Genomic DNA, 113,048 nt, shown 5'->3' with positions numbered 1-113,048 from the left:
ACGTGCAGGAAAAGGTGTGCGGTGACAAAGAAGGGCGTAGCTCACGAGCCGTTGTAGCGGGGGCTGCCGCTGTGCCATTCGCGGTTGCCGCCGAGCCAGGCCCACACCCCCGCGAGGAACCGGCGCAGCTCGGGCGATCCGGTGAGGGCGAGGGCCGCGGCCTCCGTCTCGAAGGCGCGCACCAGCTCGTCGTGGATCTCCACGCTCCGCTCGATCGCCTCGCGCGTCGAGCAGCGCTCCTCCTCGGCGATCACGAGCGGGAGATTGAACTCCACGTCGGAGGAGTCGCGTTCCTTCGTCATCGAGTACAGGTCGTTGACGAGCGTGCTCGCCGTCGCGGCCGTCGTCACGGCGCGGCGTACCCGGGGGTCGGCGTACTCGGTGGCGGACAGCGCGTAGCCGCCGACCACGTCGGTCAGGGCGATGCAGGGGAGGAAGCTGTTGATCTGACGGTGGGCCAGGTACTCGTGGACACTGGGCATGTGGCCGCGGGACCGCCAGGATCCTTCCTGGCCGTAGCCGACGAAGAGGACGGCGACCTCGTGCCGCAGCCGGGCCACCTGGGACGGCTCCGCGTAACGGCCCAGGTGCGCCAGGCCCGAGCGCAGGGCGACGCGTACGGGGTCGCTCCGCATCTCCCCTTCCCACGCGGGCGCGTAGCGGGACGGGAGATGGGCGGGGTCGAGTGCCGCGTAGGCGAGCCCGAGGTGCGAGCCGAGAAGTTCCGGCCTGGAGCCCACGGTCGTGTCGTCGCAGTAGTAGTCGTCCGTGGCCCATTCCGCCAGCGCGCACTTGCCCGCGGCCAGCAGCCGGTCCCCGTCGTCGGTGTCGGGGTGGGCCAGCATCATCAGACGCCCGAAGTCGGCCGCGCGGACGCGGTCGAGGCGGCCGGCGTAGATACCGACCTCGTCGGCCCACTCCACCAGGCGGTCGTTGACCTCCCGGCCGAGCGCCGGGTCGTCCCGGAGCGCGGGCGGGCAGTACAGCTCCGGGACACCGCTGCCGCGCTCGTCCCCGCCGCCGGGGATGCGGTCGGCCGTTTTCGCGGCGGCGAGGCGGGCGGCGGAGGTGCCCAGTCCCGTCGGCCCGGTGGGCAGGGCGGTGCCCGCCGGGCGGGGGGCACCGCCGGGCAGGGTCCGCGGCGCGGAACGGCGGACGCCCTGGTGGGTGAGCAGTGTGGCCACCAGCCGCGCCACGTCGTGGCGGGCCGTGGGCGCGGTGATCCGGGACAGCAGTGACACAGGTCCTTCTCTCCGTTCCGGGGGTGGTGCCCGTCAGGACGGGGTGTGGAAGACCTCGACGTTCTCGAGGACGCCGACGGCGTCGGGGACGAGAACGGCCGCCGAGTAGTAGGTGCTGACGAGGTAGGAGATGAGGGCCTGGTCGTTGATGCCCATGAACCGTACGTTCAGACCGGGCTCGTACTCGTCGGGGATCCCGGTCTGCCGCAGGCCGATCACTCCTTGTTCGGCCTCGCCCAGGCGCATGGCGAGGATGGCGGAGGTGCCCGCGTCCGAGACGGGGATCTTGCCGCAGGGCAGGATTGGTACGCCCCGCCAGGCGGGAGCCGGGTGGCCGCCCACGTCGGCGCTGTCGAAGGACAGTCCGCGCTTGTTGCACTCGCGGGCGAGGGCGGACACGGCCCGGGGGTGGGCGAAGAACGCCTTGGTCCCCCGCCGCATGCTCAGCAGCTCGTCCATGTCGTCGGGGGTGGGCGGGCCGGAGTGGGTGGAGATGCGCTGGCTGTGGTCGGCGTTGTGCAGCAGACCGAAATCGGGGTTGTTGACCAGCTCGGACTCCTGGCGCTCGCGCAGGGCCTCGATGGTCAGCCGCAGCTGCTGCTCGACCTGGTCCATCGGGTCGTTGTAGAGGTCGGCGACCCGGCTGTGCACCCGCAGGATCGTCTGGGCCACGCTCAGCTCGTACTCGCGGGGGGCGAGCTCGTAGTCGACGAAGGTGCCCGGCAGCACCGGCTCACCGGTGTGGCCGGACGCGAGGGCGATGTCCGCCTCGCCCTTCCTGTTCCGCGGCCGTGCCTGCTCGGCCTCGCGCTGCCGGACATGGGCCCGCAGTCGCTCGTGGCGGCCGGCCACCTCCTCGTACGCGGCCCGGGGCAGGGCCAGTACGGTGCACGCCGTCATCGCGCGCGCCGTGAACCCCCACGTGCCCGGCTCCTCGGCCACCGTCCGCGCGCCGAAGAAGCCGCCGTCGGTCAGCACACCGCTGCGGGTCTCCTCGCCGTGCGCTCCGGTGCCGACCTTCTCCACCTTGCCGCGCGCGATGAGATAGACGTGGTCGACGGCCCCGCCCCGCTCGGCGATCACCTGGCCGGGTGCGTACTCCTGCTGCCCGCACCGCTCGGCCAGTGCCCGCAGCGCCCCGTCGTCGTGGAACCCGCGCAGCAGCGGCAGTTCCCCCAGCTCCGCGGGGACGACCCGGACCGTGGCACCGTCCTGGACGAAGGTGACCCGGCCGTCGCCGACCTCGTACACCAGACGCCGGTTGACCCGGTACGTGCCGCCCTTCACCTCCACCCAGGGCAGCATGCGCAGCAGCCACCGCGAGCTGATGCCCTGGGTCTGCGGGACGCTCTTGGTGGTGGTCGCCAGGTTCCGCGCGGCGGCGATCCCCAGGCTGAGCTGTGCCCGGCCCTCTTGCGGTGCGGGCTGCTCCGGCTGCTGCCGGTGCGCTGCGGTCGACATCCCGGTTCCTTCCCTCTGTACGCACGCGTCAAGAGGGAGCCCCCGAAATAGCCCGATCGGGCGATGAGGAGCTCCCGCCGGGCAAGTGCAGCAGCGCTTAATGATGTTGGTCGAAAACACCGGGGACGCACCGGCGGATTTGCGCCAGCGAACGGGTGTGGGCTCGTGCGCCCGAGCCCGGCCCCTGAGGAGCCCGGTGCCGCCACCTTATGATGATCATGTCCGTTGTACTGCGATTGCCTACCTTTCGATCACGCCGCACCGGGATCACTCACGACGGTCCCCGCCACAGTCGTCCGGCGACCGAGGTGGCCGGTAACAGCCCATGAGGCGGACGGAAGGAGGGACGACCGGGTGAATCACGAGGGATGCGCGGCGTGGGCCGATCCCGCTCCCGCCGGACCCGGCACAGCGGTGTTAGCTTCCCCAGGTGCTGTCCGCTACCGCTTCCGCGCCGGCCGGCGTGCCGTACCGCCCGGCCGACGCGCACTACCTCACGGTGACGGGCGGCCTGCCGCCCATGGTCGGCTGCCTCCTCACCATCGGCGGCAGACCGCCGGACGTGGCGGAGCTCCGTGAGCGGCTCGCTCCCCGCATCGAGCGCGTCACGGCACTGTCACGGCACTGGCCGGTCCCCTTTCGCAGCGCACGGGAGTTCGAGCACGTCGGCACCCCGCAGTTGCGCCACCACGTGCGGCAGGCGACGGTGGACCGGCTCGCCGACTGGCCGGGACTGCTGGAGAGCCTGTGGGCACAGCCGCTGCCCGCCGACCGCCGGCCGCCGTGGGATTTGTGGCTGGTCCGGAGCCCGGCGGACGGCTCACGCTACGCCTTGCTCTTCCGGGTCCACCACGCTCTCCTCGACGGCGTCGCGACCACCCGTGTGGTCACCGATCTTCTCGGACTGCGGCCGTCGGACCCCGGGTCCCCCGCCGGGGACCCGCCACCCCGCTCCGCGCGACCGTCCGCGGCGGAGGTCTCCGCGACAGCCGCCACCGGCGCCGCCGCCGATGTGCTCCGCGGCTACCGCACCCCGGTCACCTGGCCGACCCCCGACGACCGGCCCGCCCGGGCACCTCGCTTCGGCTTCGCACGGCTGCCGCTGTCCCTGCTGCGCGCGGCCGGGCGCCCGGCGGGTGCCACGGTGAACGACGTCTACCTCGCCGGATGGGCCGGAGCGCTGCGCTCCTGGCAGCAGATCCGGGCCGCGTCCGGCTCGGTGGCGGACAGCCGGCCGGAAGACCTGCCGGTACGGATGCCGGTGTCCACCCGCCACCTCGGACCGCCGTCGCCGGTCATCGGCAACCGGGTCATCTCGGAACGGGTGGTCCTGCCGTGCGCCGATCCGGATCCCGGCCGGCGGCTGCGTACCGTGGCGCGGCAGACCGCGCTCCTGCGTCCCGATCACCGGCGCGTCGCCGCCCAAGCGGCGTACGACCGGCTGTCGTTCCCGCTGGCCTCCTGGATCGCCCGTCGCAGCCTGTGCCCGCAGCGCGGGGTGATGTCCGCGAGCAACGTGCGGATGAGTGCCGGCCCGCTGTCCTTCCGGGACGCACCGGTGCTCCACGCGGTGGCGCTCGGGCCCATCGCACCCGGCCATCACTGCTACAGCATGTTCACCGGCTACCACGACACGGCCTACCTCTACCTCGCCCACACCGACCGGCTTCCGCACGCCGAACGGCTGCCCGCCCTCTGGCTCCGCGCGGTGCACGAACTGCACGAAGCGTCGTGCCGCTGAGCGGCTCGTGCATGTCCGTACTGCTCCGGGCCGATGTCCCGGAGGAGAAAGACGGGACCCTTCCGGGACCGTGACCCCACGTGCCCGGGACAACGAGCGGGCGAGGATGGCGCTGTGCGCGAAGAGGCCGTGGTGCGCGAGCGGAGAGTCGTCCTGGCCTACGGGGCGTGCGCGGTCACGCTGGTCTCGGTCACCGCGTGGGTCGTCCTCGCCCTCGCCCGTCTGGACGATGCCCAGCTGGCCCCCTACATCAAGGTCCGCGGGCCCGAGGTCCTGGCTGTCGTCGGGTTCGTCCTGCTCGGGACCTTTCTGACGGCACACCGCTCCCGCAGCGGCCTCGGCCCGCTGATGGTCGCGGCCGGGGCGTCGAGCACCGTGTCGGCGACGGCCCGGCTCTGGGCGTCCGCCGCCGGTGTCGGAGGGGGCATCGGCCAGGCGGTGGCCGCCGCGTCGACGGTCTGCATCGCCCTGTTCATCTTCGCGCTGTACATGTTCCCGCTGTACCTGCCCGACGGGAGCCTGCCCCGCCACCGGCTGCTGCGGCCCTACGCGGTGGTCCTCGCCGTATGGAGCCTGGTGCAGTCGTACGGCGAGTACGTCACGCTGGGCGCCGACTACGGGCTGCCCGGCCCGCTGGACCACGGTGGCTGGAGCGGGCTGCGGACACTGCTGGACACTCCTGTCCCGGCGGTGTACCCCATGTCGCTCTTCCTGCTGATCAATGTGACCGTCATGACGGTGCGCTGGCGGCACTCCCCCGACCGACGGCAGGTCGTGGCCCTCCTGGCCTTTCTGGTGTGGCTCGGCGACGTCTACGTCATCCGGTCCGACGTCCTGCGAGGCGGCTGGTGGTACGCCACCTACGTCGGAGCCGCCGCGTGGCTGATCGCGGCGGCGTACGCCTTCAGCCGTGACCGTTCCGCCCGTCTCGACCGGGCGACGCGCCGGGTGCTGTCCGCCTTCGTCCTCGGCACCGCGTTGGTCGTCGGCTGTACGGCCGTGGTGCTGCTGCTCTCCCGTACCCTCCCCGGCGGGCTGAGCGGCGGAGCCCTGGTGATGGGAGCGGCCGGGCTGGTGACAGGCGGTCTGCTCTACCCCACCGCGCACTGGGCCGTGCGGTGTGTGGACCGCTTCTACTACGGCGAACGCGCCCGCCCCTACCACGTCGTACGGGAACTCGCCGAGCGGCTGAGCCAGGCCGCCGGCCCCGGCGAAGCCCCGCGGCTGCTGTGCGACGCCGTCGTGGCCGGGCTGCGCATGCCCGGCGCGGAGGTCCGGGTCGATACGCGCGGCGGCTCCCGTGTGCTGGCCGCCGCGGGCGCGCCCGGGCCGGGCGGCACCGGGTTCCCGCTGGTGTACGAGGGCGGAATCGTCGGCAGTCTGGACGTCACGCCCAGGCCGGGCGACCGGGTGCCGGACCGTCAGGACCACGAGGCGCTGCGGTTCCTGGCCGACCAGATGGCGCCCGCGATCGCGTCACTGCGGCTGTACGAAGACCTGCGCGCGGCCCGGGAACAGATGGTGGTGGCCCGCGAGGACGCCCGCCGCAGGCTGCGGCGCGATCTCCACGACGGCCTGGGGCCGGCGCTGTCGGGGGTGCGGCTGCACGTCGACACCGCGCGGTACGCGGTACCGGACGGCTCCGCCGCCGCCACGCCCCTGGCCACCGCGTCGGAGGGCATCGGGCAGGCCATCTCCGAGCTGCGCCGCATCGCCGACGGCCTTACCCCGGCGGCATTGGACCGGCTCGGGCTGGGCGAGGCGCTGCGGGAGCTGGCCGACCGGCTCGCCGGACGGCTCCGGGTGAGCGTGGAGTTCGCGCCCGACCCGTTGCCGCCGCTGCCGGCGGCCGTGGAGGTGGCGGTGTATCTGATCGGCGGCGAGGCGCTGAACAACGTCGTACGGCACTCCGGGGCGGACACGGCCACCGTGACGGTGCGTGTGGTGCCGGACCGCGTCACCGTCGAGGTCAGCGACGACGGGCAGGGGCTCCCGGAAGGCCGCACCGGCGGCGGGGTCGGCCTGCGGTCCATGGAGGAACGGGCGGCGGAACTGGGCGGGCAGTTCCGCATCGCCAACGGCCCGGGCGGTGGAGCGGTGCTGCATGCGTCGTTCCCACCGGTGGCCGGGCCCTTCCCGGACGGAACCGACCCCGGGTAGGGCCCGGCAGCTCCGCGTCCCCGGTCCTCAGCCCGGAAGACCGGGGTCGTCGGCGCGGACCACGAGGGCGTAGTCGCCGAGGCCGATCAGGCGTGGCCCCGGTACGGGTCCCCGGGTGGTGTAGAGCGTATGGATGTGACCGGTCGTGGGGTCGAAGGCGATGTCCTTGACCGATCCGTGTTCGTCACCGAGGTCCGTCAGGACGCGGCTGCCCAGGGCCTCCCGGTGCGCCGGAGCCGCGGTGGGGGTCATCTCGGCGGCGGGGGCAAAGTGGGCGATGACCGCGTCCTGGCCGACGGTCCGCACCAGGTCCCAGGCCAGCACCGCATGGCCCTTGGCCCGCGTACCGGAGAGGCGTAGGTGGCTGATGGATTGCGCGGAGGCGTCGATCGTCAAGGCGTCGACGGTGCCCAGTTCGGCGGCCTCGCCCGCGGTGACGACCGGGAGGCCGCGGGCCTGGGAGAACAGGATCACCATGTGCGTTCCATCCCTTCCTGGCCGGTCCGGGTCCCCCGGGCGGCGGCCTGCCGGGCGCGGAAGATCTCGACCTGGGCGGTGAAGCTCGGCAGGTCGTCGGCCACGAAGCGGCACGCCTCGGCGGGGACGACCAGGGCCTGACCGGAGACGGCCACGCCCTCTCCCCGGGGGATGAAGACGGTCCGCCTGCGGTGTTCGGGGGGCTCGATGGCGGCGACCTGGAACCCTGCCACCCGGCCGTCGGCTTCGACGACCACGTCGAGCACGGTGCCCGCGTCGGTGCCCTCGTCCGTCAGCACCCGCACCCCGAGGACCCCGCCGCCCGCGGCCTCGCCGGACGCGACGACCGCCGCGGGCTCGGCCAGCACCTCCCGGCCGAGGATCATCACGGCGTGCCGGCCCAGCGCGTGCACGGCGGACCAGGGCAGGCTCTGCTTGAGGGGGCCGGACAGCAGCCCCCGCCCGTTGAGGGTGAAGCCGGTGATCTGCCCGGCCGGGCCGTCGAAGACGGTGTCCTTGATCTGCGCGACGGCCTCCCCGCCGAGGGTGACCACCGGACGTTTGGTCAACTCGGAGGCCAGCATCAGGGTGTTCACCGGCCGCCCCCCTTGCCGAATCCCTTGCCGAACCGGCGCCCGCGCTGCACCGCGATCACCGTTCCGGCCCGCCTGCGGGCCTGTACGCCCGCCACCGCGGCCGCCAGCGCGAGCAGAATCACGGCCGCGACGATCAGCCACCCCCACCAGATCATCTCTACCTCCCGGTCCTGTCCGGCCCCGGCCCCTGCGCCGGAGCCCGGCACTGTCCCGTATGCCCGTCCCGCCCTCGTTGATACCCCTCAACCAGCCGGATTCGCGGGGATGTTGCCGCGTGCCCCGAGCGGAGCGGGGGAAGAGTTCACCGGGTCACCGGGGGACGTCGGCCGTGTGGCACACGCGGAACGGGATGCCGGCGGCCCGCAGCCGCTCGATCAGCGCGTCGCCCATGGCCGTGGCGGTCGTGACCTGCCCCGAGGTCTCCGGCAGGTCGTCCAGGGCGAGACACAGCGACGCCTCGGCCAGCATCTTCGCGGTCTCCCCGTAGCCCGGGTCGCCGCCCGAGACCTCGGTGAGCACACGCCGGCCACCGCCCTCCCCCACGGCTCGCACCTGGAACCAGGCGCGGGCCCGCTGCTTCGGGCTCGGGCCTCTGCCCGGCTCGTAACGACTCATCAGCCAGGACCGGACGGGCGGCACCTGTGCCGCGGCGGCCAGCGCTCCCACGCCGATCGGCCCGGCCAGGGCCATGGGCAGCGTCTTGACGGACGCGTAGTGGCGGTAGCGGAAATCGGGGCCGTACCGTTCCAGCGCGGCGGCCGACCGGCACACGATCCGGGGGTCGAGGGTGGGCAGCGGCAGCGCCCAGGTGCCCGTCTCCCTGCTGAATCGCGGCGCCCCCAGCGGAGCCCGCACCCGGCGCCGGGCCGACCTCGCCTCGTACCGGCCGCGCTCCCGGGCCGCGGCCCTCGCCTGCCGCCCTCGCGCGGCGATCGTGAGGGACGTCGCCAGTGTCCCACCGGAGATGATCCCCGAAGCCCGGACGAAGCCGTCGACCGTCAGCGGCACCCCTTCCGGCAGCTGCTGGACGGTGAAGTAGGCGAGCAGGTCGTGCGGCATCGAGTCGAAGCCACAGGCGTGCACGATCCGCGCGCCGGTCTCCCGGGCCCGCGCGTCGTGGCGTACCGCCATGAGGTCGACGAACTCCGGCTCGCCGGTGAGGTCGGCGTAATCGGTGCCGGCTTCCGCGCACGCCGCCACCAGTTCCTCGCCGTACCAGATGTACGGGCCGACGGTCGAGGCGACGACATGGGCGGACTCGGCGAGCGCACGCATCGCGGCCGGGTCGCCCGCGTCCGCGGTCACCAGCGCCACCTCGGCGGCGCGCGCCGGGTCGATCCCGGCCAGCCGGTCGCGCAGCCGCTCCAGCTTCGCCCGGCTGCGCCCGGCGAGCGCCCACCGGCAGCCTCGTGGTGCGTGCGCCAGCAGATACTCGGCGGTGAGCTCCCCGACGAATCCGGTCGCCCCGAAGAGGACGACGTCGTAGGGCCGTTGCGGACGTGACTGCCTGTTCATGGAACCTCCGGAGGCCGGTGTCGAGGTCGCGGCGGCCCCTTGCCGACCCTACGCCGACGAAGGCCGCCACGGCATGCGCGGCGGCCTCGGTCTTCACGCCTCGGTCAGATGCGTCGGGTGTACCACGCGCCCTGGCCGTTGCAGCCGTTCGCGTTGTAGGTGGTGCTGCGGTAGCCGGGCGGAACGGGCGAGCCGGGGCAGGTCCAGATGCCGTCCTTCACGAGCTCCTGGTACCAGGCGCCGATGCCCTGGCAGGAGCTGCGGTTGAAGTTGGTGGTGACGTAGCCGGGCGGGATGGGCGAGCCCGCGCAGGTCCAGGTGCGGTCCTTGGCGAGCTTGTGACGCCAGTGGCCGATGCCGTTGCAGCCGGTGCGGTCGTAGTCGGTGATGACGTAACCGGGCACGATCGGCGAGCCCGCGCAGGTCCAGATGCCGTCCTTCACGGGCTCCTGGTACCAGGAGCCCGCCCCCTTGCACCCGGTGCGGTCGTAGCCGGTGATGACGTACCCGTCGGGTATGGGCGCACCGGAGCAGGCCCACTGCCCCCGGGGCTTCGCCGCCTGGGGCTCCGCGGCGGCCGGGCCGGCCGCGGTGCCCGTCAGGACGGCTGCGACCAGCGCGATCACGCCGGCGACTGCGGCGATCCTGCCACGGACGGCCGTCATCGTCACACCGCTCCACAGGTTCCGCTTCTGTCTGTCCAACTCACCGATCCCGTCTTCACAGTTGCTTCACAGCTGTCGGGATCAAGGACAGCGGACGAGGGCGCGAAAGTCATCCCGTCCGGCCGTGATGTGAGAATGCCGTCACGCTCCGCAAACAGCGATCATGATGGAACGAACCTGGTATGAAGTGGTGTCGGCCCACATCCACCGCGCGATTCCGGTTCGGGGTCCTTGTGCTGGCGGTGGCGGTGAAGCCCCCTTCCGCACCGGGTGTGGAGCGGGGGCCGTGTCAGTAGAGCTTGTTCACGGCTGTGCGCGTGGTCTTCTTGAAACCCGGCACGGGGATGCCGTCGAAGGTTCCCATCTGGGCCCAGTGCACGACGGTGACCGTCCTTCCGTCGCGGCCCACGGAGAAGAGGTGGACGTCGTTGCCGGTCCACGCGTGTGTGGTGCGTACGCCGTGGACCCGGGCGCCTTCCTCCACATCGACCCGGCCGTAGTCCCGCCATTCCGCGGTGACGTCCGGATCCTCCTGCTCGGCCCTGTCCGCGCATTGCCTGACCGCGTTGTTCAGCAGGGTGGCCAGGGTTTTGGCGCGGGCCTCGTCGCGCTCGACCACCGTGATCTGCTCGGCGTTGGTGTCGACCTCCGTCCAGAATTCCCGGTGCTGGGAGGTGGCCCCGGGCAGGGCCGCGCCCACACAGAACGGCAGCGGGTCCGGTACGCCGCCGGTCACCGGGCCGCCGTACCAGGCCGAGCCCGGGTGCGGCGGAAGCTGGGCGGGGTCGAGGAAGGCGGGGGCGGCCGTCGCGGCGGCCGCGGGAGTCACGGTCGTGGCGGCGGCGGCCGCCCCCGCCACGACGGTCAGGGCGATGGCTGCGGTGCGGCGCAGACGGACGCGGTGGGTCATCACAGTCCCCGTTCAGCATGGTGTCCGATGGCGAAGGCCCGCCCGACGGCGCCGGGCCCGACGGGCGCGGCGCGGGCACGCGGGCCGGTACCGGGCGCTTCGAGTGCGCCCCCGGCGGTCGTTCCCCCAGCTTCCGCAACGGCGCCGCCGGAGGCAAGGGTTCAGCCGCGGCGGGCCGGACCGTTCGACCGCCGGTCACAGGAGGGGGTCACAGGAGCCGCTCGGCGAGATACCGCTGGAACTGCCACAGCGGACGTTCCAGATGGGAGAACCGGCCGCCCGAGGGGGCCGGATCGGAGGCGAGCCCGCGTTGCACGCCTCGTATCGCCACCAGGTCCTCCTCCTGGATCAGGGTGATCTGCTCGCGGAGGCGGGCCAGGTGGGCGTCGGGGTCGGGCGGCGGCGGGGCGTCGGGCGGGACCATGACGGTGATCCGCGTGTCATGGGTGGTGGGACCGGTGGGCATCCAGCGGATCCAGACAGCGCTGTCCGGCACGACCGCCAGGACGAACTGCGGGAAGATCCCGGCGATCAGCATGCCCGGCGGCTCCTGCCCGTCCCCGGGCCCGTTCGCCGGCCCCGCTTCGCCGTCGCGCAGTGGGGTGCCCTCCGATGCGGCAGCGGCAATGGCCTCCGCCGAATAGGGCGTGAACATGGTGAACCAGCGGCCGTCACACTCGTCGACCCGGGTGTCACGGCCCGGCACGAAGGGTTCCAGGGTGGCGGCGTGGGTGCCCATGTGGTGGTAGTTCTCCGAGCCGTTCTCGACCGCCACTTTCCAGTTGGCCGGTATGTCCCGCCAGGTTCTCGTCTCCACACTCACCCAGTCCTGGAGCCCATGACCGCGCAGGACGCGGTCGAGACCCGCGAGTTCGGGTGCCGGTGATGTGGCGTCGGGGTCGAGATTGAGCAGGACGAAGCCGTTCCACACCTCGACGGAGTGAGCCGGCAGCCGACAGGACGCGTTATCGAATTCCACATGCCGCATCAGCGGGGCTCCGGCGAGCCGGCCCGCGTACTGGCCGTTCAGCCGGTAGGTCCAGGTGTGGTACGGGCAGGTCAACCGCTTGAGACTGCCTTGTTCGGGGGTCGTCTCCGGGGGCAGGAGGTCCATGAACCGGTGACGGCAGACTCTGGAGAGCGCGTGCAGCTCGCCCTCCTCGTCACGGGTGATCACCAGTGGTACGCCGAGGACGTCCAGCCGTAGATAGCTGCCCGGCTCGGGAATCTCCTCGGCCCGCGCCACGCACAGCCACTCCCGGCCGAAGATGCGCTCGGTCTCCCGCGTGTACATCTCGGGTGAGGTGTAGGCGGCGGGCGGAAGGGTCTCGCCTCGTTCCAGAGGGAGCGCGGCAACGCGTCGGAGTTCGGCCAGAATCGTGGACAGCGCGCCCGGTTCCGACGAGGCTGCGGGCGGGGTGTTCTGCTGCGCGGTCATGATGGGGAGTCCTTTCTTCTGTGTCCTGTGCGTACGGGTCGTGTGTGCGGGTCCTGCGCCTGGGGTGCCACCCACGGGTCCCGGTTGCGCAACGGCACGGTGCCGAACAGCGACAGTCCGCGCCGGCTCGCGCAATGGCGGCTGTAGAGAACGGTGACGATGGCGGCGAGACCGAGCAGCGCCAGTCCCTTGGCCCGGTTGAGTGCCGGTACCACCTCGACGGCGCAGGTCGTCGCGATCGTCACGCCGACGACGGAATCGAGTACCTGACCGCAGCCCCACACAATCGTCAGCCTGGTCAGTGCGCCCCGCAGGGCCGGTGACCGGTGCCAGGCCGCGTCCCGGCCGTGTTGTGCGGCCGGTGCGGACCAGTACTGGCCCATCTGGAAGGCGAAGGGCCGGGCGGTCAGGAGCGAGCCGAGGATCCAGGCGCCGGCGGCCACCGACAGGCAGGCGTCCTTGACCAGGAGGACCCGTGGGTCGCCGGTGAACAGCGACGTGATCACGCGCACCGCCAGCATGCCGATCATGAAGGTTTCGAAGCCGGTGACGTGCCGCCGCGCGGCCAGCATGACGGCGACCCGTCCCACCGGGACGGTTCCGCTGAGCATCAGCGCCTGCCACTGTCCTGTGCCCTGGGACCGCAGTACGTAGTAGACGGTCAGCGGAAGGGCCACGTCGAACAGGAACGGGGCGGCGAACGCTCTCCATGCCGGGGCCTGGGATGTCACGGCCCGGGCGCTCGATGGCTTCATACGTCAAACGGTAGATAAGGATCATGAAGGATAAATCGCCGCCGAGGACCGGATCCCCGCTACATCCTTCGGAGCAGTCGCGCGCAGGAGCCTCGTCCCGTGGGCCCGGAAACCGGTGAAGCGCCCAGGCGCGCCGAGGAGCCCGATAGGCTCGGCCCTTGATCGTGACCACGCGCAGGGAGACGGGCCGTATGCACACGTGGGACAGGACACTCACCGCGGCGGGCATCGGCGACCCCCGGTTACGCGCCGACTACACCCGGCAGCGCGACCGGGTCTCGGCGTACCGGCGTCACGCCTATGTCGCCGTTCGGTTGTTGCTGCCCCCGGCGCTCGTTCCGCACGTGATCGCCGCCACCGCCTTTATGCACCATACGGACACCCTTCTCGACGCGAGCCCCGTGGGCGGGCACGCCGAGGATTCCTGCGCCGCGTGGGAGAAGGGCGTCCGCGAGGGGCTGGCGACCGGGAGCAGCGGGGACCCGGTGCTCCGCGCGCTCCTGCACACCGTCTCCGTCCACCCGCGTCTGCGGGGCCACGTCGAGGACTTCCTCGCCGGCGCGTCCGCGGACCGCGACTTCGCGGGCTTCTCCGACGAGGCGGACTACCAGGGTTACGTCGACGCGTACTCGCTGCCCGCGTTCATGCTCATCGCCTGCCTGCTCCTGTCGCCGGACGCCGACGCCGAGCTGAGCCACGAGTTGTGCCGTGCCTACATCGACGGCAGCCAGCGACTCGACTTCGTCAACGATCTCGCCGAGGACCTGCGGGACGGCAGACTCACCCTCCCGGACGACGCGCTGGCGCACCACGGCGTCCGTCGTGCCGACCTCGAACAGGGGCGGGAATCCCCGGGCACCCGGGCCCTGCTCAGTTCTCTCCTTGCGCGGGCCCGCCGGGACCTGCTCGCCAGCCGCGGGCTGCCCGGTCTGGCGCCGCCCGCCCACCGCGCGTTCACCCGGGCGGTCATCACGCTGGAGGTCCTCACCGCCGACGCGGCCGCGGCCAAGGGCACGGGCATCCTGCGCGAGGCGGCGCGACCTCCCGTACCCGCCGCACTGAGGGTGCTCGTCCGCGAATACCGTCGGCGTGGCCGCTGATCGGGACCCGCGTGTGCCCTTCGGCCGGCGCCCCCGTCACACGTGCGGCGTCCCGAGCCGTCCGCGGCCCGCTGTCGTTTCCGTCCCGGCGCCGCGGGGCAGATGGTTCATCCCTTGAACCGTGTGGGCGGGGTCCGACGCGAAAGGCAACACGATGAGATGGTGGCCGGACGGCAGCGAAGCACGAGCGGCGCACGGAACGGGAGTGGCCGCGGCCGCGCGTGCGGGGCTGGCGGCGCGTGGGGTGCTCTACCTCCTCATCGCCGCACTCGCGCTGCGCATCGCCCTCCTGGACGGCAGTGAACAGGCCGACCGCGGTGGAGCGGTGCAGGAGCTGGCCGAGCAGCCCTTCGGCCGGGTGCTGGTCTGGGCGGTGGGCATCGGGTTGATCGGCATGGCCTTGTGGCGGCTGTCGGAGGCGGTCTTCGGCAGCGCCGGGCCGCGGGGCGGAAAGGCCGGCAAGCGGCTGCTGTCGGCCGTGCGTTTCGTGTTCTACTCCGCCGTCGCCGGCTCGGTGATCGCCTTCGCGGCCGGTGAGCGGAGCAGCGGTGCCGGCTCGACCGACGAGCAGTCGCGGGACGCGACGGCCCGCGTGCTGGACTGGCCGGCGGGCCAGATTCTGGTGGCCGCGGTGGGGGCCGGGGTGGCGGTGGCGGGTGTGTGGATCACGGTCAGGGCGGCCACGCGCGCGTACCGCCGGCATCTGAAGACGGCGCGGATGTCCCCGGCGACGCGCAGGACCGTCGATGTCCTCGGCGTCGGGGGCGGAGTCAGCCGGGGCCTGGTGTTCGCGGCGGCGGGCGGCTTCGCCGTCCGGGCGGCCGTCACCTACGACCCGGAGCACGCCAAGGGGCTGGACGACACGCTGCGCACCTTCGCCGACACCCCGGCCGGCCCGTGGCTGCTGGCTGTGGTCGCGGTGGGGCTGGCCCTGTTCGGGCTGTTCTCGCTGGCGCTGGTGCGCTGGCGGGACCTGTAGCCCGCCGCAGGGGACGGGCGCGCCCGTGGTGAACACCGGGCGCGCCACGATCCTTGAAGGTCCGACCGGCGGCGGCTACCCCTGGCCGTGGTTGCGGCCGCTCATCCGGACCGGCTCGGTGCCTTCTTCGTTGTGGCGGTCGGCCCAGCTGGTGAGGGCGGTCTGACAGGCGTGGTCGAGGTGGCGGAGTCCGGACAGGTCCAGTTCGATGGGGCGGTCCTTCGGCAGTGCTTCGAGGGTTTCGAGGATGAGCGGCAGGCGCAGGAAGGTGGCGTTGCCGGTCAGCCGTACGTGGATGGGGCCGGTGCCGGATTCCTTGACGTTCATGTGGACGTGGGAGATCGCCCACGCGGTCTTGGCGACGGCCAGCAGCAGCCCGATCAGGACGCCCTCGAACATGTTGGTGGTGACGATGGCGATCGCGGTGACGGCCAGCACCACCGCCTCACCGCGGTGTTCGCGCCACAGCGGCAGGAATTCGCGGACCGGGACGAGCTTGCACCCGGCGTGCACCAGGACACCGGCCAGGGAAGCGAGGGGGATGACGCCGAGCGCGGCGGGGAGCAGGGCGGCGAACAGCAGCAGCCATGCACCGTGCAGGACCCGGGAGGCCTTGGTGCGGGCACCGGCCTGGACGTTGGCCGAGCTGCGGACGATGACCGCGGTCATGGGCAGCGCGCCGAGGAAGCCGCATACGGTGTTCCCGGCGCCTTGGGCGATGAGCTCCTTGTCGTAGTCGGTGCGCGGGCCGTCGTGCATGCGGTCGACCGCTGCCGCGCTGAAGAGGCTTTCGGCGGAGGCGATGAGGGTGAAGGCGAGGACGGTGCCGAGCAGGGTGATCTCGCCGAGGCCGGTGAAGTCTCCCAGGGCGGGCGGCTGGACCGATTCGAGCAGGCCCTGGACCTCGACCTTGGCGATGGGCAGGGAGAAGGCCGCGGTCGCGGCGGTGGCGAGGGCGACGGCGGCCAGGGGTGCGGGGAGCGCCCCGGAGATCCGGTCCGGCAGGCGCTTCCAGAGGACGAGGACGGCCATGGTGCCGGCTCCGATGGCGAGCGCGGTCAGTGACCGGTCGTCCACGGCGATGTCCGCGGCCAGTGCCGGGAGTCCGGCGAGCTTGTCGATCCCGGAGCGGGGCGCCTTGAGATCGGCCATGGCATAGCACTGGCCGAAGATCAGGACGAGTCCGATGCCCGCGAGCATCCCCTGGACGACGGCGACGGAGATGGCACGGAACCAGCGCCCGAATTTCAGGAAACCGAGGACGAGTTGCAGGATGCCGGCGGCCAGGACGATGACGCCGAGGGTGGCCATCCCGTGGGCCTGGACCGCTTCGTAGACGAGGACGGTCAGCCCGGCGGCCGGACCGCTGACCTGGAGGGAGCTGCCGGGCAGTACACCCGCGACGAGGCCGCCGACGATGCCGGTGACCAGGCCGAGTTCGGCGGGCACACCGGAGGCGACGGCGACGCCCACGCACAGGGGCAGCGCGACGAGGAAGACGACGAGGGAGGCGGTGAAGTCCCGGCGCAGGGCCACGGGAGGGGGTAGGGAGCGCATGGGTTCCTCACGTGAGGTGGGGACGGACGAGCCGGTGTGTCCGCGTGCGCGAAGTCGCGGGTCACAGGGGGAGGAACGCTGCTTCGCCGCCCGTGGTGCGGTGGGCGAGGACGGTCCCGGTGTGGACTTCGTAGTACCAGGCGTGCAGCGTCAGCCGGCCGTCGGACAGCCGCTCGGCGACGCAGGGGTAGGCGCGCAGCCGGTCGAGCTGGGTGAGGGCATGGCGCTGCACGGAGGCGGCGACGACCGGGTCGTCCCGGTCGTCGGCGAACGCCTTCAGCTCGGCGGAGGCACCGCGCTCCAGCCAGCCCCGTACCGCCGGCGCGCCGGACAGGTCGTCGCCGCGCACGAGGGCTCCGACGGCGCCGCAATGGGAGTGGCCGCACACGACGACGGTGCGGACGGCCAGCACGCGCACCGCGTATTCGATGGTGGCCGTCTCGCCCGCGGGGTGGTCACTGCAGTACTCCGGCACGATGTTGCCCGCGGTCCGCAGCTCGAACAGCTCACCGGGGCGCGCGCCGGTGATCAGTGAGGGCACCACTCGCGAGTCGGAGCAAGTGATGAACAACGCTTCCGGATTCTGTCCGGCCTCCAGGGCGCGGAATTCCTCGGCACGCTCGGTCACGTGCGTCGCGAACGACCGCGCATGGGCTATCAGGGACTTCATGTTGGCCTGCCTCCTGCGCCTGGAACATTCAGGCACGGTGTGTTCAAGGTCAGCATTGGAGTACTTCGCGTGCGAGGGTTTACCGGCAGACCGACCCATGGGTGCTGTGCCGAGATCGACCGGTTTTCCCTGCGGTGGCTTCAGCGCCGCACAGGTTTCCACCGCAGGGGTGGCGCGCTGGAAGTACGTGCGGTCCGGAGGCGGCCTGATGGTCCCGGCATCCCCGTTTGGTTGGAATTCGCTGGGGTTCTTTGAACGCGCGTTGCTCCGTGAACACGAACTCCCCCGAGAACGCGCTCTGTTGGCTACGCGTCATGGAATGCCACACCGCAGTCGGGGAGCGGTCCCGCACTGCGGCCACGTCGTCTTTTGCCTGTACGTTACCTTAGCCCGGCAGCCCTAGGCAGCTCAATAATGCGCTTAACTTAGAGATCATCTCATTTGGATTTGCCCGGTAGTCTGTCTGGGTGTTGATGGTGGAGCGGTTGGTGCCGGACGGGTTGTGGGAGTTGTTCCAGCGGGTGGTGCCGGAGGCGCCGACTCGGCCGCAGGGCGGCGGCCGTCGTCGGTACGGGGACCGGGAGGTGCTCGCGGCGATCATCTTCGTGGCGACCACGGGGTGTACGTGGTCGCAGGTCCCGCCGGTGTTCGGGCCGTCCGGGGCGACAGCCCACCGTCGGTTCATGGAGTGGAGCCGGCTGCGGGTGTGGGCCAAGCTGCACCGCCTGGTGCTCGATGAGCTCGGGGCCCGGGGCGAGCTGGACTGGTCGCGGTGCGCGATCGACTCGGTGAACATGCGAGCCCTGAAAAAGGGGACCTGACAGGTCCGAATCCTGTGGATCGGGGCAAGTACGGCTCGAAGATCCACTTGATCACTGAGCGGACCGGCCTGCCTCTTTCGATCGGCATCTCCGGCGCGAACCTCCACGACAGCCAGGCGCTTGAGCCGCTCGTCCGCGGCATACCCCCGATCCGGTCCCGCCGCGGCCCCCGCCGACGTCGCCCCGCCAAACTGCATGCCGACAAGGCTTACGACAACCGCCACCTGCGGCAATGGCTCCGTTCCCGGCACATCACGCCCCGGATCGCCCGCAAGGGCATCGAGTCCTCCGAGCGGCTCGGGCGCCACCGCTGGACCATCGAACGCACGATGGCCTGGCTCGCCGGATGCCGCCGACTCCACCGCCGCTACGAACGCAAAGCCCTCCACTTCCTCGCCTTCACCAGCATCGCCTGCACCCTCATCTGCTACCGCAGACTCACCAAATGAGATGATCTCTTATTGATGGATGCGTAGTCGGCAGTGCGTCCTGGGGGCGTACGCCCCCAGGACCGCTTCACGCCATCGGCAGGACGTCTCACCCCATCGCCGCCACGCCACGCCCCCGCCTCACGGCCACCCGCCCCCCGGCGTCAGCACGACTCACCGAACCCGGCTTCGCCGCAGCCGCCGACCACCGGACCCGCGACCGTCGCGCCACCGATGCCCAGTTGAGCGGCTCCCGTGTGTCAACTCACCGGTCGGCCAACCTCGAAGCGATCATCACCTTGCATAACGTTGACACTCTCTTGGCCATGGCTTTACGGTCTGACGGAGCGACAAAAGAGCAGGTCATCCGTCGCATACGTCAACGTTTTCGGAGGTCGACATGGACAAGCTCATCAAGAAGATGGCCCAGGACAGCGTCTGGAAGGGCTGGGTCGCCGCCAACTCGGCGCAGAACGCCGCGAAGGACGGCTGCATCAGCGTGGCCAAGTCGGGTTGCATCAGCGCGGCCCCCAAGGCCGGTTGCATCTCCTGACGACCGTCCGCTGAACCCGGGGGAGCGAGTCCGGCCGCTTCGGCGTGCCCGCGCCCGCTCCCCCGGCGCACGGCCCCCTGGCTTCATGCGGGGCTTCCGTTCTCCGAGCAGACCCCGAGGGTGAGAATGAACGGTCAGCCGACAGCCGACATCGTCGAGCGGATCAGGGACATACCGATCTACCGAAGGTCGATCGAGCGGGGACACTTCCCCATACTCGAGAAACCCGAGATCGCGCGGGATTTCCCGGACAACTGGATGACACCCCGGCTCGCGGAGGCACTCGCGGCCGGCGAGGCGGAGTTCGTGCTCTCCACCGGCACCAATCACGCCCGCATGCAGATCATCCGTCCCCCGTACTTCCTGCTCAACTCCTATTACCGGCTGTGGAGCGAGCATCCCGACATCTCCGCCACCTGGGACCAGGGATGCCAACGTGTGTCTCTCACCACCGTGTTGGCCACCGAGCACGTCGCCCGGGTCAACGCGAAGAAGCGCGGAACCGAACCGGACACCGTTCCGGACCTCGAGGAACGGCGGCTGGACACCCGCACTCTCTACCTCAACCTGCGGCTCGACCCGGCGTTGTGGGAGCGCGAGGAGGTCGAGCGCATGCTGGCCGAGATCCAAACGGCGCGGCAGGCACATCCGCAGGGGTGGTACCACCTCGACTGCTCGGGCTATCACCTGGCGCATCTCGTACGGAAGGTGAACGAGTGGGGTCTGTGGGACCAATTCCCGCAGCCGGCCAGCATCATCCACGCCTACGAATACACCCCGGTGAATGTCCGCCGTTTCCTCCAGCGGCACTTCACCTGCCCGATCATCGACCTGTTCGGCAGCACGGAGCTGGGTTACCTCTACTACAGCGACCGCGACGGCCGGTACTGGCCGTACCTCGACCAGATGAGTGTGGAATTGCTTCCGGTGACCCCGGGAAGTCAACTCTTCAACCTCATTGTGACGAGTGTGCGGAACCCCCATATGCCGCTGATCCGGTACCGCTCGGGTGACTGCGTACGCACCCTGGACGGCACACCGGACCCGGCCCGGATCTCCCGGTTCTGCGGCCGTGAGAAGGAACTGCTCACGGCGCCGCACGGCCCCGTGGCGCAGGGCGATCTCGACGACACCGTCGGCCGCGCGTCGCCGCACGTCTTCCTCCACCAGCTCCGGCCCTCCGGTGACACCGAGGCCGTGCTGCGGTACACGACCTTCCACGACGAACCGCTCGAGCCGGCCGAGGCGGCCGCGCTGGAGCACGGTGTCGGTGAACTGACCGGCCGCCGGTGCCGTATCGAGCACCGCACGCACATCGCCATCGGCAAGTCCGGCAAGTACGCCTGGCTCGCGAACGACCTCTGATCCACCCGACGGGAGAATGGTGTGACCACCCCACAGCCGACCGTGTCCGCCGAGGACCTCAAGGCCCTTCTCGGCAGCCGACTCCACGACGAGGTGGTGAAGTACTTCACCGACAAGACCGAGGCGGCACCCGACTACGTCGAGCGCCAGGTCATCGAGTGCCTGCGGTACCTCTATCTGATCTCACAGCACCGCGAGCAGCTCAGCGGGCTCTTCCTGCCGGTCGAGCAGGAGATCGACGAGATTTGGCACTACCTCATTCTGCAGACGCGCGAGTACCGTGAACTGTGCGAGGAGAGACTGCCCGGCCGGTTCTTCATCCATCACCGGAGCATCGGCTACGAGGACTACCAGCAGGAGCCCGGCCGTGAGCAGGCGATCGAGGAAGCCCTGCGCTGGATCCCGCTGTACTGCCGGGAGTTCGGGCCCTTCGACGAGGGCGCTCTGCCGCACTGGACGATCGTGCGGTTCCTCCACCAGCAGCTGGACATGTCACTGGAGGACATCGCCGCACTCGAACCGCTGGCAGCGGCGTAGCACGCGCGCCGCGTACGCCCGCGTCACCGACGGGACCACGGCGCCCGCACCACCATCCGGCGTGGCATCCGGAGATACTTCTCGCTCCGGTGGACAGGGAAAGGCATCATGAGCGCTCGGTCCGGCATACCGGCCACGCACGGCAATCCGGAGGTCCCCCAGCAGCGGCGGGTCCTGACCGTCCTGGTCGTCTCCCAGGTCCTCAGCGGCGCGGGGCTCGCCGCCGGCATCACCGTCGGCGCGCTGCTCGCCGAGGAGATGCTCGGCTCCACCGGCCTCGCCGGGGTGCCCAGCGCCCTGTTCACGGCCGGGGCCGCGCTCGGTGCCATGGGCATCGGGCGCGTGTGCCAGCGCTGGGGGCGGCGGCCGGGGCTCACCCTGGGCTACGTCGTCGGCGCGCTCGGCAGTCTCGGTGTCGTCGTCGCGGCCGTCGTCGACAGCGTGTACCTGCTGCTGCTCTCCCTCTTCGTCTACGGGGCGGGCACGGTGACCAATCTGCTGGCCCGGTACGCGGGGGCGGATCTCGCCTCGCCCGCGCGCCGGGGCCGCGCGGTGAGCACCGTGCTCTTCGCCACCACACTCGGCGCGGTCGTCGGTCCCCTCCTGGTGGACGCCACGGGCGAGGTCGCCCACGCCTGGGGCATCCCCCGTCTCGCCGGCCCGTTCCTGCTGGCCCTCCTCGCCTTCACGGCGGCCGCCGTCGTGCTGGGCACCTGCCTGCGCCCGGACCCGCTGCTGCTGGCACGCGACCTCGCGGCGGCCGGCATGTCGCCGGGCGACACCGACGGCACCGGGGAGGGCCCTGCCGCCCGGACGGACACCCGCGCCGTCGCCATCGGCGCGGCGGTCATGGTCGTCACCCAGCTCGTGATGATCGCGATCATGACGATGACACCCGTCCATATGCGGGCCCACGGGCACGGCACGCAGGCCGCCGGGCTCGTCATCGCCCTCCATGTGGCGGCGATGTTCATGCCTTCCCCCCTCACGGGCATCCTGGTCGACCGCCTCGGCCGGTTGTGGGTCGCCGCCGCGTCCGGACTGACCCTCCTCGCGGCCGGGATCCTCGCCGCCGTGGCACCACCGCACTCCATGGCCGCCCTGGCCATCGCCCTCGTCCTGCTGGGGCTGGGGTGGAACTTCGGGCTGATCAGCGGCACCGCCATCGTCACGGACGCGGTCCCGCTCGCCCGGCGTGCCTCGACGCAGGGCACGGTCGACGTGGGCATCGCCATGGCCGGTGCGACCGGCGGTATGGCGTCCGGCCTGGTCGTCGCGGCCAGCGGTTTCCCGGCGCTGGCGGCGGGAGGGGCCGTCCTCGCGCTCGCGATCGTCCCCGTGCTCGCCCTGGCCGGCCGGACGCCGCGTGCCGCCCCGGCGGAAGCCGTCGCGAGCAAACAGCGGGTGTGACGCCCACGGCCCGAAGTTCCGGCATCGGGCGCACCGTCGGGGGAGCCGGGCGTGGCACCCACGCCCGGACTCGCCCGGTCACCGGCTCCCGGGTACGGGAGCCGGTCCGTTTTTTACGGGGCGCCGCGGCGGGAGGCGAACCGCTTGATGCCCCACCCGGTGACGGCGAGAACGGTGCCCGACCCCAGGGAGGCGAGGAAGGGGGGCAGGCCGGCGCGCCACAGCTCCTGCCTGGACAGCCCGCCGGGCCGGGCGGACGGACGGTCCGTGGGCCGTGCCGGCGCGGTGGCCGCCGAGGCGGACGCCCCCTGGGCGGTGGCCTGTGCGGCGGGGGCGGTGGGAAGGACCGCTGCGAGGAAGGTCAGTGCGATGACCGCGCGGCGGGCACGGTAGCGCACCGGCGCCGCGCGGTGGTGGCTTTGGCCATGAAGGCGGTCGCGGAAGTCGTGCTCTTTAAGGTGGTTCATGACGCCCCTCATTGGGGTGGGGACCGGGCCGCCGGTCCTGCTGCCCGCTGGTCTGGGCGGCCCGGTCGTATGCGAAACCGGCGGCGATCACCGTCGGCTCCTCCAGTCGACACCTCGGCTCGGGAGGGCTGACGCATCTGCCGTGCAGAGAGTTGTCAGATAATCCCCGGCGGTACACCGGGGTATGGAAGGATCGGCTCCTCTGACACGATCTGACAGCAGGGAGCCTCGGCTATGCCCGCACAGATGCGGGGTGGGCGGGGGCCGGACGGCGCCCTGCTCCGGCTACGCGACGCGATGTGTGCCTTGCGCGAGGCCGCGGGCAACCCCTCGTACCGCAGGATCTCCGAGGCCGTCAATCAGGACAACTCACTGCCCGCGACCGCCTCGCACACCACGGTCGGGGAGATCCTGACGGGCCGGAGCCTGACAGGATCTGACACCCTGCACGCCGTCGTCCTGCAGCTGCTGCGGATGAGCGGCGACGGGCAACGGCCGGAGGACGAGGTCTGGCCGGAGATCAAGGCCTTGTGGTCGCAGGCGGATCAGGAGAGGCGCCGCCCCCTCCCCAAGTCCGTGCAGGCGTTCGCCTCGGTGGTGCGTGAGACGGTCATGAACCGGCTGGGTGCCGATCCCGACGCCGTCAGCCACGCTCTGCGGCTGCGCTTTCCCGCCGCGCCGGCCGCCACGGTCTCGCCGGCCGCTCTGGCCGCCGTCGCCCGGGGTGCGCGCGTGCCGCACCGCCACGAGATCGATCAGCTGCTCGCTCTGCTGCCCGACGGGCAGGGCCTCAGCGCCGACGAGCGACAGGCCCTGATGTGCTCCTACTTCGCCGCCCTCCGTGACGGTGATCCCGCCCGGTACGAGGAGTACCTGGCGGAGGACGAGCGTGCCGCCCGCCACGCGTACACGAGCTCGCTCGAGGACGAAGTGCGGGCACTGCGCCGGGAATTGCGGGAGACCGGGCAGCAGGCGGCTCGCGGCACCGCCCTCGCCCTCCGGCGCAAGGGGGACGCCGAGCGGCTCCAGGTCGAGCTGAAACGCGTCAGACTGCACGGGTCCACCGCGCAGCGGGAGGCCGAGCGGCTGCGGACGGATCTCCATGCCAGCATCGACCGGCTGCGGCGGCTGGAGGACCGGGTCACCTCGCTGCAGAGCGAGCTCACGACGGCCCGGGTGGAGACCTCCCAGGCACACGCCCTCGCCACCCTCAAGGAAGCCGAGGCCACGGTCGCCTCGGCCGCCGGTCATCTCCGTCCCATGGCCGACCCCCCGGCCTACGGCTCCCCCGCCACCTACGATCCCGGCGGCTACGGCGGCTTCACCGGCTACGGCCCCTCCCCCGTGAACTCGCTCGAATACGCCCATCCGTACGGCCTCGGCAAACCCGACGCGGCGTGGCCGGTCGGGTGGCCTTCACCGCCGGCCACCGCACCCGCTCCCCCGCAAGGGACACCTCGTACGGCCTACGGGTGGGCCCTGCTGGTCCCGCTGCCGAGCCCGGCCGCGCCTGCCGCCACCGACCGCCGGGACGTTGCTGCGGCAGGCGCGGGCCGGGAGCTGGAAGCGCCCCCGGCGGTCGCCCGGACCGAGCCCTCACTCCCCGTCGGCCCGCCCCTCGGCGAGGGCCCGGTCCGGGAGGCGGAAAGCGGCCGTTCCGACAAAGGGCTGCTCGGGCGGCTGCAGTCGATGTTCCAGCCGGGCCACGGCCGCCACGCACGGCGGCCGCACGACTGACCCGGTCAGCTCGCGGCCTGATGCCGCGTCAGGCTCCAGATCACTTCGGTGCCGGAATCGGCGGGTGGGAGCGGGGGCTGGGATCTTCGCGTGCCGATGCGCGTGAAGTCCAGCCGGCGGGGCACGGCTCCGCTTGCGTGGTTCCCCGCGTCGTGCACGATCTCCACCGCGCCGACCTCGGACAGCGCGAACGCGGCCGCGACGAGGAGGCGGGCGGAGTCGGTCGCCAGGCCTCTGCCGGTGTGGTCGGGGTGGAGCCAGTAGCCGATCTCCATGACGTCCGTTCCGGCGCGTCGGAGGAGTCCGCACGACCCGGCGGGGCGCCCCTGGTGGTGCACGGAGTACTGAAAGGAGGTACCGGCGTCCCACTCCTGCTCGCACGAGCGAAGGAACGCGAGATTCTGCTCGGCGCTGTAGCCGTTCGCCCAGGGCATGTACGGACGAAGGTGGTCCAGGGCAGTCGTGACCAGATCGAACGCCCACTCCGCGTCGCCCGTACGCCAGCGGACCAGACGGAGCGTCCGGTGCTCCAGGGCCTCAGGTGGGCGTTCCATGGCACGTCTCCCTCGAACAGGGGCTTCCGGGCGGCGGTTCGCATCCCACCACACACGCGGTGCCGCCGCCCTAGGCGGTGCGGCCCCGGGCCGCCGGGCGGAATCCGCACGCATGCCGAGGACCGCTCAGGGCACACGGCTGTGTGGAGGTGGATGACTATGGTTCCCCTACTCGCTGTACTGCTGCTCGCCCTGCTCCTCTTCGGTGCGGGATTCGCGATCAAGGCCCTGTGGTGGGTCGCCCTCATCGTGCTCGCCGTATGGCTGCTCGGCTTCGTCATCCGACCGACCGCCGGTGGCGGCGGCCGACGGAGCGGCCGTTGGTACCGCTGGTAGAGGTGAAGGAACAGCCACCCTGGCACGCCGACGGAGCGGGTGGCCGGACGACTCGTCCGGCCACCCGCTCCGGTCTTGGACGGGCCGGGGCACAGGGCCCGTCGGCGCCCTGTGCCACGGCGTGGCTCAGCAATCGGGTCAGCAATCGGGCCGGTCCCGGCGTGCGGCCAGGGAGAACGGGTGCCCGGCGGGGTCGGAGTAGATCCGCACATCGCCGGGGCCGCCGTTGTCCTTCGTGTCGAGCGGCCGGGCACCGAGAGCGATGGCCTCGCGTTCCGCCTCGTCCATGTCGTCCCGGGCGACGAGGAGGCGCAGGTGCGCCTGCTGGGAGTCGTCCGGTCGCGGCCAACTGGGCGGTGCCAGGCCGTGATCCTTCCGTATCGCCAGGTGGGCGCCGTCGAGGCCGACGACCTCGATGAAATCGGGGTCGGCTCCGGGCTGGGTGCGCGCGTCGAGCAGATGGGCGTAGAACTCCGCCAACGCCTCGGGCTCCGCGCAGTCCAGGACCAGGACACTCGTTTTCGCGACGGTCATCTGTCATCCCCTCACCATGGTCGAAAAAGCCGGTCGCGTGCGTCTTCGGGACTCCTACCCGCAAACCCGGGCGGCACCGCGGCGGGCCCGGCCCGCACGTCGTGGGTCCGGCGCGGCGGCAGGCACCATGGTGGGCATGAGCGTCTTCATCGACATCGCGGGTCTGGCGACCGCGGACATCGTCTTCGAGTTGTCCCCGCTCGCCGAGCTGAGCCTCGCCCTGCACACCCTGTCCGAGCCCGGGCACCACCCGGGGACGGCGGGCTGGGCCACGGCCACGGCGGCCTCGCTCGAGCCGGATCTCGCGGGACGCCTCTGCGAAGCGGACTTCCTCTGGCGCAATACCTTCTCCGACCTCTTCATGCCGTTCGCCGGGGTGCGCGGTGGTGACGGCAGGACCCGGGCGACGCTCGCCGAGGAGCTGGATCTGCTGGACCGGCTGGACGACGAGCAGTTCGTCTCGACGGCTTTGGAGTTCTGCAGCCTCGACTCCTACAACACGGGTGGTCTGTCACCGCTCGGCGATCCCGCGGCACGCGCACGGGCGCTGGAGCTGGCGACGGCCCGCGGTCCGCAGCAGATGGAGTTCACCGCGCGGCTGCTCAAGGACCCCGATTCCGTTCGCGTGTGGGTGCGCCGTCTCGTCGAGGACTGCGACGCTGCCTTCTTCGCGGACATCTGGCGCCGGGTGCGGGGCAAGCTGGCCGCCGACGCCCGGCACAAGACGCAGCTGTTGCGGCGCAAAGGACTCGATCACGCGCTGACCGCGGTGTCGCCGGCCCTGGCCCTGGAGGACGGCGGCGCGCGGATCCGGGTGGACAAGCTGTCGGAGGGGCAGGCGACGGCGATGGACCCGGAGGTGGGGGCGGGCCTCACCTTCGTGCCGTCACACTTCGGCTGGCCGCATCTGATGATCCTGCATCGGCCGGGGTGGCGGCCGGTCGTCCACTACCCCGTCGGCGGCCCCGAGCTTCCGGCGCCCGCCTCGGTGGAGCTGCTCAAGCTGCGGCTCGAAGCCCTGGCCCACCCCGTACGCATGCAGGTGTGCCGCACCACGGCCCGTGCCCCGCACACGACGGGAGAGCTGGCCGTCATCCTCGGGATCAGCGCACCGGAGGTCTCCCGTCACCTGGCGGTGCTGAAGAAGGCCGGCCTGATCATCACGCGCCGTCGTGGCCGGTACGTCATGTACCAGCTCGACATCACGGTGGTGGCCCGGCTCAGCAGCGACTTCCTGGAGGGGATCCTGCGCTAGTCCCGTCCACCGGGCCCGCCGCCGGTGCGTGCGGAAAAACAATCGACAACCGGCCGCATGGAACGGAGACTCGTCCTTCTATGAACACGCATACCGACTGGATCAGCCGCGCCGAGACCGACGCCGACATTCCGGTGATTCGCGAGATCAACCGGGCCGCGTTCGACACGCCGCTGGAAGCCGACCTCGTCGACGCCCTGCGTGCGGACTCCGCATGGATCCCCGGTCTTTCCATGGTCGCCCAGACCCCGAAGGGCACCGTTGCCGGACACGCGCTGCTGACGCGCTGCCACATCGACGACACCCCGGCCCTCTGCCTGGCCCCCGTCGCCGTTCTGCCCGAGTACCAGAAGACAGGCGCCGGTTCCGCGGCCGTCCGCGCCGTGCTCGATGCCGCCAGGAGCCGGGGAGAGCACGTCGTCACCGTGCTGGGGCATCCCGACTACTATCCGCGCTTCGGCTTCGCTCCCGCCTCCGGGTACGGGATCCGTCCCACCATCGAGGTCCCGGACGAGGCCATGATGGTCCTCGGTCTCGACGACCGCCCTCTGCCGAGCGGCACCATCCACTACGCCGCCCCGTTCGGCATCTAGCCGCGTCTTCGCCGGGCCTGCGCGGGGAAGTCCCCGGCCCGGCGGGCGCTCGGCTCGAATTCCGCGCCCCGATGGTCGGTTTCAGCAGTACGAACAACGGATGGCGGCACAATAGCGATCATCATGCGCGGTCTACGGAATGAGTCCGTCAGCCTCCCTTTCCGGCCTCCTGCCCGGCTCTTCGACGCTGCCCACGAACACCGGCCCCTAGTATCGGGCGAGCTCGCGAGATCTTCTCGGGAGAAAGTGTCAGGGAGGCATTCCTGTGCGCACCATGAAGGCTATTGCCGCGCTCGCCCCGGTGGTTCTGGGCGTGCTGCTCGCCGCTCCCGGCGCCGCCGTGGCGGCGGGCGACGAGCACGCGTCGACCAGCGCTCGGCAGGTCACCGCTCCCGCGTTCGGCAACTTCATCCTGCAAACCGGTACGGCGCTCCACGAGACGGACGACACCTTCGCCACCGCGACGACCGACTGGGACCGGGACGGCCGCCCGGACCTGGTCGCGGTGAAGAAGAGCAGAACGGGCACCAACAGCACCGAAGTCCATATCCTCTCCGGCGCCAGCAACTTCCAGCGCTACATCCTCCAGACCGGCACAGCACTCCACGAAACAGACGACTCCTTCGACTTCGCCATAACCGACTGGGACCGAGACAACCGCCCCGACCTCGTCGCCGTAAAGAAAAACAGAACCGGCACCAACAGCACCGAAGTCCATATCCTCTCCGGCGCCAGCAACTTCCAGCGCTTCAACCTCCAGACCGGCACAGCACTCCACGAAACAGACGACTCCTTCGACTTCGCCATAACCGACTGGAACCGTGACGGCCGCCCCGACCTCGTCGCCGTCAAGAAGAACCGCACAGGGACGAACAGCACCGAAGTGCACATCCTCTCCGGCGCCAACAGCTTCCAGCGCTACATCCTCCAGACCGGCACAGCACTCCACGAGACGGACGGGACGTTCGACTTCTCCGTCGCGGACTGGAACCGTGACGGCCGTCCCGACCTCGTGGCTGTCAAGAAGAGCCGCACGCGGACGAACAGCACCGAGGTGCACATCCTGGGCTGAGTGCCCCGCACGTGGCCCGGAAGCACCGCGCCGGTCCGCTCGGCCCCCGGGGTGCCGAGCGGACCGGCGCCACGCTGTCGGTGTCCGCCGGGTCGTGAGGTCGGCGTGATTCGCCCGTGTTCGCCCGGGCGCCCGGCGGGTAGGCGGCCAGTTGGCCCGGCGTGCGCCGGGTCGTGCCAGGACGACACACGTCCGGCGCCCGTGGAAAGGACACGCTCGTGATACGTCCCACCGCCACACTCGTCTCCACCGCTGCCGCGATCGGCACGGCGCTCGCCGTGACGGCCGGGGCGGGGGCCGCCCAGGCCGCTCCGGCGGAAACCTCCGCCCGGCCCACGGTCGCCACCTGCGACACCACCGACCTGCGGATCTCCTTCCGCGACCGGCTCGGCGGCGGAATGAACCACGCCGGCGGCACACTGGAGCTGCGGAACATCTCCGGCCGTCTCTGCGCGCTGCGCGGCTATCCGGGGCTGGGGCTGGAGAACGCCCGTCACGCCCCGCTGCCCACCCGCACCGTGCGGGGCAGCACCTGGTACGCGGACGACCCCGGCAACAAGGTCGTGCGGCTGCGTGCGGGCGAGGCGGCGCAGGCCAACGTCGCCTGGACGCACTCCGGCACCGAGGCCCGCCGCGCCGACTATCTGCGGGTGACGCCGCCGGGCGCCACCACCTACCGCACCATCGCGCTGGGCGACATCGTCGACCACGGTGAACTTCACGTCACCGCGGTGGCCCACAAGGTTCCCGTCCGCGACTGACCCCACGCCGTTGCGGCGAACCGGTCATCTTGGGACGGCCCGCGTGGCTGCGCCCCGCCCCGGGGGAACCCTCTTCTTCCCGAGCGCCGGAAGCCGGCGTGACGCGAGCAGAGAGGGCTGGGCATGAGCGACGACTTCGTTCTGGATGTCACCAGGATCCGCGAGGACGCACGGCGGAAGATGGAGGCGGGTCCCGTCACCGACTCGTACGGCGTCGACAGCGAACGCGTGATCGACATCCTCAATGACGTCATCGCGACGGAAATGGTGTGCTGGCTGCGCTACACCCGGCACGCCATCTCGGCGACCGGCATCGACCGGGCTCAGGTGGCCGCGGAGTTCACCGAGCACGCGGCGCAGGAGATGCAGCACGCCATGCGGGCGGCCGAGCGCGTCTCCCAGCTCGGTGGCGAGCCCGATTTCGACCCGGCGACCTTGGCTCAGCGTGCGCACACCGACTACACCACCCCGTCGCCGAACGATCTGAAGGAGATGCTGGAGCACAATCTGCTCGCCGAGCGGATCGTCATCTCCAGCTACCAGGAGATCGTCCGCTGGCTGGCGGACCGCGACCCCACCACGCGCCGACTGCTGGAGTCCATCCTCGAGGAGGAAGAGGAGCACGCCGACGACATCCTCGACCTGCTCGGCACGTGATGCGGTCGCGGCCACCCAAGGCCCCGCGTCACGGGTCGTGGTGGGTCCGCGCGGTGTCCGGGGACCCGCCCAACGCCTGACGGGGCACTCGCGGCTCCTCCTGGTCCGGTGCGGCGAACTCCTGGGCAGGGGGGTCGCGGCGGCGTCGGTCGCCCAACGCACCGATGAAGATGAGGACGCAGGCGACCGACACCCCCGTGAGGAGGGTGAAGGTGGGGGTGGTGGAGCTGAGCATGGCGCCCGCCAGGGTCGCGCCGAGCGCGTAGCCGATGGCGGCGATCGCTCCCATGACCGAGTAGCCGGCGGCCAGTGCGGCGGGCTCCAGTCTTTCGCGCACCGCCATGTGCCGGGTGACCTGGGCACCCGCGTACAGCAGGCCGGCGACCGACAGCGCGGCCACGATGGCCGCGAGGCAGTGGCCGAGAGCCGCGGACACCACACAGCCGGCGATGCCGAGCACCAGGACGAGCCCTTGCCGCTGGGGGTCGCCCGGCCATCTGCGGAGCCCGTAGATCATGGCGCCCAGCACGGCGAAGCCCGACTGCATGGTGAGCATGAGCCCCACCCAGCCGATGGGGGCGCCGCACTCCTCGATCAGCGCGGGCAGCGCCAGTTCCGACAGGGCGAACAGGATGAGCGCGGCGGCGCCCGCGAGATAGGCCGGCCAGGCGGGAAGAACGCACCGCAGGAGCGAGGGGCCGGTGCGGGTCGTCTCTTCGGACTCCCATCGCATCGGCAGCGCGCGCAGCGCCTTGGCCGCGGTGAAGGCCAGCAGGGCGGCCACCCACAGGGGGGCGCAGGAGGCGAAGTCCAGTGCCAGCCAGCTGACGAGTGCCGGGCCGACGGCCGAGGTGGTGTAGGCCAGCATGGTCTCGGCGCTCAGCACGCGGGGGCGCAGTTGTGCGGGCACCTGGGTGGTGAGCAGCGTGCGCAGTCCCGCGGGGCTCGCGGCCGGGGCGGCGCCCGCCAGAGCGGCGAGCGCCGCCAGGAGCACCGGATGAGCGCCCCGCAGCATGCCGAGCGCGGCGAAGGCGACGGCTCCGCCGCCCAGCCCGCAGGCCAGCTGGCCGACGACGCGTTTGGGCCGTAGCCGTGGTCCGAGGATTGCCCCGCCCACGACCTCGCCCAGCGTGAACGCCGCGGCGAGAAACGCGCCCAGTGCGTAGCCACCGGGTTCCTCGCGGACGAGGAAGACGCAGGCCAGCGGCATTATGGCGACGGGCAGTCGGGCGGTGGTCATCACCGCCGCCCAGATCAGCAGGGGACGGGTGACGAGTTCGCGGTATCCGGCGGGATGTGCCGGTCCCGAGGCGGTGTGTCCCATGTCCAGACAGTAGGGTCGCAGTCGATCTCCTTGGGGAAATCTGCAGCGGGGGTCGTCTTGTGGGACGCACGAGGGGGACTCGAGGCCAAAAGACACCCCGTGCGCATGATCCAGGGCGCGGCGCACTGCTCGTGCGCAGGGCGCGCGCGGCATGGCGCTGGCGCCTCGGGGGCTCATGCCGCCGACCGGCGTGCGGTGGTCGGCTGCCGAGTCGTATGCGAGCCGTATCAGACCTGCCGATATGACATATGAGCGGGCAGGGCGACGCACCCTGCCCGCGTTTCGGGAACAGGGGTCCACCGGAAACCGTCAGGCGCGGCCGCCACGAACCGTCGGTGTGCCGGTGCTCGCGGCGTGACCGGTCAACGCCGGAGGTAGAAGCGGGTGGTGGTGCCCTGCGGGTGGGTGTGGGTACGGACCAGATCGGTGACGTAGTGGACCATGAGCAGCCCACGGCCGCCGGGCTGGGTCGGCGGGGGCGGACAGCGGCCGGCCAGGGGCGCGCTGATGTATCCCTGGTCCTCGACCTCGCAGACCAGGTGGTCGCCCTCGGTCCAGACCCGCAGCGTGCCCGCTCCGCCGCCGTGCACCACGCTGTTGGTGGTCAGCTCCGCCACCGACAGTTCCAGGTCACTGCGGCGGCCGTCGGGCAGCCCGAACCCCGCGGCGAGCCCGGCGGCGAAGTGCCGGGCGTCGGGGAGACTCTCCGCGTCGAAGGTGAAGGCGGACACCCCGGGCGGCAGGGGCAGGGGCTCGTTGTACCGGGCGATGACGCGGTCGGGTGCGTAGGCGTCGCTGGACCGCTCCAGGCCGCCGTGCCTGACGACGGGGTGGGTGGCCTCGGCGTCGGCCAGCACGGCGGCGGACAGCCGTCCGGTGTCGTAGGGGCACAGGATCGTGACATCGCGCCCCGTGAACGCGTAATTGATCAGCGCCTCGTGCTGCGCGCACGCCGGGTACTCCGCCGCGCTGCGGCCGGCCCAGATCGGCTCGCCGATGATCCGCGCGTGACGGCCCTGATGGGCGTCGGCGAACGCGCGCAGGACGCGCGGAATGATCCGGCCCGGATTGCGCCCGGCCTGCTGCATGTCGATGAGGCGCACCGAGGCGGCCTGCTCGCCCAGGGCGTCCCGGAGCAGTGCGAGGTTCCTTCCGGGGACGGCCACGGCCACCGGTTCCCCCGCGGCCAGTCCGTCCTGGATGAAGGGCACGGTGGCGGTCAGATACTCGCTGTCGCCGCGGTAGAAGAGTGCTGGGTGCACGAACGTCTCGTCGCTGACCGTCACGCCCGTCACCCCGTCACCTCGATCACCGTCAGATCGGACCAGAACATCTCCAGCGCACGACGCAGCGACGGCGGTGGTTCGTGGACGACGATCCGCCGGCCGGCCGGGCCGAGCCGCTGGGCCGCGCGGGCCAGGGCGGACGTGCCCGCGACATCGACGAACGTGACGTCCGACAGTTCCAGGTAGGCGTCCCCGCCGCGGGAGAGCAGGCCTTCCAACGCACCCTCCCACTCCGGCTGCGACGTCAGGCAGATCTCGCCGGAGGCGGCTATTCCCGGCCGGTCCGCGCACGGCCGGATGTCGAGAACGCCGTGTCGGGGCGGTTCTTCGCCCGCCCTCGCCGTATGTGGCCCGTCCATGGACTCGCCCCCGCCTTCTGTCGCGGTGGCCAGTATCCCCCACATCCTTCGTGAGGGAGGTGGTCGGGACGTGAAACCGGCCGCGGCCCGTGCGGGGCCGAAGGACGGACCGGGCCGGAGCGAACGGGTGGTTTCGTGCCTCGGACGCCGTCGACGGGGCAGGCGGGTCAGGGAGGGGTTCCGGACCGACGATGGATGTGGCATGAGCGATTACGAGCGTTCCCGTACGATGCCCGCGCTGCCTGAACATGTCTTCGATCAGGCGAGCACGGTGAGCCTGCTCGCCGGCTGGCTGCCGTCGGATCTGCATGTGCACGAGGCGCAGGGGCTCCCGGCCGTGACCGTGCACGAGGACCGCACCGGCGAGGACGCGGACGCGCTGTTCCGCACGCAGCCGGACCGGCTGCGGGTGGAGTGGGGCACACGGGACAGTTCGACCTACGCCGGATGGCTCCAGGTGACCGGCTCCGGTGCCGGCGCGAGCGAGGTGACGGTCCATCTGTCCTTCTTCGACGAGCGTCACGACCCCGGGGAGGAGACCGTGCGCACCGCGCTGGAGCGGAGCCTGGAGCGACTGGAGGAGCAAGTGCGGCTCCGCGTCGACAACGCCGGGTGAGCCCGTGCCCCGCCGCCACCGTCGGGTGATTCCCTGCTCCAGGGGGCATGACCGGGGTGCGTCGGGGCAACACGTGTGCCCATGAACGACACATCCGGAACCGAATCCGAAATGCACGTCGGCCCGCGCCCGGGGCGCCTTCGCGGCGTCGGCGCGCTGTGCGGGCTCGCCCTCTCCCTCGCACTGGTGACGGGCTGCGGTGATGGTGACGGTGACGGCGGCGGGAGCGCCACGTCGTCGACCCCGTCAGCCGGCACTGCGACGGCCACGGGACAGCTCACCGAGGACCAGGCCGAACGCAAGGCACTGGTGCCGTCGGCGAAGGTCGGCTACGAACGCGCCGCGGCCGCCGCGGCGGAGAAGGTCCCCGGCAGCAGGCTGGTCTCCGAGGAGCTGAAGCGCGCCGCCGGCGCGGGTCCCCAGTGGCACATCGAGGTGGCGGCCCCGGACGGCACCGCCCACGTCGTCCGCGTCGACGCCGTCTCCGGAAAGGTCCTCGACTCCCGGGCGAAGGCGGACCAGGACGACGGCGACAAGCAGGAGCTGGCCGATCGTCTGGGCAAGGCCAAGGTCTCGCCGCAGGACGCGGCCGCGACGGCCCTCGGCCGGACCAAGGGCACGGTCACCGCCGTCGAGCTCGACGACACCGACGCCGGAACGGTCATCTGGTCCGTCGACGTCGTGACGACCGGCGACTGGAACAAGACCACGTTCGACGTCGACGCGACCCACCGCAAGATCCTCCGCGAGCACGTCGACCGCGACTGAGGCCGGGCGGGCGGCGGGGGCGGCCGATGGTCGAGGGCAGCATGCGGGCAGCGTGCCGACGGATGCCGGACGCCCGTCGACTGAGCCACCCGGGTGCGCCCGCTGCGCCGTTCGCAGGATGCTGCGCGCGCTGGCCCGGCTCGGTGGCAGGCATGTTGTCGCCGGGCCGCACCAGCGATCCGCGTGACCCGGCACCGTACGGCGGCCAGCCCGGCATTCCCTCGTCGCGCGCGCCGTCAGCCCGAGAACGAACGGAGCAACCCATGCGTATGCGACACCAGCTGGCCACGGCCGTGGCGGTACTGGCCGTGAGCGGTGCGGCCATCAGCCCCGCCCTGGCCACCTGCCCCCGCACCAGCTCGGCCGACGACACCTTCCTGCGCACCGCCCACCGGGGCAATCTGGCCGAGATCGCCACCGCGAAGGACGCCGGCAAGAACGCCACCACGTCCTGTGTGAAGCGGGTCGCCAAGGTCCTGCTCCGCGACCACACGAAGATGGACGAGGAGGTGAAGAGGGTGGCGGACAAGGTAGGGACCTCCCTGCCGAGCTCCCCCACGGACGAGCAGAAGAAGCAGCTCGCGAAGCTGCGGACGAAGGCCCACACCAAGGCCTATGACGTCGCGTGGCTCAAGGTGCAGGCCGCCGGGCACGAGAAGACCCTGGACCTGATCGACCACGAGATCAAGTACGGCCACAACGACAAGGTCCGGCACCTGGCGAAGAAGCTCCGGCCCGTCGTCGCCACGCACCTCGGCCTCGTACACGGTGGCACCTGCCACGACAGCCACAAGGCCGCCGCGGGGAACGGCCGATAGACCCCCGTATCCTCCCGCCCCGGCCGACGCGAGCAGCGACGGCCGGGGGCTCGCCCCGTCATCCCCGACGGGAAGGCGTCAGGGCGACGGGCGGTGCATCGGACATGACGCACGAGCCAAAGGAGTGAGGCAGATGAAGGTCGGCTACAAGCTGGCGACGGAGTCCTTCGGGCCGGGCGAGCTGATCCGGCAGGCCGTGCGGGCCGAACAGGCCGGTTTCGACTTCGTGGAGATGAGTGATCATTTCCACCCCTGGCTGGACAACCAGGGGCATTCGCCGTTCACCTGGACGGTGCTGGGGGCGATCGCGGTGAAGACCGAGCGCATCGGTCTGGTGACGGGCGTGACCTGCCCCACCGTGCGCTACCACCCGGCGATCATCGCTCAGGCCGCCGCCACCCTCGCCCTGGTCTGCGACGGCCGCTTCACCCTCGGTGTGGGGTCCGGGGAACGGCTCAACGAACATGTCATCGGCCCGGGATTCCCCGGCTCGGTCCGGGTGCGCCACGAGATGCTGCGCGAGGCCCTGGAGATCATCCGGTCGTTGTGGCGCGGTGGCTACCGCTCCTATGAAGGCAAGCACCTGCGGCTGGAGGACGCGCGGGTCTTCGACCTGCCCGAGCAGCTGCCGCTGATCCCGGTGGCAGCCGGCGGGGCGGCCGCGGCCCGCATCGCGGCCGAGCTCGGCGACGGGCTGTTCGCGACCGAACCGAAATCGGAGCTCGTCCGGCACTACCGTGAGGCCGGTGGCAGCGGACCGTGTTATGCCGAGGTGCCGATGGCCTGGGCGGACGACGAACACACCGCCGCCAAGGCCGTGCTGGAGACCTCACGCTGGGCCGTGACGGGCTGGAAGGTGATGAGCGAGCTGCCCAACCCGGCCAATTTCGACGCCGCGACGACCACCGTCCGCGAGGAGGACATCCTCGAGCAGTTCGCCTGCGGCCCCGATCCCACCCGCTACGTCGAGGCCGCGCAGGGGTACGTCGACGCCGGCTTCGACCACTTGGTCATGCAGAACGCCGGCCCGGACCCGGACGGCTTCATCGACTTCTACCAGCGGGAGCTCGACCATCGGATCCGGGCGCTCGAACCGAGCTGACGCGCGGCGGTGGGGCTGTCCCCACCGCGAGCCGGGTGGTGGCGGGATGCCGGCGCGGCGAGCCCCCGGGCAGACTGGTTCGGGACCGATCACCCGGATCCACCCGTAGGGAGAACCCCGCCATGTCACCCCTCTCACGGCGGTCGCTGCTCGCCGCGCTGCCCGCCCTGGGCCTCGCCGCCACCGCCCGGCCGGCGCACGCGCTGGCCGCCCCGGCGCCCGGCGACCGGGCCGGTGCGGTCGTCGCCGCGTTCGCCCGCGCCTGCCGGCCGCTGCGGTCGACCGAGCCGTTCGGCGACCTCGGCGATCTGCGCCCGCTGGGCGCGGCGATCGGTGATGTGCCGGTGGTCGGGCTCGGTGAGGTGGCCCACGGCACGCACGAACTGGTCACCCTCAAGCACCGGGTCTTCCGGTATCTGGTCGAGCGGAAGGGGTTCAGGACCTTCGCGTTGGAGGCCGGTTGGGGCGCCGGGCTGCGGATCGACGCGTATGTGCGACAGGGCACCGGCGATCCGCGCACGATCATGGAAGAGGAGTTCGGGAACGGCAAGTGGCCGTGGAACGTCCGGGAATATCTGGACCTGATCACGTGGATGCGTGAGCACAATGTGCGCCACCCGAAGTCCCCGGTGCGGTTCATGGGGAACGATCTGGCCTACCCCCGCATCGACGACATGCTGTTCGAGCGGGTCCTCGGGTACGTCGGCCGACGGCATCCGGCACTGCGGCCGAAGTTCGACGGGCTCTACGACGCCTTGTGGGCCCATGCCGCCGAGACCGACTTCAGCGCGCTGCCGCCGGCCGAGCGCCGCCGGCTGGCCGGTCTGGCCCGGCAGGCCGTGAGCATCCTGGAGGGGCTGCGCCCCGGCCCCGACCGCGCGGCCCACGACTGGGCCGTGCAGCACGCGCGGGTCATCGAGCAGACCGCCACCCTGCTGGCCTTCGATCTGGGGGACCCGGCGACCTGGCCCGAGGCCATGCGGTACCGCGACGAACTGATGGCCTGGAACACCGCGTGGTGGTACCGGCACACCGGTACCAAGGTCCTGCTGGCCGGCCACAACGGGCACACCGCGTACGAGACCTACGATCCCGCCCGCTACCCCGTCTCCCAAGGCACGTACCTGCGCAAGCTGCTCGGTGAAGGCGACTACCTCAGCGTGGGCACGACCTTCGGACGCGGCAGTGCCACCGTGCCGGGCGACGACGGGAAGTGGCGGACCGAGGAGTTCGCGCCGCCCAGGGCGGGCAGCAGCGAGGAGCTCCTGGAGCGGGTGGGCCACGAGACGCGGTACCGGGATTTCCTGGTGGATCTGCGGACCGCGCCGCCGGCGGCCCGCGACTGGGCGCACCGGGCCCGCCCCACCCGGGACATCGGACCGCCCGGCGACCCCTACCGCCCGTTCTCCCTCGGCAGGGGGCACGACGTCCTCGTCCACCTGCACGCCTTCCGTGCGGCGCACCCGCTGTCGTGACGGCCGCCAGGGGGCGTCCAGGGGGGCGGCGGACCGCCGCCCCTGGACGATCCGTCAGGCGGGCGTGGGCGGGGCCGGGGGGAACGGGATCCCGGCGAGGGCGGGGATCAGCGACTCCTCCTCGTAGTCGAGGTGTGCTGTCAGCTCGCGTGCCATGCGGTTCAGCTCGGTGCGGAAGCGCACCGGGTCGGCGCCGCCGATGTCGGCCAGCAGGGCGACGAGCTCGCCCTGGAGGCGAGCGACCGTCCGGTGTTCGTCACGGAGCCGGTCGAGCGCGGCCGCCAGATGGGGCTGACGACCGGCGAGGGAGGGGAAGACATACGCGTCCTCGCCGGTGTGGTGGAACTCCAGGGACTGGCAGAACGCCAGGCAGTGCTGGCGGATCTGCAGTCCCAGCCCGGGCGCCGTCGAGGACTCCCCGGGCCCGGTACGAGCCGCCTGTGCGGCGAAGTGGGCGTCGACCTCGGCGCCCACATGCCGTAGCTGTGCGCGCAGCCAGGTGTGGACCTCCAGGAGCTTGTCGGCGAGGGTGGTGACCTCGGCCGGCCCCTCCCCCGGCTCGATCCCGGGGCGCTCCAGCGCCACGACCGGCAGGAGCCGGGTGGTGCGGGTCTGGTAGTCGGCGTATCCCGGTTCCACCAGGGCCACTTGCTCGAACAGCCGGTCGCGCCGGGTGCCTTCTGCGGGCACCGCGATCGCTTCGAACTCCTCGGTGCCGAGCTCCACCCGCACCAGCGGGTGGGCGAGCAGGTTGTGGTACCAGGCGGGGTGACGGGGTGCGCCGGCGGCGGAGCCGATGACGAGCAGCAGACCGTCGACGCGGACGTAACCGAGCGGAACGGTGTGCTCCTCTCCCGACCTCGCGCCGGTGGTGGTGAGAAGGAGGAGGTCGCCGCCCTCGAAGGGGCCGCCGACCTTTCCGTCGTTGGCGCGGAACTCCTCGATGACGGATTGGTTGAAGGAAGTGGGCATGCGGTGTCGGATCTCCAGAGAAGTACGCCCGTCCCACGGTCGCACCGTGGTGGGGGTGGATGACGGTGAGGCGCGCGGCACTCGGTCCCCGCCTGGGGACGGCGCCGGTCGGAAGCCCGGACGGCCGTCGGGAAGGCATGGCGGTGATGACGTCACACGGCGGTGCGGGGCACCGCGGAGGACAAGGGAGGACGCGCGGACGTGATTGGCGTCAGGCGCGGGGTGCGGAAGATGCACTCATGATGTGATCCCTCGGTACGGCGCTCGCCCGACTGCCGACCTGCCCACTGCTCTGTGGTCGGCGTCACGCGGCGCCCCGCCATTACAGCCATCAGGCGTCCCGGTTGTCAACGCGCGTGGCCCCGCTGCCCCAGCAGGTGAGACCGTCACCGCCCGGTCCGCCGGCCGTGGCGAGTCCCGGTTGGCTTTGTCCGCCTCCTGTCGGCAGGATGATCGCCGTGACAGAGATTCGAACGCCCCGACTGATGCTCCGCCGCTGGCGTGAGGACGATCTCGGCCCGATGGCCGACATCAACGCCGACCCGGAGGTCATGCGCTGGGTCGGCGACGGCTCGGTCCGGGACCTGGAGGAGACCGCCGAGGACATCGAGAGGTGGGAGGAGGAGTGGGACGACGAGGGCTTCGGCCTGTTCGCCGTCGAGCTGCTCGCCTCCGGTGAACTGGCCGGGTGCGTCGGTCTTTCCGTGCCCGTATCGCTGCCCGAGCTGGAGCACGAGGTCCAGATCAGCTGGCGGCTCGGACGGCAGTTCTGGGGCCAGGGGTACGCGTCCGAAGGGGCTCAGGCCACCTTGGAGTTCGCCTTGCAGGAGCGTGGGCTCGACCGTGTCATCAGCGTGTCCCGGCCGGGCGACGACGCCTCTCAGAACGTGCTGCGCAAGCTCGGCATGACGCGGGAGCGCGAGATCACGCATCCCGAGTACGACATCCCGCTGCTCGTCCACGCCATCGATCTCACGGAATTCACCGCGTAGACCGGCCGCGAGTCGCCGGAGGCGGACACTCCGGTCCATCCATCGCACAAACGTTTCTTTCTCCATGCAACCGTACAAGCCCGCAGCTCATCTGTAGAGCTGTGGACGGTGTTTGCCGCCGCGCTGGTGGGTCGCCGAGGCCGTGGCCCACCGCCTTGTTCTTGTTGCTGGAAAGGTCGACTGACGTGCACCTCGGATCGAGCCGTCGCTCCGTACTGTTGGTTTCCGCTCTCACGGGCTCCATGATGCTCACCGCGTGCGGGGGCGGTTCCGGTGGTTCCGCTTCCGACGCGGAAGCCAAAATCACCGTCAGTCCGGCGGGCGGCAAGAATGTCGCGCTCGGCTCACCGATAGCGGTGAAGGCGGACGGCGGGCGGCTCACGCAGGTGGACGTCAAGGACGACAAGGGCAACAAGGTCACGGGGCAGCTGGCGGCCGACGGTTCCTCCTGGGCCTCGGACGGCAAGGCCGGCCCCCAGACCACGTACACCGTGCGGGCCACGGCGAAGGGCGGCAAGGACGGCAAGGGCAAGGAGTCGTCCTCGACCGCCACCTTCACCACACAGCAGGCACCGGCGGTCAACAAGCTCACCAACACGCCCAGCAACGGACAGACCGTCGGTACGGGCATGCCGGTCTCGATCCTCTTCGACAAGCCGGTGGACGAGAGCAAGCGCGCCGAGATCGAGAAGTCCCTGAAGGTCACCACCCAGCCGAAGGTGGAGGGCTCCTGGGGGTGGGTCAAGGACTACTCGGGCCAGGACCGGATCGACTGGCGGCCGAAGGACTACTGGCCGAGCGGGACCAAGGTCTCGGTGAACGGCTCGCTGTCCGGAATCAACTCCGGTGAGGGCGGCTGGTTCGCGCGCAACTACAACTTCGGCTTCACCATAGGCGCCGACCGCAAGGCCGTCATCGACGTCCCCGGCCACACCCTGACCATGTACGAGGACGGCAAGCCCGTCGGTGACATCAAGGGGTCGGCGGGCTCCCCCACCGACCCCACGCGCGGCGGCATCCACACGGTACGCAGCAAGAACGCCGCGGAGACCATGGACTCGTCCACCATCGGTTACGGCAAGCAGTGGATGCTGGACTCGAAGTGGGTGACGCATCTGACCGCCTCCGGGACCTTCCTGCACTCGGCGCCCTGGAACAACTCCATCGGCGTGGAGAACAACAGCCACGGCTGCTTCGGCATGACCACCAGCGACGCCAAGAAGGTCTACGACTTCCTGTCCATCGGCTCCACCGTCGAGGTCAAGGGCACCACCAGCACCAAGAAGACGGACGTCGGCAACGGCCTCGAGGTCTGGCAGGAGACCTGGGAGCAGTGGCACAAGCGCAGCGCGCTGAAGTGATCCCCTGAGGCGGGCCGAATGGGTGTCGTCCCTCCCTGGTGTGTTTACGCGCGCCGGGGAACCGGGGACCTCGTCACGGTGCTGATGGGACACCAGCGAAAGGCGAGGCACCGTGGCAACGCACCCCGCCCCCGACCGGCCCACCGGTCCGGGCCGGTCCGGCGATTCTGACCGGACCACCACCTCGACAGTGACCCTTGGGGTCAACGGCGTTCCCCGGCGGCTGACCCTCGACAACCGGACGACCGTGCTCGACGCGCTGCGCGAGCACCTGGATCTCACCGGCGCCAAGAAGGGGTGCGATCACGGGCAGTGCGGGGCGTGCACCGTGCTGGTCGACGGGCGGCGGATGAACAGCTGTCTGCTGCCGGCGGTCGCGTACGACGCCGCGGAGATCACCACCGTCGAGGGGCTGGCGGGGCAGGCCGGAGGCAACGGGCTGCATCCGCTCCAGCAGGCTTTCGTCGACCGCGACGGTTTCCAGTGCGGCTACTGCACGCCGGGGCAGCTCTGCTCGGCGGTCGGGGCGATCGCCGAGGCGGCGGCGGGGCACCCCTCGTACGTCACCGCCCTGACGGACGGTCCTCCCGGCCCGGGCATCCCCCTCTCCCCCGACGAGATCCGCGAGCGGATGAGCGGCAATCTGTGCCGGTGCGGCGCGTACCCGAACATCGTCGGCGCGATCGAGGACGTGACACGGTGAGGAGATTCGCCTACACGCGAGCCGACGACGTCGACGCGGCGATCGCGGCCCTGGCCGACTGCCCCGACGGTGTGTTCCTCGGCGGCGGCACGAACCTCGTCGACCTGATGAAGCTGGGCGTGATGTCCCCCGGTCTCCTGGTGGACATCAGCAGACTGCCCCTCGCGGAGATCCGCGAGACGGCGGGCGGTGGTCTGTGGATCGGCGCGGGCGTCCGCAACAGCGACCTCGCCGCGCACCCGGCCGTACGCACCCGCTACCCGGCGCTGTCCCAGGCAGTACTGGCGGGCGCGTCCGGCCAGCTCCGCAACGCCGCCACCACGGGCGGGAACCTGCTCCAGCGCACCCGCTGCCTGTACTTCCAGGACGTCGGCAAGCCGTGCAACAAACTTGTTCCGGGCAGCGGCTGCCCGGCCCGCGAGGGTGTCCACCGCGACCTCGCCGTGCTCGGCCATTCCGAGGCCTGTGTGGCCACGCACCCGTCCGACATGGCCGTGGCTCTCGCGGCGCTCGACGCCGTCGTGCACCTGCGGGGGCCCGAGGGTGAGCGGTCGGTCGACCTCACGGACTTCCACCGGCTGCCCGGCGACGCACCCCACCTGGACACGGTCATCCGCCACGGCGAGCTGATCCTCGCCGTCGAGCTGCCGCCCCCGCCGGCGGGCGGGTCCGAGTACCGCAAAGTGCGCGACCGCGCCTCGTTCGCCTTCGCCCTCGTCTCCGTCGCCGCCGCGCTCGATGTGCGTGAGGGCACGGTCCGCGACGTCCGGCTGGCGTTCGGCGGTCTCGCCCACCGGCCGTGGCGGGCCCGCGCGGCGGAGGACGCGCTGCGGGGGGCCACGGCCACCGAGGAGTCCTTCACCCGTGCCGCCGAAGCCGAGCTGGCAGCCGCGGAACCACTGCGCGACAACGCCTTCAAGGTGCCCCTCGCGCGCAATCTGGCCGTGCGCGTCCTCAGCGGACTCGCCGGTCCCGGCGGCACCGCCGCAGTCACCGAGGGGACCGCCTCATGAACACCACGAGTACGCCCGGCCCGGTGCGCGTCGAAGGGCGCGAGAAGGTCACCGGGGCGGCCCGGTACGCCGCCGAGCACACCCCGCCCGGCACCGCCTACGCCTGGCCCGTCCCCGCCACGATCGCCCGGGGACGGGTCGTCTCCATCGACACGGGGCGGGCGATGGACGAGCCGGGGGCTCTCGCCGTCCTGACCCACGAGAACGCCCCGCGGCTGAAGGAGGTGGACGACGCCACCCTGCTCCTTCTGCAGAACGACCGTGTGCCGCACCGCGGCTGGTACATCGCGCTGGCACTCGCCCGCAGCCTGGAGGCCGCGCGCGCCATGGCCGCCGCGATCGAGGTCACGTACGCGGCCGAGGACCACGACGCCGTGCTGGCCACCGACCACCCCGGTCTCTACGTCCCCGACGAGGCCAACGGCGGCTTTCCCGGCAGTCGCGAGTGGGGTGACTTCGACGCGGCGTACGCGCGCGCCGCCGTGCGCGTCGACGCCACGTACACCATGGCCGGTCTGCACAACCACCCCATGGAACCGCACGCCACGACCGCCCGGTGGGAGGGCGACCATCTCTTCGCCCATGACTCCAGCCAGGGCGCCACCACCGTCCAGCAGACACTGGCCGCGCTCTTCGGCATGGACACGGAGCGGATCACCGTGTTCTCGGAGCACGTGGGCGGCGGCTTCGGCTCCAAGGGCACGCCGCGGCCGCAGGTGGTCCTCGCCGTGATGGCCGCCCGGCACACCGGGGTGCCCGTCAAGCTCGCGCTGCCGCGGGCGCAGCTCGCGGCCGTCGTCGGTCATCGCCCGCCCGTCGTCCAGCGCCTCCGGCTCGGCGCGGGCGAGGACGGGACGATCAGTGCCCTCGCGCACGAGGTCACCACCCAGACCTCCACCGTCCGGCAGTTCGTGGAACAGGCCGCCACCCCCTCGCGGACCATGTACGTCTCGCCGCACAGCCGGACCACCCACCGGGTTGTCGAGCTCGACGTCCCCAGCCCGTCCTGGATGCGGGCGCCGGGCGAGGCCTCGGGGATGTACGCGCTGGAGTGCGCGATGGACGAACTCGCCTGTGCCACCGGGGTGGACCCCGTCGAGCTGCGGGTGCGCAACGACACGGCGACCGAGCCGGACAGCGGGAAGCCGTTCAGCAGCCGGCACCTGGTGGAGTGTCTGCGGGAGGGCGCGCGGCGCTTCGGCTGGCACGAGCGGGACCCGCGCCCCCGCTCACGCGCCGAGGGCCGCCACCTCATCGGCACGGGCGTGGCCTCTTCCTGCTATCCCGTCTACGTGGCGCCCTCGTCGGCGGAGGTGCGCGTCGACAGCGACGGCCGCTTCTCCGTACGGGTCAACGCCACGGACATCGGTACGGGCGCCCGTACCGTACTGGCGCAGATCGCGGCCGAGGCGCTCGCCGTGCCGATGGACCGGGTCGCGGTCGAGATCGGCAGCACCTCCCTGCCCGCGGCCCCACTCGCCGGGGGGTCCTGCGGGACCGCCTCCTGGGGGTGGGCGGTGCACAAGGCCTGCCGGGCCCTGGGGGATCTGATCGGCGAGCACGGGGGAACGCCTCCGCCCGGCGGTCTGACGGCCACCGCCGACACCTCGGACGACATCGAGTCCGATCCGCCGCACGCGAAGTCCTCCTTCGGCGCGCAGTTCGCCGAGGTGCGGGTCGACGCGGATACCGGCGAGGTCCGCGTCCGCCGCCTTCTGGGTGTCTTCGCGGCGGGCCGGATCCTCAACGCCCGTACGGGGCGCAGTCAACTCATCGGCGGGATGGTGATGGGTGTGGGTATGGCGCTCCTCGAAGGCAGCACCCTGGACAGCCGGTTCGGTGACTTCGCCGAGCGCGACCTCGCCGCGTACCACGTGCCGGCCTGCGCGGACATCCGCGACATCGAGGCACACTGGATCGACGAGCACGACCCTCATCTGAACCCCATGGGCAGCAAGGGCATCGGCGAGATCGGCATCGTGGGCACGGCCGCGGCGATCGCCAACGCGGTGCACCACGCGACGGGTGTGCGCGTCCGCGACCTGCCCCTCCACCCGGAGAAGCTGCTGGTCTGACGGCGTTCCCCGGCCCCCGGCTCGTTCGGGGGTCCGGGGGCAGGTCACCTACCGCTCTTGCCCTCTCCCGGGGCGGTGCCCTCCTCCCCCGGGGTCTCCTCGGTCGCCGGCTCCGCCTCACGCCATTCCTGGGCGCGTGTCGGCCTCCCGGAGCGTGTCAGGCCCTCCACCTCTTTCTTCAGTTCGTCGTCCCGCTTGGCGCCGTGCTTGCTGCTTCCCCGGTCCATTCTTCCTCCTGATCGCCACGTGCCCGTGGGCTCGGCCCGCCGCGGCGGAAGGCCGAGCCATCGAGTACCCGGGCCTTCCTGCCGCAAACCGGTCAGACGACGGTGCCCCGCCACTGGCCGGACTCGGTGCCACGGGACTCGATGAAGGTCTTGAAGCGCTCCAGATCGTCCTTGGCCTGGCGGCGGACGAAGCCGAGCTTGTCGCCGACGGTGTCGACGATGCCTTCGGGAGCGTGGTCGAACTGCAGCATGACCTTGGTGCGGGCCGTGTCGAGGCGGTGGAAGGTGACCACACCCGCCTGGCGGACCTCGCCGGACACGGTCGTCCAGGCCACGCGTTCGTCGGGGATCTGTTCCGTGATCTCGGCGTCGAATTCCCGGGTGACGCCGTCGATCTTCGTCACCCAGTGGGTGAGGGTCGGCGTGCGCTGTTCGATGCGCTCGACGCCCTTCATGAACCGGGGGAAGTCCTCGAACTGGGTCCACTGGTTGTACGCCGTGGTGACCGGAACGGCGACCTCGACGGACTCCTCGATCTGTGACATGACGTCTCCTCCTCGGTGAGTCGGACTCGGTGAGTCGGACGAAATGGTCGGTCCACCAGCGGGTGCCCGGGATTCCACTTCTCAAGGCACCGGATCTCGAGACATCAAAAAGGCACCGGGGAAGGCATCAGGAGAGCAACGGAATCGGGTACCGCCGATATTCGGTGGGACCGCCCCGGGGCGTGCGCCATGATCGTGCTTGTGACTCTCGTTCTGCCACCCCGGCTCACCGCCTCCGCGGAAGCCGTGCGCGATGCCGCGCGCCGCCGCGGCCTGCGCACCGTACAGCTCCCCACCTTCGCGGTACCCGACGGTCTGCGCGCCGCGCACGTGCACGCCGGTCCGGGTTTCGCCGACGCCGTGGCGCCCGCCCTGGGCATCGCCCTGTTGCAGGCACCCGCGGACTGGCTGGCACGCCTGCCCCACGCGTTCACCCGCCGTCAGATCGATGCCATGTCCCTTCAGGAGGCCTACGCCCTGCGTCGGCCCGCGTTCGTCAAGTCGCCCAACGACAAGGGCATACGGGCGTTGGTCTACACGGACGGCTCCCGGCTGCCCGGGCCGGACGAGATGGATCCGCGGACGCCGGTGCTCGTCAGCGACGTCGTGGAGTTCACCGACGAGTACCGGCTGCATCTGCTCGACGGGGCGGTGCACACCGGCAGCCGGTATGCCGAGGGCGGCCGGCTGAGCCTCGGTCCGCTGTCGGACGGTGCGGCGGCCTTCGCCGCGGAGCTGCTGGCCGAGTGCGGGTCCACGCTGCCCAGCGCCATCGTCGTCGACGTGGGGAGGGTCGCCGGGCGCTGGGCGGTGATCGAAGCCAATGCCGCCTGGGCGAGCGGCATCTACGCCGCCGACCCGGACCGGGCCCTCGACGTCGTCCTGCGTGCCGCCGCGCCGGCCGGCGACCTCACGGCCCGGGACCGCCCCTTCGTCCGGACCCCGGATGCAAGGACGACCGCAGCGGTGTGAGGCCCGGGATGCCCCGGCCGGCCGTCAGGGCGTACGTCGGGCGGACGGGCGGGCGTCACCGCGGTTCCGGCAGAAGCGGCGGTCCCGGTCGGCGATCCGTGCCCGTGGGCCTGCCGCACGCAGGACGACGTCCAAGGCCCGGTCGGGGTCGGCGGCGTAGCAGTCGCTGAACCACGCCATGTTGGCCTCGACCACCGCCCAGTCCGAGTCGGCGCCGTTTTCGGGGGTGGTCAGCAGGCCGACGTCGACCACGACCGCGCTGGGCAGGCTGTCACCACAGGTGGCCAGGAGGTCGTCGGCGAACTCCAGGACGGCGTCGCGATGGTGGTGGCCGTCCAGGGGCACGGAGGCGGAACGGCCGTAGGTGGCGTACTGCGAACCCGTACGGACCTCGCCGTCCAGGACGAACAGCCGGAACTCCGCCGCCCAGGTCACCACGTCGCTGATCAGCACCGGCGATTCCGGCGGCAGCTCCGTGGCCTCGGGCAGGGAGCCGCCGGTGTCGTGGACGGCGGCCCGGAAGCTCTTGTCGCTGGGCGGCTTGACGAAGACGGGCCCGGACAGCCGGCGTGCCTCGCCCAGGGTCGAGGTGGTGATGTGCCGTCGGGTGAACACATGGGGCAGGCCGGCCAGCCAGCCGTCGTCCGGTTCGAGAAGGGCGACGGCGAGCTCGTCGACGACGCCCGCCGCGTACACGGGGCCGCCGTAGTAGTGCCCGCCGTCCTCCTCCGCCGTCGTGCCCCTCACGCCGCCTCGGGCGGGGAGGACCTCGACGCCCATGCCCCGGCGCCGGGCTGAGGACGCGAGCAGTTCGCGGGTGGGGGTGTATTGCGGCGCCAGCGCCAGGAAACCGTGCTTCACGATCGCCGACGATCGCACCGATGACGCCGGGGCGTCCACTTCATCACGCGGGCGGTCGCGGCCTGCCGCCCCGGGACGGGCCGCCGGTGCGGGCGACGCTGAGGCTGACGGTATAGCTCTCCTCCACCATGCCGTCCGGGAAGAGCCCGGTCAGGCGGTCGCGTTCCGCGGCGAGGAAGGCGTCGGCGGTTTCGCTACCGATGACGAGGAAGGCGGAGTGGCTGCCGAGGTTGCCCAGGTGTACGTCGATCGGTACGCGTCGGCTCCAGCGCACCCGGTGGTTGACGAGGCCGAGCCCCGTCGGCAGGCGGCGCAGGTGCACAGGGGCGAAGCGGGTGCTCTCGGCCTCGCCGAAGAAGTGGCGGAGACGGGTGGCCTGGTCGGCGATCCACGGGACGGCGGTGTCGAAATCGTTCCACCAGAGGGCGAGCGCGCCGCCGGGGCGCAGGACGCGCAGCGCTTCGGGGACCGATCGGCTCCGGTCCGTCCAGTGCCAGGACTGGGCGTAGGTGAGGAAGTCGACGGAGGCGGAGGCCAGCGGAAGGTGATCGCCGTCGCCGCGCACGACCGGCACGGCGGGCAGGGCCCTGCGGAACTGTGCCGCCATGCCGTCACCGGGCTCGACGGCGACGACGCGGGCTCCGCGGGCGTGCAGGAGGCGGGTGGCGATGCCGGTGCCGGCCCCGACGTCCGCGACGCGGGCCCCGGCGAGCGGGCGTCCGGCGAGCTCCTCGACGGCGTCCAGGAGGGCGGGCGGGTAGGAGGGGCGGTGCGCCGCGTAGCGGGCGGCGACCGCGTCGAAGGAACGGGCACGCGAGGGGGTCGTCATGGCGGACATCGTCGTCCGTCCGGGGCCCGGCGGCACCCCGCTCGGAACGGTCGGCGCCCGCCGACCGCGGACCTGAAGCCCGGCAACATCCTGCTCGGCGCGGACGGCCCCTGGGGCATCGCCTTCGGCATCGCGCGCGCCGCGGAGGCCACCCGGCTGACGCGCAGCGGCGGCTTCGTCGGTACCCCGCAGTTCATGTCGCCCGAGCACCCGGCGGTCGCCGGGCCTGTCGGGCTATCCGGACGGGTTGCGGGCGGTGCCGGCGCGCTGTCTGGCCGCCGATCCGGCGGAGCGGCCCACGCCGGGCGAGCCGGCGGAGCTGTGCGAGCAGGCGCGGACCGGAGTGCCCATCAGAGCGCGAGTGTCACCCCCGGGAAGGGCGGGAAGAGCAAGGATCCGGCGCCTGCCACCAAGGCTCCGAACGCTACGAGGCGATCTTCACCGGCCGCCCGTTGACCATCACCACTCCCGCCGATTCCCTGGTCGGTGTGGATTTCGACGCGCCGAAGATGTCACCGCGAAGGAGGGAGACGTGCTGTGCACGGTGACCTCGAAGGGGAACCTCTCGATGTTCGAGATCAGTGAGGTGACGCGGACGGGTCAGTTCCTCGACCCGCCCACGTACTCCGGCACGCTGAGGCTGTGGAAGCCGCCCGCCTGACCGGCGAGCGGGCCGCTCGGCGGCGCCGGGCGGCTCACACGGACAGGCGGAAGTGCAGACTGCCGAAGGCGACGTGGTCGCCCGGGCGGACGCACACGGTGCCGGCGATGCGGAGGCCGTTGACGTACGTGCCGTTGCGTGAGCCCAGGTCGGACAGCCGCCAGGAGTCGCCCCCGTACCGCAGTTCGGCATGCCGACGGGAGACCGTGTCGTGGTCGAAGCGCAGATCCGACAGCGGGGAACGGCCGATACCGAGCGGTTTCGTGTCCGGTGCGGGAAGGCGCAGCCCGGGCAGGCGTGTCAGGTGCCAGGCCTCGCGCAGCCGGACCCCGAGGGCCGAAAACCGCGCCACGGCCCGGACCATGGCGTCCGCGAGGCTTCTGCGGGGCGGCAGATCGGCCACGATGACGTCGATCTCGCTACGGCTGCGGGCGGTGAGGACGATCTGCATGCGGTGCATGAACGTGTCGTGCGAGAGCCGGCCCTCGCCGGTGCCGGCCCGCAGCACGTCGAGCGCCCGGTCCCGCTCCGCCTCCGACGGTCGTCGGCTCACCTGCGTACGGAAATCGGGAGACGTCATGGGGTGATTGTCGGCCCACCCGGCCCCCGGTGTCCACAGCCGATCAGCCGGGGCGCTCAGCCCTCCATGCGGGCCGCGATGCCGTCCAGGACGTAGTCCAGGCCGGTTTCGAAGCGCCACCGCGCGTCGTCCTTGCGCTGGGCTCCTTGGGCGTAGCGCAGGAAGGCAGGGTACCGGCCGGTGTTCATGAGCCACATCATCTGGGGAGCCAGGGCCGTCCTCACCTCGTCACCGGTGGACCATCCCTGACCTTTCATCAGCTGCCGCACGGCGATCTCGGAGTGGGTGCTGCCGTACGTGTACGCGACGACGGTTTGGAGCACGGACATCACCGTGTCGGCGTCCAGGCCCAGGCCGTCGAGCGCTGTCAGCGCCCGCTCCGTCACAGCCATCCGGTTCGGCGTCAGCTCGAGCACCGCCTGCGGTTCGGAGAGCCGCGCGAGCCAGGGATGATCGAGCATCAGGTCCCGGGTGTTGAGGGCGAGAGCGCGCATGCTCTGCCGCCAGTCGGTGTCGGTGGGGACCTCCAGCTCCGCGTAGACGAGGTCGACCATCAGCGCCAGGACGTCGTCCTTGCCCGACACATACCGGTAGGCGGCCATCGGCGCGACGCCCAGCGTGCTGGCGAGCCGGCGCATGGTGACGGCGTCGAGGCCCTCCGCATCGGCGATCGCGACCGCCGCCGTAGCGATCCGGTGCGGTGTGAGGGCTGCTGCCCGGGGGGTGGGCGCGGGGCGTTCGAGCCGCTCCCAGAGGGAGACCGGGGCCTCTTCCTCACCCTTCTTCCGGTCGGTCACGGGCCTGGCTCCTTAGCTGGTGTGTGTACATCGTATCTCCAGTAGACAGCGTACACAGCGGTGTGTACGTTGTACGCCATCGGATACAACGTACACACGCCACGGCCTCGGCCGGCCGCCACGGCCAGGGGGATCAGCGATGAACGACCACGACGTCCACAGTCCGACGCGGGAGACGGAGCGGGAGGAAGCGCCGGCCCGCCGCACGTCGATCTACTTCGGCGTGTTCGGCCTGATGCTCGGCATGTTCCTGGCCATGCTGGACGGACTGATCGTGGGCACCGCGCTGCCCACGATCGTCGGTGAGCTCGGCGGACTGAACCATCTGTCCTGGGTGGTGACGGCCTATCTGCTCACCACGGCCGCCACCACCCCCATCTGGGGCAAGCTCGGCGACCTCTACGGTCGTAAGGGCGCCTTCATGACCGCGGTCGTGGTCTTCCTGATCGGCTCGATGCTCGCCGGGCTCGCGCGGGACATGGGCCAGCTCATCGCGTTCCGCGCCGTACAGGGGGTGGGCGCGGGCGGGCTGATGGTCGGCGCCCTGTCGATCATCGGCGTGCTGGTGCCGCCGAGGGAGAGCGGGCGTCTGCAGTCGATGATCGGCGCGATGCTACCGGTCGCCTTCATCGGCGGCCCGCTGGTCGGCGGCTTTCTCACCGACCACCTGAGCTGGCGCTGGACCTTCTACGTGAACGTGCCCGTCGGAGCCGCCGCCCTGCTGATCGTGGGCAGCGGGATCCGGCTGCACACCGAGCGGATCAAGGCCCGGATCGACTACGCCGGCGCGGGCCTGCTCACCGCCGGGATCCTGGCGCTGACGCTGCTCGCCAGCTGGGGCGGCACCAGCTACGCCTGGTCCTCGCCGGTCATCCTCGCCCTGGGCGCCGTCAGCGTCCTCACGCTGGCCGGGTTCGTGTACACCGAGCGGCGCGCCGAGGAACCGGTCATCCCGCCCCGGCTGTTCGGCGACCGCAACTTCACCCTCGCCCAGGCCCTCAGCTTCCTCGTCGGAGCGGTGATGCTCTCGGTGACGAACTACCTTCCGCAGTACATGCAGTTCGTGCAGGGCACGTCCCCGACGGCCAGCGGCATGCTGCTGCTCCCCCTGATGTTCGGCATGCTCGGCGCCCAGCTCACGACCGGCCGTCTCGTCAGCCGCAATGGCCGCTACCGCGTCTACCCGATCCTCGGTGGCGCCGCCATGACCGTGGGCTCCCTCCTCCTGCTGCTGCTCGACGTGAGCACCGACACGGCCGTGGCTTCCGCGCTCACCCTCGTCACCGGGCTCGGCATGGGCCTGCTGACGCAGAGCGTCATGCTCATCACCATGAACAGCGCCGACCCCCGCGACATGGGCGCCGCCAACGGAACGGTCACCTTGCTGCGCACCATCGGCGGCTCGCTCGGCATCGCACTGCTCGGTGCCGTCTACGCGAGCCGTATGGAGGCGAGCCTGGCCGGGAGGCTCGGCTCCGAGGCCGCGGAGCGGGCGGCTTCCGGAGGCGGTGACGTGACTCCGGCCCTGGTGCGGGACATGGCCGCTCCCGTCCGTGACGCCTACCGGGCCGCCGTCACCAGTGGTCTGCACGGCATCCTCGTCGGCGCGGCCGTCGCGTCGGTGATCGCCTTCGCGGCCGCCTGGTTCATCCGGGAGGTCCCCCTGCGCGGCGACGCCCCGGTCGAGGACCCCGCCCCGCAGGAGCCTGCCCGGCGTCCGACGGCCGGGTGAGGCCGGCCCGCGCCCCGGGGCCACCGGGCCCCGGGCCGGTCGTATTTGATTGGGTGAATGCGGGAATACGTCCTTTAATAGGGACCCTATGTTCTCTCCGCGTTCCTTGATCACTTACCCGCGCATGGCGCGCCATGCCTCCGCTCTGAGCGTGGGGCTGCCGCCCGACGAGGCCGTCGTCGTCGATGCCCCGGACGCGCCGCTGCGCGCCGCCTTCGCCGCGGCCGCCTCCGGCGACTTCGGTGCGGCCCGTGAACTCCTCGCCACCACACGCCTCGACATGCAGTGGGAGCGCCGCGACGCCTGCGTCTCGGACCTCGCGTCCTTCGCACTGCACAATCCCGGCTGGCTGGACGCCTGGCTGTCCGAGGCGCCCGAGGACCCGGACGCCGTGCTGGTGAAGGCGGATCTGTGCATCCGGCAGGCGTGGGAGATCCGCAGCTCGGCGCGGGCCGACGCGGTGAGCGAGGACCGGTTCCGCGGCTTCTTCGCGCTGCTGGAGGACGCCGTCCCGGTGATCGGGGCGGCCATCGAGCTCAACCCCGCCGACCCCGTCCCCTGGCGCATCGCGCTCACGCACGCCCGTGGCTGCCAGGCACCCCGTGAGATCTTCGACAGCTACTGGGCAGAGGCCACCGCCCGCTCCCCCCATCACTTCGGCTGTCACGCGACGGCCCTGCAGTACCTGTGCGACAAGTGGTACGGCTCGCACGAGGAGATGTTCGCCTTCGCGGAGCGCGCCGCCGACGAGGCGCTGCCCCCGTCCAAGCTGCAGTCGCTGCCCCTCCAGGCGGCCGTCGAGTACGTCATCGTGGCCGCCGCCGTGGCGGACGGGCCGATCGACCCGTCCCGGATCGACGCCGCGATCCAGCGCGCCCTCGACATGGTCGCGCACTACGAGGCGGGCGACCCGGAGGTCGCCGACGTACGCAACCACCTCGCCCTGATGCTGGCCAACTCGGGCCGCTGGGCCGAGTCGCTCGAACAGTTCCGGGCCATCGGCGTGCACGCCACCCGGTTCCCCTGGGCCTATGTCGGGGACCCTCGCCAGGAGTTCCTGGAATACCGCACCGGAGTGCGGATGCAGGTCGCGGGAACCACCCCGCTCTTCGGCCGGCCCCCGCAGCCGGCCTCGCCGGCCATCCCCGCGCCGGCCGGCGAGCCGTACCCGGCGGCGGAACACTGCTCCCTCGCCGTCGTCTCCGCGACCCTCGACACGGTCGCCGAGGCGAGCCCCACGGGGCCGCCCCTGCGCATGGCCACGGCCGCCAACGGCTGGCACACCCTGGTCGAGATAGCGCTCCACCCCGACCCCACGCGCCGCGGCTCCCTGCACACCCGGGACCGGCTCGTCACCGCGGCGGGCACCTTCACCACCCGGGAGCGGTGGCCCGCCCTGATACTCCACCGGTCGGGTGACCGGCACGGCTTCACCCTGGTGCACCAGGGCAAACGACTGGCCGAGCACCAGTGGGACCCGGCCGCCCCCGTCCCCGGCCTCGACGAGGTGACGGCCACGGCCCAGGCGGTGGCCACCGCCTATGACATCGCCGACATCCGTCCGCTGATCGCCCTGCTGCGCGGCTCCGACGACGCCCCGCGCCGGCAGGCGGACCTCGTCGCGGCGCTGCGCATGCCGCCCTTGCCCGCGGCGTTCGGGACCCGCGCCGAGGTCCTCACCGAGCTGCCCGACGCCCGCATCCTCACCCGTCCCGGGGCGATGGGCGACTGGGAGAAGGCCGCCGCCGACGGGCAGACACCCCACCGGGTCTACACCGTGCGCAGGCCCTGGCACTGGTGGACGCTGCGTCTGCTCTTCCTGCCGCTCTGTATCACGATGGCGGTCTGGGGCTGGATGTCGGACGACGTGATGTTCCTCCGGCCCTTGCTCGCGACCCTCTCCGCGCTCTACGTCGGAAGCCAGTTGGTCGGTGCCTGGCGGCGCCGCCCGCGCCGGTGAGAGCGGGGGGCCTCCACGTGAACAAGCAGGACGAGCCGGCCCGGAAGGCGGTCGACGCCGCCCGCCGAGGGAGCGCGGCGTCGCTGGAGGGCGTTCTCGACCCCGGGGACGCCGAGCACTGGATCGCACTCGACCTCGGGATACGGCGGCAGTCCTCGTCCTGGCCCTGGTCGGACACCCTGCCCTCCATGGCGTGGGTGCGCGCCGGCGAGCCGCCCGCGAACGAGCCGTCGCTCGCCGTGGCCCTGTGCCACCCCGACGGCCGGATACGACAGGCCGCCCTGGGTCGCGGTGCGGCCGTCCCGGCGCTGCTGCCGCTCGTCGCCGTGCGCTGCGCGGACTGGGTCGCCCCCGTCCGCGCGCGGGCCCGGGAGTTGCTGCGCGCGGCCCTGGCCGAGCCGGATCCGGTGACCCTGGCCACCGTCACCGCGGTCGTGCTGCGCATGGCACGGCGCCGGCACGGCCAGTGGGCCCGGGAGCTCGTCGTGGAGAGATTGCGGCGGGCCGACGACGAGCTGACCGACGCCCTGCTGGCCAGCCGGGACCGGGCCACCCGCCGCCTCGCGCACCGCATCGCGATCGGCCGGGACCGCTTCTCTCCCGCCACTCTCGCCCGTCTCGCGGCCACCGACGACGACGTGGTCGTCCAGGACTTGTGCGCCGACGCCGCCCTCGCCCGCACCGGCGACGGCCGGCACGACGAGATCCTCCGCCCGTTGCTGGGCTCCCGCCACTCACGTGTGCGTGCGGCGGGGGTGACGGCACTGGGCCGGACCGGACGTGCCGAGGAGGCCACGGGATTCCTCGCCGACCGCTCGGGCGTCGTCCGCGCCTGCGCGCGGTGGGTGCTGCGCCGACACGGCCGGGACCCGCTGCCGCACTACCGGAAGGCGTGCGCCGGCCCGGCCGCGGCCGTCCTTCCGGGGGCCGTCGCCGGGCTGGGCGAGTGCGGCACCCGGGCGGACGCCGACCTGCTGCGCCCCCTGCTCACGCATCCGAGCGGTCCGGTGCGGGCCCGCGCGGTCGGCGCGCTGCGCGTGCTGGGCGCGGTGGACCCCGCGTGGCTGCGCCCCCTGCTCGACGACCCGTCGGCGTCCGTCGCGCGCGAGGCGTCCGTCGCGCTCCTGCCGTACGCCGCGGAGCTCCCCGCGGCGTGGCTGTGGGAGCGTCTGGCCGTCGACCGGCCCCGGCACGTGCGGAGCGCTGCCCACCGGCTGCTGTCGGAGCATCGCGGCACGGTCCCGTTGCTCTGTCACCTGAGCCTGCTGGACGACCCGGAGCCGCGGCTGCGCGTCCGGGCCCGGGCCGCGGTGCCACGGTGGTGCCCCGCCGACGCGGCGTCGGCGTACGCGGCCCTCTCCCCCGTCGAGCGTACGGGTCTGGACACGCTGATCGACCGGGCCGAACCCGTCCTGGGCAGCCGGACGGTGGACCTGCTGCGCTGGTATCTGAGGTCGGCCGGCGGGGAGGGCGCCGCTCAACGGGCTTAGGTCCAGGCGGGCTTGGCTGCCCCGCGGTGACCGGCCGGGGCGGGGCGGCGGCTCCCGCGGAGGCTACCGGCCGTGCCGCTCCCCCACGGACGCGACGGCGGGCTTGGTCCCGATGACGACGGTGGCGTTCAGGTCCTCGCAGGTGACCACGCGCGGGATCAGCCCGCTGCCGGCGAAGGCCTCGAGGGTCCTGGGTGCCTGACGCTCGCTCGTCTCGACCAGCAGGTGACCGCCCGGTGCCAGCCACAGCGGGGCCGCGGCGGTCACCCGCCGCTGGACGTCCAGACCGTCCGCGCCGCCGTCGAGCGACACCAGGGGCTCATGCAGACGAGCCTCCGGCGGGAGCAGTCCGATCGCTTCGGTCGGCACGTAGGGCGCGTTGGCGACGAGGACGTCGACGCGGCCCCGGAGGGTGGCGGGCAGCGGTTCGTAGAGGTCGCCCTCGTGGACGCGGCCACCGGCCGCGGCGAGGTTGCCGCGGGCACAGCGCACCGCGGCGGGGTCGATGTCGGCGGCGTGCAGCTCGACCCGGTCCAGGGCCGCGCCGAGCGCGGCGCCCACCGCGCCAGAGCCGCAGCACAGATCGACGACGACGGGGGCGGTCCGCGCGGCGTTGGCCGCGATCTGCCGGGCGAGGGCGACGGCTTGGGTGACGAGGAACTCGGTACGGCGCCGGGGTACGAAGACTCCGGGGTCGACGGCTATGCGCAGACCGTGGAACTCCGCCCAGCCGAGGACGTGTTCGAGGGGAAGCCCGGCGATCCGGCGGTCCACCATGGCGGCGAGTTCGGCGCGGTCACGTGCCGTGGAGAGGAGCAGCTCCGCCTCGTCCTCGGCGAAGACACAGCCGACGGCCCGGAGCCTGGTGACGATGGCGGATCGGGAGAGGGAAGAGGAGAGCGATGACGGGGAAACCGACATGGGAAGCCTTTCGGGTACCGAAGGGCGCTCTCCCGGTCACTGTGACAAGTGGACCGTACAGCCGTGAGATGAGAGCACCCAGCCTGCTACTGCGGTAATGGGTCTCACCTCCTCGGTCGTTTCCGTACTGGTGCCGGTCACACTACATGATCCACACCGGGGGCCCGTACGGAAAGGGGGCGGGGGATGATCAGGGCGTGCAGACAGTGACAGCAGACACCGACGGGCGGCCGTCGTCCGGGCTCACGGTGACGGTCTCGGCGTTGATGGTCGAGATGGCGTTCGCGGCCGCCGCTCTGTGGTCCTGGGGAGTGACCCACCCCGGTCCCGAGGACGAGAGCGGCGCCTTGGCGGTCCTGGTCCTTCCGTTCTTCCTCCCGGTCGTGGCCGGCGTGGCCCTGGTCCTCGCGCTGACGCTGGTGCTGCCCACCGTCGCGCTGGCGCGCCGGGCGGGGGCGCGGTGGGGCGGAGCGGGGGCCTGGTGGTGGATACCGGCCGTGGCCTCGGCGATCTCGGCGGCCGGTGTCACCGTCGTGGGTGGGTGGGCCGGGTTCCGCGGGGGCGTTGCGGCTCCCCCGGTCTATCTCTGGTGGTGGCTCGCGGTGACGGCCCTGATCGTCCCCGCGGGCCTGCTGGCCCGTCTCGCCCGGCGCCGCGCCGCCGAGGGGCGGCCGGTGCGGGCCCGCACGGTGCTGTTCGGTGGTTGCGCGGGCGTGGTGGCCTTCTTCTTGGCGCTGCTGACCGTCGCGATCGTGGTGGAGTCCGCCTTCGGCTGACCCGGCCTCCCACGGCCGGCCTTCCGGGCCTGCTCGGGCCGCGCCGGCCCGGGGCCGGGGGCGTCGGGGCCGCGCCGCCTACGATGCCGTCATGGCCCCGTTCCTGATCGAACGTCCGTCACGGCTGCCCGTCGATGCCGCGTGGCAACGACTCACCCACTGGGAGGACCACGCGGCGCATGTTCCGCTCACCCGGATCGTCGTGCTGACGCCGCACCCGCCCGGCGCGGGGACGAGGTTCGTGGCCCGCACCGGGGTCGGGCGCGTTGCCTTCGACGACTCCATGGACGTGGTGCGCTGGGAGCCGCCCACGGCCACCGCCCCCGGCCGCTGCCGGCTGGAGAAGCGGGGTTCGGTGGTCACCGGCTGGACCGAGCTGGAAGTACGTGCGCACGGTGCGGGGTCGTGGGTCGTCTGGGAGGAGGATCTGCGTGTCCGCGGGCTGCCCCGGCTGTTCGACCCGCTGATCACCTGGTCCGGCCGGCTGGTCTTCGGCAGGGTGGTGCGCCGCCTGCTGGACGGCTGACGCGCATCACGTCGCGGTCCGCCGGCCCAGATCAGGAATAGGTCGTCCCTTCCCGGCAACGCGAAGAGAGAGACAGCCGATCCGACCGCGACAGAGGGAGTTGCCACGTGAACTGGCGACAAGACGCCGCCTGCCGGGAAGAGGACCCCGACCTGTTCTTCCCCGTCGGCACCACGGGCCCTGCCGTCACGCAGACCGAGGACGCCAAATCCGTGTGCCGGCGCTGCCCTGTCATGGAGGAGTGCCTCCGCTGGGCCATGAACTCCGGTCAGGAATACGGGGTATGGGGTGGGACGAGCGAGAAGGACCGCCAGGCCATCCGCACGGGGCGAAGGCAGTACGCCGCCGCCGCGCGCTAGGACGGGTGCGCCGTGCCCGCGCACGACCCGCGTGCCGCACCCGCCGTTCACCACAAGCGCCGTTCACTACAAGACAAGCGTTCACGACAAGCCGCGGCCGTTCCGTCCGGAACGGCCGCGGATCTGGGATCAGGACCTGTCAGCGTCCCAGGGAACGCTTGAGTTCGCTCTTGTTCATCGACGAGCGCCCGTGGATGTTGCGGCGCTGCGCCTCGGCGTAGAGCTGATCGTAGGTCGGTCCCTGGGCGCCGCTGTGGGAACGCTGTCCGCCTCGCTTGGAGGAGGACATGTCCTGCGTGGAGCTCTTGCTCGCGGTGCGGGACTCACCGGAGCGTGCGCGTTCCTTGTTCACGGTGCGGGCGGCTATCTCCTTGGCCCGCTTCGTGCTCTCGCCGCGGTCCTCGGCGCTCTCCTTGATGTGCTCGTACTGGCGTTCACGCTTCGGACTTGATCCTTGAGGCATGTTCTCCGGTCCTTACGGCGTCCGTACCGGTTCCGGCGTCCACCGCCGGAACCGGTGGCATCAGCGCTCGAACTTCTTCTTCGCGTCCGACACGGTCTCCTGAGCCTTGCCCTGCACCTTCTCGGCCCGACCTTCGGCTTCCATCCGCTTGTCGTCGGTGGCGCGGCCGGTGGTCTCCTTCAGCTTGCCCTTGGCCTGCTTGGCCTTGCCCTTTGCCTTGCTCATGGTCCGGTCTCCTGTCTGTCGGAAGGCGGCTGCCTTCAAAACCCACCCTGTGGGCGGCCTTCGAGGTCCGCAACCGCACTCAGCCTGACGTGTCGGTTTCCTTGTTCCCCTTGTCGTGACGGTCATTGCCGGGGATCTCGCGCGGTTCCAGGGGGCGGACGGCGGGGCCGTGCAGGACCGAGCCGTCGGTGGCGAACCGGGAGCCGTGGCAGGGGCACTCCCACACCCGCTCGGCGTCGTTGAAGTGGACGAGGCAGCCCAGGTGTGTGCACCGCGCCGAGACAGCCCGTGCCTCGCCGGACGGATCGCGGTAGACCGCGCACCGCCGGCCGCCGATCCGTACGACGGCCCCACGGCCCGGTGCGATGTCCGTGACCGCGTCGACGTGGGTGGTGTGCAGCCGGTCCCCCACGGAGTGCCGGGCGACGTCCAGTTGGCCCTTCATCAGCTCCGCGGTGTCCCGCAGCGGCGGCAGTCTTCTCGGATCGAAGAGCCGGGTCCAGGCGGGGCGCGGGCCGCCGGTGATCCGGGCGGCGAGCAGCCGGCCGGCCATCACCCCGTTGGTCATGCCCCAGCCGCCGAAGCCGGTGGCCACGTAGACGTGCCGGGTTCCGGGATGGACGTGGCCGACGTAGGGCAGGTGGTCGTCGGAGTCGTTGTCCTGCGCGGCCCACCGGTGGACCGACGGCGCGTCCGCGAAGCCCGGCAGGCAGGCGTCCGCCCAGGCCTGGAGCCGCTCGAACCGGTCGGCCACACCCGGCGCACCCGGTGTGAAGGACTCGCCGGTGACGATGACCAGCCGCCGTCCCTCGCCGTAGGGGGCACTGCGCACCGAGCGGGTGCCGTCCTGCGGTGTGAGGTACATGCCCGGGGGCGCCTGCGCGGCCGGGACCGGCGCGGCGACGACCAGTTCCCGGCGCGGTGTGAGCCGGGTGAAGAGCAGGGACCGGTCGAACACCGGGTAGTGCGTGGCGATGACGACGTCCCGCGCGTGCACCACGGCTCCGTTCTCGGTGGCCAGACGGCAGCGAGCGCCGTCGTGGAGCCCCACCACACGGGTGCGTTCGTGGACGCGTCCGCCGCCGGCGGTGAACCGTTCGGCGAGTGCCAGCAGGAACTTGCGCGGATGGAACTGCAGTTGACCGGGGACGCGCACGGCGGCGGCCACCGGGAACGGCAGGCCGGTGTCGGTGACGAGCGAGGCGTCGAGCCCGGCTTCCCGCGCCGCCCGTGCCTCCTCGGCGACGGCGTCCGCGTGCTCGGCCGTCCGCGCGTAGGTGTACGCGGGGGCCCGCTCCGGTTCGGCGTCGATGCCCAGCTCCGCGCAGAGCGCGGCCACGTGTTCCACGGCGTCGAGCTGCGAGCGCGCGTAGAGGGCGGCGGCGTCGGCCCCGTGCTCGGTCCGCAGCCGCGCGTAGCACAGGCCCTGCAGCGCCGAGAGTTTGGCGGTGGTGTAGCCGCTGACGCCGGTGGCGATCCGGTCGGCCTCCAGCACGACGACGTCCCGGCCGCCCCGGGCCAGCTCCCACGCGGTGCACAGGCCGGCGATACCACCGCCGACCACGGCGACATCCGCCTCCACCACGGCCTCCGGGCCGATCGCGGGGTACGCCGTGACCGGTGTCGAATCCATCCAGTGGGACTCGTACGTCGTGCGGGCGGGTTTCGGCATGCCCTTCCATGTTCCCGGTGCGGCCCCGCCCTAACGTGGGGATACCGGACGGCGTAACGAAGCCGGTCGGCGGGCAGCCGACCGGGTGACGGCACCGCTCCCCGCGCGTGGGGGCCGGTCCGGGCGGAGAGGATCCCGCCCACCGTTCCGTCCGTCGCTCCCCCGTCCGCCCGAACCGCCCCGGAGAGGGATCCGGCGCAAGCTGAGGAGAGCGCCGGGCATCGCGTCGCGGCGGTGGGACGGTGGCGAGGGGACAGGAAGGAGCGCCGTATGGCGGCGACCGGAGGGCAGGGCGGCACATCCGGGCCCGGCGGGGAGCGGCACGACGGACGCGACGAATCGGTCAACGAACGGGCGGACCGGCTCTGGAGCGAGCTGCTCCAGGAGGTCCGTGTCACGCAGACGGGGGTGCAGATCCTCTTCGGTTTCCTGCTGACCGTGGTCTTCACACCGCGATTCGCCACCCTGGACGACATCGATCGCATCATCTACGTGGTCACGGTCGTCCTGGGAGCGGCGACCACCGGCGCGCTCGTCGGCCCGGTCTCCTTCCACCGGATCGTGAGCGGACGCCGGATGAAGCCGCAGACCGTCGCCTGGGCCGCGCGGCTGACCATGGTCGGGGTCGTACTGCTCCTGGCCACCGTCGCCTCGGCGCTGCTGTTGATCCTGCGGATCGCGCTGGACAACGCGGCAGTGCCGTGGCTGGTCGCGGGGGTGGTCACCTGGCTGCTGCTGTGCTGGTTCGGGCTGCCCGGCTGGGCCCTGCACCGCCACAAGCCGAGGGAGTAGCCCGGGCGCATCGATCGTGGGGATTCGGGGCCGGCGGGGGTTTCCCCCGGCCGCCGTTCGGTCACCCGTACCGGGGTGGGGCGGGACCACGTGACCGCGCGGGCCGCGCGGCCCCGTCGTCACCGGCCGGAACCGCTTCTCAGCAACAACGAGAGGACCATGATGAGCAGCATGCGGATCGCGTTCCTGGTGGCACCGGAAGGTGTCGAACAGATCGAGCTCACCGACCCCTGGCAAGCGGCGCTCGACGCCGACGGCACCCCCCGGCTGGTCTCCACGAAACCCGGCCGTATCCAGGCGTTCCACCATCTGGACAAGGGCGACACCTTCGCCGTGGACGCGGACCTGGACCACACCGGCGTCGACGACTACGACGCGTTGGTCCTGCCCGGGGGCGTCGCCAATCCCGACGCGCTGCGGATGGACGAGCGGGCCGTGGCCTTCGTGAAGGGCTTCTTCGACGCGGGCAAACCCGTCGCGGCCATCTGCCACGCCCCCTGGACCCTGGTGGAGGCGGACGTCCTGCGGGGCCGGACCCTCACCTCGTGGCCCAGTCTGCGCACCGACATCCGCAATGCCGGGGGCACGTGGGTCGACGAGCAGGTCGCGGTGTGTACGAGCGGCCCCAATACGCTCGTCAGCAGCCGCAAGCCCGGCGATCTGGAGGCCTTCTGCGCGGCCTTCACCAGCGAGTTCACGAAGGCGTCGGCGTGAGCGGAGGTCATCGGGAGCGGGGCCCGCTCCCGATGACCTCCTTCCTTCAACGCAGGTGAACGATCTTGTACATGCCCATGAAGACGTGCGGCAGACCGCTGTGCTCATCGGGTACGTAGCACGTCAGCGCGTAGGTGCCCGGCTTCAGACCGTGGATGCGCAGCAGTGCCTTGTGACCGGGCGAGATCCCGCCGAAGCCCACGGGCTGACCGGTGAAGGGTGACTTCGCCTTCTTGCCCTGCGCCATCGCGTCGAAGTACTTACGGAGGTCCCGGTCGGTGGTGCCGGCGGAGACGCGCTGGATCTGCGCCTCGTGGACCTCGGACGAGGCGTTGCGGATCAGAATGGGCTTGTGGGAGGTGACCAGCCCCTCGGTACGGAAACGCGGTCCCGCGTCGGTGTCGCGGAAGGTCACCGTGCTGTGCGGTGACCTCGTCAGCTCCTTGTGGTGACCGTGGTGCGAGCCGTACAGCTTGAGGGACTTCACCACCGGCTTGGTGGGACGTTCCAGGAACGCCGTGAAGTCGATCAGGTAGACCGTGCCGTCCGGGATCGACGTGGTGAATTCCTCGTGCACCTTCCGGGTGACGAAGGCTCCGCCCACGGCCTCGGCGTCGGCCTCGAACGCCCGCATTCCGGCCGCGGCCCTGGACGGGGTGTGACTGACCGCGTCGGCCAGGTCGCGGAGCACGCGGCGGATGGGTACGCCCTTGTGCGGGCGCACGACCTGGAGCTGACGTCCGTCCTTGGCGTCCGTGGAGACCCGGAAGGCGACACGACCGCCTTCGTGGTGGTGCGGTGCCTTGATGCCCGAGGCGTTGACGGTGACGTCGATCGGGGACGTCCCGTGCCGCTGTGCGGTGGCACCGCTCGCTCCGCCCACGGTGGTGGCGAAGGTGAGGGCGGCGACGGCCGCCGTCCTCACCCCGCGTCTGAGCAGTTGGCTGCGCATAGAGATCCCTTCCTTCGATGATCCCCGTGACCACACATCACCCCTCACGGACCCGGTGAAGCCGATGCCGACCGGATTCGAGCCAATCGGGCTAGGAGCCGGGCCGGCCCGCGCGGCCCGGCACTCCCGCCGCGTCACCCCACTGCGCGACGAACCGACGCGGAGCCCCTCGGGCCTCTTGCGCTGCATCCGCCTCAACCGTCAAGGTCCTTACCGACGTTCCCGCATGTGCAGCTCATCATCAGCTCCCAGGAGGACCGATGCACGAGCCAGCCCCGCACCACCACGAGGACCCCGAGGTCAGCCGCCGCTCCGTGCTGAGGTCCGCGGGCGCCGCCGGCGCCGGACTCGGCGTGGGTCTCGGCGGACTCGGCGCGGCGAGCGCCGCGGCCGCCCCCCAGGCCCCCGGCGCCCCGGCGCCGCAGGCGGCCGACGAGCCGGCCTGGCCGGCCCGCCAGGGCAAGACCATGATCGGCACACCGTTCGAGCGGCGTGGCACCGTCCGGGTCGGGATCATCGGTCTGGGCAATCGCGGCGATGCCATGACCGACCTCTTCCTCGCCGTCCCCGGTGTCACGGTCAACGCGCTGTGCGACCCGGTCAGAGCGAAGGCGGAGAAGGTCGCCGCCAAGGTCACGGCCGCGGGCCGGCCCGCTCCCGCCCTCTACACCAAGGGCGAGGACGACTACGAACAGCTCTGCGCACGCGGTGATCTGGACTTCGTCTTCGTCGCGACGCCCTGGGAATGGCACTTCCCGATGGCCGAGGCGGCCTTGCTGAACGGCAAGCACGTCGGCGTCGAGTGTCCGATCGCCATGGAACTCGGCCAGCTGTGGCGGCTGGTGGACCTCTCGGAGCGCACCCGCCGGCACTGCATACAGATGGAGAACTGCTGTTACGGCAGAAACGAGATGCGGGTCCTGCGCATGGCGCACGCGGGTCTCTTCGGCGACCTCCTGCACGGCGCGGGCGCGTACATCCACGATCTGCGCGGGCTGATGTTCTCGCCGACGTACTACGAGGGCCCGTGGCGGCGGCTCTGGCACACCCGGCTCAAGGGCGACCTCTACCCCAACCACGGGTTCGGGCCGGTCGCCAACTACATGGACGTCAACCGCGGGGACCGCGCGGTGCGAATCACGACGTTCGGCTCCCCCGCCCTCGGGCTGGCCGCCTATCGCGCGGAGCACATGCCGGCGGGTGACCCGAGCTGGAAGGAGAGCTATGTCCAGAGCGACATGTCGATCAGTCTGGTCCAGACGGCGAAGGGCCGGGTGATCCGGCTGGAGCACGCGGTCTCCAATCCGCATCCCTACAGCCGTCTGAACATTCTGGGCGGCACGAAGGGGGTCTTCGAGGACTACCCGCCGAGGATCTATCTCGAGCCGGAGATGTCCGACGACAGGTGGGGCGATTTCAAGAAGTACGAGAAGTGGGACCACTGGCTGTGGAAGGAGCACGCCAATCCGCCCGGTGGGCACGGCGGCATGGACTACATCATGGTCTTCCGGCTGATGCAGTGCATGCGCCTGGGTCTGGTGCCCGACTTCGATGTGTACGACGCGGCCACCTGGACCGCTCCCGTGCCGCTCAGCCACGCTTCGATCAAGGCACAGGGCGCGCCGCAGGCCATCCCCGACTTCACACGGGGGCTGTGGCGGCAGGCCCGCCCCGGGATGGACTCGGCGAAGCCGTAGGGATCCCTTCCTCGGTGCGGGGACGTGGCGCGTCCCCGCACCGGGGCGGTCACCGGCCGGGCACGGTGGCGGCCTCGCCGACCTCCAGCGTCTCCAGTCCCGGGGGCAGTGTCCCTGTGTGGACGACGCCCAGCCTCTGCGTCGCCCGGGTGAGCGCGACGTACAGGTCGCTGACCCCGAACTCCGCCGGTTCCGCCACGATGACCGTGTCGAACTCCAGACCCTTGGCCTGCCTCGGGTCGAGCAGCACCACCGGGCTGGTCAGATCCGGGGAGGAGCCGGCAGAGGCGGCCGGGAGGGCCGCGGCCAGGGCGTCGTGGTGGTCACGCGGGGCGATCACCGCGAGGCGGCCTTCCGTTCGCGTCTCCCGGGCCACGGCCTCGGCGACCGCGCGGGGCAGGTCGCCGGTGTGGCGGGCCCATGGTCGTACGCCCGTGGAACGGATCGAGCGCGGCGGCTCGAAGGCGGTGTCCACGGACCGGATCACGTCGGCGGCGACCTCCATGATCTCCGTCGGCGTGCGGTAGTTGACACCCAGCTTGACGTGTTCCCAGCGGTCCTCGACGTACGGCGCGAGGATCGGCTCCCACGCGCCGCAGCCGCCCGGTTCGGCGGTCTGCGCCGGGTCGCCGACCAGGGTCATCGAGCGGGTCGGGCAGCGGCGCATCAGCAGCCGCCACGCCATCGGGGACAGCTCCTGGGCCTCGTCCACGATGATGTGGCCGAACGCCCAGGTGCGATCGGCGGCAGCGCGTTCGGCGGCGCTGCGGTGGTCGGCCTCCTCGTGCCGGTCCGCGAGCCGTTCCGCGTCGACCAGGTCGTGCGCGGCCAGCACCTCGGAGTCCTCGTCGTCGCGGTCCTCGAACTCCTGGGTGCGGGAGCCGTAGGTGAGGTCGAGAACGCCCTGCGCGTACGCGATGCGCTGCTGGCGCTCGGCCTCGGCGGCTGCGCGGGCCGCCGCGTCGTCCTCGCCGAGGAGTTCGGCGGCCTCGTCGAGCAGCGGGACGTCCGCGGGGGTCCAGTCGCCGCCGGTGCGGCGGATCGCCCGCGCGTCGGCTTCCGGGAGGTGGACGGGGTCGGTGAGGAAGTCGGCGACCAACTGCTCCGGTGTGAGGGCGGGCCACAGCTCCTCGATGGCCGAGTGCACCTCGGGGCTGGTGGCGATGGCCTTGCCGAGCTGGGCGATGTCGTCGGGGCCGAGGAGGTTCGGCCCGCCGTAGGGGTCGGCGCCGAGCCGGTCGGTCAGCTGCGCGGTCAGCGCGTCGATGACGCGGAACGCGAAGTGCGGGCGGGCGAGGTTGTGCGGCAGCCCGGTCTCGCGGGCCCGGCGCCGTGCCTCGCGGGCGATTTCCTCGTCCAGCAGCAGTTCGCCGTCCTCGTGCCCGATCACGGTGACGGGGTCGGGCAGCGTCTGCCGGTCCCGCACGAACCGCGCCAGCGCGTCGGCCATCGCGGCGCCGCCCTTGACGGCGGCGGCCCGGGCGGTGTCGGTCCCGGTGGCGGTCACGCCGGGGAAGAGTTCGCCGGGCGTGGCGAGCAGGACACCGGTCTCGCCGAGGGAGGGCAGCACCTCCGAGATGTAGCCGAGGAACGCGGGGTTGGGCCCGACGATCAGCACGGCCCGGCGGGCCAGCTGCTCCCGGTGGGCATAGAGCAGGAAGGCGGCCCGGTGCAGGGCCACGACGGTCTTCCCGGTGCCGGGGCCGCCCTCCACGACGAGGACGCCGTGGTGCGGGGCGCGGATGATGCGGTCCTGCTCGGCCTGGATGGTCTGCACGATGTCGTGCATCCGGCCGGTGCGGGAGGCGTCCAGCGCGGCGAGCAGGACGGCGTCCGCGTCGGTCCCCTCATGGCCGGTGCGCAGGGTGTCGGCGAGGTCCAGGATCTCGTCGTGCAGAGCGGTGACGCGGCGGCCTTCGGTGGTGATGTGACGCCTGCGGCGCAGCCCCATGGGGGTGTGCCCGGTGGCGAGGTAGAAGGGGCGGGCGACCTCCGCCCGCCAGTCGATGACGAGCGGGGTGCGGTCCGCGTCGTCGCGCCGGATGCCGATCCGGCCGATGTGGTGATCCCGTCCGTCCCGGAACACCAGCCGGCCGAAGCAGAGCCCGTTCTCCCCGGCGTTGAAGGCGGCGAGCAGCCCGGACTGTTCGGCGACGAGCACATCCCGCTCCAACCGCGCCTGCAGACCGTTCCCCGCCGGAGCCAGGGCGTCCTTCACCGACGCCTCGGCTCCCGCCCGCAGTTCGGCCAGGCGGTCGTGGAGCAGATCGATGAATTCCTGCTCGCTCGTCCATTTCTCGTTTGACAATTCTGCTCCCACCCGGATATCATGGCCTCATAACGCTTCTCCATGCCATGAGTTCCGCAGGGCATGGAATTCTCCAATATACGCAGAGAATTACCCCGGCCGTCAATACGGTCCGGGGCTTTTTCTTTTCCGTGGCGGAAGCCGCTCCACCCCCTGCCGGAGCCCGTCGGCGGCCTCGTAAGGTAGCCGTATGAAGGCGACGGGGGCATTGATCGGGCTGGCCATCGGGGACGCACTGGGGTTCCCCACCGAGTTCGACGACGTACAGTCGATTCTGGCGAAATGCGGGCCCTGGCGGCGTATGGAACTGCCCCGGCCCGCGTTCGTCACCGACGACACCCAGATGACCCTCGCGGTCGGGCGCGGACTGCGTGCCGCGCTGGAGCGCGGGCCGCTGAGTCCGCCCGGACTTGCCGGACCGCTGCGCGAGGAATTCGTCGCCTGGTGGCGCTCCCCCGACAACAACCGTGCCCCCGGCCGTACCTGTCTCACCGCCTGCGCACTGCTCGCCGCGGACGACCGGCCCTGGCAGCGGGCGAGCGTCACCGGCTCCAAGGGCTGCGGCGCCAATATGCGCGTGGCGCCCGTGGGCCTCGTCCCCGGCCTCACCGGTGAGGAGCGCGCCGGGGCCGCACAGCTCCAGTCGGGGCTCACCCACGGGCACCCGACCGCGCTCGCCGCCAGTGACCTCACCGCCCACGCCGTGCGGCTGCTGGCGCGGGGCACCGAGCCCGCCCGGCTCACCGGGCTGCTGCGCGCCTACGCGAGCGACAACCGCACGCGCTACCACGAGCACTGGCTCGGCGATCTGTGGCGGCACACGCACGACGCGGGGCCGGAGAGCTTCATCGCCCGCGGCTGGGACGAGTGCCTCGGGGTTCTCGACCGGCTGGAGGCAGCGCTCCGCTCGCCCGACCCGGAAAGCGACCCGTGCCTGGCGACGGGCGCCGGCTGGATCGCGGAGGAGGCGCTGGCCACCGCGCTGCTGTGCTTCCTGCTCTTCCCCGACGAGCCGCTCACCGCCGTGCGGCGCGCCGCGTGCACCTCGGGTGACTCCGACTCCATCGCCTGTCTGACCGGAGCCTTCGCCGGCGCGTACCTCGGCCCGGGGGTCTGGCCGCAGGAGTGGGCGGAGCGGATCGAGTACCGCGACGAGCTGCTGGCGCTCGGTGCCGCGTGGGACGCCTGACGCCTCCTCTCACCGCCCGGCAGCCCCCCGCTCGCCGTTCGTGGAGACCCAGAAGCGCAGCTTCTGCCGTCGCCGGTCCTCGTAGACGCCGCCGCAGGCCTCGATCACCTTGCGGGAAGCGACGTTGTCCGGATCACAGGTGATCAGGGCCCGGTCGATGCCGAGGCCACGGGCTATCGGGAGGGCGGCGCGCAGCATCGCCGTCGCGTGCCCGCGGCGGCGGGCGGAGGGACGGACGTCGTAGCCGATGTGGCCGCCCCATTCCAGGAGTGGCGGGGTGAGGACATGGCGGATCGCCAGGCGGCCCAGGTAGGTGTCGCCGACGACGTACCACAGGCTGGTGGACGGGGCGTGGCCCTCGGGGCGCGGGGTGTCGGCGTGGGCGTCCGCGCGGACCGCTTCCACGTACGCGGCGAAGTCCTGCGGGTCGTGCCATCGAGTGCCGTAGGCGCGAATGGCTCGGCCGACATTGGAGTCGTCGCCCGGCCCTCCGCGTCCCTCGGCTGCGAACTCGGCCATGGCGGCGACGAACGACGCGTGGACCCGTACGTCAGGTGTGATCAACTTCGTCATCGGGCCATTGTGCGGTGCCCCGGCTTCCTCATGCCGCCTCATTCCATGAGGGACAGCTCCCAGAGGGTCTCCCAGGCGCAGGTGTGCGCGTAGTCGGGCGGGAGGTGCCGTGCGTAGCGTTCCTGGGCGATGGCCGTCTGGCTCACCATGCTCCGGGTCAGTGCGAGGTTCTCCCGTTCGTCCCGGCCGGGGGCGTAGCCCGCGACGAACACGTCGAAGGGCACTCCCTCGCCGAGGTGGGCGAGCGCGGTGCCGAGGCTTCTCAGGGGGCCGGTCATATGGCGGCGGGCCGCGCTGTGGAACTGGCCGCCGCGTCGGTAGGACTGGTCCAGGAGCATGCACACGGCCCAGTAGTGCAGATTCGCCAGGTGGCGCAGGGCCGGTACGGTCTCGTCGCGGACGGGCTCGCCGGACGGGGGCAGGCCGGTGGCGTGGTGGAGGGGGATCACCGGGTGGTCCGGGCTGTTCGGGTCCCACACCTGCTGGGCGCCGAGCAGAGCCGGGTGGGTTCCTTCGAACAGCGCGCGGAACAGGGCGAAGTGTTCGCTCTCGCCCTCCTCGCGGAGGACGTCGAGCCGGGCCCGCCAGGTGGGGTAGTCGAGGCGGTCGGGTTCGCGTTTCTCCAGGAGTTCGAGGACTTTGCCGACCTTGCGGTAGAGGCTGCCGACCTGGTTGGGGCGCGGCCGCGGCTCCGCGCCCGCGCCGAGCACCTCGTAGAGCTTCTCGATGAAGGCACGGTCCTCGGGTGTGTGCGGCCGGTCCGGGTCGACCGCGTCCGGCGACGCCTCCACGTAGACGTATTTCGCGAGGGACCCGAGGCTCAGCGGCTCCAGCACGAAGTCGAAGGGGTAGATGTCCTGCTCGTAGGGGAACTGCTGACGGCCCAGGTGGGGTGCCGAACCCAGGGCCACCAGCAGGCCGTTGACGATGTCGAGGTGCGTCATCTCCTCGATCGCCACGCCCAGCAGATGCAGCGGCCGGCCGCCGTAGCGGTGGCTGGGCCAGCCGGCGAGGCGAGTGTAGCGGGGCACCTTGACCGAGAAGGCCGCGTACAGGTACTGGACGAGCAGGGAGTGCTCGATCTCGGCGCCGTCGCGCAGCAGCCGGACCAGTTCGAGCGTCGGGTCGTCGAAGAGCGGGGTGTACCCGAGCGCGTCCGCCTCCTCGGCCGACAGCCGGGCCGTCGCCCTACGGGCGGGCGGGCCGGTCTCCGGTGCGGGGGCGGGCCCGGCCCGGTGCTCGTCCGCGGCGGCCGACGCGACGGCGACGACCGCCTCCCGGTACCGGTCGTAGCCGGTGCAACGGCACACGTGCGGGCCGAGCACCGCGTCGACGAGCGCTTCCACACCCCGCTCGTCGCTCTCGCCCACGGCGTGTTCGACGGCGACGCGTCCCGCGATCGCGAAGCCGGGTGCGCAGTAGCCGCATTGGAAGGCGTCCCGCTCGAGGAACGCCTTTTGGACCGGGTGCAGGGTGCCGCCCGTCGCGAGCCCCTCGACGGTGACGATGTCCCATCCGCGCACGTGCCGCATGCTCGTCATGCAGGACTGCCGGGTCACCAGCGCGGCGCCGGGGTGGGCGCGGACGGCGACGGTGCAGGCACGGCACTCGCCGATCGAGCAGCCGATCTTGGTGCCGGTCAGTCCCAGGTCCTCGTGCAGGAAGTGCACGAGCGACATGTCGCCCGGGACGTCCCGTCCGGTGTGACGGGTGCCGTTGACGGTGAGGTCGAGTGCGGTCTGCGGTTCCTGCATCACGGCCGTCCGGCGGGGAGGGGGAGGTCGGCGACCCGGATCGGGGTGGCGGTGGGCCAGCAGCGGTCGCCGGTGTGGCCGAGGGCGTGGGCGACCGCGTTGGCGATGGCCGGGCTGACGGTCGTCAGGGTGGCCTCGCCGATGCCCTTGTGGCGCAGCACGGGTCCGTTGCCCGCCAGCACACCGCCTGGGGGCAGGGGGACGAGGACCGTCTCCCGTCGGATGGCGGTGATGTCGGCGTAGCGCGGCAGGCGGTAGCGGTCGAAGTTGACGAAGGGGCCGGTGCCCGCTTCCTCGGGCAGTTCCTCGAAGAGGGTGTGCGAGATGCCCATCGCGAGTCCGCCTTCCACCTGCCCTTCGATCACCGAAGGCAGCAGGGGGTCACCGGCGTCGAGGAAGGTGACGGCGTCGACGACGTCGAGCGTCCCCTGCCGGGGGGAGATCTCCACACCGACGAGGTGGCCGGCCGCCGCGTACAGGGACCGCGGGACCGTCGCTTTCCCCGGTCCCTTGCCGGTGGGCGCTCGCGGCGGCCCTTCATAGTCCTGGAGCAGGACCTGACCCTGGGGGGAGGTCGCGAAGCCCAGCGCGTCGATGTCCATCGCGTGGCCGGCTCCGTCGATCCGGAACGTGGCCGACGACCAGCCGTTGCAGAAGTAACCGTGCGCGATGGCGTAGGTCGCCTGTCCCGTGCGCCGGAGTTCCGCGACCAGCGCGGCCAGCGGGACGGGCTCGTGGTCGGGCAGGTGGAAGGCCCCGTCGCGCCAGGCGGCGAGCAGCACGTCCTCGGCGAGGTCGGGCAGGCCCAGCAGCGTGCGCGCCGCCGGCACGAGCCGCAGTCGCAGCAGCGCGCGACACGTCTCCCGCAGGACGTGCACATGGAAGAACGCCGTCTTGGACGCGCTGCTCGCGCCGTGGCCCAGGTTGATCCCCGCGGGGCCGTGCTTGCCCAGACTCTCGACCTGCTTCTCGAACCTCTCGAAGGGGCCGACCACGCCGAGGCGGACGTCCACGGGCGCGCCGAGGAGTTCCCGGGCGGCGTGTTCGAGGGAGCGGCGGGCTCCCTGGCCCATGTCCACGTTCTGTCCCCACACCTCGACGTGTCCGTCGTCGGTGAGGTGAACGGCGCTGTAGACGCTGTCCTGGGTGGTGCCGAACGCTTCCATGCAGCAGGCGAACCCCACGCCGTAGAGGGTGCCGTCGGCGGGCCGGGGGTCGTTCCGGGTGCGCCACAGCGGGTGTTCCAGCGCGGCGGCGCAGATCTCGGCGTTCGCGACGTGGAACCGCAGAGGTGTCCCGGCGAGGTCGACGTCGCCGTCCGGGCCGGTACGCGGGCGCAGGACGTTGGCGAGGCGGAAGGCGATGGGGTCCTGGCCCAGGCGCAGCACGGCGAGGCGGTCGAGGGCGGTTTCGAGGTTGAACGCGACCTGCGGGATGCCGAATCCCCGCATCGATCCGACGGCGGGGATGGCCCGTTCGAGCACGATGCCGTGGACCGAGGCGCGCGGGACGCGGTAGGGGCCGGTGGCGTGCAGGGCCGCGAGTCCGAGGACGGCTCCGTTGAGGTTGGCCTCGACGCCACCCCGCAGGACGATGAAGGAGCGCATGGCCCGCAGCCGTCCGTCGGGGCCGGTGCGGACCCAGCTGCGCACGGCGGACCCGTGGCGTTTGAGGCCGCCCTGGAATTGCTCGCGCCGGTCGTAGGCCAGCCGGACCGGGCCCGGGGAGAAGACCGCGGCAAGCGCGAGGTAGAAGGCGAAGGGCGACTTGTCCCGCCCGCCGAAGCCGCCGCCGCTGTCGGTCGTCGTCAGCCGGACGGACTTCACCGCCGGGTTGTCGGCGCCGAGGAGTCTGCGCAGAGCGGGCACGTCGCCGTGCGGGGACTGGGTGCCGAGGAGCAGGTGCAGGGTTTTGGTCGCAGGGTCCAGCCAGCCGAGCCCGGATTCGGGCTCCAGGAACGCCGGGTCGGTCTGCTGGGTGAAGGTCGTCGTGACGAGCTGGGTTTCCGTGGGGTCGGTCGGCTCGGCTGCGAGGGCCTCGAACAGCTCGTCCGCCTCGGGGTCCGGCTCGCCGTCACGAATGAAGGACGTGCCGTCGAAGGTGACCCGTCCCCGGTTCCAGTGGGAATAGCCCTGGGGGACAGTGGTGTCGAGGAGGAAGTGCGCTTGGCGCTGGGCACCGGTGGCCCGCAGGCGCGTCCACTCCTCCAGCTCCTGCGCGGTCGTGGGGGTGGGGCCGGTCGCCTGAGGCGGTCCGTACACCAGGGGGCCGGCGTCCTCGCGCAGTTCCTGCGCGGCGCGGCGGAAGCGTACGAAGTCGCCGTAGAGGGCGATGGCGACGGGTTGCCCGAGATAGTCGGCCACTTCTCCCTCGGGGAGCAGGGCCTGGACGGACTCGGCCGAGATCTGGTTGCGGTAGGGCGGGGAGGTGAGGTCCTGGGCCCGGACGAGCCGGTCGGGTCGCAGCTCGGCGGGGAGCAGGTCGAGGTCGAGGCGGAGGTAGGCCCGGTCGACGTGGCTGCTGCGCAGCAGCAGGGCGTGGGCGCAGTCGGCGGGCCATCCCTCGGCGGCGAGGTCGCGCGGTCGGTAGTCGCTCGCGAAGACCTTCGCGCCGGTGACCTTCCGCAGCCGGGCGTCGGCCGGGGCGTCAGTCATGGCGGTCCGCCGGTGCGGCGCCGTGCGGGACGGCGCCGGGGCAGCCGGGCGCGCGAAGATCGTCGTCCATGATCCGACCTCGCCCCGCGGCCCGTGAACGGCCGCGGCGGCATGGGAGACATTACGGTCGGCTCCACTTCAACACAGCCCACCACACCCGGCAACGCGGGCCGGGCGGCCGGGGTGAACTCGCGGAACGGCGCCCGTGGGCGGCGCGGTGGGATCGGCCGGATATCGCTGCCGGCCCGGCGCGGGCGCGGGGAACGGGCGCGGCATCATGGAGGTCACCCGCAACCACCCGGAAGTGATTCACCGTGCACCGCGCTCCCGCCGACCCCACGGCGCTCCACCCCTTTCCCGACCAGCCGCGCGTCGTCCAGTTGAAGCCGCTGGTGACCTCCCCGCTGATCGAGGCCGGGGAGTACTCCTACTACGACGACCCGGACGATCCGACCGCGTTCGAGAGCCGTAACGTGCTCTACCACTACGGGCCGGAGAAGCTCGTCATCGGGAAGTTCTGCGCGCTGGGCACCGGGGTGCGGTTCATCATGAACGGCGCGAACCACCGGATGGACGGCCCCTCGACGTTCCCCTTCCCCGTCATGGGCGGTTCCTGGGCCGAGCACTTCGATCTGCTGTCCGGGCTGCCCGGCCGGGGGGACACCGTGGTCGGCCATGACGTGTGGTTCGGCTACGGCGTCATGGTGATGCCGGGGGTCCGTATCGGCCACGGCGCGATCATCGCCTCCGGGTCGGTCGTCGTCGACGACGTTCCCGACTACGGCATCGTGGGCGGTAATCCGGCCAAGCTCATCCGCACCCGGTTCGACGAGGCCGACATCGCCCGCCTGCTGGCTCTGGCGTGGTGGGACTGGCCCGCCGAGCACATCACCGAGCACGTGCGCACCCTGATGTCCGGCAGCGTCGACGACCTCGAAGCGGCTACCCCGGCCGGGCGATAACGCCTGGGGCGGCCGCCGTGCCGTCACGCGTCGTCGGCACCGCCGCGGGAGCGCAGACCGGTCAGCAGGACGTCGTGCGCCCTGCGGCGTTGCCCGGCGGAGGCGGCCGAGTCGGCCATGCGCATGAACGCGGCGATGTCCTCCACCGTCGCGTCGGCGCGCAACAGCCCCTCGCGCCGGGCGCGTTCGACGACGGGGCCGATCAGCTCGACGGTGGCCCGCAGCCCGCGCTCGGCCGCCCGTGGGCCGGTGCGGCACAGGGTGTCGAAGAGCGCGCGGTCCTCCTCGTGCGGAACACAGCCGCGGGTGAAGACGGTCCGGAAGGCCGTCCAGCCGTCGGTGCTGCCGGCGGCCCGCCCGGCGGTGTTCCGGGCGGCTTCGGACAGTTCGTCGAGCAGCGCGTCGACCAGGTCGTCCTTCGTCGGGAAGTGCCGGTAGAAGGTGGTCGCGCCGACGCCCGCGCGGCGGGCGATGCCGTCGATGCCGGCGTCCGGGCCCAGGTCCTTGAACGCCTCGCGGGCGGCGTCGAGCAGCCGTCGCCGGTTGCGGGCCTGGTCCTTGCGGGGCCCGCGCACCGTAGTGGCCTGCGGCGCGTCGGCCATGGTCCCTCCCTCACGAAGAAGCGGCGGCCACACTACCGTTTCTTCTTCCCCGGGGCTTCTCCGGGGAATCGGCCCCGGGGTCAGACTCCGCTCAGCCGGTGCGGTGCCGGGCGCAGGTACACGGTCCAGGTCAGGGCCGAGCAGAGGACGTAGAAGGCGAGGAAGGCGAGGTAGGCCGCGTCGCCGTTGTGGGCGGTGAGGAAGCTCTGCCGGAAGGCGACGTTGACGAGCACGCCGCCGAAGGCACCGATCGCACCCGCGAGTCCGATCAGGGCGGTGGCGTGGCGTTGGGCGGTGGCCTCGGCCTCGGCGGAGGCGGTGGTGTCACCGGTAGGGGCGGCGAGGACGCGACGGCGGGCCTTGGCGCGGTGGAGCGCCGGGATCATGCGATAGGTGGAGCCGTTGCCGATGCCGCTGAGGACGAACAGCGCGGCGAACGCGGCGAGGAAGAGGGCCGGGAGATGGAGCCGGGAGGCGGTGAGGATCAGGGCGGCGCCGACGGCCATGGCCCCGAACGTCGCCAGGGTCACCCGCGCACCGCCGTGGCGGTCGGCCCACGCACCGCCGACGGGCCGGGCGAGCGAACCGAGCAGCGGGCCCAGCACCGTCAGGCACGCCACCTTCACCGGGGTGTCGAGCTGGTGGTGGAACTGCGCCTGGAGGACCAGCCCGAAGGCGAAGCTGAAGCCGATGAACGAGCCGAACGTGCCCAGGTACAGAAGTGACATCACCCAGGTGTGACGGTCTCGGGTGATCTCGCGCAGGGCGGGTCCGCTCTGCCGGGTGGTGGGCACGTTGTCCATGCGCAGGGCGGCCACGACGGCGGTCAGGGCGATCAGCGGGAGGTAGACCATGGGCAGCAGGCGTGGGTGCGCGGCGCCGGCGGTGGCGAGGATCAGCAGACCGACGAGCTGTACGGCGGGGACGCCGAGGTTGCCGCCGCCCGCGTTGATGCCCAGGGCGCGGCCCTTGAGCCGCTGCGGGTAGAAGGCGTTGATATTGGCCATGGAGGAGGCGAAGTTGCCGCCGCCGACGCCGGCCACGGACGCGGCGACGAGCAGGGTGGAGTAGGAGACGCCGGGTTCGAGGACGACGGCGACGAACGCGGTGGGCAGCAGGAGCAGCAGGGCGCTGACGACGGTCCAGTTCCGACCGCCGAAGCGGGCGACCGCGGCGGTGTAGGGCAGGCGCAGGGCCGCGCCGACGGCTGTGGGGACGGCGGTGAGGGTGAACTTCCCGGCGGCGTCGATGCCGTATTCCGGGCCGAGGAAGAGCACGAGGACCGACCACATGCTCCAGATCGAGAAGCCGATGTGTTCGGTGAGGACGGACAGCCAGAGGTTGCGCCGGGCGATGCGGGCGCCGACGCGTTCCCAGAACGCGGGGTCCTCGGGGCGCCATTCGGTGAGGGTGCGGGCCCGTGGGGGCGCGGACCGCGGGGGTGGCGGCGAGGTGGCCGGCCCGGTGGTCCGTACGGGCCAGGTGCGCAGGGCGGCGGGGGTGCCGTCGGGGGCGCTCTCCTCGTCGAGGCAGTCGCCGGTGCGCAGGTCGAATGCCTGCTTGTACATGGGTGAGGTGACCACGGGGGTGCCGGCGCGGCTGCCGGTGACGCCGCGGGAGATGACGTACGCGCCGCTGAAGGGGTCGCGGTTGGCGAGGGCGTGGAGCGCTCCGTCGGCGTCGCGGAAGAGGGCGACCTGTTCGCCGCCGACGAGAGCGGTGACGCCCCGGCCGGGGGTGAGGTCGCCGTAGCGGCAGACGCTGGTCCAGGTGTCGCCGTCGCCGATCTCGACGAGCGCGTCGGGCGCCGCACCGGCCGCCTCCGCCGGTGGGTCCTGCGGGTGTACGGGCTGCTGGGTGGGGGCCGTGGGGGCGTGAGCGGTGTCGGTCATGGGGTACGCACCTTCAGGGCGGGGCCGGCGATGAGGGGCGCGGACGGGGCGGTGACGTCCGCGTCGCCGGGGCGGGCGGGTCGGATCTGGGCGCGTTCGGGGACGAAGCGCACGGCGGGGTCGGGGGTGCCGGGGGCGTTGACGAAGGAGGCGAAGCGGCGCAGGCGTTCGGGGTCGTCCAGGGTCGCGGCCCATTCGTCCTGGTAGGTGCCGACGTGGCGGTCCATCAGCGCGTCGAGTTCGGCGCAGATGCCCAGGGCGTCGTCGAGGATCACGGCGCGGAGGTGGTCGAGGCCGCCTTCGAGCCGCTCGATCCAGGGGGCGGTGCGCTCGAGCCGGTCGGCGGTGCGGATGTAGAACATCAGGAAGCGGTCGATGGTGCGGATGAGGGTGGTGCGGTCGACGTCCTGGACCAGCAGGTCGGCGTGGCGGGGTGTCATACCGCCGTTGCCGCCGACGTAGAGGTTCCAGCCGGTGGAGGTGGCGATGACTCCGAAGTCCTTGCTCTGTGCCTCGGCGCACTCGCGGGCGCAGCCGGAGACGGCGGACTTGAGCTTGTGCGGGGCGCGCAGGCCCCGGTAGCGCAGTTCGAGGTCGATGGCGAGGGCGACGGAGTCCTGTACGCCGTAGCGGCACCAGGTGTGCCCGACGCAGGACTTCACGGTGCGCAGGGCCTTGCCGTAGGCGTGGCCGGACTCGAATCCGGCGTCCACCAGGCGGCGCCAGATCGCGGGCAACTGGTCGACGGTCGCGCCGAACATGTCGATGCGCTGGCCACCGGTGATTTTGGTGTAGAGGCCGAAGTCGCGGGCGATCTCCCCGATGGTGATGAGTCCGTCGGGGGTGATCTCGCCGCCGGGGACGCGGGGGACGACGGAGTAGGAGCCGTTGCGCTGGAGGTTGGCGAGGAAGTGGTCGTTGGTGTCCTGGAGAGCGGCCTGTTCGCCGTCGAGGATGTAGGGGGTGTCGCCGAGGGTCGCCAGGATGGAGGCAACAGTGGGTTTGCAGACGGCGCAGCCCTGGCCGCTGCCGTGCTCGGCGAGGAGCCGGGTGAAGGTGGTGATGCCCTTGACGCGGATGATCTCGTACAGCTCGGCGCGGGTGTGGGTGAAGTGTTCGCACAGGCCCCGGGCGGTCTCGGTACCGGTGGCGGCGAGCTCGTCGGTGACGAGGCTGGTGAGGGCCTTCTCGCAGCTGCCGCAGCCGGTACCGGCCTTGGTGCACTTCTTGACGGCGGCGACCGTGGCGCAGCCGCCTTCGGCGACGGCGGTGCGGATCGTGCCTTTGCTGACGTTGTGACAGGAGCAGATCACCGCGTCGTCGGGGAGGGCCGCGGCTCCCACCGGGCCGCCCGCGGGTCCGGCCGAGTCGGGCAGCAGGAGCTGTTCGGGCGGTACGGGAAGGGGGGCACGGCTCCCGGCGAGCGGTCGGAGGGTGGCGTAGGAGTCGGCGTCCCCGACGAGGATGCCGCCGAGCAGGCTGCCGTCGGGGCCGATGACGAGTTTTTTGTAGACGCCGGCCCGGCTGTCGGCGTAGAGGACGTCGAGTGCGCCTTCGGTGGTGCCGTGGGCGTCGCCGAAGCTGGCGACGTCGACGCCGAGGAGTTTGAGTTTGGTGGAGGTGTCGGCGCCGGTGAAGTCGCTGTCCCCGCCGTCCAGTCGGCGGGCCGCGGTCTCCGCCATGGCGTAGCCGGGGGCGACGAGTCCGTAGACCCGGCCGTCGGCGGCGAGGGCGCATTCGCCGATGGCGTGGACACGGGGGTCGGCGGTGCGGCAGCCGGTGTCGACGACGATGCCGCCGCGGTCGCCGACGGGCAGCCCGCAGTCACGGGCGAGCTGGTCCCTGGGCCGTACGCCCGCGGAGAAGACGACGAGGTCCGCGTCGAGGACGGTGCCGTCGGAGAGGGCCAGGGCGCGGACCTTGCCGTCGGCGTCGGTGTCGATGCGTTCGGCGCCGGCTCCGGTGTGGACGGACACCCCCAGCTCCTCGATCTTGCGGCGCAGGGCGGCGCCTCCGGCGTCGTCGATCTGGAGGGCCATCAGGCGGGGGGCGAATTCGACGACGTGCGTCCGCAGGCCGAGGGCGCGCAGGGCTCCGGCGGCCTCCAGGCCGAGGAGTCCGCCGCCGACGACGACGCCGGTGCGCGCGCCGGCGGCGCGGGAGCGGATGGCGGCGACGTCCTCGATGGTGCGGTAGACATGGCAGCCGTCGGCGTCGTGGCCGGGGACGGGCGGCACGAAGGGGTAGGAGCCGGTGGCCAGGACCAGGGCGTCGTAGCCGATCCGGGCCCCGGACGCGGTGGTGACGGTGCGCCCCTCGCGGTCGATGGCGGTGGCGGGCTCCCCCAGGCGCAGGTCGATGCCGTGGGAGTCGAGGAAGCCGGGCGGGGTGAGGGCCAGGTCCTCGGCGCGGGTGCCGGTGAAGGTCGCGGTGAGGTGCACACGGTCGTAGGCGGGCCGGGGTTCCTCGGCCAGTACGGTGACGCGCCACCGGCGGTCCGCGCCCTCCTTCTCGTACAGCGCCTCCAGGAAGCGCTGGCCGACCATGCCGTGGCCGACCAGGACGAGGCTGCGGCGGGTGTCGGTGGCGTCGGACGGTCGCGTCACGAGCGGGCTCCTTCGTGGATCAGGTACAGGGGGTCGGCGGGGAGGTCCTCGTCGCGTTGCCATACGGCGAGCAGGTCGCCGAGGGTGGTGAGGTCGCCGAGCAGGACGGCGCCCGCCAGCCGGTCGCCGTGCCGGACGAGCTTCTTGTGGGTGCCGCGGGTGGCGTCGGCGAGGCGCAGCACCTCGTGGTCGCCGTGGTGTTCGGCGGCCGGGTCGCCGAAGGCGGCCAGGTGCACGGGGCCCGCCGTCAGCCGGGTCGGGGGGCGGGTGCCGGTGTAGCGGGCGCGGGGGGCGGCGCCCGAGAGGAGGGCGGCGAGGGTGTCCGCCTGCCGCCAGGCGGGGTCCGCCAGACCGTGGACGACGCCCCGGTGTTCGGCGCAGTCACCGAGGGCGTGGATGTCGGGGTCGGAGGTCGCCAGGCGGTCGTCGACAACGATGCCTTGGCGCACGTCGAGGCCGGCGGCCCGGGCCAGCCGGGTGCGGGGGCGGACTCCGCAGGTCAGGAGCACGAGGTCGGCGGGCAGCTGGGAGCCGTCGGCCAGTTCGACGGCGGTCACATCGCCGGTGCCGTGCAGGGCGCGGGCCTCCTGGCCCGGGTGGGTGCCGATGCCGAGGCCGGTCAGCTGGTGGCGCAGTGCCGCCGCCGACTCGGCGTCGAGGTGGCGTTCCATCAGATGGGGTGCGCGGTGGACGATCTCGACATGCGGGCCGAGGGTGGCGAGGGCCCGGGCGGCGCTGACGCCCAGCACTCCCCCGCCGATGACGACGGCCTGCCTGGCCCGTGCGGCGGCCGCGGCGAGGCGTCGGCAGTCGCTGAGCGTGCGCAGCACGTGCACGCCGTCGAGCAGGCCGCCGTCCGGTGTGCGCGAGCCCGTCAGAGCCGGCCGCACGGGGCTCGCCCCGGTGGCCAGGACCAGGGTGTCGTAGGCCGTGTGCTCCCCGTCCGCGAGGACGAGCTTGTGCGCGTCGGTGTCGAGGCCGACGACCTCGGTGCCGGTACGGACCGTGGTGCCCCGGCCGTAGGGGAGGGCGACGTCGGCGTACCGGCCGGTGAGGACCTCGGTGAGCAGGGTCCGGTTGTAGGGGGCGTCGGGTTCGGCTCCGTAGAGCGTCAGTTCGATGTCCTCGGGGGCGCTGTGGGCCCGGAGTTGTCGGGCGAAGCGGGCGGCTGCCATGCCGGCGCCGATGACCGCGATCCGGTGGGGGCTCATGACTGTTCTCCGGTGGTCGCCTTCTCCACCCGGACGGCGCATACCTTGAATTCAGGCATTTTCGACACCGGGTCGAGTGCGGGGTTGGTCAGGGTGTTGGCGCGGCCGGTGCCGGGCCAGTGGAAGGGCATGAAGACGGTGTCGGGGCGGATGGTGTCGGTGATGCGGGCCGGGGCCAGGGCCCGGCCGCGGCGGCTGGTGACGGCCAGCAGCTGGCCTTCGGCGACCCCGAGGCGCGTCGCGAGCCGGGGGTGGAGTTCGACGAAGGGTCCGGGCGCGGCCGCGTTGAGTTCGGGCACGCGCCGGGTCTGCGCCCCGCTCTGGTACTGGGCGGTGACCCGGCCGGTGGTCAGGTGCAGCGGGTAGTGGGCGTCGGGTTCCTCGGCGGCCGGCCGGTGGGAGACGGCGGCGAAGCGGGCCCGGCCGTCGGGGGTGGCGAAACGGTCGAGGAAGAGGCGCGGGGTGCCCGGGTGCGTGTCCTGGGGGCAGGGCCAGAAGACGCCGTCCTCGGCCCGGATCCGGTCGTAGCTGATGCCCGCGTAGTCGGCGGGGCCGCCGGCGGAGGCGCGCCGCAGCTCGTCGAACACCTCCTGCGGGTCGTCGGGGAAGCCCTGGGGGACGCCGAGGCGCGCGGCGAGTGCGTGCAGCACGTCGAGGTCGGTGCGTACGCCGTCGGGCGGGGTGACGGCGGCCTGTCGCAGGATGACCCGGCCCTCCAGGTTGGTGGTGGTTCCGGTCTCCTCGGCCCACTGCGCCACAGGCAGGACCACGTCGGCCAGTGCCGCGGTCTCCGAGAGCACGACGTCACTGACGGCGAGGAAGTCCAGTGCCGCGAGGCGTTCGGTGATGTGGGACGCGCGCGGGGCGGACACCACCGGGTTGGAGCCCGCCACCAGCAGGGCCCTGACGCCGCCGGGGGTGCCGAGGCGGTCCAGCAGCTCGTAGGCGCTCACCCCCGGGCCCGGCAGCGTGTCGGGCTCCACGCCCCAGACCTTCGCGACGTGGGCACGTGCCGCGGGGTCGGTGAGGGAGCGGTAGCCGGGCAGCTGGTCGGCCTTCTGGCCGTGTTCGCGCCCGCCCTGGCCGTTGCCCTGGCCGGTCAGGCAGCCGTAGCCGCTGCCGGGGCGGCCGGCCTTGCCGGTGGCCAGGCACAGATTGATCCACGCTCCGACGGTGTCGGTGCCCTTGCTGTGCTGCTCGGCGCCCCGGGCGGTGAGGACCATGGCGGTGGGGGCGTCGGCGAACCGCCGGACCACCTCGCGCATCAGCGGCACCGGCACTCCGGTGAGCTGTTCGACCCGCTCGGGCCAGTGGGCCATGGCCGCCGCCCGGGCCTGTTCGTAGCCGGTGGTGCGGTCGGCGATGAACTCCTCGTCCAGGTGGCCGTCGGCGATGGCCAGGTGCAGCAGTCCCAGGGCGAGCGCGAGGTCGGTGCCCGGCACCGGGCGCAGGTGGGTGTCGGCCTGTTCGGCGGTGCGGGTGCGGCGCGGGTCGACGACGATCAGATGGCCGCCGTTACGGCGCAGTTCGGTGAAGTACCGCAGCAGGGGCGGCATGGTCTCGGCGGGGTTGGCGCCGACCAGGATGACGCACCCGGCCGTGGCGATGTCCTCGACGGGGAAGGGCAGCCCCCGGTCGATGCCGAACGCGGCCCGGTGGGCCGCGGCGGCGGACGACATGCAGAAGCGGCCGTTGTAGTCGATGTGCGGGGTCCGCAGCACGACGCGGGCGAACTTGCCCAGCAGATACGCCTTCTCGTTGGTCAGTCCGCCGCCGCCGAAGACGCCGGTGGCCGCACGCCCGTGGCGGGTGGCGGTCTCCTCGAGCCCGGTTGCGACCCGGTGCAGGGCCTCGTCCCACGATGCCGGCACGAGAGTGCCGGTGGCCGGGTCGCGGACGAGCGGGGCCGTCAGCCGTACGGCCGGGTCCAGGACGGCGGCGGCGGTGCGGCCCTTGCCGCACAGCGCGCCCCGGTTGACGGGGAAGCCGGGCCGCTCGACGACCTCCACGGGCGGCACGCCGGTGCCGGCGCCGTGGGGAGGGCGTCGCAGCCCCATGCCGCACTGCAGTGCGCAGTACGGGCAGTGCGTGTCGGTCGTCGTCATGCCGACCAGGTTCGCCCCCGGCCGTTTCACGGCGGCGTCCGCGATGTTGCGGCCGGGGTACGGGCCCTTCATACGCGGCGGGGGGCTCGGTGATGACCACGACATGTGCCGTAACAAAGTGACCGCGGGATCTCACTTGGGTGTGACGGCCGGGCAATCCCGCGGAAACACCCGGCGCGCAGCCTGCATGCATGAGGACTACCCGCACGGCCACCGCGCCACCGAACGACTCACCCGTGGGGCCGCTGACGGGCTTCACCATCGGGGTGACGGCCGCACGACGCCGGGAGGAGCTGGTGGCGCTGCTGCGCCGGCGCGGCGCCCGGGTCATCGAGGCCCCCGCCCTGAGCATCGTCCCGCTCGAGGACGACACCCTGCTGCGCCGGGCCACCGAGCGGTGTCTCACGGGGGCGCTGGACTACGTGGTGGCCACCACGGGGCTGGGCTGGCGGGGCTGGATGAGCACCGCCGAGGGATGGGGCATCGGCGCGGACCTCACCCGGCTGTGTCGCGGCGCCACCGTCATCAGCCGCGGCCCGAAGGCCACCGGGGCGGTCCGGGCGAGCGGCGTGGACGAGGCCTACTCCCCCGCTTCCGAGGCCAATCACGAGCTGCTGACGTGGCTGCTGGCTCGCGATCTGCGCGGCCGTCGGGTGGCGGTCCAGGAACACGGCGCCCCGCTCGACGGCTTCGCCGCGGCGTTGCGCGAGCGGGGCGCGGAGGTCATCGAGGTGCCGGTCTACCGGTGGGGCCCGCCCCAGGACCCGGAGGCGCTGCGGAGGCTGGTGGAGGCGACCGTGCGCGGGGAGGTGCACGCCCTGACCTTCACCAGTGCCCCGGCGGTGGTCGCCCTGCTGGAGACGGCCACCGCCCTGGGCCGCCACGACGCGCTGCTGGCGGCGCTGCGCGAGGATGTGCTGGGGGTGTGTGTCGGGCCGGTCTGCGCACGGCCCCTGCTGGAGCTCGGTCTGCGGCCGCACTGCCCGGAGCGGGGCCGGCTGGGCTCGCTGGTGCGGACCCTCGGTGATGTGCTGCCGGGGCGTGGCCGTCTGGAACTCCTGGATCCGCCGGGGCGGTTGGTGCTCCAGGGCAACGCGCTGCTCCGCGACGGCACCGCGGTGTGGCTGCCACCGCTGCTCGCCGCCGTGCTGCGGGCCCTGGCCGAGCGGCACGGCCATGTGCTCAGCCGCGGTGAGCTGCTGCGCCGCGCCTGGCCGGAGGCCGCCCGCGCCGACGGGCACGCGGTGGAGGTGGCCATAGCCCGGTTGCGGTCGGCCCTGGGGCCGCACGCGGACCTGGTCCGTACGGTGCCCAAGCGCGGCTACCGCCTGGTCGGTGCCGAATGACCCCGCTGCCTGCCGCGCGCACGCCGGTGCTGGTCGCCGTCGCCCACGGCACACGCGACCCGGCGGGCATCCGGACCGTTCATCACCTCCTCTCCCGGGTCAGGGCCTTGCGGCCGGAGCTGCGGGTGCGGGCCGGCTTCCTCGACCATGCCGAACCCGGGCTGGCCAAGACGCTCGGCGGTCTGCGCGGTACCCCGGTCGTGGTGCCGCTGCTGCTGGGGACGGGCTACCACGTCCGTACGGACATCCCCGCCGCCCTGGCCGCGGCCGGTTTCGGCCGGGCTCCCGTGGCGCGTGTCCTCGGCCCGGACCCGTTGCTCGCGTCGGCCCTCGACGACCGGCTGCGCGAGGCCGGGCGGACGGGGCGCGCGCGGGGCGGGGCCGTCGTCCTCGCGGCCGCCGGCTCCCGGGACCCGGCGACGCACGTCGCGACGGCCGAGGCGGCACGGCTGCTCGAAGTGCGCCTGGGGTGCCCGGTCGTGCCGTCGTATCTGAGCGGTGCGTCCCCCACGCCCGCCGAGGCCGTCGCCGCCCTGCGGGCGCGGGGCCACCGGTTCACGGCGGTGGCCCCTTATCTGCTGGCCCCCGGATTCTTCGCCCGGCGTGCGGCGGCCTGCGGCGCGAGCGTCACCTGCGCGCCCTTGGGCGCGCACGAGGCCGTGGCCCGCTTGGTGCTGCGGCGTTACGACGAGGCCTGTCTCAGGGCGGTCCCTCGCCCGGCGCCCGGCCGGCTGCTTCGTACTGCCGCTCTCCCCCGGTGAGGTGCCGGGCGGGCGGCACGTCCGCGGGCCGGGGCGGTGGCTCCTGCCACCGGTCGGCGCCCAGCCGTCGGTGGAGCGCGGTGAGCGGGCGCGGTGCCCACCAGTTGGCGTGTCCCGTCAGCCGCATGAAGGCCGGTACGAGCACGCCCCGGACGACGGTGGCGTCGACCAGGACGGCCGACGCCAGTCCCCATCCGATGAGTTTGAGCAGCGTGATCTCGGAGGTGACCAGCGGAAGGAGCGCGACGGCGAAGATCATCGAAGCCGTCGTGATCATCTTTCCGGTGCGGGCGACGCCGGTCACCACGGCACCGCGGTGGTCGCCCGAGGCCCGGTACTCCTCCTGGATGCGCGAGACGAGGAAGAGCTCGTAGTCCATGGAGAGCGCGAAGGCCGCGCCGAAGACCAGGACGGGCATGGAGGTCTCCAGCTCCCCCGTGACGGTGAAGTCGCCGAGGAGGCCGCGCAGGTGGCCGTCCTGGAAGACGTGGACCATGACGCCGAAGCTCGCGGTCAGGCTCAACGCCCCCATGAATACCGCCTTGACGGGGATGAGGACCGAGCCGGTGAAGAGGAGCACCAGCAGGAGGACCCCGCCGACGACGACGGCCGCCGCCGTCGGCAGGGCGGCGAAGACGGCGTTCTTGGTGTCGAGCACCCGGGCCGGCCGGCCCCCGACGAGATGGGGGCCGGGAGACGGCAGGGCCCGTAGCTCCTCGACCAGGCGCTCGTCCTGCCCGGGCGGTCCGCTGCCGGTCACGGCCAGCCAGGTCGCGCCCTGGGTGATGTGGGCGAGCGCGCCGACGTCCGGGCCCTTGGCGAGCCGCCCGTCGTCGTAGGTGCCGAGGCCGGTGGAAACCTGGTCCACCGTGGGGAGGGCGGAGACGCGGCGGGCGTAGGCGTCCAGTTCCCTCTCCTGGTCCACGGCGTCGACGTCGGGCAGCAGCACGGTCAGGGTGCGGTTCCACGGCAGGTGGAAGTCCCGCTCCACCGTGAGGGCGGTGGCGTGCGACTCGACCCGCTCGGGCAGCACGCGCTCGTCCGCGACGCCGAAGCGGACGTGCGCGAAGGGAAGGGCGAGCGTCGCGAGGAAGAGGACCGCGCAGCCACCGGCCAGCACTGGTCGTGCCGTGGCGGCGCGGGCCGCGCGGTGCCACGGTGACACGACCGTGCCGCGCCGGGTCCGGCGCAGGGGTGCGAAGACGTCACCGCGGTCGACACGGGTGCCGACCACGGAGAGCAGAGCGGGCAGGACCAGCGCGGTGGTGGCCGCCGCCAGCACGACCACGCTCACCCCCGCGACGGCCAGGGACCGCAGGAATCCCAGGGGAAAGAGCAGCAGCGCGCTCAGACAGACGACGACGGTGGCCGCGGAGTAGCTCACGGTGCGGCCGGCGGTGCACATGGTCCGGATGACGGCCCCGGCCGGGTGGCCGCCGGCGGCCAGTTCCTCCCGGTAGCGCGTGACGACGAAGAGCCCGTAGTCGACGGCCAGGCCGAAGCCGAGTGCCGTGGTGATGTTCGACGCGAAGGCGGAGACGGGCAGGAACGCGGTCAGCAGCCGCAGCACCGCGAAGGTACCGGCCACCGCGAGCCCTCCGACCAGCGCGGGCAGCAGGGCGGCGGTGGCCGAGCCGAAGGCGAACAGCAGCACCAGGGCGGCCAGGGGCACCCCGATGAGTTCGGCCCGCACAAGCTCTTGCCGGCTGAGTTCGGTGGCTTGCGCCATGACCCACGCCGGACCGGTCGCGGTGACCCGCAGCGGCCCGTGCGGGCCCGTCAGCCGCGGGACCAGCGTCGCGGCGCGCCGGGCCGTCGCGTGCTCGTCGCCCAGGAGGTCGACGGCGACGAGGGCGGCGTGCCCGTCCTCGCTCAGCAGCCGGGCGTCCCCGAGGGTCCAGTAGGAGAGGACCTGGCGCACCCCGGGCCGCCGGGCCACCTGTTGGACGAACTCCCGCCCGGCCGCGGCCGCCTCGGGGCCAGTGACGGGCCCGTCGGCGCGCGCGTGCAGCACGAGGTCCGGGATGCCCGCGTCGAATCGCTGGGCGAGCACGCGCTCGGCGCGTGTCGCCTCGGTGCCGTGGGCGATGTAGCCGCCGTTGGACAGCCGGTCGGGGGTGCCGAGGGCGGCGAAGGCCAGCAGGGCACCGAGCGCCGCGGCGGTCATCAGGACCCACCACGGGTGCCGGGCGGACCACCCGGCCGCACCGCCCCCGGGCGCCTTCGGTGCGGCCACCGGACGTTCGCCTCGCATGCGGGCCCCTTCGTCGACGCGGCAATCCTGGCGAAATACGAGCAGATCCGGCAAATCGCTCGTTACTCGTGTGGAGTAAGGATTCGGGTGAACTATGGCGATAGAGGGAGCGATTGGGCTACCTTGCGCGACCGGGAGTGAGGGGTTCACTTCGCCGCGGCCGTCCGTCGCGGCGACGGTCCGCTGCGACAAAAGGAGAAGTCCCATGCCCGGTAGGGCTCACATCATCCGCACCGCCGCTGCCGCCTGGGCGCGGCGCGGCGCCGACGTGGCGACCGCGGCCGGAGCGGTCGTCGTCCTGCTCGTGACCGGCACCGTGCCGGGTCACGCCGAGGCGCGGACGTCCGGACGGGCCGTACATGACGCCGTCCGGGCGGGCGGCATCCTGCAGTGCTCCCTGCGGACGGCGCCGCCCGGCATCACGCTGTCGCCCGCCGTCTCCGGTACCCCCCGGCGTGTCCTCGCCCGCGGCACCGTCCATCTGAACGACTGCGCCTCCCCCGGCGGCAGGCGGTCACGGATCCGGTCCGGGCGGCTCGTCCTGAGCGGCAGCGGCCTCGCGAACTGCTCCGGGGCGACGGGCGTCAAGGGCAGTGGCACCGTCACCTGGTACGCGGGGGCGAACCGTACCGGTGGCGTCGTGGGACGGTCCGCCGTGCGGCCCGCCTCCGGGGGCCGACAGGGCTACACCCCCCTCGACTCCTTCCTCGGCGGCAGGGTGACCTCCGGCCTCATGGCGGGCCGCTCGTACTCCGGCACCGCGGTTCCCACCAACGACGTCAGGGGATGTCTCACGCGCGGTCTCGGCCGGGTCGAGGGACGTGGCCGCCTCACCGTCGGCTGACCGCGGACGGGCGGGCGCGGGTGTCAGCGACGGGCGGGCGGCGCGGTGTCAGGCGCCGCGGCCCGTCGCGGTACCGGCACCGCGGGCAGTCGGTATTCCGCGCAACTGCCGGGGATCCGCACCCCGGCGGCGCGCAGTTGGTCCAGTCGGCGGTGGTAGGCGGCGCCGCGCAGGAGATGGTCGGCGATGGTGGTGACGTGACGGTGCTCGGGGGCGGCCAGTGCGCTGTCCGCGGTCCAGTCGTTGAACGCGCCCATCGCCGGGCCGCACCAGATCTGCCAGTCCTCGGCGCGGTCGTCCACCCCCGCCGTCGCCCATCGTGAGGCCATGGCCAGGTACCAGCGGAAGACCAGGGCCATCCGGTGCTTGGGGTCCTGCCGCGCCCGGGCGAGCCGATCGGGGTGATGGGCCTTCAGGTAGTCGGCGGTCTCCTGCCACACCCGGTCCACGGGCATCCCGAAGGTCCGCTCCAGCCTCCGCCCTTCGACGGCGGGCAGGGCATCCAGGCCGGGGTGGTCGTGGTACAGCCGGTACAGCCGCCCGGCGCGGCTCGGGAAGCGGGTGCCTTGGCCGAGGACCTGCACGGTGACGCCCTGCTCGAACATGTCCGCGGCCGGTGCCATGACGCAGTCGGCCAGGCCCGCTTGGGCCAGCAGCCGTTTGACGGCCGGTGAGGTCCCGGCTTCGACACTGGCCTGGTTGACCGAGCCGGTGACGACGTAGTCCGCGCCGAGGGCGAGTGCGGCGGCGACGGCGCGGGGCGTGCCGATGCCGCCGGCCGCGCCGAGGCGCACCGGTTCGCCACCGGGGTACGGTCGGCCGATCCGGTCGCGCAGCCGCGCGACGGCCGGGAGGAGGACGGTCAGCGGCCGGCGGTCGGTGTGGCCCCCGGAGTCGGCTTCCACGGTGATGTCGTCGGCCATCGGCACCGTACGCGCGAGCGTCGCCTGTTCGGCCGTGATCTCCTCGCGGGCCAGCAGCTCGGCGACGAGCGCGTCGGGTGCCGGCCGCAGGAACAGCTCCGCGGTCTCGGGGCGGGAGACCTTGGCGATGACCCGGTGCCCGGCGCGGAGACCGCCGCCGGGGCCGGCGCCCAGCCCCGTGAGGCGGAAGCGCACCAGGGCCGGGGTGAGCTGGACGAAGGCGGACGCCTCCACGCAGCGCACACGGTGGCGCAGACAGAGGTCCACGCAGGTCCGTTCGGCCTCCGGCGCCATGGGGCTGTGGATCAGGTTGCAGGCGTACGGCGCGGCACCGAGCCGCTCCCGCAGCTGTCCGAGCGCGGCACGCAGCCGGGCCTCGGGCAGACCGGCGGCGCCGAAGGAGGCGAGGTGACCGGCGCGGGACAGCGCGACGACGAGGTCCTCGCCGGAGATGCCGCCGGCCATGGCGCCCGCCATGTAGGCGGAGCGCACCCCGTGGTGGCGCGCGAAGGCGGCCGAGCCGAGGCGGTGGGGCGGCAGCGGGCCGGCCGCGGCGAGCAGGGTGGTGGCGGAGCCCGGCGCGGGACGGTCGTGGGTGGCGCCCACGCGCCCGCCGACGGCGACGACGTAGCACGGCAGGTCCAGTGCGGAGAGGACCGCGTACACACCGTCCGCGTCGTGGTGCACGGTCATCGCGCGGCCTCCCGCCCCGCCCCGGACCGGACGGCCAGGGCGATGTTGTCCACTTGGTGGATCCGCAGGTCGTCGCGCCATACGCTGCCGTCGGCGAGCACCAGCAGCCTGTCGTGCTCCCGCCGCACCTCGCGGAGGTGCACCTCGCCGCGCATCCGCCGGTGGTGGCGCAGGATCTGGCCCCGGTAGGACCATCGCAGTTCCTCGCCGACCGCGAGGGCGAACCGCGGGCTCGGCAGATGGTCGACGAGTCCGGTGTGCACGGCGCAGGCCTGTACGGCCTGGAAGAGCATCTGCACCCCGACCGATCCGGGCAGCACCGGGTCGTGGGCGAAGTGCCGGTCGAAGAACCAGTCGTCGTCGCGCACCGGTTTGTCGCACCACACGTAGCCGGCACCGTGGTCACCGCCTCCCGGCACCACCACCACGTCGTCGAGCAGGGCCAGCCGGCCGGTGCCCACGCGCGTGCCGTGCCGCGGGTCCGGCCGGAGTGCCCCGGCCGGGCGCCCGGGCCGGCGCTCCAGCCACGGCGCGACATACCTGCCGCCGTCCAGGCCCTGTTGGGCCTGGAGCACCTCGGCCGTGAAGTAGCCGTGCGTCGCCTCGCCGGCGCAGAACGCCGCACCGCCGAGGCTCAGCTCGAAGTCACAGCGCTCGATCACCGCCCCCGGGAGCGGCGCGGACGAGCGCAGGACGCAGTCCTGACCCACCGTCATCGCGCGGGGGTCCACCTCGCGGAGCAGCGTGGCGCGGCCGTCGAGATTGCGGCACACGAAGTCCTGCTCGGGGTACTCCCACGCCGTGCCGGACAGCCCGCCGAGCAGGCCCAGGGGCTGGAGCGCCATTTCCATCAGCGCGAACGGCGGCACCCCGGCGGCACCGCTCTCCCGGCAGTACCAGGGGTCGGCCGGGACGTCGTACTCGGCGGTCAGCCTGCTGCCGGCCCGGTCCGGTGCCGGTCCGGCCTCGGTACGCGTGCAGCGGTCCAGCATCCTTAAGTCACCGCGGGGCAGCCGGGGACGGGCCGGGGTCGCGGTCGGCCGGGCGCCGTAGGCGGCGAACACCTCCGCCTGATCACCTTCGGCCATCCACGCGAGGTGCAGTTCGTCGAGCACCGCCCGGCCGCCCGACGCCGACCTGCGGCAGCCGGTCCGCCCCGGGTGGGGCGTGACGTCGGCGCCGGGCCGCTCCCGGACGGTCACACCGATGTCCCGCAGCCGGGCCACCGTCCGCCCGGCCGCAGTGACCTCGCAGTCGGCGACGACGTACGGACGGGGTGCCAGACCGAGTCCGGTCACCTCGACCGTGAACCGCAGGGCGTTCGCGTGCGCCGCGGCGGGGTCGAGCACCTCGATCGTCATGGGGCGGTCGACCGAGGGGACCACCCGCGCCCCGGGCAGGCACAGATGCAGGCCCTGGTGGAAGGCGTGCACCCGCAGGGCTTCGGTGGCCGCCGCTGCCAGCCGGGGCCACACCGGCGAGGTGTCACGGGCGGCCTCGGCGCACGCGACGAGCAGTCCCTGACCGTACGGGCCGCCGCCCGGCTCGACGGCGATGTCCTCCAGCAGGCGGGCGGGCCATCGCTCGGGCAAGGACTCCGGCTCCAGGCCGCCTTGGTCGAAGGCATCACCGAAGACACCGGTGATGTCCCCGGCGGCGAGCGCGTCGAGCCCGCGGGCGGACAGCCGACGGACTGCGGTGCGCGCGAGGGGCCGGAACTCCGCCGGAACCTCAGGAACATGACGTCGCGTCGGTTCTGGCTCCGGCTGGTCCGGCGCGCTCCGCACGATCGAGGCGACGATCCGCCGGTCACCGTCGAGGACAAGGCAACGGGGACCCCCGGCGCCGGATCCGGCGAGACGGGCATGGAGCTCGGTGGGTTCCGCCGGCACCTGCCCCCGCCAGCTCACCTCGTACACGCCGGGCGCGGTGGCGTCCGGCAGCCGGGCCGCCGCCGCCCGTAGCACCGCGAACGGGCCGCCCAGCCGCGCCCAAGCGCCGGGGTCGTCCCGCGGCCCCGGGAACACACCGGCCCCGGCGAGGAGGGCCTGCCGGGCGCTGATCGCCCGGTGCGCTTCGAGCACGGAGGCGTGCGCGCGCTGCACCTGCCGCGCCATACGGCGGGCCGGCTCCATCGGCGTGGACCGCTCCGGCGGCACGGCCGTGCCGCCGATGCCGCCCGGCGAAACCGCGTCGGACGCGCCGCACAGCTCGGCGAGCGGGATGCCGTCGAAGCCGAGCGCGTCCGTCGTTCCCGATCCCGTCATGCCCCCTCCCCCGCGGACGTCCGGCGGCCGCGTGCGGTCATCCGGTCCACCATCTGTTCCTTGCTGAGCCCGACCAGAGTCAGCCCGGACCACCGCTGGTGAACGAGCCCGTCCGGGGAGCAGGCGGTGACCGTGCAGCGCACATCCAGCGCGGTCGCCGACTCCAGTTCCGCGACGACGGCGAACGGCGCGTCGTCCGGGAGCGGTGTGAACAGCTCCACCCGTTCGACGCTGACCGGTGCGCAACTGTCCCCGTGGTGCCGGCGCCCGAGCAGGGCCGCGGTCTGGAGCAGCAGATCGGCCGGGCCGGGGCTGTAGAGCCGGCCGGCGTACGCGCCGTGGGCGAGGAGGTGGTCCGGCAGCCGCGCGGCCAGGACGAGCCTGTCGTCGTCCTCGGCCAGGACGTCGCGCAGTCCGCGCAGCGTGGGGCCGTGGAAGAGGAATCCTTCGGCGTAGGCGGGGTGCGGCTCGTCCGAGATCAGATAGGGCGGCAGTTCGAGGCGCGGGGCGTCGGGGGCGCGATCGGCGCACCGGAATCCGCCTTCGTACCGCGTTCGCGTTTCCTGGTCGTCGTCGAGGGTGTCCACGGTCACCCGGGCGTCGGTCTCCGCCGCCTCGGGGTCCGGCATCACACGGATGACGGCCCGCTCGGGCTGCGATCCGTCGAAGTACAGGCCCCGGCGGATGCGGAATCCCGTGCATTCCACCACCGGCCGGGCCCCGGCCCGGGCGCTCTCCACCGTGTGCAGCCCCCACCCGACGGCGGCGGTCATGGGCATCAGCGGCGCGCCCGCCCAGCGGTGGTCGCGCAGCATGGGTTCGCGCTCCAGTCCGGTCAGCGAGCGCAGTGCCGTGAGCCCCTGGTCGGGCAGGCTGTCGGACCGGCGGAACAGCGGGGTGACCGGTCCGATGACGACGACTTCGTCCGCGTCGCTGTCGGGGCGCATCTGGCCGAGGAAGTAGTCGCATCCGGTGTCGCGGGACAGTACGGGGATGCCCTGCTGGCGGAAGATCTCCTGCACGGGGGCGGCCATGCCGCCTTCCCACGGGCCCCAGGCGATGGCCGTGACCCTGCAGATGGGGTGGGCCGCCTTGAACGCGCAGGCGTAGCGGTTGACGGCTTCGTTGGCGAGCGCGTAGTCCGACTGCCGGACGTTGCCCCAGATGCCCGATACGGAGGAGAAGACCACGAGGTGACGGAGGTTTAGGGCATCGAGGGCGTCGAGCACGTGGTGCAGGCCGGACAGTTTGGTGCCGATCACCCGGGCCACGGAGTCATGGGTCTTCTCGGCCAGGGGCGAGTCGCCGAGGGCTCCCGCGGCGTGGATCACGCCGGTGATGCGCGAGGCGTGCGGAGCCAGCGCCTGTGTCACGGCGTCGGCGTCGCGGAGGTCCGCCGCCAGATAGTCGGCTTCGGCGCCTCGCGCCCGCAGGGCGTCGAGGACGGACCGGATCCTGCGTCCGGCCAGGATGTCCTGGACCTGCCGGTCGGTGCGGGCTCGGTGCCGCGGGTCGTCGGCGTCGTCGCCTGCGGCGCGCAGCCGCTCGGCGAGCGCGTCGCGGAGCGCCTCGGGCCCGTCCAGCTCCGCCGCCCATGCGGGTTCCCCGGTGAGCGGGGTCCGGCCGAGCAGCAGGTAGGAGCCGCGATGTTCGGCGGCGAGGGCTTCGACGCACCACGCGGTGATGCCGGAGGCGCCGCCGGTGACCAGCAGTACGTCGCCGGGGCCCGGGGCCGCCGTCTCCGGCGGGTGCGGCAGCAGCGGCTCGGGAGTGGTCGACAGGACAGGGGCGCGACGGCGGGTGGCCTCCCCTCCGCCCTCGCCCACTCCCACCTCGCGGACGTCGGTGGCGCAGTCCGCGATCTCCGCCGCGAAGGCTTCGCCGACGGTGTCGGCCGGCAGGTCCGGGGCGAAGTCGAGGGCACGGCAGAACAGGGGCGCCGATTCCAGGGCGAGCGTCTTGACGAGGCCGCCGAGTCCACCGGCGAGGGCCGCCACCGGGTCCTGGCCGGATCCGGCGTGGCCGAGGGCTCCGTCGAGCCGGGTGGCGGTGACGAACGCGGCGCGCGAGCCGTCGCGGGCGGTCTCCTCCAGGACGGGGAAGGTGTGTTTGGCCACCAGAACGGCATGTTGCAGCCGGGTGACGAGCTGATCCGCCGTCATGCCGGGGTGGCGGTCGACGGGCAGGGCGCACAGGTCGATCCGCGCGGTGGCCGTCAGGACGTCGGCGAGGCGGGCGGCCAGTGCCGTCTCGGTCCAGTCCGCGAGGGCCCAGCTGTCGTCGCCGGCCCGGTCGGTGCCGGGGAGCGTCAGATGGCATGTGCGCCAGCCGCGGGTGCGCAGGGCTGAGGCCATCGCCGCGCAGAGCTCGCCGCCGTCGTCCAGCAGCAGGGCGCACGGCCGGTCGGCGTAGGCATCGGTGAGAACGTCGACGGCGGGCAGTTCGCGAAGCGTCACGAAGGCCCGGTCGAGTGGCATGACGTCGGACCGTCGGAGTTCGGGGCGCGAGCCGCTGAGCATCCTCCGGAGCATGTCGGTGAGTTCGCCGACCGTGCGGGCCTCGGTGAACCGGAAGAGTTCGTCCCGGGTGATCACGGGATAGCGGCGCCAGATCTCCGCGGCGATCTCCACCTGTTTGAGCGAGTCGATACCGAGGTCCTCCTGGATGTAGAGGTCCGGCTCGATCATGTCGACGTCGTAGCCGGTCTTCTCCGCGACCACCTGGCGGAAGACCAGTTCCATCTCTTCCAGGTCCGCGTCCGAGAGGTCCGCCGGGGGCCCTGCCGCTCGCGCCGGCCCGTCCTGGTCGGCCATGAGTTCCGCCAGTGCGGAGGTGCGGGGCGCCGGTGGCCGTGGGGTGTCGACGGTGGCGCGGGGGCGCAGCGGTGGTTCGCCCGCGGGGCGGGGAACGAGCGGGGCCCGGGAGTCCGTGGCGGGCCAGGCCTCCTGGCCGTCGGGGGGCATGCTCAGCAGCCGGGTGACGACCTCGCCCGCTCGGGTGTGCGCTTCTCCCAGCGCGATGCTGTGTTCCGTGATGGCGTGGACGGCGGCGGCGAGCGACTCGTCCACCCGCCCGTCGACCGTGCCGGCCGCCAGCAGACCGGTGAGCTGTTCCGTGGTGTCCAATTGCCCGTTCAGATAACGGACGTGGGCGGCGAGGTGGTCGGCGGCGGCCCGGGACAACGGGTCGGTCCCGGCCGGTACGGATGGCCGCGGGGCACTCTGGTGCTCGGGGAGCCGAGGGGGTGCGGGCGGGGGTTCGTCGACGTGTGCCCGTCGGGCGGCCTCGCAGGCGAAGTTCGGGCCCTCCAGCAGGCGGGCGACGTTCGAGGCCGGTGGACGTTGCGGGCGTGCCGGGGCGTCGTAACGGTTGATGTCCGCCAGCGGCAGCCCCAGCACGGCGAGTCTCAGCGCGGCGTCCTTCAGGGCCACCGCGCTGTCGCCAGCGCCGCCGAGGTCACAGGCGACGGCGCGCGCGCCGCGCCCGCCCAGGGTCCGCTCCACCAGCCCCGTGAGGGTGCGTCCGGGGCCGAACTCGACGAAGACACGGACGCCGTCGGTGTGCATCTCCTCCAGGCGCGCCGCGAACTCCACCGGGTGGCGCAGTTGTTCCACGAGGGTGCGGCGGTTGGTTTCCGGGTCGGCTCCGTACGTCGCTCCCGCGGTGTCGGCGTAGACGGGCAGGGCCGGTGCGGCGAAGTCCACGCCGGCGCAGGCCGCGCCGAAGGCGTCGAGGGCGTGCTCGACGAACCTGGTGTGGAAGGCCGCGGCGACCGGCAGCCGCTGTACGGGCACCGACCGCCCGGCGCACCACCGCAGGAAGTCCTCGACGGCCGCGCTCGGGCCGCCCACCACATGCTCGTCCGGTGCGTTGCGGCCGCACACCACCAGCTCGGGGTGGTCGGCGAGCAGCTGCGCCATCCTGCTGTCGGGGACGCGCAGCGCGGCCATGGCGCCGGGGTCGGTGCTGCCGGGCGGCGGGGACTGCATGGCCAGGCCCCGGGCCCGCGCGAGCGCCAGGAAGGCGTCGTCGTCCAGGGTTCCGGCGGCCCAGAGCGCGGTCAGCTCGCCGAAGCTGTGGCCCAGCACCGCGTGCGGGGCGAACCCCAGCTCGGTCAGGAACCGGTACTGCCCCATGGCCAGTGCGGCGATGGCCGGCTGGGCGTACGCGGTGCGGCGCAGGCGCTCGTCCGCGTGCTGCTTGTCCCGGGCTCCGGGCGGTGGGAAGACGGTGCGTGCCAGGGGGTCGCCGGGCGGGAAGAGGGCGCCCGCCGCGTCGAAGGCAGCGCGCACGGGTGGTACGTCGAGCAGGGCCCGCAGTCCCATGTCCACGTACTGGCTTCCCTGCCCGGCGAACAGCGCGCCGATCTTGGTGCCGGGTGGCAGGGCGGTGCGGCGGTAGTGGATGCCCCGGGCGTGGTGCCATTCGTCGTGGCCGAGGTTGTTGCGCAGTTGGTCGATGGTGGCGGTCAGCAGCTTGGCGTGGTGCTCGTCGTCCTTCGCGACGTACCCGACGCGGGCGTGGGCGGCGGGTACCGGCCCGTCGTCGGGTGCCCCGCCGTTCTCCAGCAGGACGAGCAGTTCCCGTGGGGTCGGTGCGTGCCACAGGCGGGCGCCGGGGGTGCGGTGCAGGACCCGTCGTTCCGGTCCGGCCTGCCGGGGGCGGTGTTCCTCCAGCACAGCGTGGTAGTTCACCCCGCCGAAGCCGAAGGCGGAGACACCCGCCCGGCGCACCGGCCGGGCCGGGTCCCGGACCCAGGGCCGGGCGGTGGTGTTGAGGTAGAGGGCGCCGTCCTCGCGGGCCGCCGGGGCGCTGGGGCTGGTGATGTTGATGGTGGGCGGCAGCAGCTTGTGGTGCAGGGCCAGCACGGCCTTGATCAGCCCGGCGGCGCCGGCCGCCGCCTTGGTGTGCCCGATCTGGGATTTGACGCTGCCCACGGCGACGTAGCGGCTGTCGTCGGGGGTGGCCAGCAGTTCACCGAGCGCCGTCAGCTCCACCTCGTCACCGGCCGGGGTTCCGGTGCCGTGGGCCTCGATCAGCTCGACGGAGCGGGGGTCGCAGTCGGCGTCGTGGTAGGCGCGCCGCAGGGCGGTCAACTGTCCCTGGCCGCAGGGGGCGTAGATGCTCTTGGCGCGGCCGTCGCTCGAGCTGCCGAGGCCGCGGAGGACGGCGTAGACCCGGTCGCCGTCCCGTTCGGCGTCGGCGAGGCGTTTGAGCGCCAGCATGCCGATGCCTTCACCGATCAGTGTGCCGTCGGCCTCGGCGTCGAAGGGGCGCACCCGGCCGGTGAGCGACAGGGCGGGGGTCTTGCTGAAGCACAGGAAGGACACCACGGAGTTGTCCGCGTCGCACCCTCCGGTGATCATCAAGTCCGCCCGGCGGCTGACGAGTTCGTCGACGGCGGCCCGCACGGCGGTCAGGGAGCTGGCGCACGCCGCGTCCACGGTGTGGTTGGCGGCGCCGAGGTCGAGGCGGTTGGCGACCCGGCCGGAGACGACGTTGCCGAGGATTCCGGGGAAGGAGTCCTCCGTCCACGGCGGCAGGGTGTCCAGGTACGTGCGGGCGAGCTGACGCGCCTCCGCTTCCGGAATGCCGCCCCGGACCGCGGCCCGGGTGATGGCGGGGGCCAGCAGACGGGCGGCGAGCGGGATGAGGGTGGAGTTGGTGCCGCACACCCCGAGCACCACCCCGGTGCGCGCCGGGTCGTACCATTCGGCCCGCTCGCACCCCGCGTCCCGGAGCACTTCCTTGGCCACCATGAGGCTCAGCAGCTGCACCAGCCCCGTGGAATCGACGGTGTTCGGTGGCATCCCGAACGCGCGGGGGTCGAACACGGTCGGGGACAGGAACCCGCCACGGTGGGCGTAGGTCTTGTCGGGGGCGAACAGATCCGGGTCGTAGTGGTCCTCGGTGTTCCACCAGGCGGGCGGGACGTCGGTGGTGCAGTCCCTGCCCGCCACGATGTTGTCCCAGAACTCGCCGAGATCCCGCGCCCCGGGGAACATTCCGGCGAGTCCCACGATCGCGATGGGGTCGTGGGCGAGCCGACGGTCGACGTCTTCAGTGGGCACCGGTCACCTCGTTCTTCTTCCGCCGCGCACGGCATGGAACAGCCGTCTCCGTTGGCCACTGCTCACTCCAGAGGCGTGGGGCGGCACCGCCTGTCAGTCCAAACGACAATCCGCGCATCGGGACACCGACCGTCGGCCCACGTTCGGGTGACGCGCGAACAGAGGCCCCGGAAACCTCGCCTTCACGTTCGAGGTGGCGGCAGGAAATACGCCCTGCCTAGCGTTCCCCGTGGCCGGCTGCGAAGCCGTCGCCGCCACCACGTGCCCAGGAGACAGCATGAGTACCGAGCCACGCCTCAAGGATCCCGCCGGCCGTGACGAGTCTCCGCGCCCGGGGGGTGACGTCGAGCACGCGGCCCGGGAGACGCTGGAGGACTACACCCTCCGGTTCGCGCCGCGCAGCTACCGCCGCTGGACGCCGATGGTCGTGGCGACCACCGCGATGGGCGGGATCGCGTACATGGCCGACTTCTCGATCGGCGCCGGCATCGGCCTCGCCCACGGCACCGGGAACGCGCTGGCCGCGATCCTCGTCGCCGCCGTGGTCATCTTCGTCACCGGCTTTCCGCTCGCCTACTACGGGGCGCGCTACAACATCGATCTGGACCTGATCACCCGCGGCTCCGGCTTCGGCTACTACGGCTCGGTCCTGACCAGCGTCATCTTCGCCAGCTTCACCTTCGTCTTTTTCGCCCTCGAAGGGGCGATCATGGCGCAAGGACTGAAGCTCGGCCTGGGGGTGCCGCTGTGGCTGGGCTATCTGGTCTCGACGTTCATGGTGATACCCCTGGTCGCCTACGGGATGAAGGCGCTCAGCAAGCTCCAGGTGTGGACGACGCCCCTCTGGTTGCTGCTGATGGTGGGACCACTGGTCTACCTGGTGGCCACCGACCCGGGCACGGTGGACCGCTGGCTGTCCTACGCGGGCACCGACGGCCGGGGAGGAGTGAACACCGCCTCGGTGCTGCTGGGTTCCGGCGTCTGTCTGTCGCTGATCGCGCAGATCGGCGAACAGATCGACTATCTGCGTTTCATGCCTCCCCGGACCGCCGCGAACCGACGCGCCTGGTGGACGGCGGTCGTGGTGGCCGGCCCCGGCTGGGTCGTGCTGGGAGCGCTGAAGCAGGCCATCGGGGTCTTCCTCGCCGTGTACGTCATCACCTCCGTGGGGCCGGCGGCCGCGACGGAGCCCATCCGGCAGTTCACGACGGCGTTCGACGCGATGATGCCCTCGTGGCTGGTCGTTCCGCTGGCCGTGGCGCTGGTCGTGATCAGCCAGATCAAGATCAACGTGACGAACGCCTACTCCGGGTCGCTGGCGTGGACCAACGCCTTCACCCGACTGACCGGGCGCTACCCGGGACGCATGGTGTTCGTCCTGCTCAACCTGGCCTTCGCGCTGGCGTTGATGGAGGCCGACATGTTCAGCTTCCTGAGCCGCGTCCTGAGCTTCTATTCCAACTGTGCCATCGCCTGGGTCGTCACCGTCGCAACCGACATCATCGTGAACAAATACCTCCTGAAGCTCTCCCCGCACGCACCCGAGTTCCGGCGCGGCATGCTCTACGCCGTCAACCCCGTGGGCACGGTCGCCTTCGTCGCCGCCTCCGGCCTGTCGATCGCCATGTACTTCCACGCCCTGGGCGACACGCTCCAGCCGTACTCCCCGGTCGCGGCGGCACTGATCGCCTTCGTCCTCACCCCGCTGATGGCCGTACTGACCAAGGGGCGTTACTACCTGCGCCGCACCACGGACGGGATCGACGAACCCCTGCTGGACGCGGACGGCAACCCGAGCGCCACGCTCTACCGGTGCCACGTGTGCCGACAGGAGTTCGAGCGTCCGGACGTGGCCGCCTGCCGCACCCACGACGCGGTGGTCTGCTCGCTGTGCCTGAGCACCGACAGAACCGGCGACCACGTGCTGCCCGCGTCGTCGGCCGCCATCTGATCAGCGACGTTGCCGTCCTGTCCACGGAACCTCCGGCCCTCCGCAAAGCGTTGACCCGGCGTCGGCCGATGGCAGCGGGAGGGGCACGATGAACGAGTTGACCACCGGGGAGAACCGGGCACTGCCGGACGGCGCCCTGTCGATCCACGTGCCGGGGCCGTTCGACCTGTCGGTGATCGTCACCGACGAGTCGGGCAAGGTCGCGGGCGACGCCGACTTCGTGTTCTTCAACCAGCCGTCCGCGCCGGGCGCCCGGCTGCGCGGGGACACCGTCGCCGTCGACCCCCGGCGGTTGCGGTCCGGTGCGGCCCGGGTCACCGTGGTCGTCAGCTCCGCCGTGCCCGGCACACCGCTCGGCCGGGCGGCGGGCCCCGTCATGACCGTCACGGGCAGCGCCGGGACCGCGCTGCTCCGCTTCACCCCGCCCCGGCCCGCGCAGGAGACCGTGCTGCTGCTGGCCGAGCTCTACCGGCGTGGGGCGGGCTGGAAGCTACGGGCCCTGGGCCAGGGGTACACGGACGGTCTCGCCGGGGTCGCCCGCGATTTCGGCGTCGACGTCCTGGACGACACCGAGCCGCAGCCGACCACGCTTCGGCCCACCTCCGACGAGGCCGACTTCCTCCGGCTGGTCAACGCCGAGCGGGCGGCGGGCGGCGCTGCGCCCGTGGACCTCGAACCCCGCCTGGTCACCGCCGCGCGGACACATGCCGCGGGCATGGCCGCGCACGGCCGCCTCGGGATCGAGAGCCCCGACGGGACCTCACTCTTCCACCGGATCACCGCCGGCGGATACCGGTGTCTGACCCTTGCCGAGCACCTCGTCTCCGGGCCTCGCACCCCGGAGGAGTTCATCGCCTACTGTCTGGCCGGTGCGGAGCGCCGACTGGCGCTGCGCGACCCGGACGTCACCCACGTCGGGATCGGTCACGCCGTCGGTGGCCGCCCCGAGGGCGTCTACTGGACCGCCGTGTGGGCCAGGCCCTTCACCGAGGACGGCCTGGCCCGGCTCGCGTCGGAGGTGGTCACGCTCACCAACGCCGAACGAACCGCCGCCGGGCTGCGGCCGCTTGCCGTCGATCCACGGCTGACCGCGGCCGCGCAGGGCCACAGCGCCGACATGGTCGGCCGTGACTTCTATTCCCACACCACCCCCGAAGGGCGCGAGCCCTGGGACCGGGCCGCCGCCGCGGGGTGCCCGCACCGGGGCATCGGCGAGAACATCGCCTGCGGCCAGCGCTCCCCCGTCGACGTCCTGCGCGGCTGGATGGACAGCCCGGGCCACCGCGCCAACATCCTCACGCCGCACTTCACACACATCGGCATCGGCTACGCCACCGGCAGCCGGGCCGGCACCTACTGGACCCAGCTCTTCGGCGCATCCGTTCAGGACTCCTTGGCAGTTCCCCGCGTCGAGCGCGGCTCACCCACGGACGTCGACCGGCGGTCGTAGCAGGGCGCGGGGCGCCGGTGCGTAAATCTCGCTCGCCGCCTTGCGGAGGGCGTGTATGACGTGGCGTGTTTTCTGACTCGATACCTGGGTGTTCGGTATTTGCACCCCGATGGACAGTGGAGGGCGATCGTCCGTGATCACCACCAGTGCATTCTTCCTGTCGTCGGACGTATCCGACGACAGGGGGCGGTGGTGCGTGAGCATGAATCCCGCCCCTATGCCGACCAGACTACGCATCACCTCCGTGCCCGTCGCCCATATCACTTCAGGCATGGGGATTCCGCCCACCGCAAAAATGGATTCCATATAGGATTTGTATGCGTTGTCGGAGGACAGATTCAGCATCAAGAGCGGCAGCTCGACTATCTCTCTCAGCGAGGCATGCCCAGCACGTGCCAGTGGATGCTCCTGAGGAATGAGGCAATAGAGCGGAGGGGTGGCCAGTTCGATGAACGTCCTCCCCTCGGTGGGGGTGAAGCTGTACGTCACCACCAGATCGCACGATCCGTTGCGCAGCAGTTCGGTCGGCTTGCGCGTGTCATGGAGGTTCACCTTCAGACCCGGATGCGACTTCGCCAGTCCGGCGAGGGCCTCCGGGATGAGGAAAGGGGTGATCGTGCAACAACAGCCGACGTCGATATGGCCTGCGGTCTCGCCCTGGAGTCTGCTGCTGTGGTCCTTGAGGGTGCGGGCCTGAAACAGGACCTTCCGCGCGTCGTCGAGAAGCAGCCGACCGCTCGGCGTGAGCGTGACTCCTTTGGCGTGCTGGCGCGACAGCAATTGACTGCCCAACTGTCGTTCCAGCCTCTGAATGGCCGAGGAGACGGCAGACTGTGAAGCGTGGAGCCGGGCTGCGGCTTCAGAGATATTTCTTGTCTCTGCTATGGTGACGAAATAGAGCAGCTGCGTCAGACTGAAATCCAGTCGATATGTCATGGGGGGTCTCGATTTCTTTGGGCTTGCACAGGGGAGCGGGGAACGATTCCGGTTCATGACGTGCGGGCCGATGATCGGAAGGGTGGCACTTTCGGTCATCGCTCTGCCGGGTGGTGGCGTCCCGGATGAGCGGAGCCGACGGATACCCGCGTTATCGCCGCCGCGAACCCATTATTGACGAAATATCTATCTCGGCGCCGTCGGTTGACATATTCACATCCAAACCCTTGATGGAGCAGCGGGTAATGCAGGTCGGTGAGGGTATCTTGCGTCGCGTGCGCTGAGCGGATGTAACTCAATTCACTGATTCCCCGAAAAGGAAAATACCTGCGCAATGCGTGCAGGCAAAGAGTCCAAGATCGGAATGGCTGGAATGTGACCGCGGAGCCCGCATCCGGCACAACGGACGCCAGGGCGACCCGCGGTGACGTGCTGCTGGGCCGGGGCGGTCGACCGCGCTGTTTCAAGGCGGCCCGTCAGTTCAGCCGCCCAAGCCGCTCGGTGGCGCCGGAAGGGCAAGGCCGCGGCTGTCGCGTCGCGTGGGCGCCGGGCCCCACGGGTCCCAAAGGGATGGCAAATTCAAGGGGAACAGGAGCGTTGTCGCTGGTCATCCAGAGTTCGGGAGAGTCTGGAGCCGGTCGTTCGCGCGGATGACCGCGGGTATCCGCGGCCAGGGGCGGGCAAATTCGGGTGCCGTCGGCGTGCGGTGGTGAGGAACTGGGCGGCGACGGAGAGCAGCCGCAGTCGCGCACGAGGGTTCCGCAGGCGGGGCTTTCCGGACAGGGCAGGCATCGGCGTCCAGCGCAACAGGTCTAGGGTGATTTGGAATGTTTTCCAGCCAGTCCCGGTTCCGCACGGCGTTTCGTACAGGGGCAGATCGCGTGGACCGGTGGCGCGGGCCGCCCCGACACGGGCGGAGTCGGAAGCGGCGTGGAAGACATCGATGTCGCGCTCTGTGCGCCATGCCGGCCGGCTCATCGACCCGGAGGTCCTGTTCACGAACGACCACGTGTCAGCAGCCGGTCAGGAGTGCGGTTGGAGCCGCGCCGGGCGCCTGTCCCATCCGGCCCGGGGCCCGTTCGTCCTCACTGGCAACAGGAGTTTTCCATAGGGTCGTTCATGGTAGTAGTTGATCGTTCGCACATGACCCAAGGAGGACAAACATGGCGCGGAGTGACAGCATAGGCCGCTTAGGAGCGGAGTTCTTCACCCCTGGAAGCTCCTCCTTCACCGAGTTCGTCCAGGCGCACCGGCCGGAGCTGCTCAGCACGGGCGGGCTCCTTCCCGAGGGCGTTCAGGCCGCGCCGGACCAGGTTCCGCACGGCACCACGGTGCTGGCGCTCACCTACCGCGACGGCGTGATGATCGCGGGCGACCGCCGGGCCACGATGGGGAACCTCATTGCCCAGCGCGACCTGGAGAAGGTGCACCCGGCGGACGATTACTCAGCTGTCGCCTTCGCCGGCACGGTGGGCCTCGCCCTGGACCTGGTGAAGCTCTACCAAGTCGAGCTGACCCACTTCGAGAAGATCGAGGGCATCCCCATGACCCTCAACGCGAAGGCGGCCCGGCTGGCCGCGATGATCCGGCAGAACCTGGGCCAAGCCATGCAGGGTCTCGCCGTGGTGCCGCTGCTCACCGGGTACGACCCGACGGCCCCCCTCGGTAGGAGGGGCCGCATCTTCAGCTTCGACGTCACCGGCGGCCCGTACGAGAAGGCGGATTTCCACGCCGAGGGTTCCGGATCCCCCTACGCGCGGGGCGCGTTGAAGAAGCTGTACCGCGCGGACATGTCCCGGCGCGAGGCGGCCCTGGCCGCACTCCAGGCCCTGTTCGACGCGGCCGACGACGACTCGGCCACCGGCGGCCCGGACATCAGCCGCCGGATCTTCCCCATCGTGTCCGTCATCACCGAGGACGGATTCGAGCGGCTCTCCCAGCAGGAGACGGAGGAGCTGAGCCGAGAGATGGTCGAACAGCGGCACCACCAGCCGGACGGCCCGGTCGCCACGTTGTAAGCAGAGCGCGGGACGCCGCAACGCACCGCGGAAAATGCTGCGTTGCGGGTCCCTGCATCCCCGTCGGGCATGGGTGGCTCGACGGAACACCCTCTTCTCCTGACCGCTTGGCCACGGTTGCCTGCTCGGGCCTGGCGGCCGTCTGTCCCAGGGAGTGCCGAAGCCCCGCCGAGGAGCAGCTGTCTCTGCTCGGCCTTGGGGGAACCGGCGGCCCGCCGTCTCGGCGTTGCCCTGGACACGGCGAAGACGTTGCTCAAGAAGTGAACACGACAACGTGTCACGCGCCGCAGCGCCCGTACCCCTGCGCAGGCGCCGGACCACTTCTGGGCCACTCGACGGGACACCGTCCACGCTGCCCGTCCGGAGTCTGCCGTCCAGTCGGCGCGATCCATTCGGTTGTTCGATCCACAGCATCGGAAAAGTGCGATTGAACAGCGCCGGGGACATCGGCATGATCGTTCCAAGAGGTCCCGCCGTGCTTTTCTTCGCGGGAACGGTGGTACAGCAGAGGAACTCCCTTGTTCGCCGATGAGCAGCAGAGTCGCATCCCGTCGGGAATCCGGCGCGAAGACCGCGACCCCTCGCTTCGTCGGTGCCGACGTAAATCGCACACGCCTCAACACCTCTCCCATGGAACGGCACTGCCCGCTCCCAGAAGGTGGATGTGGGGTGCGTGAAAGGCAGCGTTGATCACGCACATTGCTCTCTTCAAGCTCAAGGACGGCGTCGAGCGCAACTCGCCGTCCGTGATCGAGGCCGAGAAGTTCGCCAGGGAGGTAGGGCGTCACGTCCCGGAGCTTCTTACCTGGCGGGTCGGTTGGAATGTGGTCGACCGTGACATCTCCTACGACTTCGCCGTCATCGGGGTGCTACCCGATCTGCCGGCACTGGAGAAGTACCAGTCCAACGAGTTCCATCGCGACGCCGTGGAGCGCTGGCGGTCGATCTCCGACTGGGTGGTCGCCGATCTGAACGACGCCTGACCCATCCGATTCGTCTCGCGCGAGAGACGGCACATCCCCGATTGGAGGATTGGGTGTTCACACAGTACGACCCGGAATCCGCGGCGCTCACGGACGAGCTGCGCAGCCAGTTCGACACGTTCATCGCAGGGGGGTGGGATGCAGACATGCTGGCGTCCCACCAGACCCGCAAGCTGCGCGAGGTTCTCACCTACGTGCGCGCCAACTCCCTGTTCTATCGAGAACGATTGGCGGGAATCACCGGCGCGGACGTGTCCGCGCTGCGGATCGAAGACCTGCCGAGTGTTCCGTTCACCACCAAGGACGACCTGAGGAAAGCCCAGCTCGACATTCTGTCGCGCCCCGTCTCCGACGCCTGGGTCTTCTACGAGACGACCGGTACGACAGGGGCGGCAACACCGTGTCCGCGCACCAACGGGGACACCATCCATAACAACACCGTGCTCACCGCCTATTACCGCGATGTCCTGGCCGCACACGGGGGCGACCAGGTCATCGGTATCTCCGGCCCCACTGAGCTGCACGCCACCGGGGACACCTTCGGGGACGTGTGCCGCAATCTGGGGCACACGGTGGCCAAGATGTGGCCGCACTCACCGGTGATCGGCTTCGAACGCGCCCTGGAGGTCATGCGACTCCTGCCGGTGACCGGGTTGTTCTGCACCCCGGGTATGGCCATGCGGCTCGCGCAGAAGGCGGTCGAAGAGGGCCTGGATCCCCGGCGTGACTTCTCACTCGATGTCCTGATGCTCACCGGCGAGTTGATGTCCCCCAGTCTGCTGGAGAACATCGGCGTGCTCTGGGGGGCCGAGGCACGCAACGCCCTCTACGCGTCGCAGGAGGCTTCGGTGCTCGCGGCGGCCACCTCCGACGGGGCACTCCGCACCGCCCCGCTGATCAACCTCTACGAGGTGATCGATCCCGAGACCCTTGATCCGGTGCGACCCGACACCGACGGCGTACGGTACGGCGAACTCGTCGTGACGAACCTCTACTCGGGTGCGAAGCCGCTCATCAGGTACCGGACCGGTGACATGGTGAGGATGACGGACCCCGCACCCGGTGCCGCCGTGCCGGCACCGGCGGTGGAAGCGGTCGGGCGGGTGCGCGACCGGCTCCTCCTCAACGGCCACCTCGTCAACGGATACGACCTCGAGGATCTGCTGCTCCGCCGGTTCCGCGGCTACCAGGACTACCAGATCACCGTGGCCCGGGACGAGCGCGGCAGGGATCTGCTCTCGCTGACCCTCAAGGCCGATCCGGACCTTCACCGCGACGACATCGGGCCGGCTGCCGGGGACTGCCTCGACGCCCTGGACACCCCTTTGACCGTCGGGTTCGGCACCCCCGGCCCCATCACCAGCACGGGAGCCATGGTGAGCTGGAAGGCCGCGCGGGTCGTGGATCTGCGTACGGATCCGTCCGCCGAGAACAGCTCGGCCGAGTGCATCGCCGCGACGAGGGCATGATGGCTGCTCAGGCCAAGGCCACTCCATCGGCGCTCGGACTCGGCGAGTGGGCCTACGACCGCGGTGAGTTCGTTTCCGCGACCGCCCGGAGACTGCCGCTCTCCACGCAGGCCCTGCACTACGGAACGGGTGCGTTCGAGGGCATTCGCGCTTACCGCTCGGACTCCGGGCTCTTCCTGTTCCGGGCGCGCGATCACTACGAACGGCTGCTGCGCGCCTGCCAGGTCCTGCGCATCATCGCCGTACCGAGCGCGGTCGACGAGCTCATCGACATCACGGTCGAGCTGTTGAGGCGCAACGGCCACGAGGGGGACACCTATGTGCGGCCCCTGGCGCACAAGCTCTCCCTGCTGCCGAACACTCCCCCCGGCGTGTCACTGGCGGGTGTGTCCGACGGGCTGTCCATCACCACGTTCGGTTTTCCCTCGGGGGGAACCGTGCAGGGAACACGCTGCGCGGTCAGCTCGTGGCGGCGTCCGCCGCGCGACACCCTGCCCGCCCAAGCCAAGATCGCCGGTGGCTATGTGACCAGCGCTCTCGCTTGTGACGAGGCTCGTGCCGCCGGATTCGACGACGCCATCCTCCTGGACCACACGGGCAACGTCGCCGAAGCGAGCACCGCGAATGTCTTCGCCGTTCTCGACGGCCGCATCGTCACCCCTCCCGATACGGGCGATCTCCTGCCGGGCATCACCAGGGACACCTTGATCACCTTGTGCCGGGAGTCCGGCACGGAGGTCGTGGAGCGCGTGCTCAGTCCCGCGGAGCTGTTCACCGCCGACGAGATCTTCCTTTCCTCCACCGGCAAGGGCGTGGTCTCCGTGACCTCCCTGTCCGGGAGGGATATCGGAAGCGGCGCCGTCGGCCCGGTCACGGCCCGGGTCGCCGCGCTCTACGACTCGGCCACGCGATCCACCGCCGGAGCTCATCCCGAATGGCTCACGGCGGTGGGCACCGACGGGGACTCGAAGGCCGGCGGCCGGACCGTCGGAGAAGTGCCCCGGGGCTCCCGCACCCGGACAACGCCAACTTCAGGGAAACAAGGATGACGCTGCTGAGCTTCACCACGCTCCTGCCCCCCGGTTCGGACGGGACCTCGGCCGTGGGCACGCTCGGGCCGCCCGGCACGAGCAGCGAGGTGGCCGCGACCCAGTTCGCCCGCAGATCCGCGGGGCCCGACGGCCCGGCGGCCGCTGTCCGTCTGTTCGACACCTATGAGGAGGCGGGTGCCGCGTTACGCGCCGCGGACGTGGCGCACGTGGTGGTGGCCAACGCCTATAAGGCGATCAACCACTTCTACATGGACCCGGCCTTGGAGCTCACCAACGTGTTCGTGATGGACACACCGCTGTACGGCCTCGCCGTGCGCCGCGGAGCGACACCGGTGCCGGACTCCCCCACGATCGCGACGCATCCCGCGCCCGAACCGATTATCGCGCAACTGCTGTCGCGCAAGCACACCACACACAAGGTGCTCCACTCCACCTCGACCAGCGCGGCAGCGCGTGCCGCCCTGGACGGCACGGCCGACCTCGCGCTCACCACCGGGCCGTGCGCCGCACTGTACGACCTGGAGTTCATCTCGCGGACCAGGCCGATCCGCATGGTGTGGTCGGTGTTCGCCAGGTCGGTGCCGGACGGCTCGGGCGCATAACACAGGAGAGAGAGTGAAGGAGATCCCATGCTGCTGTTGAGCGGAGATCAGGTACGGGAGGCATTCCCGGTGGCGGAGGCGTACCGGGTGGTGGCCGAGGTGATGCGCCGCTACAGCGGGGGCGACGTCGTCCAGCCGGTGCGCACCGTGCTGGCGTCGGGCCGGGACGCCTCGCTCTTCGCCACCATGCCGTGCCACGTCACCGGCGAGTCCGACTCGGGCTACGGTCTCAAGGCGGTGCTGCACGCCCCCGGCAACAGCGCTCGCGGCCTGCCGACGCACGTGGGTGTGGTGGTGGTGTTCGATCCCGAGACCGCACAGCCCCTGGCCATGATGGAGGGGGCGGCGGTGACCGCGCTGCGGACGGCCGCAGCCTCCGCCGTGGCGACCGATGCCCTGGCTCGGCCCGACGCCGGCGACTTGGCCCTGATCGGCGCCGGCACCCAGGCGCGCAGCCATCTTCTCGCGTTGAACGAGATCAGGCGCATACACCGGATACGGCTCTGGAACCGCGGCCGCGTGCGGGCCGAGGAGTTCCTGAAGTGGGCGCGTACGCAGGTCGACGTAGACGTCGAGCTGGTGAACACGCCCGCCGACGCCTTGCGGGGCGCCGATCTGGCGTGTACGACGGTGGACACGACCGATCCCGTGGTGCGGGCGGAGGACCTGGCCGACGGGGTCCATGTCAACGCCGTCGGTTCCTCCGTGCCCGGCAAGCGCGAACTCGACTCGCACGCGGTGGCGTCCTGTTCGGTGTTCGTGGACAGCCGGGAGGGTGCCCTGCGTGAATCCTCCGAGATCAGCGGTCCGGTCGAGGAAGGTCTGGTACCAGCCGACCGGCAGCTGCCCGAGATCGGCGAGGTACTGCTCGGCAAGCACCCCGGCCGTACCCGTCCCACCGAACGCACGCTCTACAAATCGCTGGGGATGGCGGCACAGGACGTCGCGTCCGGGTTTGCCGTCGTCCGTGCCGCGCAGCGGCTCGGTATCGGCACCGTGACCGACTTCGCCTGCTGAAACCCACCAGGATCCAACCGGAAGCAGAGTCCTTCACATGACGGCACTACTGATCGGCAATGTCGGAGTCATCGGCGACGAACGGCGCATGGCGGAGTACCGCGCGAAAGTGCTCCGCACACTGGAGCTGTTCGGCGGCGGGTTCATGATCCGTGGCGGCGAGTTCGAGGCGCTGGAGGGCGACTGGAAGCCCACACACCTTTCGGTGATGGCGTTTCCGACGGCGGACCACGCCCGCCGCTGGTACGCCTCGCCCGAGTACCGCGCCATCGTGCCGCTCCGCGACGGCACCCACATGGACCTGATCCTGGTGGAGGGCGAGTGACCCCGCGGCCGCGGCACGACCTCCGTCGAAGGGACACGGCTGAGCCGTCCGGCCGGCGCACGCGTTCCTTCGCACAGGTCGACGTGTTCGCCGAGACGCCCTATCTCGGCAATCCCGTCGCGGTCGTCCTGGACGGCGACGGAGTCTGCGATCAGGACATGGCCCGGCTCGCGGCATGGACCAACCTGTCCGAGACGACGTTCGTCGTCTCGCCCACGTCCGACGAAGCCGACTACGGGCTGCGCATCTTCACACCGGGCGGGGAGATCCCGTTCGCAGGCCATCCCACACTCGGCTCCGCCCACGCATGGCTCGAATCCGGCGGCGTCCCGAAGTCGCCGGGGAAACTCACGCAGGAGTGCGGGATCGGGCTGGTCGAAGTACGGCGATCCGGCACCGGCCTGAGTTTCCGCGCCCCCGAACTCCTGCGTGGCGGCCCTTTGGACCCGGCGCACCTCGACCGCATCGCACGGGGGCTGCGCATCGACCGGGAGCGGATCATCGGCCACCAGTGGGTGGACAACGGCCCGGGCTGGGCCGCCGTCCAACTGGCCGCGGCCGAGGAGGTGCTGGCTCTGGATCCGGACGAGTGGCACATGCGCGATCTGATGCTCGGCGTCGTCGGCGCCTACCCCGAAGGTTCACGCCTGCGGTTCGAGGTGCGCGCCTTCGCCCAGCCGGCCGGTGTGCGTGAGGACCCGGTGACCGGAAGTCTGCACGCCGCCATCGCCCAATGGCTCATCGGCACCGGCGCTGCCCCACGCTCCTACAGGGCGGGGCAGGGCGCCTGTCTGGGGCGCCAGGGCGTGCTCACCGTCGAGGCTCACGGCGGCGAGGTGTGGACCGGGGGCGAGAGCGTCACGTGCGTCCGCGGCACCGTTCACGTGTGATGCCGGACCCATGGGCACCACCAAAGGACTCGAGCGCCTGCCCGGACTGCGGCTCGCCGTCCCTTTCGAAGAGATCGCATTCCACGAGAGCACCCTTTCCCACGGTGTTCACGATCTCCCTGTCACCTGGTGACTTCACCTGCGCCCGAACCTCTGTGATCGGGCATCACATGAAGTGTCCCACTGCATCGACAAAGTGCGTTTGAAGATCGGCTTGCTCTGGCGAATAGTTGCGGGTGGGCGATGTGGAAGATGCCCATCTCCGCCGGTCAGCAGCGTGTCCGTGCGATGGCGGCCGACTCGGCCAACCCCCTTCCGTTGCTTGAGAAGTACTGAGGAAGAGACATGTCAGCTGAATCCGATCCGCGCAGCATCCATGAGATCAGAGATTTCCTTCTTTCTCGGCTCGTGGACTTGCTGGGCGTGCCGCGGGGCGAGGTGGACCGATGGGCACCACTTCACCGGTACGGGCTGGACTCACTGAAGTCCACTGCGCTTGTCGCCACCTTGTCGGAATTTCTCGCAAGGCCGGTGCCGGTCACCGTGCTGTGGGACCACCCGACGCTGGAGGGGCTGTCCCTTGCCCTTGCCCGAGGCCCTCGCGACGACGCCGATTCCGCAGCGGACGGGGAGCGGCATCCGACGAGGGCGTACGGTCCGCAGGAGCCGGTGGCCCTCGTCGGGATCGGGTGCAGGCTTCCCGGAGCGGCGGACCCGTCGTCGTACTGGCAACTGCTCGTGGACGGGCGGGACGCCGTGGGCACGGTGCGCCCTCGGCGCCGGGAGCGTCTGGGACCCGACGGTGAGGCGACCGCGTTCCGCTGGGGCGGGTACCTCGACGACATCGACATGTTCGATCCGCTTTTCTTCGGGATCTCACCGCGTGAGGCCGTCTCCATGGATCCCCAGCAGCGTCTGGTGCTGGAGTTGGCGTGGGAGGCGCTGGAGGATGCCGGTGTTCCACCGGGCGGCCTCGTCGGGAGCGACACCGGCGTCTTCATGGGCTCCAGTTGGAGTGATTACGCCGCGATGGCGCACCAGAGCGGTTCGCGGCAGGACATCGGGCCCCACACGGCAACGGGGATGCACAACAGCATCATCGCCAACCGTGTCTCCTACGTCCTCGGGCTGCAGGGGCCCAGCATGGCCGTCGACACAGCCTGTTCGGCCTCCCTCGTCGCGGTGCACCTCGCCTGTCAGGCGATCCGGACCGGAGAGAGCGAGCTGGCCCTCGCCGGCGGGGTGAACCTGAGCTTCTTCACCGACCATTTTGTGGCCATGAACCAGACCGGGGCACTGTCGTCCGACGGCCGTATCAAGGCGTTCGACGCGCGCGCCGACGGTGCTGTGCGCTCCGAGGGGGCGGCCGTGGTCGTCCTCGCGCCGCTGCGGGTGGCGCTGGAGCGCGGGCTGCCCGTGTACTGCCTCATCCGCGGCAGCGCGGTCAACAACGACGGGCTGAGCAACGGGCTCACCGCCCCCAACCCCCGCGCCCAGGAAGCCCTGCTGCGCGCGGCCTACCGGCGGGCCGGCGTCTCACCGTCTCTGGTGGACTACGTGGAGTGCCACGGCACCGGCACCCCCTTGGGGGACCCGATCGAGGCCAAGGCCCTCGGGACCGTGCTGGGCCGTGGCCGCGCGCCCGAGGACGCCCTGCGGATCGGGTCGGTGAAGACGAACATCGGGCACCTCGAACCCGCGGCGGGTGTCGCCGGTCTCGTCAAGGTGGCCCTCGCCCTGCGCAACGGCGTTCTCCCGGCCAGTCTGCACTACAGCAGTCCCAACCCGCAGATCTCCTTCTCCGAGGCCCGTCTGCGGGTCCAGGACCGGACCACAGCATGGCCACGACGGTCGGACGCGCGCCGGGCGGGTGTCAGTGCCTTCGGCTTCGGCGGCACCAACTGCCACGTCGTCGCGGAGGAGTTCCCCCACCCGGAGAGCTCGCTCCTGCTGCTGAGCGAGGACTCCCGGCAGGCGCTCTCCGACCGGGTCGCCGAACTCCGCGCCGAGCTGGCGGACGATGTCACGACGGATCTGCCGGCCATGTGCCGGCAGGCACTCGACACGCGCGGTACGGGCCCGTTCCGGCTCGCGGCGGCTGCCCGCAGCCGGGCCGAACTCCGTGCACAGCTCGACGCGTTCGCCGCCGGCCGCGCCCACCCGGGGCTGGCCGTGGGTGAGAGCGGTGCGAGGAAGCCGCGGGTGGCTTTCCTGTGCTCCGGCACCGGCGGCCAGTGGCTGGGGATGGGCAGACGACTGCTCGCGGGGATGCCCGCGTTCCGCCGGTCCCTGATGCGTGCGGACGAACGCATCAGGGAGCTGGCGGGCTTCTCCGTGGTCGACCAGTTGCTCGCGGACGGGGAACACTCCCGGCTCGATG

Annotated in this window: 97 protein-coding genes and 1 pseudogene (1 of these 98 cut by a window edge); 54 read left to right on the top strand and 44 right to left on the bottom strand. The window is 71.9% G+C overall.

The window, feature by feature from the left end; genetic code table 11:
- Window positions 1–41: 41 nt before the first annotated feature.
- Both AB8O64_RS34870 and AB8O64_RS34865 read right to left on the bottom strand, forming a co-directional pair.
- On the bottom strand, window positions 42–1,241 hold the full coding sequence (locus tag AB8O64_RS34870; protein ID WP_370423667.1) for a family 2 encapsulin nanocompartment cargo protein terpene cyclase: 1,200 nt from the start codon (window positions 1,239–1,241) through the stop codon (window positions 42–44).
- Between the two features lie 33 nt (window positions 1,242–1,274).
- Window positions 1,275–2,702, bottom strand: a complete 1,428-nt coding sequence (locus tag AB8O64_RS34865) for a family 2B encapsulin nanocompartment shell protein (RefSeq protein ID WP_370423666.1) — start codon at window positions 2,700–2,702, stop codon at window positions 1,275–1,277.
- Window positions 2,703–3,132: 430 nt separating this feature from the next.
- Here AB8O64_RS34865 and AB8O64_RS34860 point away from each other — a divergent pair, with 430 nt between their 5' ends.
- Both AB8O64_RS34860 and AB8O64_RS34855 read left to right on the top strand, forming a co-directional pair.
- Window positions 3,133–4,443 (top strand): wax ester/triacylglycerol synthase domain-containing protein, encoded by a 1,311-nt coding sequence (locus AB8O64_RS34860; RefSeq protein ID WP_370423665.1) that lies wholly within the window; start codon window positions 3,133–3,135, stop codon window positions 4,441–4,443.
- Between the two features lie 114 nt (window positions 4,444–4,557).
- A complete protein-coding gene (locus AB8O64_RS34855) occupies window positions 4,558–6,603 on the top strand; it encodes an ATP-binding protein (protein ID WP_370423664.1) in 2,046 nt (681 codons plus the stop codon).
- A 27-nt stretch (window positions 6,604–6,630) separates the two neighbouring features.
- Here AB8O64_RS34855 and AB8O64_RS34850 read toward each other — a convergent pair whose 3' ends face one another.
- The 8 genes from AB8O64_RS34850 to AB8O64_RS34815 form a co-directional block, all read right to left on the bottom strand.
- The gene (locus AB8O64_RS34850; RefSeq protein WP_370423663.1) at window positions 6,631–7,080 is read right to left on the bottom strand and encodes a hypothetical protein; all 450 of its coding nucleotides are present in this window, start codon (window positions 7,078–7,080) and stop codon (window positions 6,631–6,633) included.
- The gene (locus AB8O64_RS34845) at window positions 7,074–7,676 is read right to left on the bottom strand and encodes a PRC-barrel domain-containing protein (RefSeq protein ID WP_370423662.1); all 603 of its coding nucleotides are present in this window, start codon (window positions 7,674–7,676) and stop codon (window positions 7,074–7,076) included. The genes AB8O64_RS34850 and AB8O64_RS34845 overlap by 7 nt, the downstream gene beginning before the upstream one ends.
- Entirely contained in the window at window positions 7,673–7,831 is a 159-nt protein-coding gene (locus AB8O64_RS34840) for a hypothetical protein (protein ID WP_356452588.1), read from the bottom strand. Before AB8O64_RS34840 ends, AB8O64_RS34845 begins: the two co-directional genes overlap by 4 nt.
- A 154-nt stretch (window positions 7,832–7,985) precedes the next feature.
- Window positions 7,986–9,191, bottom strand: coding sequence for a trans-acting enoyl reductase family protein (locus AB8O64_RS34835; RefSeq protein WP_370423661.1), 1,206 nt, complete (start codon window positions 9,189–9,191; stop codon window positions 7,986–7,988).
- A gap of 104 nt (window positions 9,192–9,295) precedes the next feature.
- Window positions 9,296–9,856, bottom strand: a complete 561-nt coding sequence (locus AB8O64_RS34830; RefSeq protein WP_370423660.1) for a hypothetical protein — start codon at window positions 9,854–9,856, stop codon at window positions 9,296–9,298.
- 289 nt (window positions 9,857–10,145) lie between these two features.
- Complete coding sequence (locus tag AB8O64_RS34825; RefSeq protein ID WP_370423659.1) at window positions 10,146–10,766, bottom strand: hypothetical protein; 621 nt, start codon at window positions 10,764–10,766, stop codon at window positions 10,146–10,148.
- A 208-nt stretch (window positions 10,767–10,974) separates the two neighbouring features.
- Window positions 10,975–12,204 (bottom strand): aromatic ring-hydroxylating dioxygenase subunit alpha, encoded by a 1,230-nt coding sequence (locus AB8O64_RS34820; protein ID WP_370423658.1) that lies wholly within the window; start codon window positions 12,202–12,204, stop codon window positions 10,975–10,977.
- Window positions 12,201–12,959: a VC0807 family protein gene (locus AB8O64_RS34815; RefSeq protein WP_370423657.1), complete on the bottom strand. Its 759-nt coding sequence runs from the start codon at window positions 12,957–12,959 to the stop codon at window positions 12,201–12,203. Before AB8O64_RS34815 ends, AB8O64_RS34820 begins: the two co-directional genes overlap by 4 nt.
- 191 nt (window positions 12,960–13,150) lie before the next feature.
- Here AB8O64_RS34815 and AB8O64_RS34810 point away from each other — a divergent pair, with 191 nt between their 5' ends.
- Both AB8O64_RS34810 and AB8O64_RS34805 read left to right on the top strand, forming a co-directional pair.
- Window positions 13,151–14,059: a phytoene/squalene synthase family protein gene (locus tag AB8O64_RS34810; RefSeq protein ID WP_370423656.1), complete on the top strand. Its 909-nt coding sequence runs from the start codon at window positions 13,151–13,153 to the stop codon at window positions 14,057–14,059.
- A gap of 154 nt (window positions 14,060–14,213) precedes the next feature.
- Complete coding sequence (locus AB8O64_RS34805) at window positions 14,214–15,038, top strand: DUF1206 domain-containing protein (protein ID WP_370423655.1); 825 nt, start codon at window positions 14,214–14,216, stop codon at window positions 15,036–15,038.
- Between the two features lie 75 nt (window positions 15,039–15,113).
- On the opposite strand, the gene AB8O64_RS34800 is transcribed toward AB8O64_RS34805, so the two are convergent.
- Together AB8O64_RS34800 and AB8O64_RS34795 are read right to left on the bottom strand one after the other, a co-directional pair.
- On the bottom strand, window positions 15,114–16,595 hold the full coding sequence (locus AB8O64_RS34800; protein ID WP_370423654.1) for a SulP family inorganic anion transporter: 1,482 nt from the start codon (window positions 16,593–16,595) through the stop codon (window positions 15,114–15,116).
- Window positions 16,596–16,656: 61 nt separating this feature from the next.
- Window positions 16,657–17,265: a carbonic anhydrase gene (locus AB8O64_RS34795; protein ID WP_370423653.1), complete on the bottom strand. Its 609-nt coding sequence runs from the start codon at window positions 17,263–17,265 to the stop codon at window positions 16,657–16,659.
- A 473-nt stretch (window positions 17,266–17,738) separates the two neighbouring features.
- Here AB8O64_RS34795 and AB8O64_RS34790 point away from each other — a divergent pair.
- From AB8O64_RS34790 to AB8O64_RS34770, 5 genes are all read left to right on the top strand, one after another.
- Window positions 17,739–18,535 (top strand): IS5 family transposase gene (locus tag AB8O64_RS34790; RefSeq protein WP_370424058.1). Its coding sequence is split into 2 segments (ribosomal slippage): window positions 17,739–18,084 and window positions 18,084–18,535, totalling 798 coding nucleotides; the frame shifts between segments, so codons are not numbered across the junction.
- A gap of 379 nt (window positions 18,536–18,914) precedes the next feature.
- Window positions 18,915–19,067, top strand: a complete 153-nt coding sequence (locus AB8O64_RS34785; protein WP_165451629.1) for a hypothetical protein — start codon at window positions 18,915–18,917, stop codon at window positions 19,065–19,067.
- 126 nt (window positions 19,068–19,193) lie between these two features.
- Window positions 19,194–20,432, top strand: coding sequence for a hypothetical protein (locus AB8O64_RS34780; protein WP_370423652.1), 1,239 nt, complete (start codon window positions 19,194–19,196; stop codon window positions 20,430–20,432).
- Window positions 20,433–20,453: 21 nt separating this feature from the next.
- The gene (locus AB8O64_RS34775) at window positions 20,454–20,969 is read left to right on the top strand and encodes a hypothetical protein (RefSeq protein WP_370423651.1); all 516 of its coding nucleotides are present in this window, start codon (window positions 20,454–20,456) and stop codon (window positions 20,967–20,969) included.
- Window positions 20,970–21,077: 108 nt separating this feature from the next.
- A complete protein-coding gene (locus tag AB8O64_RS34770; RefSeq protein WP_370423650.1) occupies window positions 21,078–22,379 on the top strand; it encodes an MFS transporter in 1,302 nt (433 codons plus the stop codon).
- A gap of 113 nt (window positions 22,380–22,492) precedes the next feature.
- Here the strand turns inward: AB8O64_RS34770 and AB8O64_RS34765 are convergent, their stop codons facing one another.
- A complete protein-coding gene (locus AB8O64_RS34765; protein ID WP_370423649.1) occupies window positions 22,493–22,846 on the bottom strand; it encodes a hypothetical protein in 354 nt (117 codons plus the stop codon).
- Between the two features lie 234 nt (window positions 22,847–23,080).
- Between AB8O64_RS34765 and AB8O64_RS34760 the strand changes: the two genes are divergently transcribed.
- On the top strand, window positions 23,081–24,583 hold the full coding sequence (locus AB8O64_RS34760) for a hypothetical protein (protein ID WP_370423648.1): 1,503 nt from the start codon (window positions 23,081–23,083) through the stop codon (window positions 24,581–24,583).
- A gap of 5 nt (window positions 24,584–24,588) precedes the next feature.
- On the opposite strand, the gene AB8O64_RS34755 is transcribed toward AB8O64_RS34760, so the two are convergent.
- Window positions 24,589–25,137, bottom strand: coding sequence for a GNAT family N-acetyltransferase (locus tag AB8O64_RS34755; protein WP_370423647.1), 549 nt, complete (start codon window positions 25,135–25,137; stop codon window positions 24,589–24,591).
- Window positions 25,138–25,296: 159 nt separating this feature from the next.
- Here AB8O64_RS34755 and AB8O64_RS34750 point away from each other — a divergent pair, with 159 nt between their 5' ends.
- Entirely contained in the window at window positions 25,297–25,473 is a 177-nt protein-coding gene (locus AB8O64_RS34750; protein WP_370423646.1) for a hydrophobic protein, read from the top strand.
- Between the two features lie 138 nt (window positions 25,474–25,611).
- Here AB8O64_RS34750 and AB8O64_RS34745 read toward each other — a convergent pair whose 3' ends face one another.
- Window positions 25,612–26,007, bottom strand: coding sequence for a VOC family protein (locus AB8O64_RS34745; protein WP_356452556.1), 396 nt, complete (start codon window positions 26,005–26,007; stop codon window positions 25,612–25,614).
- Between the two features lie 136 nt (window positions 26,008–26,143).
- Here AB8O64_RS34745 and AB8O64_RS34740 point away from each other — a divergent pair, with 136 nt between their 5' ends.
- From AB8O64_RS34740 to AB8O64_RS34720, 5 genes are all read left to right on the top strand, one after another.
- Window positions 26,144–27,262, top strand: coding sequence for a DUF5937 family protein (locus AB8O64_RS34740; RefSeq protein WP_370423645.1), 1,119 nt, complete (start codon window positions 26,144–26,146; stop codon window positions 27,260–27,262).
- Window positions 27,263–27,342: 80 nt separating this feature from the next.
- Window positions 27,343–27,855 carry a GNAT family N-acetyltransferase gene (locus AB8O64_RS34735; RefSeq protein ID WP_370423644.1) on the top strand — a complete coding sequence of 171 codons (513 nt, stop codon included), beginning with the start codon at window positions 27,343–27,345 and terminating at the stop codon, window positions 27,853–27,855.
- A gap of 274 nt (window positions 27,856–28,129) precedes the next feature.
- On the top strand, window positions 28,130–28,927 hold the full coding sequence (locus tag AB8O64_RS34730) for an FG-GAP repeat domain-containing protein (protein WP_370424057.1): 798 nt from the start codon (window positions 28,130–28,132) through the stop codon (window positions 28,925–28,927).
- Between the two features lie 218 nt (window positions 28,928–29,145).
- Window positions 29,146–29,688, top strand: coding sequence for a DUF4232 domain-containing protein (locus AB8O64_RS34725; RefSeq protein ID WP_370423643.1), 543 nt, complete (start codon window positions 29,146–29,148; stop codon window positions 29,686–29,688).
- Between the two features lie 123 nt (window positions 29,689–29,811).
- Complete coding sequence (locus tag AB8O64_RS34720; protein WP_370423642.1) at window positions 29,812–30,345, top strand: ferritin-like domain-containing protein; 534 nt, start codon at window positions 29,812–29,814, stop codon at window positions 30,343–30,345.
- Window positions 30,346–30,373: 28 nt separating this feature from the next.
- On the opposite strand, the gene AB8O64_RS34715 is transcribed toward AB8O64_RS34720, so the two are convergent.
- From AB8O64_RS34715 to AB8O64_RS34705, 3 genes are all read right to left on the bottom strand, one after another.
- Entirely contained in the window at window positions 30,374–31,669 is a 1,296-nt protein-coding gene (locus AB8O64_RS34715; RefSeq protein ID WP_356452546.1) for an MFS transporter, read from the bottom strand.
- A gap of 362 nt (window positions 31,670–32,031) precedes the next feature.
- On the bottom strand, window positions 32,032–32,964 hold the full coding sequence (locus tag AB8O64_RS34710; RefSeq protein ID WP_370423641.1) for an anti-sigma factor RsbA family regulatory protein: 933 nt from the start codon (window positions 32,962–32,964) through the stop codon (window positions 32,032–32,034).
- The gene (locus tag AB8O64_RS34705) at window positions 32,961–33,314 is read right to left on the bottom strand and encodes an STAS domain-containing protein (protein WP_370423640.1); all 354 of its coding nucleotides are present in this window, start codon (window positions 33,312–33,314) and stop codon (window positions 32,961–32,963) included. The genes AB8O64_RS34710 and AB8O64_RS34705 overlap by 4 nt, the downstream gene beginning before the upstream one ends.
- 202 nt (window positions 33,315–33,516) lie before the next feature.
- On the opposite strand from AB8O64_RS34705, the gene AB8O64_RS34700 reads away from it, so the two are divergent.
- The 5 genes from AB8O64_RS34700 to AB8O64_RS34680 all read left to right on the top strand — a co-directional run bounded on the left by AB8O64_RS34700 (window position 33,517) and on the right by AB8O64_RS34680 (window position 38,093).
- Complete coding sequence (locus tag AB8O64_RS34700; protein WP_370423639.1) at window positions 33,517–33,930, top strand: SRPBCC family protein; 414 nt, start codon at window positions 33,517–33,519, stop codon at window positions 33,928–33,930.
- Window positions 33,931–34,011: 81 nt separating this feature from the next.
- The gene (locus tag AB8O64_RS34695; protein ID WP_370423638.1) at window positions 34,012–34,698 is read left to right on the top strand and encodes a PepSY domain-containing protein; all 687 of its coding nucleotides are present in this window, start codon (window positions 34,012–34,014) and stop codon (window positions 34,696–34,698) included.
- A 263-nt stretch (window positions 34,699–34,961) separates the two neighbouring features.
- Window positions 34,962–35,516 carry a DUF4142 domain-containing protein gene (locus AB8O64_RS34690; protein WP_370423637.1) on the top strand — a complete coding sequence of 185 codons (555 nt, stop codon included), beginning with the start codon at window positions 34,962–34,964 and terminating at the stop codon, window positions 35,514–35,516.
- A 133-nt stretch (window positions 35,517–35,649) separates the two neighbouring features.
- A complete protein-coding gene (locus AB8O64_RS34685) occupies window positions 35,650–36,618 on the top strand; it encodes a TIGR03557 family F420-dependent LLM class oxidoreductase (RefSeq protein ID WP_370423636.1) in 969 nt (322 codons plus the stop codon).
- Window positions 36,619–36,740: 122 nt separating this feature from the next.
- Window positions 36,741–38,093, top strand: coding sequence for an erythromycin esterase family protein (locus tag AB8O64_RS34680; protein WP_370423635.1), 1,353 nt, complete (start codon window positions 36,741–36,743; stop codon window positions 38,091–38,093).
- A gap of 54 nt (window positions 38,094–38,147) precedes the next feature.
- On the opposite strand, the gene AB8O64_RS34675 is transcribed toward AB8O64_RS34680, so the two are convergent.
- The gene (locus tag AB8O64_RS34675; RefSeq protein ID WP_370423634.1) at window positions 38,148–39,065 is read right to left on the bottom strand and encodes a nitroreductase/quinone reductase family protein; all 918 of its coding nucleotides are present in this window, start codon (window positions 39,063–39,065) and stop codon (window positions 38,148–38,150) included.
- A gap of 458 nt (window positions 39,066–39,523) precedes the next feature.
- On the opposite strand from AB8O64_RS34675, the gene AB8O64_RS34670 reads away from it, so the two are divergent.
- The 5 genes from AB8O64_RS34670 to AB8O64_RS34650 all read left to right on the top strand — a co-directional run bounded on the left by AB8O64_RS34670 (window position 39,524) and on the right by AB8O64_RS34650 (window position 45,209).
- Window positions 39,524–40,057 carry a GNAT family N-acetyltransferase gene (locus AB8O64_RS34670; RefSeq protein ID WP_370423633.1) on the top strand — a complete coding sequence of 178 codons (534 nt, stop codon included), beginning with the start codon at window positions 39,524–39,526 and terminating at the stop codon, window positions 40,055–40,057.
- Between the two features lie 242 nt (window positions 40,058–40,299).
- On the top strand, window positions 40,300–41,418 hold the full coding sequence (locus AB8O64_RS34665) for an Ig-like domain-containing protein (RefSeq protein ID WP_370423632.1): 1,119 nt from the start codon (window positions 40,300–40,302) through the stop codon (window positions 41,416–41,418).
- Between the two features lie 190 nt (window positions 41,419–41,608).
- Window positions 41,609–42,121 carry a 2Fe-2S iron-sulfur cluster-binding protein gene (locus tag AB8O64_RS34660; protein ID WP_370423631.1) on the top strand — a complete coding sequence of 171 codons (513 nt, stop codon included), beginning with the start codon at window positions 41,609–41,611 and terminating at the stop codon, window positions 42,119–42,121.
- The gene (locus tag AB8O64_RS34655; RefSeq protein ID WP_370423630.1) at window positions 42,118–43,134 is read left to right on the top strand and encodes a xanthine dehydrogenase family protein subunit M; all 1,017 of its coding nucleotides are present in this window, start codon (window positions 42,118–42,120) and stop codon (window positions 43,132–43,134) included. Before AB8O64_RS34660 ends, AB8O64_RS34655 begins: the two co-directional genes overlap by 4 nt.
- A complete protein-coding gene (locus AB8O64_RS34650; protein WP_370423629.1) occupies window positions 43,131–45,209 on the top strand; it encodes a xanthine dehydrogenase family protein molybdopterin-binding subunit in 2,079 nt (692 codons plus the stop codon). The genes AB8O64_RS34655 and AB8O64_RS34650 overlap by 4 nt, the downstream gene beginning before the upstream one ends.
- A 44-nt stretch (window positions 45,210–45,253) precedes the next feature.
- Here AB8O64_RS34650 and AB8O64_RS34645 read toward each other — a convergent pair whose 3' ends face one another.
- Both AB8O64_RS34645 and AB8O64_RS34640 read right to left on the bottom strand, forming a co-directional pair.
- The gene (locus AB8O64_RS34645; RefSeq protein WP_370423628.1) at window positions 45,254–45,436 is read right to left on the bottom strand and encodes a hypothetical protein; all 183 of its coding nucleotides are present in this window, start codon (window positions 45,434–45,436) and stop codon (window positions 45,254–45,256) included.
- Between the two features lie 92 nt (window positions 45,437–45,528).
- A complete protein-coding gene (locus AB8O64_RS34640) occupies window positions 45,529–45,981 on the bottom strand; it encodes an SRPBCC family protein (RefSeq protein ID WP_370423627.1) in 453 nt (150 codons plus the stop codon).
- Between the two features lie 201 nt (window positions 45,982–46,182).
- Between AB8O64_RS34640 and AB8O64_RS34635 the strand changes: the two genes are divergently transcribed.
- A complete protein-coding gene (locus tag AB8O64_RS34635; protein ID WP_370423626.1) occupies window positions 46,183–46,953 on the top strand; it encodes an ATP-grasp domain-containing protein in 771 nt (256 codons plus the stop codon).
- A 24-nt stretch (window positions 46,954–46,977) separates the two neighbouring features.
- Here AB8O64_RS34635 and AB8O64_RS34630 read toward each other — a convergent pair whose 3' ends face one another.
- Entirely contained in the window at window positions 46,978–47,814 is an 837-nt protein-coding gene (locus AB8O64_RS34630; protein WP_370423625.1) for an ATP-grasp domain-containing protein, read from the bottom strand.
- A gap of 43 nt (window positions 47,815–47,857) precedes the next feature.
- On the bottom strand, window positions 47,858–48,643 hold the full coding sequence (locus AB8O64_RS34625; RefSeq protein WP_370423624.1) for a class I SAM-dependent methyltransferase: 786 nt from the start codon (window positions 48,641–48,643) through the stop codon (window positions 47,858–47,860).
- A 69-nt stretch (window positions 48,644–48,712) separates the two neighbouring features.
- Here AB8O64_RS34625 and AB8O64_RS34620 point away from each other — a divergent pair.
- Window positions 48,713–48,977, top strand: a pseudogene (locus tag AB8O64_RS34620) (serine/threonine protein kinase); the annotation flags it as partial.
- A gap of 198 nt (window positions 48,978–49,175) precedes the next feature.
- Complete coding sequence (locus tag AB8O64_RS34615; protein WP_370424077.1) at window positions 49,176–49,304, top strand: hypothetical protein; 129 nt, start codon at window positions 49,176–49,178, stop codon at window positions 49,302–49,304.
- 34 nt (window positions 49,305–49,338) lie between these two features.
- On the opposite strand, the gene AB8O64_RS34610 is transcribed toward AB8O64_RS34615, so the two are convergent.
- Complete coding sequence (locus AB8O64_RS34610) at window positions 49,339–49,884, bottom strand: FHA domain-containing protein (RefSeq protein WP_370423623.1); 546 nt, start codon at window positions 49,882–49,884, stop codon at window positions 49,339–49,341.
- Between the two features lie 56 nt (window positions 49,885–49,940).
- Window positions 49,941–50,681 carry a TetR/AcrR family transcriptional regulator gene (locus AB8O64_RS34605; protein ID WP_370423622.1) on the bottom strand — a complete coding sequence of 247 codons (741 nt, stop codon included), beginning with the start codon at window positions 50,679–50,681 and terminating at the stop codon, window positions 49,941–49,943.
- A 139-nt stretch (window positions 50,682–50,820) separates the two neighbouring features.
- On the opposite strand from AB8O64_RS34605, the gene AB8O64_RS34600 reads away from it, so the two are divergent.
- From AB8O64_RS34600 to AB8O64_RS34590, 3 genes are all read left to right on the top strand, one after another.
- Complete coding sequence (locus AB8O64_RS34600; RefSeq protein WP_370423621.1) at window positions 50,821–52,413, top strand: MDR family MFS transporter; 1,593 nt, start codon at window positions 50,821–50,823, stop codon at window positions 52,411–52,413.
- 124 nt (window positions 52,414–52,537) lie between these two features.
- Window positions 52,538–54,373: a hypothetical protein gene (locus tag AB8O64_RS34595; protein WP_370423620.1), complete on the top strand. Its 1,836-nt coding sequence runs from the start codon at window positions 52,538–52,540 to the stop codon at window positions 54,371–54,373.
- Window positions 54,374–54,390: 17 nt separating this feature from the next.
- Entirely contained in the window at window positions 54,391–55,863 is a 1,473-nt protein-coding gene (locus AB8O64_RS34590) for a hypothetical protein (RefSeq protein WP_370423619.1), read from the top strand.
- Window positions 55,864–55,926: 63 nt separating this feature from the next.
- On the opposite strand, the gene AB8O64_RS34585 is transcribed toward AB8O64_RS34590, so the two are convergent.
- The gene (locus AB8O64_RS34585) at window positions 55,927–56,784 is read right to left on the bottom strand and encodes a putative protein N(5)-glutamine methyltransferase (protein WP_370423618.1); all 858 of its coding nucleotides are present in this window, start codon (window positions 56,782–56,784) and stop codon (window positions 55,927–55,929) included.
- Window positions 56,785–56,981: 197 nt separating this feature from the next.
- On the opposite strand from AB8O64_RS34585, the gene AB8O64_RS34580 reads away from it, so the two are divergent.
- The 3 genes from AB8O64_RS34580 to AB8O64_RS34570 all read left to right on the top strand — a co-directional run bounded on the left by AB8O64_RS34580 (window position 56,982) and on the right by AB8O64_RS34570 (window position 58,445).
- Window positions 56,982–57,560: a hypothetical protein gene (locus tag AB8O64_RS34580; RefSeq protein ID WP_370423617.1), complete on the top strand. Its 579-nt coding sequence runs from the start codon at window positions 56,982–56,984 to the stop codon at window positions 57,558–57,560.
- A gap of 91 nt (window positions 57,561–57,651) precedes the next feature.
- Window positions 57,652–58,086 carry an SRPBCC family protein gene (locus tag AB8O64_RS34575; RefSeq protein WP_370423616.1) on the top strand — a complete coding sequence of 145 codons (435 nt, stop codon included), beginning with the start codon at window positions 57,652–57,654 and terminating at the stop codon, window positions 58,084–58,086.
- Between the two features lie 107 nt (window positions 58,087–58,193).
- Window positions 58,194–58,445: a WhiB family transcriptional regulator gene (locus AB8O64_RS34570; protein WP_370423615.1), complete on the top strand. Its 252-nt coding sequence runs from the start codon at window positions 58,194–58,196 to the stop codon at window positions 58,443–58,445.
- Between the two features lie 139 nt (window positions 58,446–58,584).
- On the opposite strand, the gene AB8O64_RS34565 is transcribed toward AB8O64_RS34570, so the two are convergent.
- The 3 genes from AB8O64_RS34565 to AB8O64_RS34555 all read right to left on the bottom strand — a co-directional run bounded on the left by AB8O64_RS34565 (window position 58,585) and on the right by AB8O64_RS34555 (window position 60,805).
- Window positions 58,585–58,908, bottom strand: coding sequence for a plasmid stabilization protein (locus AB8O64_RS34565; protein ID WP_356450504.1), 324 nt, complete (start codon window positions 58,906–58,908; stop codon window positions 58,585–58,587).
- 60 nt (window positions 58,909–58,968) lie between these two features.
- Complete coding sequence (locus AB8O64_RS34560; protein ID WP_356450506.1) at window positions 58,969–59,133, bottom strand: CsbD family protein; 165 nt, start codon at window positions 59,131–59,133, stop codon at window positions 58,969–58,971.
- A gap of 79 nt (window positions 59,134–59,212) precedes the next feature.
- Window positions 59,213–60,805 carry an FAD-dependent oxidoreductase gene (locus AB8O64_RS34555; RefSeq protein WP_370423614.1) on the bottom strand — a complete coding sequence of 531 codons (1,593 nt, stop codon included), beginning with the start codon at window positions 60,803–60,805 and terminating at the stop codon, window positions 59,213–59,215.
- A 270-nt stretch (window positions 60,806–61,075) separates the two neighbouring features.
- Between AB8O64_RS34555 and AB8O64_RS34550 the strand changes: the two genes are divergently transcribed.
- Together AB8O64_RS34550 and AB8O64_RS34545 are read left to right on the top strand one after the other, a co-directional pair.
- Window positions 61,076–61,597 (top strand): DUF6328 family protein, encoded by a 522-nt coding sequence (locus AB8O64_RS34550; RefSeq protein WP_370423613.1) that lies wholly within the window; start codon window positions 61,076–61,078, stop codon window positions 61,595–61,597.
- Window positions 61,598–61,768: 171 nt separating this feature from the next.
- Window positions 61,769–62,311: a type 1 glutamine amidotransferase domain-containing protein gene (locus AB8O64_RS34545; RefSeq protein ID WP_370423612.1), complete on the top strand. Its 543-nt coding sequence runs from the start codon at window positions 61,769–61,771 to the stop codon at window positions 62,309–62,311.
- Between the two features lie 46 nt (window positions 62,312–62,357).
- Here the strand turns inward: AB8O64_RS34545 and AB8O64_RS34540 are convergent, their stop codons facing one another.
- Window positions 62,358–63,263 carry a hypothetical protein gene (locus tag AB8O64_RS34540; protein WP_370423611.1) on the bottom strand — a complete coding sequence of 302 codons (906 nt, stop codon included), beginning with the start codon at window positions 63,261–63,263 and terminating at the stop codon, window positions 62,358–62,360.
- A 260-nt stretch (window positions 63,264–63,523) separates the two neighbouring features.
- Between AB8O64_RS34540 and AB8O64_RS34535 the strand changes: the two genes are divergently transcribed.
- Entirely contained in the window at window positions 63,524–64,960 is a 1,437-nt protein-coding gene (locus tag AB8O64_RS34535) for a Gfo/Idh/MocA family protein (RefSeq protein WP_370423610.1), read from the top strand.
- Window positions 64,961–65,009: 49 nt separating this feature from the next.
- On the opposite strand, the gene AB8O64_RS34530 is transcribed toward AB8O64_RS34535, so the two are convergent.
- Window positions 65,010–67,268 (bottom strand): helicase, encoded by a 2,259-nt coding sequence (locus AB8O64_RS34530; RefSeq protein WP_370423609.1) that lies wholly within the window; start codon window positions 67,266–67,268, stop codon window positions 65,010–65,012.
- 190 nt (window positions 67,269–67,458) lie between these two features.
- On the opposite strand from AB8O64_RS34530, the gene AB8O64_RS34525 reads away from it, so the two are divergent.
- A complete protein-coding gene (locus tag AB8O64_RS34525) occupies window positions 67,459–68,457 on the top strand; it encodes an ADP-ribosylglycohydrolase family protein (RefSeq protein WP_370423608.1) in 999 nt (332 codons plus the stop codon).
- A 9-nt stretch (window positions 68,458–68,466) separates the two neighbouring features.
- Here AB8O64_RS34525 and AB8O64_RS34520 read toward each other — a convergent pair whose 3' ends face one another.
- Genes AB8O64_RS34520 through AB8O64_RS34510 form a run of 3 tightly spaced genes read right to left on the bottom strand, consistent with a single transcriptional unit; the run spans window position 68,467 to window position 73,438 of the window.
- Window positions 68,467–69,030: a GNAT family N-acetyltransferase gene (locus tag AB8O64_RS34520; RefSeq protein ID WP_370423607.1), complete on the bottom strand. Its 564-nt coding sequence runs from the start codon at window positions 69,028–69,030 to the stop codon at window positions 68,467–68,469.
- Between the two features lie 38 nt (window positions 69,031–69,068).
- Window positions 69,069–70,784 (bottom strand): 2Fe-2S iron-sulfur cluster-binding protein, encoded by a 1,716-nt coding sequence (locus AB8O64_RS34515; RefSeq protein ID WP_370423606.1) that lies wholly within the window; start codon window positions 70,782–70,784, stop codon window positions 69,069–69,071.
- Window positions 70,784–73,438, bottom strand: coding sequence for a xanthine dehydrogenase family protein molybdopterin-binding subunit (locus AB8O64_RS34510; protein WP_370423605.1), 2,655 nt, complete (start codon window positions 73,436–73,438; stop codon window positions 70,784–70,786). The genes AB8O64_RS34515 and AB8O64_RS34510 overlap by 1 nt, the downstream gene beginning before the upstream one ends.
- A gap of 314 nt (window positions 73,439–73,752) precedes the next feature.
- On the opposite strand from AB8O64_RS34510, the gene AB8O64_RS34505 reads away from it, so the two are divergent.
- A complete protein-coding gene (locus tag AB8O64_RS34505; protein ID WP_370423604.1) occupies window positions 73,753–74,400 on the top strand; it encodes a CatB-related O-acetyltransferase in 648 nt (215 codons plus the stop codon).
- Window positions 74,401–74,423: 23 nt separating this feature from the next.
- On the opposite strand, the gene AB8O64_RS34500 is transcribed toward AB8O64_RS34505, so the two are convergent.
- The 5 genes from AB8O64_RS34500 to AB8O64_RS34480 form a co-directional block, all read right to left on the bottom strand.
- Window positions 74,424–75,002: a TetR/AcrR family transcriptional regulator gene (locus AB8O64_RS34500; RefSeq protein WP_370423603.1), complete on the bottom strand. Its 579-nt coding sequence runs from the start codon at window positions 75,000–75,002 to the stop codon at window positions 74,424–74,426.
- An 80-nt stretch (window positions 75,003–75,082) separates the two neighbouring features.
- Window positions 75,083–76,894, bottom strand: a complete 1,812-nt coding sequence (locus AB8O64_RS34495; RefSeq protein WP_370423602.1) for an MFS transporter — start codon at window positions 76,892–76,894, stop codon at window positions 75,083–75,085.
- Window positions 76,891–79,440: a nitrite reductase large subunit NirB gene (gene nirB, locus AB8O64_RS34490; protein ID WP_370424056.1), complete on the bottom strand. Its 2,550-nt coding sequence runs from the start codon at window positions 79,438–79,440 to the stop codon at window positions 76,891–76,893. The genes AB8O64_RS34495 and nirB overlap by 4 nt, the downstream gene beginning before the upstream one ends.
- Window positions 79,441–79,496: 56 nt before the next feature.
- Window positions 79,497–80,711, bottom strand: a complete 1,215-nt coding sequence (locus AB8O64_RS34485; RefSeq protein WP_370423601.1) for an NAD(P)/FAD-dependent oxidoreductase — start codon at window positions 80,709–80,711, stop codon at window positions 79,497–79,499.
- On the bottom strand, window positions 80,708–82,816 hold the full coding sequence (locus tag AB8O64_RS34480; RefSeq protein ID WP_370423600.1) for a molybdopterin oxidoreductase family protein: 2,109 nt from the start codon (window positions 82,814–82,816) through the stop codon (window positions 80,708–80,710). Before AB8O64_RS34480 ends, AB8O64_RS34485 begins: the two co-directional genes overlap by 4 nt.
- Window positions 82,817–83,007: 191 nt before the next feature.
- On the opposite strand from AB8O64_RS34480, the gene AB8O64_RS34475 reads away from it, so the two are divergent.
- Together AB8O64_RS34475 and AB8O64_RS34470 are read left to right on the top strand one after the other, a co-directional pair.
- Window positions 83,008–84,162: a uroporphyrinogen-III synthase gene (locus tag AB8O64_RS34475; protein WP_370423599.1), complete on the top strand. Its 1,155-nt coding sequence runs from the start codon at window positions 83,008–83,010 to the stop codon at window positions 84,160–84,162.
- The gene (locus AB8O64_RS34470; protein ID WP_370423598.1) at window positions 84,159–84,923 is read left to right on the top strand and encodes a sirohydrochlorin chelatase; all 765 of its coding nucleotides are present in this window, start codon (window positions 84,159–84,161) and stop codon (window positions 84,921–84,923) included. Before AB8O64_RS34475 ends, AB8O64_RS34470 begins: the two co-directional genes overlap by 4 nt.
- Here AB8O64_RS34470 and AB8O64_RS34465 read toward each other — a convergent pair.
- Window positions 84,862–87,177, bottom strand: a complete 2,316-nt coding sequence (locus tag AB8O64_RS34465) for an MMPL family transporter (protein ID WP_370423597.1) — start codon at window positions 87,175–87,177, stop codon at window positions 84,862–84,864. The two genes, AB8O64_RS34470 and AB8O64_RS34465, sit on opposite strands and share 62 nt — an antisense overlap.
- 205 nt (window positions 87,178–87,382) lie before the next feature.
- Here AB8O64_RS34465 and AB8O64_RS34460 point away from each other — a divergent pair, with 205 nt between their 5' ends.
- Window positions 87,383–88,021, top strand: a complete 639-nt coding sequence (locus AB8O64_RS34460) for a hypothetical protein (protein WP_370423596.1) — start codon at window positions 87,383–87,385, stop codon at window positions 88,019–88,021.
- Window positions 88,022–88,044: 23 nt separating this feature from the next.
- On the opposite strand, the gene AB8O64_RS34455 is transcribed toward AB8O64_RS34460, so the two are convergent.
- The 3 genes from AB8O64_RS34455 to AB8O64_RS34445 are packed head-to-tail and all read right to left on the bottom strand — an operon-like array spanning window position 88,045 to window position 97,975.
- Complete coding sequence (locus tag AB8O64_RS34455) at window positions 88,045–89,637, bottom strand: PfaD family polyunsaturated fatty acid/polyketide biosynthesis protein (protein ID WP_370423595.1); 1,593 nt, start codon at window positions 89,635–89,637, stop codon at window positions 88,045–88,047.
- A complete protein-coding gene (locus AB8O64_RS34450) occupies window positions 89,634–91,904 on the bottom strand; it encodes a 3-hydroxyacyl-ACP dehydratase (protein ID WP_370423594.1) in 2,271 nt (756 codons plus the stop codon). The genes AB8O64_RS34455 and AB8O64_RS34450 overlap by 4 nt, the downstream gene beginning before the upstream one ends.
- Window positions 91,901–97,975, bottom strand: a complete 6,075-nt coding sequence (locus AB8O64_RS34445) for a beta-ketoacyl synthase N-terminal-like domain-containing protein (RefSeq protein WP_370423593.1) — start codon at window positions 97,973–97,975, stop codon at window positions 91,901–91,903. Before AB8O64_RS34445 ends, AB8O64_RS34450 begins: the two co-directional genes overlap by 4 nt.
- Before the next feature lie 277 nt (window positions 97,976–98,252).
- Here AB8O64_RS34445 and AB8O64_RS34440 point away from each other — a divergent pair, with 277 nt between their 5' ends.
- Window positions 98,253–99,926 carry a cytosine permease gene (locus AB8O64_RS34440; RefSeq protein ID WP_370423592.1) on the top strand — a complete coding sequence of 558 codons (1,674 nt, stop codon included), beginning with the start codon at window positions 98,253–98,255 and terminating at the stop codon, window positions 99,924–99,926.
- Window positions 99,927–100,014: 88 nt separating this feature from the next.
- Window positions 100,015–101,376: a CAP domain-containing protein gene (locus AB8O64_RS34435; RefSeq protein WP_370423591.1), complete on the top strand. Its 1,362-nt coding sequence runs from the start codon at window positions 100,015–100,017 to the stop codon at window positions 101,374–101,376.
- Here AB8O64_RS34435 and AB8O64_RS34430 read toward each other — a convergent pair.
- Entirely contained in the window at window positions 101,347–102,312 is a 966-nt protein-coding gene (locus AB8O64_RS34430; protein WP_370423590.1) for a LysR family transcriptional regulator, read from the bottom strand. The two genes, AB8O64_RS34435 and AB8O64_RS34430, sit on opposite strands and share 30 nt — an antisense overlap.
- A 1,163-nt stretch (window positions 102,313–103,475) precedes the next feature.
- Here AB8O64_RS34430 and prcB point away from each other — a divergent pair.
- From prcB to AB8O64_RS34385, 9 genes are all read left to right on the top strand, one after another.
- Window positions 103,476–104,330 carry a proteasome subunit beta gene (gene prcB / locus AB8O64_RS34425; RefSeq protein ID WP_370423589.1) on the top strand — a complete coding sequence of 285 codons (855 nt, stop codon included), beginning with the start codon at window positions 103,476–103,478 and terminating at the stop codon, window positions 104,328–104,330.
- Window positions 104,331–105,016: 686 nt separating this feature from the next.
- Window positions 105,017–105,313, top strand: a complete 297-nt coding sequence (locus AB8O64_RS34420) for a Dabb family protein (RefSeq protein ID WP_370423588.1) — start codon at window positions 105,017–105,019, stop codon at window positions 105,311–105,313.
- A gap of 53 nt (window positions 105,314–105,366) precedes the next feature.
- A complete protein-coding gene (locus AB8O64_RS34415) occupies window positions 105,367–106,782 on the top strand; it encodes a phenylacetate--CoA ligase family protein (RefSeq protein ID WP_370423587.1) in 1,416 nt (471 codons plus the stop codon).
- Window positions 106,779–107,831: an aminotransferase class IV gene (locus AB8O64_RS34410; RefSeq protein ID WP_370423586.1), complete on the top strand. Its 1,053-nt coding sequence runs from the start codon at window positions 106,779–106,781 to the stop codon at window positions 107,829–107,831. The genes AB8O64_RS34415 and AB8O64_RS34410 overlap by 4 nt, the downstream gene beginning before the upstream one ends.
- On the top strand, window positions 107,828–108,436 hold the full coding sequence (locus AB8O64_RS34405; RefSeq protein ID WP_370423585.1) for a hypothetical protein: 609 nt from the start codon (window positions 107,828–107,830) through the stop codon (window positions 108,434–108,436). Before AB8O64_RS34410 ends, AB8O64_RS34405 begins: the two co-directional genes overlap by 4 nt.
- Before the next feature lie 27 nt (window positions 108,437–108,463).
- Entirely contained in the window at window positions 108,464–109,453 is a 990-nt protein-coding gene (locus AB8O64_RS34400) for an ornithine cyclodeaminase family protein (RefSeq protein WP_370423584.1), read from the top strand.
- Window positions 109,454–109,490: 37 nt separating this feature from the next.
- Complete coding sequence (locus AB8O64_RS34395) at window positions 109,491–109,778, top strand: DUF1330 domain-containing protein (protein ID WP_184738121.1); 288 nt, start codon at window positions 109,491–109,493, stop codon at window positions 109,776–109,778.
- Complete coding sequence (locus tag AB8O64_RS34390; protein ID WP_370423583.1) at window positions 109,775–110,668, top strand: PhzF family phenazine biosynthesis protein; 894 nt, start codon at window positions 109,775–109,777, stop codon at window positions 110,666–110,668. Before AB8O64_RS34395 ends, AB8O64_RS34390 begins: the two co-directional genes overlap by 4 nt.
- A gap of 345 nt (window positions 110,669–111,013) precedes the next feature.
- A protein-coding gene (locus tag AB8O64_RS34385; protein WP_370423582.1) for an acyltransferase domain-containing protein crosses the window boundary here: on the top strand, window positions 111,014–113,048 show its beginning. Its footprint extends 4,109 nt past the window's final position; only the first 2,035 of its 6,144 coding nucleotides appear in the window; it begins with the start codon at window positions 111,014–111,016; the stop codon falls past the right edge of the window.

Source organism: Streptomyces sp. QH1-20, assembly GCF_041283565.1.
Lineage (GTDB): Bacteria > Actinomycetota > Actinomycetes > Streptomycetales > Streptomycetaceae > Streptomyces > Streptomyces syringius.
The sequence above is the reverse complement of the archived record's forward strand: the minus strand, read 5'-3'. Positions and strand labels throughout refer to the sequence as shown.

Excerpts from the sequence above, each read along its gene's own strand:
- AB8O64_RS34865 (WP_370423666.1), bottom strand. The coding sequence starts at position 2,702 with ATGTCGACCGCAGCGCACCGGCAGCAGCCGGAGCAGCCCGCACCGCAA.
- AB8O64_RS34850 (WP_370423663.1), bottom strand. The coding sequence starts at position 7,080 with ATGGTGATCCTGTTCTCCCAGGCCCGCGGCCTCCCGGTCGTCACCGCG.
- AB8O64_RS34840 (WP_356452588.1), bottom strand. The coding sequence starts at position 7,831 with ATGATCTGGTGGGGGTGGCTGATCGTCGCGGCCGTGATTCTGCTCGCG.
- AB8O64_RS34835 (WP_370423661.1), bottom strand. The coding sequence starts at position 9,191 with ATGAACAGGCAGTCACGTCCGCAACGGCCCTACGACGTCGTCCTCTTC.
- AB8O64_RS34830 (WP_370423660.1), bottom strand. The coding sequence starts at position 9,856 with ATGACGGCCGTCCGTGGCAGGATCGCCGCAGTCGCCGGCGTGATCGCG.
- AB8O64_RS34825 (WP_370423659.1), bottom strand. The coding sequence starts at position 10,766 with ATGACCCACCGCGTCCGTCTGCGCCGCACCGCAGCCATCGCCCTGACC.
- AB8O64_RS34820 (WP_370423658.1), bottom strand. The coding sequence starts at position 12,204 with ATGACCGCGCAGCAGAACACCCCGCCCGCAGCCTCGTCGGAACCGGGC.
- AB8O64_RS34815 (WP_370423657.1), bottom strand. The coding sequence starts at position 12,959 with ATGAAGCCATCGAGCGCCCGGGCCGTGACATCCCAGGCCCCGGCATGG.
- AB8O64_RS34810 (WP_370423656.1), top strand. The coding sequence starts at position 13,151 with ATGCACACGTGGGACAGGACACTCACCGCGGCGGGCATCGGCGACCCC.
- AB8O64_RS34805 (WP_370423655.1), top strand. The coding sequence starts at position 14,214 with ATGAGATGGTGGCCGGACGGCAGCGAAGCACGAGCGGCGCACGGAACG.
- AB8O64_RS34800 (WP_370423654.1), bottom strand. The coding sequence starts at position 16,595 with ATGCGCTCCCTACCCCCTCCCGTGGCCCTGCGCCGGGACTTCACCGCC.
- AB8O64_RS34795 (WP_370423653.1), bottom strand. The coding sequence starts at position 17,265 with ATGAAGTCCCTGATAGCCCATGCGCGGTCGTTCGCGACGCACGTGACC.
- AB8O64_RS34785 (WP_165451629.1), top strand. The coding sequence starts at position 18,915 with ATGGACAAGCTCATCAAGAAGATGGCCCAGGACAGCGTCTGGAAGGGC.
- AB8O64_RS34780 (WP_370423652.1), top strand. The coding sequence starts at position 19,194 with ATGAACGGTCAGCCGACAGCCGACATCGTCGAGCGGATCAGGGACATA.
- AB8O64_RS34770 (WP_370423650.1), top strand. The coding sequence starts at position 21,078 with ATGAGCGCTCGGTCCGGCATACCGGCCACGCACGGCAATCCGGAGGTC.
- AB8O64_RS34765 (WP_370423649.1), bottom strand. The coding sequence starts at position 22,846 with ATGAACCACCTTAAAGAGCACGACTTCCGCGACCGCCTTCATGGCCAA.
- AB8O64_RS34760 (WP_370423648.1), top strand. The coding sequence starts at position 23,081 with ATGCCCGCACAGATGCGGGGTGGGCGGGGGCCGGACGGCGCCCTGCTC.
- AB8O64_RS34755 (WP_370423647.1), bottom strand. The coding sequence starts at position 25,137 with ATGGAACGCCCACCTGAGGCCCTGGAGCACCGGACGCTCCGTCTGGTC.
- AB8O64_RS34750 (WP_370423646.1), top strand. The coding sequence starts at position 25,297 with ATGGTTCCCCTACTCGCTGTACTGCTGCTCGCCCTGCTCCTCTTCGGT.
- AB8O64_RS34745 (WP_356452556.1), bottom strand. The coding sequence starts at position 26,007 with ATGACCGTCGCGAAAACGAGTGTCCTGGTCCTGGACTGCGCGGAGCCC.
- AB8O64_RS34740 (WP_370423645.1), top strand. The coding sequence starts at position 26,144 with ATGAGCGTCTTCATCGACATCGCGGGTCTGGCGACCGCGGACATCGTC.
- AB8O64_RS34735 (WP_370423644.1), top strand. The coding sequence starts at position 27,343 with ATGAACACGCATACCGACTGGATCAGCCGCGCCGAGACCGACGCCGAC.
- AB8O64_RS34730 (WP_370424057.1), top strand. The coding sequence starts at position 28,130 with ATGAAGGCTATTGCCGCGCTCGCCCCGGTGGTTCTGGGCGTGCTGCTC.
- AB8O64_RS34720 (WP_370423642.1), top strand. The coding sequence starts at position 29,812 with ATGAGCGACGACTTCGTTCTGGATGTCACCAGGATCCGCGAGGACGCA.
- AB8O64_RS34715 (WP_356452546.1), bottom strand. The coding sequence starts at position 31,669 with ATGGGACACACCGCCTCGGGACCGGCACATCCCGCCGGATACCGCGAA.
- AB8O64_RS34705 (WP_370423640.1), bottom strand. The coding sequence starts at position 33,314 with ATGGACGGGCCACATACGGCGAGGGCGGGCGAAGAACCGCCCCGACAC.
- AB8O64_RS34700 (WP_370423639.1), top strand. The coding sequence starts at position 33,517 with ATGAGCGATTACGAGCGTTCCCGTACGATGCCCGCGCTGCCTGAACAT.
- AB8O64_RS34695 (WP_370423638.1), top strand. The coding sequence starts at position 34,012 with ATGAACGACACATCCGGAACCGAATCCGAAATGCACGTCGGCCCGCGC.
- AB8O64_RS34690 (WP_370423637.1), top strand. The coding sequence starts at position 34,962 with ATGCGTATGCGACACCAGCTGGCCACGGCCGTGGCGGTACTGGCCGTG.
- AB8O64_RS34685 (WP_370423636.1), top strand. The coding sequence starts at position 35,650 with ATGAAGGTCGGCTACAAGCTGGCGACGGAGTCCTTCGGGCCGGGCGAG.
- AB8O64_RS34680 (WP_370423635.1), top strand. The coding sequence starts at position 36,741 with ATGTCACCCCTCTCACGGCGGTCGCTGCTCGCCGCGCTGCCCGCCCTG.
- AB8O64_RS34675 (WP_370423634.1), bottom strand. The coding sequence starts at position 39,065 with ATGCCCACTTCCTTCAACCAATCCGTCATCGAGGAGTTCCGCGCCAAC.
- AB8O64_RS34665 (WP_370423632.1), top strand. The coding sequence starts at position 40,300 with ATGATGCTCACCGCGTGCGGGGGCGGTTCCGGTGGTTCCGCTTCCGAC.
- AB8O64_RS34650 (WP_370423629.1), top strand. The coding sequence starts at position 43,131 with ATGAACACCACGAGTACGCCCGGCCCGGTGCGCGTCGAAGGGCGCGAG.
- AB8O64_RS34645 (WP_370423628.1), bottom strand. The coding sequence starts at position 45,436 with ATGGACCGGGGAAGCAGCAAGCACGGCGCCAAGCGGGACGACGAACTG.
- AB8O64_RS34640 (WP_370423627.1), bottom strand. The coding sequence starts at position 45,981 with ATGTCACAGATCGAGGAGTCCGTCGAGGTCGCCGTTCCGGTCACCACG.
- AB8O64_RS34625 (WP_370423624.1), bottom strand. The coding sequence starts at position 48,643 with ATGACGACCCCCTCGCGTGCCCGTTCCTTCGACGCGGTCGCCGCCCGC.
- AB8O64_RS34610 (WP_370423623.1), bottom strand. The coding sequence starts at position 49,884 with ATGACGTCTCCCGATTTCCGTACGCAGGTGAGCCGACGACCGTCGGAG.
- AB8O64_RS34600 (WP_370423621.1), top strand. The coding sequence starts at position 50,821 with ATGAACGACCACGACGTCCACAGTCCGACGCGGGAGACGGAGCGGGAG.
- AB8O64_RS34595 (WP_370423620.1), top strand. The coding sequence starts at position 52,538 with ATGGCGCGCCATGCCTCCGCTCTGAGCGTGGGGCTGCCGCCCGACGAG.
- AB8O64_RS34585 (WP_370423618.1), bottom strand. The coding sequence starts at position 56,784 with ATGTCGGTTTCCCCGTCATCGCTCTCCTCTTCCCTCTCCCGATCCGCC.
- AB8O64_RS34575 (WP_370423616.1), top strand. The coding sequence starts at position 57,652 with ATGGCCCCGTTCCTGATCGAACGTCCGTCACGGCTGCCCGTCGATGCC.
- AB8O64_RS34565 (WP_356450504.1), bottom strand. The coding sequence starts at position 58,908 with ATGCCTCAAGGATCAAGTCCGAAGCGTGAACGCCAGTACGAGCACATC.
- AB8O64_RS34560 (WP_356450506.1), bottom strand. The coding sequence starts at position 59,133 with ATGAGCAAGGCAAAGGGCAAGGCCAAGCAGGCCAAGGGCAAGCTGAAG.
- AB8O64_RS34555 (WP_370423614.1), bottom strand. The coding sequence starts at position 60,805 with ATGCCGAAACCCGCCCGCACGACGTACGAGTCCCACTGGATGGATTCG.
- AB8O64_RS34550 (WP_370423613.1), top strand. The coding sequence starts at position 61,076 with ATGGCGGCGACCGGAGGGCAGGGCGGCACATCCGGGCCCGGCGGGGAG.
- AB8O64_RS34545 (WP_370423612.1), top strand. The coding sequence starts at position 61,769 with ATGCGGATCGCGTTCCTGGTGGCACCGGAAGGTGTCGAACAGATCGAG.
- AB8O64_RS34540 (WP_370423611.1), bottom strand. The coding sequence starts at position 63,263 with ATGCGCAGCCAACTGCTCAGACGCGGGGTGAGGACGGCGGCCGTCGCC.
- AB8O64_RS34535 (WP_370423610.1), top strand. The coding sequence starts at position 63,524 with ATGCACGAGCCAGCCCCGCACCACCACGAGGACCCCGAGGTCAGCCGC.
- AB8O64_RS34525 (WP_370423608.1), top strand. The coding sequence starts at position 67,459 with ATGAAGGCGACGGGGGCATTGATCGGGCTGGCCATCGGGGACGCACTG.
- AB8O64_RS34520 (WP_370423607.1), bottom strand. The coding sequence starts at position 69,030 with ATGACGAAGTTGATCACACCTGACGTACGGGTCCACGCGTCGTTCGTC.
- AB8O64_RS34515 (WP_370423606.1), bottom strand. The coding sequence starts at position 70,784 with ATGCAGGAACCGCAGACCGCACTCGACCTCACCGTCAACGGCACCCGT.
- AB8O64_RS34510 (WP_370423605.1), bottom strand. The coding sequence starts at position 73,438 with ATGACTGACGCCCCGGCCGACGCCCGGCTGCGGAAGGTCACCGGCGCG.
- AB8O64_RS34500 (WP_370423603.1), bottom strand. The coding sequence starts at position 75,002 with ATGGCCGACGCGCCGCAGGCCACTACGGTGCGCGGGCCCCGCAAGGAC.
- AB8O64_RS34495 (WP_370423602.1), bottom strand. The coding sequence starts at position 76,894 with ATGACCGACACCGCTCACGCCCCCACGGCCCCCACCCAGCAGCCCGTA.
- nirB (WP_370424056.1), bottom strand. The coding sequence starts at position 79,440 with ATGGTCGGCCAGCGCTTCCTGGAGGCGCTGTACGAGAAGGAGGGCGCG.
- AB8O64_RS34485 (WP_370423601.1), bottom strand. The coding sequence starts at position 80,711 with ATGAGCCCCCACCGGATCGCGGTCATCGGCGCCGGCATGGCAGCCGCC.
- AB8O64_RS34480 (WP_370423600.1), bottom strand. The coding sequence starts at position 82,816 with ATGACGACGACCGACACGCACTGCCCGTACTGCGCACTGCAGTGCGGC.
- AB8O64_RS34475 (WP_370423599.1), top strand. The coding sequence starts at position 83,008 with ATGAGGACTACCCGCACGGCCACCGCGCCACCGAACGACTCACCCGTG.
- AB8O64_RS34470 (WP_370423598.1), top strand. The coding sequence starts at position 84,159 with ATGACCCCGCTGCCTGCCGCGCGCACGCCGGTGCTGGTCGCCGTCGCC.
- AB8O64_RS34465 (WP_370423597.1), bottom strand. The coding sequence starts at position 87,177 with ATGCGAGGCGAACGTCCGGTGGCCGCACCGAAGGCGCCCGGGGGCGGT.
- AB8O64_RS34460 (WP_370423596.1), top strand. The coding sequence starts at position 87,383 with ATGCCCGGTAGGGCTCACATCATCCGCACCGCCGCTGCCGCCTGGGCG.
- AB8O64_RS34455 (WP_370423595.1), bottom strand. The coding sequence starts at position 89,637 with ATGACCGTGCACCACGACGCGGACGGTGTGTACGCGGTCCTCTCCGCA.
- AB8O64_RS34450 (WP_370423594.1), bottom strand. The coding sequence starts at position 91,904 with ATGACGGGATCGGGAACGACGGACGCGCTCGGCTTCGACGGCATCCCG.
- AB8O64_RS34440 (WP_370423592.1), top strand. The coding sequence starts at position 98,253 with ATGAGTACCGAGCCACGCCTCAAGGATCCCGCCGGCCGTGACGAGTCT.
- AB8O64_RS34435 (WP_370423591.1), top strand. The coding sequence starts at position 100,015 with ATGAACGAGTTGACCACCGGGGAGAACCGGGCACTGCCGGACGGCGCC.
- AB8O64_RS34430 (WP_370423590.1), bottom strand. The coding sequence starts at position 102,312 with ATGACATATCGACTGGATTTCAGTCTGACGCAGCTGCTCTATTTCGTC.
- prcB (WP_370423589.1), top strand. The coding sequence starts at position 103,476 with ATGGCGCGGAGTGACAGCATAGGCCGCTTAGGAGCGGAGTTCTTCACC.
- AB8O64_RS34410 (WP_370423586.1), top strand. The coding sequence starts at position 106,779 with ATGATGGCTGCTCAGGCCAAGGCCACTCCATCGGCGCTCGGACTCGGC.
- AB8O64_RS34405 (WP_370423585.1), top strand. The coding sequence starts at position 107,828 with ATGACGCTGCTGAGCTTCACCACGCTCCTGCCCCCCGGTTCGGACGGG.
- AB8O64_RS34400 (WP_370423584.1), top strand. The coding sequence starts at position 108,464 with ATGCTGCTGTTGAGCGGAGATCAGGTACGGGAGGCATTCCCGGTGGCG.
- AB8O64_RS34395 (WP_184738121.1), top strand. The coding sequence starts at position 109,491 with ATGACGGCACTACTGATCGGCAATGTCGGAGTCATCGGCGACGAACGG.